The following is a 105,364-nucleotide window of genomic DNA, read 5'->3' as shown; positions in this document are numbered from 1 at the left end:
TCCTTCCACTGGCTTTCGCCCGCGTCCGAGTATATATATTACCACCTTTTCTCCACTTTGTCAACTTACATCTTCGTTAATTTTGTTAATTAATAGTGAATTGATTTGTAAGATGGAATTAAACAAAAATTACATTTTATTAAATCATCATCCATATTTCCATTATATATTATATAATTTTATATAATTCATTAACATATATATGATAAAATTTTTATTAAACAAGAAAAAATAAATGTGGAGGTGTATAAATGCTAACTCTTTTTTGGTTTATGATTGTTATTACAATAGTTGTTTTCTTTCATGAATTAGGTCATTATATATTTGCAAAATTATTTAAAACTAAGGTTGAAGAATTTGCTATTGGTATGGGACCTAAGATTTTTTCTAAAAAAGGGAAAGAAACTGAATTTAGATTTAATCTTATACCAATGGGAGGGTATGTGAAAATTGCCGGCGAAGAAATTGAAAATGAACTATCTGATGATCCTAAAATGTTCTATAATAAGAAACCATGGCAAAAGTTTTTAATAGCTTTTGCAGGACCCTTATTTTCCATAATATTAGGATATATAATACTCTCTATTTCTGGATTACTATATGGTTTCCCAGAAGTTAAAATCGGAGATGTTATAGTAGATTCACCTGCATATTCTTCCGGACTTAAGCCAGGCGATGTTATAAAAAAAGTTAATGGAGATATAGTTTTTGATAGTGGAATTTTAAGTTACGCTATTAAAGATGGGAAAGATTTAAAGCTAGAAGTATTAAGAAATGGAAAGATATTAAATATAAATGTAAAACCAAAATTGTATGATTCAGAATATATAATAGTATTTAAAGCAGATAATATTGAACTTAGTTCTAAAAATATTAAATTTTTCAATTTAAACACCCCAGATAAAATTAGTGATATATTGCCTAATTTAGAAAAAGGTGACAAATTAATTATAGAATTAGATAACGGCGAAATAATAGAAGGAAAAATTGAAGGTATTTCTATTTCAGAATCTAGATATGCAATAGGAGTATATTTTGCGACGTTTTCAAATATAATTAATAAGGATATTGGCCCATTTAAATCAGGCGATACAATTATAAATATAAATAATGAAGAAATAAATACTGGTTTAGATATAATAACTTTACTTCCAACCATTTCAATGAAACCTGAAGATAAAATGATTACTATTTCAAATAATAAAATCAAAGAATTTTCTTCTGGAATTAAATCAGATAAATTAGATATAAAAATATTAAGAAATGGTAATGAAAAAAATATTATTATTGATAAATCTGAATTTTTAAATATTTTACAAGAACCATCAATATTAAAATATGCTTTTGGCAAATGGAAACCTAAAGGATTTGAAGTAATAACAGTTTCAATTCAATGGGCTAATACATTATTAAAAGCTATGGTTGATTCTATTGGACAATTATTTACTGGAAAAGCAAAAACCACAGAAGTTTTAGGTCCAGTCGGTATTGCAGGAGTAGTAGGAAAAGCGGCAAAAGCTGGTCCTGAAGCTTTAATATCCTTAATTGCTTTAATTACTTTAAACTTAGGAATAGTTAACTTATTACCAATACCTGCATTAGATGGCGGAAGAATTATATTTTCAATATATGAAATGATAACAGGTAAAAGAACTGATCCTAAAGTTGAAGCTACAATACATACAATAGGCTTCTTATTATTAATGGGATTATTTATTTACTTTACATATAATGATATTTTAAGATTTTTGAGGTGATTATATGTTTTCTAAAAAAGTTGTATATGTAGGAGAGGTTCCAATAGGTGGAAATAATCCATTGTCTATACAAAGTATGACAAATACTGATACTTTAGATACAGAAAGAACAATAAAACAAATTATTAATCTTTCAAATGCAGGCGCCGATATAGTTAGAGTATCAGTAAGAACATTAGACGATATACCTTCGTTTAAAGAAATATGTAAAAATTCTACTGTTCCAATAGTTGCTGATATCCATTTTGATTACAGAGTTGCTATTGAAGCAATAAAATCCGGAGCTGCAAAGGTCAGAATTAATCCAGGAAATATCGGAGAATCATGGAAAGTAAAAGAAGTAGTTAAAGCAGCAAAAGAATACAATATTCCTATACGTGTTGGTGCAAATTCTGGATCAATAAAAAAAGAATTTGAAAACAACAGTATGGTGAGATATCAAGCTTTAGCAGAAAGCGCACTTCAAGAAGTAAGAATAATTGAGGCATTAGGTTTTGAAGATATCGTTATATCAATAAAATCTTCTGATGCAAAAGAAAATTTTCTTGCAAATAAATACATTTCAGAAAAAGTGCCATATCCATTACATATTGGAATTACCGAAGCAGGTATATACGAAGATGCTTTGATATTATCTTCAGCAGGATTAGGAACATTGTTGTTAAACAACATAGGAGATACTATGAGAATTTCAATAGCTGGCGACCCTATTCAAGAAGTGATTGTCGCAAAAAAATTATTAACTTTATTAGGCTTTAAAAAAGGATCCAGAATTATTGCATGTCCAACTTGTGCAAGAACAGAAATAAATGTTGAAGAGTTAGCTAAAAAAGTAAAAGAATGGACCAAAGGAATAGACAAAGATATTAATATTGCTGTAATGGGCTGTGTAGTAAACGGCCCTGGAGAATCAAAACATGCAGATATAGGGATTGCAGGAACTAAAACAGGTGGTGCAATATTTATTAATGGAAAAATAATAAAAACTGTTCCAAAAAATATGTTAGAAATAACTTTTAAAGAATATATTAAAAATATAATAAACAGCTGAATTTTTTCAGCTGTTTATTATTATATTTCTCATTTTAACAAAAGCCTCAGTTGTAATTATAACATCACCTTCAGCAGAATGCCTATTAACTTTCTTTCTTATATTTAGTCTTTCAGCAATTGAATCTAGATTATGCCTTCTTTCAGTTCTGAAAATTTTTCTAGATAATAATACAGTATCAACTGTTTTGTTTTTTAATGAATCATATCCACATAACCTTAATTCATTATTTAAAAACTTCATATCAAACCCCACATTTTGTATCACAAGAATTTTATTGTTTAAAAATTTTAATAAATTGTCTGCTATTTCAAAAAAACGTGGAGCCCCTAATACATGAAAATCAGTTATTCCTGTCATTTTAGTAATAAAATAAGGTATTTCTCTTTCAGGATTAACATATGTGACAAATTTCCCTTTAACATAATAATCATTTTTTTCAGTTATAATATCATAAATAGCTATTTCTATAATTCTATCCCCATTTTGAGGATTAAGTCCTGTTGTTTCGGTATCCAAAACACAAAATTCGTTATTTTTTAATAATTCAATCATTATTCCACCTATTCTAATATTTTTATAACTAAAACATTAAACTTATCATTAGAATTATTTATTAAACCATGTTCTAAATTTTTATCACAAAATACCATATCATTTTCATTTACGGATAGATCTTCATTTTCAAATTCAACTATACCTTTTCCCTTTGAAATAAAAAATATTGCATCAAATGGCGTAGAATGTTTTTTCACAAATTCCCCTGGTTCCAAACTAATTAATACCAGTTCGATTTTTTTTGATGAAAATAATTTTCTACCATCAAAATTTATATTTGGTATTCTATCCAAAGAATCATATTTAATTAATTCCATATCATCACCTCTTTCTTAATATATAATTATATTATACCATACAGGAGTTGAAGAAATGATTACTTCCATCTGGCAAAATCCAAATACTAAAGAATTCTATTTTAAAGAAGGTATAAATACCCCTTTAAAAAAAGAAAAAAAATACTTTAACCTAATATTTGAAGAAAATGAAATAATAAAAGTAGAAAAAATTCTGTTAAAAAACAGAATAAAAGATTATATAGAGGTTGATTTTGATTGGAAGGATATATATGGCAAAAGATTAATAAACACAACGCTTGATGTTCCATATTATAAGTTAAAAAGAATTATAGAAGATATGGAAAAAAAGAATATTAATGTCTACGGAAAAGACATTATGAATATTTTTAATAAAAATATTTCAGAAAATCCTGATGATAAAAAAATTTGGTTTTTAGATATAGAGGTTGATTCGGAAAATATTGAAAATTATAATGAAAACATTATTTCTATTACATTTTATGATACATTCAAAAAAGAATTTATTGCTTTAATAGTTTATAATAAAAATCTTGATATAAATATTAAAAATAAAAATTTTAATATTTTTATTTTTAATTCTGAAAAAGAGCTTTTAAAATATTTTTCTGAACTAATAAAAAAGGATCAACCAGATATAATTACAGGTTGGTATTCAAACGGTTTTGACATTCCATATATTATAGAAAGATCTAATAAATACAGAATAAACATGTCTGCAATACCTAATCTAAAGCATAAATCATTTCAAATTGATGGGAGATATTATAATTCAATTCCTGGAGTTAATCTTATAGATTATCTTGAATTATATAGAAGATATGTGTTAGATAAACCTTCATCATATAAATTAGACATTATAGCTAAACATCATAATATTAGTGGGAAAACAGAAATAAAAGGATATAATTACTATAAAACTGATATTGAAAAATTTTTAGAATATATTTTTCGTGATGTTGAAATATTAGTAGAATTGGAAAGACAGTTAAAACTAATTGGGTTAATTTGTTCATTACAAGCATTAATTAGAATACCTTTCAATTTACTTTTTGGAACATCAAATTCTATCGAACATTATATTCAACAATTTATCTTAAAGGATAAAATTACATTTAGATATTATGAACGACCAAAAAATAACTTAGAAATTACTGGAGCTATAGTATTAACTCCACCAAATAAAACATATGACAATGTTGTTGTATTAGATTTTACTTCACTTTATCCAAATATAATATCAACTTTTAACATATCTACAGAAACTTTAAAATATGATATAAAATATAATGAGAAGCATGTTGATTTAGGAAGAATATTATCCGAAGAAGAAAATGATGAATATTTACCTTTAAAATTTGCTTTAAATAAAAAAGGAATTATCTCTTCATTAGTAAAACATTTATTAAAAGAAAGATTGTATTATAAAAAATTAGCTAAAAAAACTCCTAATAGTGACCCATCTCATATAGTATATAATATTAAACAATATAATTATAAAATTCTTTTAAATTCGATTTATGGAGTCTTAGGAACAGAAAAATTCGCATTGCATGACATAAGAGTTTCTTTAGCGATTTTAGCTGCTGCTAGATCCGCATTGCGTTTCGTTAATGCTTATTTAGATAATCATCTATTTGAAAATGTTAAAATAAACAATAGATATATCTCTTTTAAAACTCATGTATTATATTCTGATACAGATAGCTCATTTAACTATATAGAATGTAATGAAAATTTATCTAAAAATGATATTATAGAAATTGGAAATTATATCGCTCAAAATGTTAATGAGGAACTTCGAAAAAATTTTGTTACTAAATTTACAAGTGAAAAAATAGATTGTACCTTAAATATGGAAGTTGACAAGATATATAAGAGAGTGCGTTTTTTTGGAGTAAAAAAGCGTTATTTTGGATATGATTTTGATAAAAAAGTAATAACTCACGGTGTTGAAATAGTAAGAAGAGATACCCCAGAAGCCATAAAAGAAATATTAACAAAATTATTTTTAAAAGCTTTGGATGAAAAACTAACTATAAATGATATTATTAATGAATATTTAGATCTTAAAAAGAAAAATATAGAAGAAATTGCTTTGATTAAAAGTATTAGAAGAAAAAATTTCTCAAATTATAGAACTTTACCAAATCATATTAGATCTGTCATTTTTATGGAAAGAATATATAATTTCAAATTCAACTATGATGATAGATTATTGTATTATTATATAAAATATTATAATTATAAATATTATAATAAAATAAAAAATATTTTCAATAAGACCCCTGAAAACAATATTTATTATATTTCCGCAAGTATAGAAAGAGAACATATTGATGATTTTAAAAAATTATTGTATAATGATTTTGAAATAGATTATTATACATTATTTGAAAAACAAGTTTTATCTTCTTTGAGACAATTTTCAGAATATAAAAGTTTAATAGAAAAAGCGAATTTAAAAATAAAATTAATAGAAGGATATCCTTTAAAAGTAGAGCAATTAAAATTATTTGAGGAGGAATAATATGGAAAAACATTTATTAGAGAAGTATGCAGAACTTGCTGTTAAGGTTGGTGTAAATATTCAACCAGGCCAAAGGTTGTTTATACGAAGCACAATAGAAGGAACAGAATTTGCTAGAATTATTGCAGAAAAAGCTTATGAAGCTGGAGCTAAAGAAGTCTATACAGTATATTCAGATGATTATATGTTATATTTAAAACTAAAACATTCAAAAAACGAGGATTTAGAAGAATTTCATCAATGGGAAGTTGATATGGCAAAATTTTTCTGTGATGAAGGCGGAGCATTTTTAAGTATAATAGGATCAGATCCTGATATTTTAAAAACTATAGATCCTAAAAAAATAGGAATTTTTTCAAAAACACGTCAAAATGCTATGAAAGATGTATCAAAATATATAATGTCAGATAAAGTTAGTTGGTCAGTGGTTGCAATCCCTTCAAAAAAATGGGCTGAAAAGGTATTCCCAAATTCTCCGGATCCAATAAACGATTTATGGGAAGCTATTTTAAAAACAGTGAGAATTAATGATTATGATGATCCAGTTAAATTATGGAATGAACATTTAAATAAATTAAAAGAAACAACAGAATTTTTAAATAATAAGCAATACGATTATTTAAGATATGAAGGTCCTGGAACAAATTTAAAAGTTGGACTACCTAAAAATCATAAATGGCTTGGTGGCGCTCAACATAATGAAAATGGAACTATATTTTTACCAAATATACCTACAGAAGAAGTATTTACCGCACCACATAAAGATAAAGTGGATGGGTATGTAAGAAATAGTAAACCTTTAGTGTATGGCGGGAATGTAATTGATGGATTTACAATGGAATTCAAAGATGGAAAAATAATCAAAGTAACCGCTGAAAAAGGTGAAGATATTCTAAAACAAGCTATTTCTTTAGATGAAGGTGCAAGTTATTTAGGAGAAGTTGCATTAGTTCCTGTTGATTCACCTATTTATCAATTAAATGTTGTATTCTACAATACATTATTTGATGAAAATGCTGCATCTCATTTTGCGTTTGGAAGAGCTTACCCAACTTGTGTAGAAAACGGAGAAAATATGAATGACGAAGAATTAAAAAACACAGGATTAAATAACAGTATTACACATGTTGATTTTATGATTGGAAATGAAGAAATGAACGTATATGGAATTAAAGATGGAAAAGAAGAACGAATAATGAAAAATGGAAAATGGGTTATATAAACTGGGGTGAAAACCTCAGTTTTTTATAGTATATTGTGTTTTTTATATATAAAATACAAAAATAATTTAAGAAAAATAAAATTTATTATAATTTCACTTTAATTTTACATTATTTATTGACATATTTTTTTTTTTGATAAAATTATTTTAGATTAAATAAGAAAAAAATATTAAAACATAATTATATAATAACATAATTATTAAAATAATATATTTATCGATATTTGTTTTGAATTTAAGTTATAAAATTCACAATATTATTTCTTATAAAAAATAAAATGTCAAAAATAGAGTTAATAAAGAATATTTATAAAAAAATTATCGTTAATAATTGAGTTATTCTATTTTCATAGAGAGAAAAAATTTATATAACTCTCTTATATTATTTAAAAAGGGGTGTATTTTAATGAAAAACAAAGGTATATTTTTTATGGTAAATTTTGTAGTACTTACTTTTTTTATTGGTTTTTTTGTTTTTTCAAATGTAAATTTAGCTTCCACGCTAGGAATTTCAACATACGCTGCAAAAAAAGTTATAGATATTATTGATACGTTTTCAACAATAGCAACAATTATTTCAATAATTATTTCAATAATTACCGCAGTTATCGGAACAGGTGCAATTACAGCAGGATTTGTTGCAATTGCAAAAAAAATGATTAAAAAATATGGCAAAAAGTATGCAACTATGTGGTGATCTTTTTAAGGAGGAGATAAATATTAAATTACTTATAAAATCTTGGATTAATAATTTTAAAATAGTTGAAGATTCATTTATAAGCTATTTTATTTTTTTTGTTATATATACTCTTATGTCTATAAGTTCTTTAATTTTATATTTTTATCTCTTTAATAAAAATAGCTTTATAACAATTTTATTTTTTTCATTTTTATTGTTTAATTATAATTCCTATAATATTATAACAGTTTTAAAACAATATAAAAATATACATTATTTAGTATCAAAAAGACTTGCTATTAAATATGTTACATTTACTTTTTTTAGAATGAATCCATTTAGTAGTATATTTATTATTTCAAAAATTATTTTATTTTTATCATATTCATATGATTATAAAAAATTGGTATTTTTATTAATTGATTTTCTATTACAGATAACATTGTTTTTTATAAAAATATATACAAAAACAGAAAAATATTTACTTATAACTTTTGTTTTTCTTTATTTATCATATATTTTAAGGCAAGATGCATTATTTTTTATTCCATTTATTATTATAAATATTATATTTTTATATAAAACATGGTTTTCACAATTAAAGATTGCCATTATTCATAATAAAATGTTTTCAGAATACCTTTATCATGCAAAAAAAATTACTCCATACATATCTTTAAAACTTTTTTTTAAAAGATTGCCATTAAGAGAATATGTTGAGTTCATATTAATATTTTTTGGAACAATTCTAACCTATCATTTTTTTTATCTATATTTTGCAGAATATTTTTTAATAATATTATTATTAGCAGAATTAGAAATATCTTTTGAAAAAAATTTTGTAAATTTTGATAAAGAATACAGTAAATATATATTTTTTAAAACCACTATACGTCCATATAAAAATTGGTTTTTCAATTTATATGAATTGAAAGCAGGAATCATTTTTACTTCTATTATATTTTTACTTTTTCTTTTTATAATATTTTCCGAAGGTTTAAGTTTTTATATATTATTATTTTTTATAAACCTAATTTTACTAGTGTGGTATATAATAAAAGCTTATGTTTTTGCATATAATAAGTCTCTTGAAAACAAGAAAAAAATAAATCACTTATTCTTATTTTTATTTATAATATATATAGTAATAATCTTCCAAATCCCAGATATGTATAGTAAAATCTTTTTGAAATTTCCAAATTATCATAAAATATATGGCGAGATCTTCAAATTTGGATTTTTAGTAACTTTGAATATATTTAATATTCATAAAATGATATCTAATTATTACATATTCAAAATGAAGAAAAGGTGAATTCATGCTTAAAAAGAATATTTTTCTTTATTTGTTATTATATCTCTTTTTGATTTATATTTTAATATTTTTCTATTTAATATTTTTCTATGATAATATATTTTATTTATCAGACAATATGTATTCAACACCGAAAGAACATAATTTGAAATTAGTTTTTAATATTATTTTAAATAATTTGAAAAATTTTATATCTTATCTTTTTCTATTTCCCTTAATGCCCTTATTTTGGATAATAGATTTATTTTCAATAACATGGGAAATTTATATTGGAATAAAATCAATAGGTCTATATAATACTTTTGATAAGCTTTTCCCACATATTATTATAGAACTTCCAAACTATATTATTTATTCATATATATCTTATTGTCTTATGCTTAACTTTTATAAATTTAAATATAACAAGATCTTAAAGATATATTCTAAATATAAAGGTGTTTTATTGATAAATATTATTTTTATTATTATAAGCGGATTTATAGAAGGGTTGATATCCTAATAGGAGGAAAATAAAAATGATTGAGCTTAATGGATGTTATAAAAAATACGGAAATAAAATCATTTTTGAAAATATTAATTATACTTTTTACAATAATATATATTGGTTAAAAGGCGATAATGGAATAGGAAAAAGTGTATTTCTGAGATGTATTTCAAATATAGAAGAATTTAGTGGAGGAATATATAAAAATAATTCAAAAAAAATTTTGTATATTCCAGAATTTTCACTTAATGAAGATTGGTTAACCTTAGAAGAAAATATACGATTATTTATGTATTATCATAATATAAGTATTTCAGATAATATATTTAAAGATATTTTAAAAAAACTTAATATAAATGATTTATCTGCATTCCCATATAAAGCATCTATGGGAACAAATTTAAAAACAATTTTTTCATTAATTTTTATACCTAATATATGGAATTTAATTGTTATTGATGAAACTCTTTCGCATATTGATACGAAAACACAAAATATATTCTTTAATGAATTAAAGAATAGGATGTTAGAAGGATCAACAATAATATTTACTTATCATGGAACTTTAAATAATCATAAATTTATTGAATTAACTCTAAAAAAGGAAGGGATATTTTGTGGTTAAAAAAGAACACTTTATTTTCCTTTTAACTTACATTGGCGCATCATATATTTTTATTTCTTTTATTTTTGAATATTTTAAAAATAATCCAGAATTAAAAAAAAATATTGTCAATCTAGTTCAAAGTATTGATATTAATATTTTATACTTAAATAAAATAATCATAGTCTTTTCTTTTATTGTTTTTTTCTTTTCTTTTATAATAGGAATATGGTTAAATAAATTATTTTTTGCTTTTTTTAAACTAAAAATTGATGAATTAAAATTAGTAATAGGCATTTTAATAAGTTATATATTTTCTCTATTGATAGGTATTCTGCTTTTAAAAACAAAGATACAATTTTATACATTAATTCTATTTACAAATTTTATTGGAACAATAGTAATGATTATTTTATTTTCCGAAGAGTTGAAAAATAAAAAATTATATTATGGATTATTTTTCAGTATTATATATATTATTAATTTTATTTTCAATTATTTTATTAAATAAAATACCCCATCCATAAATAACAGAGGATGGGGTATAATTTATTAATAGTTTTTCATTTCTTTTAATACTTCTAATAAAAATTCCCATGTTCTTTTTACAGAAGAAATACTCATTTTTTCTTGAGGAGTATGAACATCATATAAATTTGGCCCAAATGAAATCATATCTACATCTTTCATTTTTCCAGATAAAATTCCACATTCTAAACCTGCATGTATAGCTGCTATTTCAGGATCTTTTCCATACATATCTTTATACACTCTTTTCATCAATTCTCTTATTTTTGAATCTTGCTTATATTCCCATGCAGGATATGGTGCACTTGTAGTAATTGTTGCTCCATTTAACTTAGCAATAATCTCTGACTTATTATGTATAAAATCTCTCAATGTTTCTACTGAACTTCTTGTTGCTGATGTAAACTCTATTCTATTTTCAAATGTTTTTACAACACCTAAATTACTTGAACTTTCAACAAGTCCTTCAATTGCCTTACTCATTGTTTGAACTCCGTCATGAACTAACATTAAAATATTAATTGCTTTCTCAAAAGATGATTTTTTCATTACTTTATCTGTACTTTCTATTTTTTCAATAGATATTTTTACATCTGGATCAGTAATACTTAATTCATTTTTAAATACCTCTTCCAAATATTTTACTCTTTCATTTATTGTTTCAATATCTTTTACTAGTATATCCGCATATGCTTCTCTTGGGATTGCATTACTCTTATCCCCACCATTAATATAAATTCCTCTTATATCATATTTTAATAAATCATATAATACTCTTCCTAATAGTTTATTAGCATTTCCTCTTTGTTTGATTATTTCCATACCAGAATGTCCGCCTAATAATCCATACACCTTAATTCTTAATCCTGTATAATTTTCTTTTACTTCTTCAAATTCTATAGGCAATGTAATAATATCTCTTAATCCACCTGCACAACTAACATAAAAAATACCTTCTTCTTCGGAATCAATATTCAATAATACCTTACCATTTAAAAGTTTAGTGTCTAATTCATTTGCACCTGTCATTCCAGTCTCTTCTTCAGTTGTAAATAAAGCTTCAATTGCTGGATGTTCGATATCATTTGAATCCAACAATGCTAATGCATATGCAACTGCAATACCATTGTCTGCACCTAATGTAGTATTAGTTGCTTTAATATAATCCCCATCAATTTGTAATTTTATTGGATCCTTTGAAAAATCATGATCACTATCTGATGTTTTTTCACATACCATATCTATATGTCCTTGAATGATAACTCCTGGTACATTTTCATAACCTTTAGTTGCTGGTTTTTTAATAATAACATTTAACGCTTTATCCTGTATATACTCTAAATTTCTTTCTTTAGCAAAATTAACCAAATAATCACTTATTGCTTTTTCATTACCTGAACACCTTGGAATTTTACTAATTTCTTCAAAAAAATAAAACACTTTTTTTGGTTCTAAATCTTTTAAAATCATCATCTTTTCCCTCCTAAATTATTTATAATATTTAAAATAGTCATATATCTTTTAAAAAATTTGTTTTTCTCAATTATATCATATGATATAATATAAGAAAAATACAAAAGGAGTGCATTAAGATGAAAATATTATCCTGGAATGTTAACGGAATAAGAGCAGTTATAAAAAAAGGATTTGTAGAATTTCTTGATAAAATAGATCCTGATATACTTTGCATTCAAGAAACAAAAGCAAGAGAAGAACAATTAACAAAAAAGTTTCTTGAATATGGACCATGGAAAAAATATTTCGTTTCTGCAGAAAAAAAGGGATATAGTGGTGTTGCTACTTTCACTAAAATAGAACCAAAAAATATTTTAAAGGGTTTTGGAAATGAAAAATTTGATTCAGAAGGCAGAACATTAATAACAGAATATGAAAACTTTTCATTATTTAATATATACTTTCCTAATGGAAAAGCTCGAGATGAAAGATTACAATATAAAATGGATTTTTATTATTATTTATTAGAATTTTTAGATGATTATAAAAAGACACAACCTAATATTATCATATGTGGCGATGTTAATACAGCTCATAAAGAAATTGATCTTGCACGACCAAAGGAAAATGAAAATACTTCTGGTTTTTTACCAATTGAACGAGAATGGATTGATAAATTATTAGATAGTGGTTTTATTGATACATTTAGAATGTTTAATAAAGAACCTAATAACTACACATGGTGGGATTATAAAACAAGAGCAAGAGATAGAAATGTAGGATGGAGAATAGACTATTTCTTTGTAAGCAATACTTTAAAAAATAATCTAAAAGATGCTTTTATTTTATCTGAAATTTTCGGGTCTGACCATTGTCCTATAGGCATTGAAATTGATTTATAATTTTAACATAAGTTTAATCATTGTTTAGTGTGAAATATGATAAAATATTCCAGACAGGGTCTAAGGTCTTAAATCCAATTATGGTACCTTAGCCCAATATTATTATTTCAAGAGGAGGTGACTATATGTACGCTATTATTGAAGTTGGCGGAAAACAATACAGAGTAGAAGAAGGCATGGAACTTTATACAGAAAAATTAAACGGATACGAACCAGGTTCAGAAGTTGTATTAGACAAGGTTTTATTCGTAAAAAGTGATTCTGCAAAAATAGGAAAACCTTACGTAGAAAATGCTAAGGTTGTTGCTGAAGTTGTAGAACACGGAAAAGATAAAAAAGTATTAGTTGTAAAGTTCCAAGGAAGAAAAAATTATAGAAGAAAAAAAGGACATCGCCAACACTATACAGCTTTAAAAATTAAAAAAATCGAAGCATGATTAATGTAATTTTTAATTTTAAGAAGAATTTTGTTGAAATCAAGGGACATGCTGAGTTTGACGAGTTTGGAAAAGATATTGTTTGTAGTGCTGTTAGCGTTTTAACACAATTTGTTGCTGAAATAATTAAAAATGAAAAAAATGGAAATTACAAGAAAAAAGATGGTTATTTAAAACTTACATGGTCAAATAATGAAATGTCTGATAAATTAGTTATGTATTTACATGATGCATTAAAAGGTATTGAAGAAAGTTATCCTGATAACTTGAAAGTGGAGGTGAATAAGTAATGAAAATAAATCTTCAACTCTTTTCATCTAAAAAGAGTGGAGGTACTGCAAAAAATGGAAGAGATTCCAAACCTAAGTACCTCGGGGTAAAAAAGAGCGATGGACAAAAAGTAATTCCTGGAAACATTATTGTAAGACAAAGAGGAACTCGTTTCCACCCAGGAAACAATGTGGGAATTGGAAGGGATTATACAATTTTCTCTAAAATAGAGGGTTATGTTAAATTTGAAGTAAAAAATAACAGAAAAATAATTAGCGTTTATCCAGAAAAATAAGTAGGTGATAAAATGAGCCGTGTAAAAAGATTATCCACGGCAGGGATATTGGGTGCATTATCCGTTTTATTAATGTTTTTAGAATTTCCAATATTCCCTTTCGCAAGTTTTTTAAAATTTGATCCAAGTGCATTATTAATTATTGCTTCACTATTTTTATTTGATTGGAAAACTGCTGTATTTTCATTGATAACCAAAGACATTGTATTTTATTTTGTTAAATCAGGAGATTTAATTGGTGTTTCAATGGATTTTGTAGCTATTTTAACTTTTATTTCAATCCTTGCATTTTTTAGGGCTAACATAAATAAGTACGTAAAGTATGTTATTGGAGCTTTAGGCGTAGGTATTGTAATGGTTTTAATGAATATGATTATTATTCCAATCTATTTTAAAATGTCTTTTAGTGAAGCAGCTCAATATTTTGGGTTATCTACTTGGGCTTTAATTATTACTATAATATCTTTTAATTTAATAAAATTTATTATAGACGCAATTTTAGGCGACTTGTTATATAATAGAACAAAGAACTTTTTTTCCTAAGAAAGGAGGACAGCAAAATGGCTTCAATTATGACTCAAAAGAGTTATTTAGCAAAAAACGAAGAAGTTGAAAGAAAATGGTATGTAGTTGACGCTACAGGAATGTCATTAGGTAGATTAGCATCTCAAGTGGCAAAAGTTTTACAAGGAAAACACAAACCTACATATACACCACACGTAGATACAGGTGATTATGTAATTGTTATAAATGCTGAAAAAATAGTATTAACAGGTAAAAAATTAACTCAAAAGAAATATTACAGACATACAGGATATCCTGGTGGAATCAAAGAACAAACAGCTAAAGAAATTTTAGAAAAATATCCAGAAAGATTAATCGAAAAAGCAGTAAAGGGTATGCTTCCAAAAACAACTTTAGGAAGACATATGTTCAAAAAATTAAAGGTTTATTCTGGTTCTAATCACCCTCACGAAGCGCAAAAACCAGAAAAGTTGGAATTATAAGGAGGGAATATTGAATGATAGATTATTACGGCACAGGTAGAAGAAAATCTTCTGTTGCAAGAGTACATATAAGGCCTGGAGAAGGTAAAGTAAGGGTAAATAAAAAAGAATATGAAAGCTTAACACAATACTTAAATAATAATCCTGTTTGGTCAAAACATGCTTTAGAACCTTTAGCTGTTACAGGTAACGAAGGAAAATTTGATTTAGTTATCACCGTTGAAGGTGGAGGAATGAACGGTCAAGCTGGGGCTATTAGATTAGGTGTTGCTAGAGCCTTATTAAACTATGATGAAAGTTTAAGACCAATTTTAAAGAAACATGGGTTATTAACAAGAGACCCAAGAGAAGTAGAAAGAAAGAAATATGGTTTAAAGAAAGCAAGAAGAGCTCCTCAATTCTCAAAGAGATGATTTGGGATATATTACAAAATGTGTCGCATAATAAGGGAACGGTTTTTTCCGTTCCCATACTTTTGCTATAATACGGAGATGGTATTTTGATACCAAAAGAGGTTATAGAGGATATAAATTCAAGATTGAGTATCAAAGATATTGTCGGAAATTATCTTTCCTTGAAAAAATCAGGAAAGAATTATACTGCTTTGTGTCCATTTCATCCAGAAGATACTCCTTCTTTTTTTATTTTTCCATCAACGAATACCTTTCATTGTTTTGGTTGTGGAGCACATGGTGATCCAATTACTTTTATACAAAAATATGAACAATTAAATTTTGTTGAAGCTGTAAAAAAAGCATCAGTTTTAGCAGGTATTGATATATCAAAATTTTTAAAACAAAAAGAATTACCAATAGAATTACAAATTTTTGAAAATTATCATAATAAATATAGAGAAATACTATTAAATTTACCCAGGAAACATCCAGCTTGGACATATTTAATAAACAGAGGAATTACAGAAAAGTACGTAGAAAAATTTGAATTAGGTTTTTCTAATAATACACTAAAATCATCTATTTTTAATAATTTAGATTTACCTATTTCTTTAGGAAATGAATTAGGTATTCTTAGAAAGGATGAAAATGAAATTCTTTCTAATCGAATTATTATACCAATTAAGGATGATTTTGGAAGAGTTGTTGCATTCGCTGGTAGAAGCATTAATAATGATAATCCAAAATATTTAAATAGCCCTGAAAATAAATTTTTTCAAAAATCAAATATTTTATTTTTGTATGATAAGGCAAAAAATATAATTAAAAGAGAAAAGTATGCTATTTTAGTAGAAGGTTATTTTGATGCTATAAATATGCATATTAATGGTTTTGAAAATACTGTTGCTATACTCGGTTCTGCATTTACTGCTAATCATTCTAAAAAATTAATAAAATTAACAGATAAAGTAATTACAATGTTTGATATGGATTCTGCAGGGCAGAATGCTACATTAAAATCTTTAGAATACCTATTATCTTACGGATTTCAAGTAGCGATTTCTCAATATAATACAAAAGATCCAGACGAATTAATTAAACAATCTGGAAAAAATGGAGTTTTTTCTACTTTAGAAAATTCCATAAAATTTTATGAATTTATTCCAGAATATTATAAGGATAAATATAATATAAATGATGATTTTGGAATAGAACAATATTTAGAAAAAATGGCAGAATGGTATTTAAAATTTCAACGTTCAAAACATGCCGCTATACTTGACACATTTATTAAAAGAATATCTTTAATTCTTTTAAAACCGGAAAATAATATAAAAAAAGCTATTGAAAACATAATTAAATATAAAAAGTTTAACAAAAAAATAATTCCATATATATCTGATGATGAAAATAATTCTACATCAGAAAAAAAATATAACGAATTAGATAAGCAATTAATTTGGCTATGGATTAAACATAAAAAATATAGAGATTTTATAAAAGAAAAATTATCTTCTAGAGATTTTGAAAATCACGGAAGAGAATTTCTAGAATATATTGAAAATGGGTATGATTTATCCCAAGTATTAGAAAATGGTAGTGAAGAATTAATTGAATTAATAAAAATTATATGGGATTTTGATTATGATATAGAACCAGATATGATTTTTACTAGTCTAATTAATTCAGTAGAAAAAATAAGAAAAGAAAAAGAAATCAAAGATTTAAGAAAAAAACTAAACTCAATCAATGATCCAAAAGAAAAAAAAGAGATAATGCGTAGGATTTTTGAAATACTCGCTAATCTCAAAAAGCGAGGAGGTGTTTTTTAATGGCAGAAAAAGATATTATGAAAGCTATTGAAGAGATTGGGAATTTAGAAATTGGCGATGTCGATGAGTCAAAGGAATTTGTCGAAGTAAAAAAGAAATCAAAGAAAAGTTATAAACCTCCAAAACCATTTGAAAAAATAGTAAAAGATTTAGTAAAAAAAGCAGAAAAAAATAATATGATATTAACATACGAAGATATAGATAAAATTCTTCCTTCAGAGTTGGATACAGAATTAATTGAAAGAGTATATGAAGCTTTAGAAAAAGAAGGAATAATGGTAGATGATGGATCTCAATTAGATGACGAAAGTATAAATGAAATTGAAGAAATCATAGAATCTGAAGGTGCAACTACTGTAGAATTAATGGATTATTTAGAAGATGGTGAAACTCAAGTATTTGATAATATGTCATTAAAAGATCCTATTAAAGTATATTTAAAAGAAATAGGGAAAATAAAATTATTAACTCCTCAAAGAGAAAAAAGACTTGCAAAAAGAGCACAAGAAGGAAATAAAAAAGCTAGAGATGAATTAATAAGAGCAAATTTAAGGCTTGTTATTTCTATTGCAAAAAAGTATGTTGGAAGAGGACTATCTTTCTTAGATTTAATTCAAGAAGGAAATATAGGATTAATTAAAGCCGTTAATAAATTTGACTATAAAAAAGGATTTAAATTTAGCACATACGCTACATGGTGGATTAGACAAGCAATTACACGTGCTATTGCTGATCAAGCTAGAACAATTAGAATACCTGTTCATATGGTAGAAACTATAAATAAATTTAATAAAATTATAAGAGAGTATCTACAAGAATACGGAGAATATCCTTCACCAGAAAAATTATCAGAATTAACAGGAAAACCTGTTGAAAAAGTTAACGAAATATTATTAACTGCTAGAGAAACTATATCAGCTGATTCACCTTTAGGTGCTTCTGATGAAGATGATTCTACTATTGGTGATTTTATTGCTGATGATTCTTTAGACAAACCTTCTGAAGTTGCTATGAAAATGTTATTAAGAGAAGAATTAGAAAAGATTTTAGATACATTGCAACCAAGAGAAGCTATGGTATTGAAAATGAGATATGGTCTCCTAGATGGTAAAGTAAAAACATTAGAAGAAGTTGGTCAATACTTTAATGTAACAAGAGAAAGAATTAGACAAATTGAAGTTAAAGCTCTTAGAAAATTAAGACATCCAAGTAGAAGTTCTCAATTAAAAGAATTAAGTTCCATGCTAGGTAAAGAATTATAATCGGAGGATTATTATGGAAGATAAAGTGTTTAATATTAAAAAAAGTGAATATGTTATCCCAGAATTTTTTAAAGAAGAATTAGATGAAGAACAATTAAATGCTGTAGTTAACTCAAGCGGAAGGTCTTTAATAATAGCTGGCCCGGGTTCGGGAAAAACCCGGGTCATTACATATAAAATAGCTTATTTATTATCTCAAGGAATAAATCCAGAAAATATATTACTTGTTACTTTTACAAGAGCTTCTGCTAAAGAAATGATAGAAAGAGTTAAAAATGTTACTAATATAGATACTTCTTCATTAACCGCTGGGACATTTCATCATGTATGTAACATGATCCTTAGGAGATATGCAAAAGTATTAGGATACGATAATAATTTTTCTATTCTTGACTCAGAAGATTCAAAAGATTTAATGAGAATTGCAAAAAATGAATACAAAGGAAATATAACAAAAGAAGAAGCTAAACAAATTCCAAATGAGGGAGTCATATTAAAAATTGTAGGTTATGCTGCCAATACAATTAAATCTTTGAGAGAAGCTATTTTAGATGTTGCCCCTTATTTAATAGATTATGAGGAAGATATTGAAAAAATCTATATAAATTATATAGAACTTAAGCAAAAAATAAATGCTATGGATTATGACGATATGCTTATTAATACATTGAGATTATTAGAAAACAACGAGGATATTAGAAATCATGTTGCCTCAAAATATAAATGGGTTTTAGTAGATGAATTTCAGGATACCAGTTTAGTACAATTACGAATAGTCGAGTTTTTATCAAGTGTTCATAAAAATCTTATTGTAGTTGGTGATGATTCTCAAAGTATATACTCTTTTAGAGGTTCCAGATTTGAAAATGTCGAAGATTTTCAAAATCACAAAGATGTGAAATTATTTAAAATACAAACAAATTATAGGAGCGTTCCAGAAATAGTTGAACTTGAAAATTACTTAATACCAACACATTCAATACCCAAAAAATTAAAACCTTTTAGATCATCTTATAATTCTAAACCCAAAATAGTCAAAACTTATGATGAATTAGAACAGGCGGATTTTGTTGTTCAATTGATAGAAAATAAATTTGATGAAGGAATATCACCAGAAGATATTGCAATATTATATCGTTCTCATAGTTTATCAATGACATTACAACAAAAATTAGATGCAAATAAAATATCTTATAAATTATTATCAGGAAAAAGATTTATAGAAACAAGGCATATTAAAGATATCATGGCTTTTTTAAAAATAATTGCTAACCCGTTTGACAATATTTCATGGTCAAGAGTGTTAAAATTATTCCCTGGTATAGGTCAAAAAACTATGACAAAAATCACAAATGAATTTTATGCTAATTTAATGGAATACACCACACCTTATGATGCATTTGAGCATATTAATTTAAAAAAATATCCCAAACTAAAAGATATTATATTATATCTCTATGAAAATGAAACAGAAAATCCACAGGATTTAATAGACTATATTTATCTTGAGTTTTACAGAGAATATCTTGAATTAAATTTCAAAGACGCTTATTCAAGAAAACTCGATGTAGAAAGATTATCTGAAATTGCTTCAAGATATGATACTTTAGATAAATTTCTTGAAGAATTAGCCTTAAGTGAAAATATAGAAATTCAGGGAGCAGAAAAGGATAGGAAAACTGAAAAGATTACACTTACAACAGTTCATGGAGCAAAAGGGCTTGAATGGAAAGTTGTTATTATAATTTCTGTAAACCCTGGCGATTTTCCAAATGGAATGGCTTTAAAAGAAAAGAAAATAGATGAAGAAGAAAGACTATTCTATGTTGCAGTAACCCGGGCAAAAGACGAGCTTTATATAGTTAAGCAATTAACCGGCACAACAAAACCCTATTATGGAAATTCCTTTTATATGAGACAAAAACTTCCAGATTTTACAGACAAAATTCCCAAAAGACTTGTAGAATATTGGAAAATTGGTTATACTGAATAACAAATAGGCCGCTGCAGTTTTTGCGGCCATTATTTATTTTTAATTTCTATAATATAGATTTTATAACAAAAAATTAACATTAAAAATATACCAATTGATATAATAAATATGTAAATTTATTAGATTTACGAAAAATAAATTTCACCTTAAATTTACATCAATGTTATTGATTTTTTTTTTTTTTTTTTTTGATAAAATTATTGTGAATTGAATAAGTGAAAAAAATCTTTAATGGATAATATAAAAGAATGAATCCTAAATATTTGAAGATTGGAAAGTGATAAAAAGTACAATTTTATTCTTTTATAAAAAGTTAAATTTTGATTATCGACAATTTTATCGTAATATTATATTAAGAATTTTAATTTTTTCAGTCGACTGATTTTTGTTCTGATATCAGAATTACTTTAACTATAATATATAGAAAGGGGGGTGTCTATGATAAAAATAAAAATTGTATCTGAAAAAAAAGGTGACAAAGAAAAGATTTCTACAAATATTACATGGTGCAGTGGATGCTAATTTTATAATTAAAGAGGCGAATTAATTCGCCTCTTTAATTGTAACTAAAAAATTAAACAATATCAAAATATGAAAGGAGAAGAAAATGGGTAATTATAAGTTAGCTTCATCTTTGATTAATTATAATATTGATATAAATAATATATTAATTTATAATCCAAAGATAGGAGATGCTTTAGTCTGTAAAAAAATGAATTAAAAAAATTACATCTTATAAAAGATTATGAAATTATAAATAAATTATTAGAAATGGGAATTTTAATTCCTGAAGGAATAGAAGAAAATAATTATATATCAATTTTAATTAAAAAGTTATCAGAAAATCACTTAAAAAAAATTAAAAAAATTATACCAGACATAGGCTTTTTTGTATCCGATGAATGTAATTTAAATTGCCAATATTGCGTTGTCTCAAAAACACAAAAAAATGCGGATAATATTTTAAATTTTCCTAAAGCCATAAAAACTATTGATTATTTTTTTTCTGAATATGAAAAACATAACAAATTTAATGTAAATGTAAGTTTTACTGGTGGTGAACCTTTGCTGAAATTCGATATTATAAATGAGATAGTAAAATATATTGAATCAAAATATAAAAATAAGTTTAATATAACTTATGCTATGAATACAAACTTAACTTATATAAATAATGATATAATAAGGTTTTTTAAGGATTACAATTTTACTATTGCAATAAGTTTGGATGGAAACAAACAAGAACATGATAAAATTAGAATATTCAAAAATGGCACGCCTTCTTTTAATAAAATTATTAAAAATATAAAAAAACTAAATAATGAAAAAATAAAATTAGATGTAATTTCTTTGACTTTAACTAAAGAAAATTTGGATTTAAATATAGATGAATTTATAAAACTATTAAAAATTTTAAATGTAAAAAAATTGCGAGTTGATCCAGATATGCTTGAACTAATAGATCCAGATTTAGATAAATTAACTAATATATTACTAGAATTCGAAAAAAAAGCAAATGCACATCATATCGAAATAATAGGATATTGGAAGAAACCTTATTATAATTTGTTCAAAAGTAGAAATGAATTAGGAATGGCTTTTTGTTCTCCTTACAACGGTGAAATTGTAAGTATTCAAAATGATGGAAATATCAGTTTATGTATTTACGAAGATATTTATCTTGATAATATTAATAATTTATTCAATAATAAACATTGGAATTGGGAGAATTATATCGATAAATTAAATAAATTTTGGATAGAAAATTTAAAGCAATGTGATGGTTGTGAATTAGAAGGATTATGTTTAGGCGGTTGTCATCTTTCACAAAATAATTTATCTCCAAAAAATCGTGAAAAAATTTGTGATTTCTACAAATTGATAACCAAAAAATTAATTTTCTACCATTCGGAGGCTTTTATTTTATGAAAAAAAATAAGTTTTTGCATTTTTATATTTTTAGCAATAATTTTACTATAGGAATATATTTTTCAATTATTACACTTTATATTTTAAATAAAGGAATTAGACCTGAATGGATTGGATATTTGGCTTCTCTCAAAGCTTTAATTACTCTTTTATTTGAAATACCTACAGGTATTTTTGCCGACTATTATGGACATAAAAATTCTATTCTTTTGGGTTTTTTGTTTTCTATATTTTCGACAATTTTATTTATTACTTCTAATTCTTTATTTTATTTAATTCTCATTTTTTTTCTCGAAGGTATTTCAAATGCCTTGTTATCTGGCTCATCAACAGCATGGTTACTTGAAACTTTTACTAATTCAACTAAGGAATATGATGATTTTTTTAGAAAAACTAACATTTGGAGTCTAATTTCGAAAATATCAGGTTCTTTAATAGGAGGTTATTTATTTTATTTAAAAGTAGACTATCCAATTTATCTTATCCTTTTTGTAAAAATAATTCTTTTGAGTATATTCTTAATATTTGCAAAAATATCATTTAAATTTAACAAAAGAAAAAAACATTTAAATTTTTATATTGGATTTAATAATATAAAAAATTCTCTATTTGAAATATATAAAAACAAAATTTTATTTTCAATATTTACAACATCAACTGTTTTTATATTAGGAATAAATGCCATATTCATTTATTGGCAGCCTTTATTCATAAATAAATTAAATAATAACATTTCATATATTGTGGGATATATTTATACTTTAACAACTTTTTCTAGTATTTTAGGTAGTTATTTACTAAAAAAACTTAAAAAGTTTAATCAGCATTATCTTTTCTTTTATTCATTAATAATAGGTGGTGTTTTATTGATCTCCACAGCACTTATAAAAAATATTATTTTATCTTTAATTCTCTATTGTGGATATAATATTATTTTAGGAATTACAGGACCTATCAGAATGACTTTGATTAATAAAAATATAAATGAAAATAGAGCTTTAATGCTTTCTTTATTGTCTTTTTTTGAAAGTTCAGCCATTATTTTTGGTGGAGTTTTATGGGGTAATATATATAAGATTGTAGGTTATAATTTAACTATTGTCATTTCAGGATTTTTCATTATCGTATCTTCAATTCCTTTTTTATTTCTCAAACAAAAATTTAAAAAAACTCAAACGGATTTTAATTAAATACTTTAAAATCTTTCCGAACATATAATAGATTGAAATTTTTCGTATAACTCCCCAAAAGACTTGTAGAATATTGGAAAATTGGTTATACTGAATAACAAATAGACCGTGGTAAACACAGCGGTCTATTTATCATTTTCATCTAAACCCCTTCGCGAAGCGAAGTGCCTTTTTCAATAATATAATCCTCTATATTCCTTTTTTCTGAATTTACATTTATTCCTATGAGATATATTTCTTTTCCTTTGTATTTTTCATAGTATTTCTTCTCTTTTATCTGTTTTATTGCCTCTTCTGCACTTTTGTCCAGTTTTGCTTCAAAGATATATACACTTTCATTAAATTCCAATACTACATCGCTTCTTCCTAAATTTGTCATTTCTTCTGCTCTTACATTTAATCCTGCTATTGCCAGTATTGCAAATATTAATGAGTGATAATATCTTTCTTCTTTTTGATGTAGATTATACGGTATTGCACTTATTACTTTTTTTATTTCTTCTATTAATCCTTTTATATCATTGTTGTATATTTTTTCATATATTATGTTTTCTGCTTCATCTAATCCTTTTAATCCATAGTTTGCTTCTAATATCAATCTTGAGAAACTACTTTTTACTTCTATGTTTGGATAATCAAGTATATATTTCTTTTTTAATCCTAATTTTTTTATCCCTTTAAATGTTAAATATCCTGCCTGTGTGAAGAATATATTTGCATTTGCATCTTCTATTTCTCTTGTCGAGAAATCCATTGCACTTACTGTGTCTTTTACTAAGTCTTCATAGGTTATCTTTCTGTTTTTTATGTATTCGTATAAGAATGATGGCGATCCACTTTCAAACCAGTAATTTTTAAATTCTTTTTCTTCAAAGAATTTCAATATTGAGAATGGATTATATACATAATGTTCTCCATCAAATGAAAATCCATTATAATACTCTTTTAATCCTTTTAATAATTCTTCTTCACTTATTCCCATTTCTTTTGATGTTTCTTTTATGTGTTCGTTGAAATAATTTTCGAGTTCTTCCTGTGTATATCCTAACATCTGTGAGTATTTTTTGTTTAATGATATATCGTTTAAATTGTTTAATGCAGAGAATACTCCTGTTTTTGTGAATTTGGTTATCCCTGTTATGAATACAAATTTTATGTATTCATCTTTTGTTTTTATTTTTTTATAGAATTCTCTTAGAAATCTTCTTACTTTCTCTGCTTCTTCTTTGTTGTTTAAATGTTCTAATATTGGCGCTTCATATTCATCTATTAATATTACTACTCTTTCTTTATATTTTTTATTTAATTCTTCTATTAAATTTCCAAATTGTGTGGGTAGATTATTTTTTATAGGAAGTATATCTTCACTTTTATATAATTTTTCCATTTTTTCATTTAATGATTCTATAAAATCTTCATATGTTGTTAGCATGTTATCAGACATGTCCAGTTTTATTATTGGATACTCCTTAAATTCCCATTTGTCATATATATATGTATCTTTGAATAATTCTTTTTCTCCTTTGAATATATAATACAATGTTGAAACTGTTAAACTCTTTCCAAATCTCCTTGATCTGGATAAGAATATCGGCACTTCTGAACTAATTAAATCATATATGTATTTAGTTTTATCTACATATATATAATTACCTTCAATTATTTTTTTATAATCTTGAACTCCTATTGGCAATTTTTTCATCAGTTCCACCTCCAACTTAATTATATCATATAAAAAATAAATAAAATATTATAACAAAAGTGTCTGATTTAAAATCAGACACTTTTTATTGAATATTAATACAATACATTTTCTATAAAAATTCTTAAAATTTTAAATTCTTCTTTTAAAGTTGGCATTTGTATTTTCCATATTGGTTCTTCTTCAAAGATTTCCGCTTTAGTTTTATATACTATTGTATTATCTTGATTCAATATGATTATTGTATGGGGATATAATAATTTCATTTTTTCTTGAATAATTTCATAATCATTTATTCCCTCAATTAAAGTAACTTCTAAATTAGAATATTCTTTTTTCATAATTTCTTTTATATTATCTTTTTCTTCTTTATTTACTAAGAGTAAAATTTTAACTTCTAATTTATCAGAAACATTATCATTTAAATACTTAAATATCTTATTATATTCTTTGTTCAATGGTGCAAACAAAATAATTTTCCACTTTTTATTACTTTCTAATTCTATTCTCTTATTACCTAAATTTATAGTTTTAGAAAATTTATTTCCAATATCACTAATTATATTTTCATTCGTTTTATTAAAAACAATCCTCTCTCCATTTTTTGAAATTTCTGTTACTTCATAATTCTCTCCATCAATATTAATAAACTTTCTAAATATTTCATTACTTTCATATTTGTAATCAAAATTCAAATCTATACCCAATATGATGTTTTCCAAATCATATATTCCATCAGAGTTTGTATCTGCAATAAACATTTTATACTTTTTACCATTAATATCAACATAACTTTCTTTTCTTGTTATACCAAAATATCCAAATTTATCTAAAAAATATTCTAATACAATAGTATATTCATAATTTTGTCCTTCAAAATTGTAATTAATTGTTGTAAAATCATATATTTTATTATCCAGACTTTCAAATATATAGTTATCTGTATAATCATCTGTCAAATTTTTATTATTATTCGAATCTACAATAATAACCCTTTTATTATTTTTTATCCCTGTAATCACATTAAAATAACTATTACCAATATTAATTTTTCCAAATTGAATCTTTTCAAGATTTGGATATACTAAAATTTCTGATGGCTTTTGAGATAAAACTATTGGATTAAATAATGTCTGCATCATACCAACTTTTGTTTGATTCAAATTAACAGTAATAGATGCATATGCAATCAAAGGCAACAATAATAAAATAATAAGTAATTTCTTCATCCTATCACCCCATATTAATTAAAAAAATCACAACATATATTAATTATAAGACTCAATTGTTAACAATTAAGTTTATATAAATTACAATATTATTAAATAAAATATATACATAACTCCTGGGAATTCCCAGGAGTTATGTATTAAATGTATTATTTCATTAAATATTTAATTGTATTTATTGCAAGTTGTGCATCATCTCCCCATTGCCAACCATTATGTAAAATATCTCCTGAATCTCCAGTTCCGTCATCAAATGGTGAACTATCTCCAATTGCGACTACTTTTCCTTTTCCATAATTAGTAACTACCATATATGGTTTATTTTCAGAGTTGGCAATCAAAACTTTTACATTATCTTTTAATATTTCAATAGAAGTTCCATTCCAAACTCCTATATTTTTAATTCCTTGAGTAATTTCATGATCATATACATATTTTAAAGGCGCTTCTTCTAAATCATCTCCAACAAATTTAAATCCAAATTCCTCTACAAATGTATTAAATATTCTTGGAGAATCCCAACCATTTCCATTTCTATCTGAATTACCGTGATCAGCAATGATAAATAATGATCCTCCACTTTTAACAAAATTCAATATTGCAGACATTTCTTCTTCTTTAAATGGTTTATTTGGTTCTGGAATAACTAATATCTTATACATTTCAAGGATATATTCATCAATATCTTCTTTTATTTCATCAACTTTTAAACCTAATTCTTTTGAAGCATCTGCAAAATCAGAATAACCTCCATTAATTACCCAATCAGCATTTCCAGCTGTTTGTCCATGATTATTATCAAATAATATCTTATTACTATAACTATCTTCGATTTTATTCATAGGTATTATTATCATACCTGTTTTATTTCCACTTTTATCTGATATGGTTCTTAATACTAATTTAAACTCATCCGGTACTGTTTCTAAATTTATTTTTAGTATAGTATTATTTCTCAATAATTCAACATTCATTATATTGCCTTTTAGTATTCTAACAGACTTATTAGCTATAATACTTTGTTCATTAAGTGGTTCATTAAATTCTACAATAATTGAATTATCTTTTACTGCATATGTTTTAACTTCTGGTGGAAATAAATCATCTACTATTATATCTTCCATATTTCTAGGCCATAATTCATGAATAGTCATATATTGGCCTAAAACACCTATTACTTCCATATTAATTCCTACTTTAAATAATGCAGGGGTTATTCCTGTATTTTCTCTAATAAACACCATACCTTTTCCACTACCATCATCTATATATATTTTCCTCATATCAAATTTATCAATTTCAACAATTTTACCTTTTGCTTTAACTAATAATCCTTCATAATCATTATTATCTATTTCTTTGGTTTTTATTTCTAATGGTTCTGGTAATTTATTATTTCTAGATAATATTTTAAAATAATGCCTATTATTATCACTTTCTAAAACTAGTTCGGTATTATTTCTATGTGTCCATATATAACCACGTGCTTCTACTAAATCCCCTCTTTTAACATCTTTAAATTCTCCACCTCTAAAATACAAATTAATACCAGCAGTTTCATCTTGCAAAAAGATAATATTTACATCAAAAGGTCCTGGTTCTACTGTAACTATTCCTCGTATAACTACAGTTTGTAAATCCTTTAATTGTCTTGCATCTGAAATACTTACTATATTAGATGAAAAAGATAAAATAACCATAAGCAAAATCATAAATAATAAAAATAGTTTTTTCATATTATCCCTCCCCAATCTGTTTTAATTTAACATAACATTATATCATAAAATTAACTCATTTTACTTTTATATTTTTCATGTTATAATATATTGACTAAAAATTTTTGAGGTGGAATATTATGCTTAATTTAAATAAACAAAAAATATTTATACTATTTATTTTTCTAATAGGAATTATTTCGATTTTTAAAATCTCATATCCATTTATAAAAGATAGCGATGAAAATCTGATATTTCAGAATACTAATTTAGTCAAAAACAATGTAACTTCTGATGATTATACTTTTGTTGTTCTTGGAGATAACAAAAACTCTATATCTACTTTTAATAAAATTATTCAACAAATAAATAATGATAATTCTGTTAAATTTGTTATTAATACAGGAGATATGGTTTTTGATAGTAACCCTATAAAATATGATTTTTTCTTAAAACAACTCAAAAATTTAAATAAACCTATGTTACCTGTATTTGGTAATCATGATGTCGCAGATGGCGGAGTTGGTAGATATATTGATATATTTGGACCATTATATTATTCATTCAATTTAAAAAACTCCTATTTTATAATGTTAAATAATTCAAATGAAGAAGAATTAGATCCATGGCAAATGAATTGGTTAAAAGACGAATTGGAAAAATCTAAAAATTATAAATATACTTTCGTTTTTATGCATGTCCCTATATATGATCCTAGAAAGGATATTAATAATCAACCTGGGCATTCATTAAAAAATTTATCTAATGCAGAAGAATTGTTAAATCTTCTGAACAACTATGATATAACTCAAATATTTTTTGGACATATTCACGGTTATTACATAGGCAAATGGAAAAATGTTCCCTATACGGTAACTGGCGGCGCGGGTGCAGAATTGGTGGGTAAGAATCCTGATCATGATTTTTACCATTATATTAAAGTCCATGTGAACGATAATAATGTTTCATATGAGTTAGTTAAACTAGATTCACCAGATTTTAATTTCATTGACAGAGTATTCGCTGTATATACTTATACTCTAACATTGTCATTAATTTCTGGATTATATTACTTTTGATTTCAGCTTTAATTCTTTTAAATTTATATCTTAAAAGGTTTGATTATTTTTCCTTTTTCAAGAGATTTAAAAATAAATAAAATTCATTATTTCTGGAGGTGTTATATTGAAAGATTTTATACTTGGACTACTAATGGGAATAGCTAACCTCTTACCTGGAATTAGTGGTGGAACTATTGCTGCAATTTCAGGAAGATATGAAATTATTTTAAAAGCAGCATCAGATTTTGTTTCATTAAAATGGAAAAAAGAATCATTAAATGTCATAATATTTTTAGGTGCTGGAATAGCAACTTCTATAATATTATTATCAAAAATACTTTCAATTTTATTTGAAAAATATCCTGAATATTCATATGGTATATTTACTGGATTAATTATAGGAGGTTTATTATATTTACTAAATCAAATTAATTTCAAGAAAACTTCAAATATTTCTGTTATTACCATTTCTTTTATTATTTCATTCTTTTTATTAAAATTTGCTGAAAACTTCGAATCAACTAATGGAAATGTTTCTTTTTGGTATTTAATATTAGGAGGAATAGTTGGTTCAGCAACAATGGTATTACCAGGAATTAGTGGTTCTTCTATGTTATTAATAATGGGAATTTATAAGCCTGTAATTGATGCTATTTCTAATATTAATTTAAATATTTTAATACCTGTAGGTATAGGGGTTATTTTAGGTCTTGTATTGATTATTAAATTATTAGAAAAACTAATGGAAAAATTCCATGAACAAGTAATTGCGTTTTTAATTGGTTTAACTATTGCAGGAACTATATTAATATTTCCTATTACATCAAAATGGCTTACATATGTATTTTTTGTATTAGGAATTTTTATCTCAAAATATTTAGAAAAAATATTAAATGAATAATTAATAAATAAAAGAGGTGAAATAAATTGCAAGAGATTTTATTAGGCATTATTCAAGGTTTAACTGAATTTTTACCAGTTTCCAGTTCAGGACATTTAGCTTTATTTTCTAAATTGATTAATTTTGATCCAAATGTTTCGTTTTTTGCATTTCTTCATTTAATGACTTTTTTTGCTGTTTTATTATTTGTGTATAAAGAAGTGTGGTTTATTTTAAAAGGAATGTTTAGTGGTAAAAAAAATGCATGGAACTTAGCTTTAAAAATTATAGTATCTTCTATTCCTGCAGCTTTTATTGGATTAATGTTTGAAGAACAAATTAGTGAAGCTTTTTCATCATTAAAACTAGTAGGTGTATTTTTCTTGTTCACTTCAATAGCTATGATTTTATCAGATAGATTTAATGGTAAAAAAGATTTAATGAATATATCTTATATTGATGCAATAATTATAGGCTTATTTCAAGCTGCTGCTATTTTTCCTGGAATTTCAAGAAGCGGTTTTACATTATTTGGTGCATTACTTTTAAAAGCTAAAAAAGAAGATGCTTTAAAATATTCATTTTTAATGAGCTTACCTGTTACATTTGGCGCAGGATTATTAGAAATTAATAAGGTTAATTTTACTCCATCTGTTATAAATTCGGGAATTGCCACATTTATTTTTGGAGTTTTAGGTCTTTATATTCTGAAAAAAACTGTAATAAATGGAAAGCTTAAATACTTTGGATATTACACAATAATCGCTGCTATTATAAGTTTTATTGTTTAAAACTTTTATTCGAAGTGATATTATGAAACTATTATTAACAGGAAAAGTGGGTGTAGGAAAATCAACTATATTGAGAAATGCTATAAAAAAATATAATATAAAAAATGGCATTTTCACCCAAAAAATTGGTGAAAATGTTTATGCGTGGTTATTAAACTCATCAAAAAAACACATAATAGGAAAAAAATATAATTTTGGCATGCAAATAAATGAAGAAGGATTTAACGAACTTACTGACGAATTAAAAAATATAAAATTTCCAGATTTTTTTGTTATAGATGAAATCGGTTATTTAGAAGAAAAGTATCTCCCTTTTTTAATTGAATTGGAAAGAATTATTGAAGAATCAAAAAATTTTATAGGAATAATACGGCTATTTTTTCAGGAGAGGTATTACTTTTTGGCCAACTTACCCGTGATTGAAATAACAGAAGAAAATAGGAATAATATAGATTTATAAAAATAAAAGCTCCAGATTTCTCTGGAGCTTTTATGATGCCATATATCTATATGGAATCGGGGGATGGGGATTTCAAAATTATTATATCTTAGATATATTAATTTAATGTTACAATAAATCCTCGTTCTTGTATTTTTGGTTAATTTTAATTCTGTTTTTCTTTTAATGCTTTTAATACTTTTTCTGGAGTAATTGGCAAATCTTTTATTCTAACTCCCACAGCATTATAAACAGCGTTGGCGATTGCAGCTGGAGGTGTATCTATTCCAATTTCTCCAACACTTTTTGCGCCAAATGGCCCTGTTGGTTCATAACTATCAACTAATTCTACATCAAGATTTTTAATATCTACTCGTGATGGTATCTTATAATTCATCATATTATTCGTTAATAATCTTCCATTTTTATCGTATATAACTTCTTCATACATTGCCATTCCAATACCTTGAGCAAGTCCTCCCTCAACTTGAACTTTAGCAAGATTTGGATTTATTGGAGTTCCACAATCAACAACAGCTACATAATTTAATAAATCCACCTTACCTGTCTCTGTATCTACTTCTACCTCTGCATATCCAGCCATAAATGGTGATGGTGATTCATCTCCAACATATGATCCTGTTGTGCTTAATTGTTTTTGATTTTCATTATAATATAATATTTCTGCTAATTTTTGTAAAGTAATTTTATTATCTTTTGTTCTAATTTCTTTTCCATCAAATTCAACCTCTTCTATTGGTACCTCAAAGTATTCTGCTCCAGCTTTTATTATTTCTTCTTTCATTTTTTCAGCTGCTATTCTTACTGCATTTCCTGATACATATGTGGTAGATGATGCATACGCACCAACATCAAAAGGCGTTACATCAGTATCAGATGAATATGGTATTATACTTTCTGTAGGAACATTTAATACTTCTGCTGCTATTTGAGATAATATAGTATCACTACCTGTACCTATATCTGTAGCACCTATTAGTAAATTAAATGATCCATCTTCATTTAATTTTATTGTTGCAGCTCCCATATCTATTTTAGCAATACCAGATCCTTGCATAGCAATTGCCATTCCTACACCTTTAACTTTTTTACCTTCTTTTTTAGCTTTAAACTTATTTTCCCAATCTATTTTTTTAGCACCTTTTTCAACACACTCGTCTAACTTACAGCTTCTTACTATCATATCAACGCCTTCTCTACCTTCACCCATAATCTTGAAGATAGGAGATGTTTCTTTTTCTCTTATCATATTTATTTCTCTTAATTTCACCGGGTCCATATTTAATTTATAAGCTAACATATCCATTGCAGATTCAATCGCAAAGTTTGCTTGAATTGCACCATACCCTCTATATGCACCAGCAGGTGGATGATTGGTATATACTACATCGCCACCAAACCTTACTGCTTTTACCTTATTATACATAGGTAATACTTTGGACCCTGCGACCATAAAGGTGGTTAAAGCATGTTCTCCATATGCTCCTGTATCTGAAAGTCCTCTTACATCAATTACATTTATTTTTCCATTTTTATCTGCACCTATAGTTACATCAAATCGCATAGGATGCCTTGTATAAGTAGATTCAAAAACTTCTTTTCTTGTATAATATACTTTTGCTGGTTTTCCTGTTTTCAATGTAACCAGAGCAACATATGGCTCTCCGTGAATCGCTTGTTTCCCACCAAATCCACCGCCAACACGTGGTTTTATTACCCTTATCTTCTTTATTGGCAAATCCAATGCTCTTGCCAATATCCTTCTGACATGAAATGGAACCTGTGTTGATGTAACAACAACCAGTCTCCCTTGCATATCAATATACGAATAAGCTGCATGTGGTTCCATCATAACATGAGCTTGTGCTTGAGTATAAAATCTTTCTTTAACAACAACATCTGACTCTTCTATTTCTTTTTCTATATCCCCAATACTCATTTCATATGTAGCAGCAATATTATTTTTTGGATCTGAACTTACAAAACTTTCACTTTTATAATCTTTTTCAGGATGAATAATAGATTTTGATCCTTTACTTTTTTCAAAATCCAAAACAGGTTCTAATACTTCATATTCAACTTCTAGCAATTTCAATGCTTTTTCAGCTGTAAATTCATCTCTAGCAGCTACTACAGCTACTTCATCACCTACGTATCTTACGTATTCATCTAATATATATTTATCATATGGTGATGGTTCTGGATATCCTTGACCTGCTCTAGTAAAAATATTTCTTGGAACATTTTTATATGTTAAAACACATTCTACTCCTTCTAAAGATTTTGCTTTTTCAGTATTTATATTTTTTATTCTTGCAAATGCATGTGGAGATCTTAATATTTTTACAACTAAAGAATTTTTTGGTGCTAAATCATCTGTATATACTGGTTGTCCACTAACTAATCCATATCCATCAACTTTATTAATAGGTCTTTTTACTTCTTTCATGATCTCACCTCAAAATACTTTTTTATAGCTCTCATTTGTGGCATATATCCTGTACATCTACATAGATTCCCTACTAAATATTTTTTCATTTCTTCTTCAGTTGGATTCTTTAAATCTCTTTTCATTGCATATACATTTAAAATTAGTCCAGGACTACAAAAACCACATTGATCTGCTCCTTCATCTAATAATGCTTGAGATATAGCTTTAAATTCAGGATCATCTCTTAATCCTTCTATAGTTGTTATTTTATGTCCATCTGCCGATGCAGCTAAAACAGAACAAGATAGTACTGGCTTTCCATCCATTAGTACTGTACAAACTCCACATGTTCCTGTATCACAACCTTTTTTTACACTCATATAATCTAGTCTTCTTAATACATCTAATAAAAATTCTGAAGGAGATACTTCTACTTCTTTTAGCACATTATTTATTGTCATTTTTATTTTCATTTTATTACCTCCTCTAAACCTCTTTTAACAAGAACAGGCGCTATCATTTCTCTATATTCTTTTGATCCTTTGATATTAGTTCCATAATCCATTTCTTGAGCAGCAATTTTAGCAGCTTCTTCAATGTTATTATTTTCTTTTAAATAATTCATAGCATTAATAGCTAATTTTGCTACAGCAGGTCTAGCTCCTATTGCTATTCTATAATTATTATCTTTATCTACAGAAACTGCTGCATTTAAAATAGAAAAATCATAGAATGAATTTCTAATATTTTGGAATGAAAACTTTCTATTTTCATTTTTTATTATTATCTCCACTAAAATATCTTTTCTTATTCTTTCTTCTAAAAAAACTTCTAATGGCATTCTACCATTATTAAATAATACAATATCCGTATTTAATGCTAATAATGCTGTAATCAAATCAGAAAATCCTAATCTAGGAAAAATTGTTCCACCAATAGTCGCAACATTCCTTAGTTGAACAGACCAAATTAATTGAAATACTTCAGATAATTTACCATTAAAAGCATTCTTTATAATTTCACTTCTCTCTACATATCCTAATGGTGTAGCTCCGCCAATTTTTATTTCATCATTTTCTAGCTTTACATAATTTAGCCCTACATCTTGTAAATCAATAGCTAAATTTATCTTTCTAGATGATAATCTCATGAAAGCTCCACTACCTATAATTTCAGCACCTTCTACACTTAATAGTTTTTCATAAGCCTCTTCTAATGTTTTCGGTCTAAAATAATCTTTGATTTCAATCACCCTTATCACCCTTCCCTGAAATTTATTCTTAATTTTTATTTAAATTATAGTATGATTTTAACATTAAGTTCTTAACCATTTTTTTCCTATAATCAGCTGTTGCTCTAACATCTGTTATTGGATTAATCCTTTCATAATATTTTTCTGCTAATTCTTCAAACAATTCTTTGGAGAATTTTTTACCAATAACACCATCTTCTATATCCTTAAATCTAACAACAGTAGGACCTACAGAACCATACGCTATTTTTATTTCTTCTATAATTTCTCCATCTAACTTTACTAATACTCCTAAACTAATAATTGCAATATTCATAGCATTTCTTTTACCTACTTTTTCATAATAATATTTAAACCCTTTTCTTTCTTTTAATTCTATAGAATAAATAAACTCTTCTGGTTTTAATCTTAATCTGCCTGGTCCATCTATTAATTGGTGTATTCTCACTTTTTTATTTGACGGTTTTATTTCTGCATATCCATGGAATAAATAAGTTGCAAGGAGAAAATCCCCTGCAGGTGATGCATTTCCTATATTTCCTATTGGAGTAGCTCTATTTCTAATTTGAGGGGAACCTATTTGCTTTATTATATCTACTACCATAGGAAATCTATCACAAAATTCATTATTACTTAATAGATCATCATATGTAGTATTAAGAGGAATTCTAATTTTAGAACCATCAAAGGTTATTTCCTCTTTTTCTAATCCTTTTGTATCTATAACAACTTCTGGATTTATTACTTTTGCTCTCATTTTAACCATTAAATCGGTTCCACCTGATAATAACTTTGAATCATATTTCGCTTTTAATTCACTTAATTCATTTATTGTATGAGGTTTATAATATCTAAACATTATTTCTCACCTCTTGCAGCAAATTTTACAGCTTCTATTATTTTGGTATATCCTGTGCATCTACATAAATTTCCTTCTAGACCTTCCTTTATTTCTTCTTCTGAGGGATTAGGATTTTTATCCAATAATACTTTAGTAGACATAATAAATCCCGGAGTACAAAAACCACATTGTATTGCACCTTTTTCAATATATGCATCTTGAATTTTTGTATCTCCAATTTCATTTAAGCCTTCAAGAGTCCATACTTCTTGACCATCAAGTTCAACTGCTAATACCATACATGAATTTACGTTCTTACCATTTAATATTATGGTGCATGCACCACATTCTCCTTCCCCACAACCTTCTTTAACAGATGTCATTCTCATATCATCTCGTAAAAAATCAAGTGCCCTTTTATGTTCTAAAACATCAAATTCAACATCTTTACCATTTAATTTAAATTTAATTATCATATTCTTCAATCACCTCTCTAACAGCATTAATATCTGGTTTAACTCTTTTTATTTCAACAAATTTTTCTATTGCTTTTATATCTTTTAGACCATTTCCTGTTACTATTATAGATACTTTTGCATCTTTTCCTAATTTACTGGCAACCTTTTTTAAACCAGCATATGATGTTGCTCCAGCTGGTTCAGCAAAAATCCCAGATTTAACAGACAATTCATATATAGCATTTAATATTTCTTCATCGGAAACTGAAATGAAATATCCACCACTTGCTTTTATATATTTACATGCTTTAATTACATCACGCGGTTTTCCTACACTAATACTATCTGCTATTGTTTTAGTCTCTATATCATCAGGTATGAATGGTTCTCCCTTATCAAATACTCTTTTTATAGCTGCAGCACCTTCTGCTTGCACTCCGATAATTCTTGGTATCTTATCTATTAATCCTAATTTATAGAAATCATAGAATCCTTTATAAATTGAACTAATTACAGTACCATCACCCACACTTACAAAAACAAAATCTGGTATGTTCCAATTATTTTGAACCGCTATTTCTAATGCACCTGTTTTTTTCCCCTCAAGTAAATAAGGATTTATTGCAGAGTTTCTGCAATACCATCCTTTTTCTTGACCTATTTTTAATGAAATATCAAAAGCATCATCATAACTTCCATCTATTGGAATAACCTTTGCACCATATATAAATAGCTGCGATATTTTCGCTATTGGCGCAGATGCTGGTAAAAATATAAATGTTTTTAATTTAGTGGGAGCACTTAATCCAGCAAGTGAACTTGCAGCATTACCAGTAGAAGCACAATAAATAGTATCATAACCTTTTTCGTATGCTTTAGTTATTGCAATTGCAGATGCTCTATCTTTATATGATGCGGTTGGATTAGTTCCATCATATTTTATAGTTAATTCTTTTATACCTAAATTTTCAGCCATTTCTGGCATATTATATAACGGAGTTCCTCCAACATGTAATTTTGTCCTATAACTATCTTTTTCAATTGGTAAAATTTTCTCAAATTGCCATATATTATCATATTTTGAAAATTCTTCTCTACTTACTTTTATACTTTCATAATCATATATAACCTCTAATGTTCCTAATCTATCTCCACATATTGGACAAGTATATTCAACTTCATTAGGTTCATATATTTTATTACAACTAATACATTTTAATTTGTAATGCATTTTATTCCCCCTATTTTTTTTACTTTTCAACTATATTAAATTTTACATGATTTTATATTTATTTTAAACCTCGCTTAAACCTATTTGAGTTTGAATATATACAATAATATACAATTATTATAACTTAATGTAGATTTTTGCAACCATATAATATTAAATTCATAAAAAATTAACCCTTGGAAATCCAAGGGTTAAAAATATAATAGTCAGTTTTAACTTCTTGCAACATAATGTGTATGTAATATATGATGAGCAATTTCACTATTTGGTTCTCCTAAAAATTCTTCATATAATTTTTTAACTGCTGGATTTTCATGAGACTTTCTCAATTTAGAGTCATAGTCTATATCATATATTGCTTCCATTCTTTTTATTAAAACTTCTTCTGTTGAAGGGATAGGTTGTCCTCCACCACCTATGCACCCTCCAGGACATGCCATAAATTCTACAAAATGATATTCAACTTCTCCATTTTTCATCTTTTCAAGTAATTTTCTAGCAGCACCTAATGTATTAACAACAGCAATTCTTATTTTCTTTCCATTAATTTCAATCTCAGCTTCTTTTACTTTGTTCAAACCTCTAACTGCAACAAAATCTATCTTTTCTAATTCTTTACCTGTTAATATTTCATACGCAGTTCTCAACGCAGCTTCCATAACGCCTCCAGAAACACCAAAAATTGCAGCTGCTCCTGTAGTTATTCCAAATGGATCATCATATTTTTCATCTGGTAAGTTTTTAAAATCAATTCCTGATTCCTTTATCATTTTAGCTAATTCCCTTGTAGTTAAAACAAAATCAACATCACCAGCTAATTCTGGTCTATTCATTTCATATTTCTTTGCTGTACATGGCATTATAGAGACAACAATTAATTTTTCTTTAGGAATTCCTAGTTTTTTTGCATAATAATGTTTAGCAACAGCACCAAACATTTGTTGAGGAGATTTTGCTGATGATAGATGAGGCAAAAATTCTGGATAGTTATGTTCAATAAATTTAATCCAACCTGGACTACATGATGTAAATAAAGGCAATTTCCCTCCTTCTTTAAACCTATGAATAAATTCTGTACCTTCTTCTACAATAGTTAAATCGGCAGTAAAATTAGTATCAAACACTTTATCAAAACCTAATAGTCTTAAAGCCGCAACCATTTTCCCTGTAGATATAGTACCAGGTTCCATACCAAAAGGTTCCCCTAATGCTACTCTTACAGCAGGTGCAGTTTGTACTACAACAACTTTTTCCGGATCATTTATTGCATTCCAAACCCCATCAATATGATATACCTCATGCAATGCTCCTGTAGGGCAATTCATAACACATTGCCCGCAATTTGTACAATCTACATTTCCCATTCCTTCATTCATAAATGTTGTTACAATTGTATTCGGCCCTCTATTTGCAAATGTAAATATATTAACGCTTTGAATATTTGAACAAGCTCTTATACATCTTCCACATACAATACATTTCGTGGGTTCTCTAACTATTGAATAACTAGAAAAATCTGTTGGTAAATACTTTTCAACTGGAGGTATATTTATTTTTGTTACCCCTATTTCTTCAGCTATTGTCTTTAATTCACATGATGTAGCCTTTGGGCAGGTTAAACAATTTAGTTCACAACTTATTCCATGAGAAGCTACTATTAATTGCATAATTGTCCTTCTAACTTTCCTTACCTTCTCTGAATGAGTTTTTATTTTCATTCCTTCACTTATCTTTACTGCACATGATGGAACTAAAGTTCTTGATCCCTCTACTTCTACAACACAAAGCCTACAACCACCATACGGATCCATTCCTTCCACATAACATAACGTAGGTATTTTTATATTTGCTTTTTTAACTGCATCTAAAATCGAAATATCTTGTGGCATATCATATTCTCTATTATTTATATAAATTTTCATATTATATCACCTCTTCGTGGAAAAATTTATCCAAAACCGAATAAATAAAATTAACAGAAGACTGTCCAAAGCCACATCTTGCTGCAAGCAATATTGCTTCTCTTAATTCACCTATAGTCTTCTTATATTCTTCTTTAAAACCTTTTCTTTTTAACTTTAATAAAATTTCTTTTATATTCCTATTTCCTTCTCTACATGGAAAACAAGTCCCACATGTTTCTTTTACAAAAAAGTCTGATACATTAAGAAGAATATCAACTAAATCATGATCTTTCGAAACAACTATCATCCCTCCAGAACCTACAGAAGATCCTGCTTCTTCTAAATCTTCATATGTATATAATACATCTAATTCATCATTTTTAAGTATTGAAGTAGCTAAGCCACCAGGAACAACAAAACTAAGTTCCCCTCTTTCTCCTCCTGCTAATTTTACAATATCACTTAATGTTCCACTTCCAAATTCTATTTCATATACATCTGGTAATTTCACATCACCGCTTATAGAAACCAATTTAGTTCCCCTGCTTTTTTCCGTTCCTAATGTAGCATATATATTTTCATCATACTTCATTATCTCTGCAACTGTTGCTAAAGTTTCTACATTATTTACTATAGTAGGCATATCAAATAATCCTCTCTGTACAGGATAAGGTGGTTTTATTCTAGAAAAACCTCTTTTTCCTTCAATAGAATTAATTAAAGAAGTTTCATCACCACAAACATATGCTCCTGCACCCTTAATAAGCTTTAATTCAAAATCAAAGTTGCTACCTAAAATATTTTTACCTAATAATCCCATATGATATGCATCTTTAATTGTTCTTTCAAAAATATCAATAGCCTTTGAATATTCACCTCTAATGTAAATATATCCATAATTTGCTTTTACTGCATATGCTGCTATAATAATTCCTTCTAACACTTTAAATGGCATATTTTCTAACAAAAATCTGTCTTTAAATGTACCAGGTTCTCCTTCATCTGCATTACATATTAAAAATTTCACATCACTTTCTTGAGATAATGCAAATTGCCATTTTTTTCCTGTTGGAAATCCAGCTCCACCTCTTCCTCTTAATCCAGAATCGGTTATTTTTTTCACAATATCTTCCGATGTAAATTCCAATGATTTTTTTAATCCAATAAAATCATAATTTTTCATATTTTTATCTAAATCTTTCTTTAAAAATATTTTCTCTTCTAACATTTTCTCACCGCCTTATATACATTCTTTTAAAATAGAAATAGCTTGTTGCGGAGATATTTTAGTATAAACCTTATTATTTACTAACATAACTGGCCCTTCACCACAATGACCTAAACATTCTACAATTTCTAATGTAAATTTTTTATCTGCAGTTGTTTCACCCGATTCAATACCTAAATATTCCTTAATCGTTTCTACAACATTTTCTGAATTATTCAAATAACAAGATAAACTATTACAAACTCTTATCACATATCTTCCCCTTGGTTTAACATGAAACATTGAATAAAAGGATATTACACCATATAATTCAGATTTTGGCATATTCTTTTTTTTAGCAATTCTTATAATTTGTTCTTCTGGAATATAACCATACGTATCTTGAATATCGTGTAGTTCTTCTAATAATGTTTTTTCATAATATCTTTCCATTTCATTCACCTCCTTAATTTTATATTACTATTAAATCAAATAAATAACAAATTGTTTTATATTTAATGACAGTTAATTATTTATGATTATATTTATTAAAATATTATTTATGTAATATTTCACAATTTATTAATATAAATCAAAAAAAAACGAAGAGCAATCGCTCTTCGTTTTTTTTGTATTTAATTTGTTGTTGTTGTTGCATTTTGTGATTCTTGATATTCTTTCTCTGCTTCTTCGATCATTTTATCTATTCCAGGATATTTAGGATCTAATTTTTTAATTTCTTCTAAATATCCTATTTTTGAAAATTTATCTTGTGAGAAAATATCGTTAAAATCAATTAGTGTTTCTAATGCTTCAATTCTTGTTTCTGTAGAAGCTTTAGAATATGCTACTCTACTTAGATTAAAACTAATTTCTCTTAATTGTTGCCCAAAATATTGGAACATAGCATTTGCATCTATATATGATAAATATTGTTTATATGTATTAAATCTATTTTGTGAGTATTTTAGAGCTACTTCTGGATTTTCTGGAGCTTCTTGATAATAATATTCGATTGTTTTTGAAGAACTTGGATATTCAACAAATAATTCATCTAATACCTTTATCCTTTTTGCTTTTAATGTTTCTAATTCTTTTTCTGTTTCAACTTTTCCGTTTTTTATTTGTTCTTCTGTGTAATTTTTTAATTCTTCTTTTAACGATAAGAAATCTCTAGCATCTTCATATTTAAATCTTTCTTTTAATAATTTTGTATATTCTTCACCTTCTACTTCTTTCATTTTATTGCTAATTTCTTCATATTTTTTATTTATTTCATCTAATCCAAGATTTAAAATTTCTTGATCAACATCTTCACTTAATGTTATATATTTAGTGAATTTATCTAATCTGTCTTCTAATATAGTTTTTAATAATTGTGTTGTATTAATATATATTGCCATTTCATCTGTGGAAGTATCTACAGATATTTCCCCGTTTTCATCAAATATAAAATCTTCTAAATCTTTAATAAATTCTCTTATCTTTTCTTCATCATTTGATTTTTGTAATTCTGCATATTTATTATAATATTCTAATTTTTCATCAACATAATTCAATCCTAATTTTTCACTTTCTTTATAATCTTTAATCCAAGATATAAATTTTTCATCTTTTAATTTATTTTCAATTTCAGAATATATTTCTGGAAATTTATCCATTATATCTTCTGGTTTTTCAAATATTTTCTTATCTTGAACTCTAATCAAATGATAACCATAGTCTGTTTTTACCGGACCAACTAATTCACCTACAGTAGCTCCAAATGATGCATCTTCAAATTCCTTAACCATAGTATTATGTTTAAACCATCCTAATTCTCCACCACTTGTTGCATTTGAAGTGTCTTTAGAATATTTCGCAGCAGCATCTTCAAAAGATATTTCATTATTTTCTAACATTCCTTTTATTTTATTTGCTGTTGCCTCATCTGAAACTAATATATGTTGTGCTTTTACTTCTTCGTATTGAGTTTTTAAATCATTAAAATTATCTTCTAAATATTTTAATCCTTCTTCCTTTGAAATATTTGAAATATTATTTTTTACTCTGTCAAAAATCATTTGAGTTCTATATGCATTTTTATAATTAGATTTAATTACATTTCTCAAATTATCTTCTGATTGATAATAATCTAAATATTTTTTCCAATTTTCTTCATTTTCTTTCAATTTTGCAATTTGATCATCAATAAATTTATTAAATTCATTTTCAACTTCTTTATCTGTTGGTAATAATCCATTTTTCTCCGCATAATATTCTATTACTTTAATATCAAATAATTGATTTACAGAATTATATGTTAAAGTTATTTCATCAAAAACTGGATCTAATGTTTGACCATATGCAATATATTGTTGTCTTAGTTGTGATACTTCGTCATTTACTTCATAACTCATTATCCAATATGGATAATCTAGATCCGTTCCATCTTTTGTAATTATAGCAATTGCATCATCTTTTGATGGTTTTACATTATTAGAAACATTGTTTCTTGATGCCCCCATATATGTTGCTATTGACCACCAAATAATACCTGCAGTAAATAGTATAACTATTGTCCAAACTATTATTTTTTCCCATTTTACGAACCAATCTCTCATCTATAAACCCCCTCTAACCTTTACAATTTATTATATAGCCTAAAAACCGGGGGCAAGCCCCGGTTTTTGTTTTTATATTATCTTAAATATAGATCTTTTGTTACTTCTTCTAATTTTAATAATCTTTCCCATCTTGTATCTACATATCTTTGCATTTCAGCGATAATTTCTTTATATTCAGGATGTTGTAATGCCTTTCTAAATCTTCCTACTGATCTAATATATTCTTCTATAGGTTTAAAGTTTCTTGGTTTTCTTGTTATTTTATAAACCCCTCTATCTATTTCATATACTGGCCAGTATTTAGTTTCCATAGCTAATTTTGTAATTTGTGGTCCAGTACTTTCTGGAATTCTCCAGAATCTTACACATGGTGCTAAAACAGCAATAAATGCTGGCCCTTTATGATTCAAACCTTTTTCTACTTTAGCCATAAAGTCAAATGGATCTGATGTAACAGCTGTTGCTGCATATACATTTTCATGGGCACCAATAATTTCTACAATATTTTTCTTAAATTGAACTTTACCAGCTTTTTCGCTTCCTATTGGTTCTGTAGTTGCATCTGCACCTGGAGGTGTAGAACCTGATCTTTGGTTACCTGTGTTCATATACCCTTCATTATCGTATAAGATGTATAAGAAGTCATGTCCTCTTTCAACAGCTCCAGATAATGCTTGAAGACCTATATCATATGTTCCACCGTCTCCACCAAATGCTATAAACTTAATTGGTTTATCTGTTTTTACTCTTCCTCTATTTAACAATGATCTATATGCTGCTTCTGCACCAGAAATAGTTGCTGCAACATTTTCAAATGCATTATGAATATATGGAATATTCCAAGATGTAAATGGATAAATTGTTGTAGAAACTTCCAAACAACCTGTTGCTGCACCAACAACTGGTTCATATCCTAAAGCCTTTGCTGTCATTGTAGCCCATTTTGCTACCATTGGCGCATTACATCCAGGACATAATCTATGACCTTGTGTAAATGGCCAATCTTCTTTTTCTACCAAATTAATTAATTGTTTCATATTTACAGGCACTATTGTTCACCTCCATTATTCTTTTAAACCAAGATATCTTTCTTCGTTTGGATCTAAGTCACCTTTTAATGCATCTTCAAATGGAACTTTTAACATTGTAGGTGTTACATCTCTTCCACCTAAACCATATACATATGAACCAATCATAGGTCTATCTTTAGCTTCATACAATGCAGATTTTATTAATGAATATAATGGAGCTTCTTTACCAAATGACATTGCCCTATCAAGAACCATTATAGCTTTTCTTCCTTCTAATGCTTCTAATAATTCTTTTTTAGGGAATGGTGTAAATACCCATGGTTTTACTAAACCTGCTTTTATACCTTGTTCTCTTAATTCATCAACAACATATTTAGCTGTTGATGCTGCTGAGTTCATAACAATCATTACATATTCTGCATCTTCCATTCTATATAAATCTAAGAAATCATATTTTCTTCCTGAAATTTTTTCGTATTCTGCAAATACTTCAGGTAATGCTTTATATGCATTTTTTAAACCTTCTTGTTGTTGTCTATGATGTTCAAAATAATAGTCAAATAAATCTAATGGACCATGTGTAATTGGATTATCAACATCTAATAATGGGTATTTTGGTTCCCAAATACCAACAAAATCTCTTACTACCTCATCATCTAATAAGTCTACACCTTCAACACCATGTGATGTAATAAAACCATCTAGGTTAACCATTGCTGGTGTTAAAACTTCTTCTCTTTCAGCTAATTTTGTAGCTATTATTGTCATATCATATGCTTCTTGTGAATTTTCACAGAATAATTGAATCCAACCTGCGTCTCTTACTGAGTAAGCATCTGAATGATCACCATGAATATTAATAGGTCCTGATAATGCCCTATTAACAATAGGCATAACTATAGGTAATCTCATTGATGCTGCTATATATACAACTTCAAACATTAAAGCTAAACCATTAGCAGCTGTTGCAGTCATTGTTCTTGCCCCTGCTGCTGCAGAACCTACAACAGCACTCATTGCTGAGTGTTCAGATTCAACAGGTACCATAACTGTATCTACAATTCCATCTGCTACAAAGCCAGCAAAATATTCAACTATTGGTGTTTGTGGTGTTATTGGATATGCAGCTACTACATCTGGATTAATTTGTCTCATAGCATGAGCTACTGCAGCTGCACCAGTTACCGCTAATCTTGTAGGCATTTATACTCAACCTCCTTATTTCAAAAATTCCGTTTCAGGTTTCATTTCAATTGCGTTTACAGGACAAATTTCTGCACATGTTCCGCAACCTTTACAATAATTATAATCAAAGCCTAACATTTCTGTTTTCCCATCTTCTTTTACTCTACCATTAATTGCCATATCTGGACAATATAACCAGCATTGCATACAATTAATACATGCGTCTTTATTTATAATAGGTCTCATTATTCTCCATGTACCTGTATTGTATTCTCTTGCTGTAGCTGGTTTGTCAATAACTCCAGCGATAGGCATATCTTTCCAGCTATCATATTTAGGCATCGCCTTTCACCTCCTGATAACCTCTTTCAACAGCTCTTATATTAGCTTCTACAACTTCAGTTGAGAATTTTTTCTCAAATGTTTTCTTAACCTTATTTTTTATAACATCTAATGGAACAACATTTGTTAATTTTACCAAAGCACCTATCATAACTGTATTTGGAATACCTCTTTTTATTTCTTCTAATGCAATATCTGTTGCAGGAATTGTATAGATTTTTCCTTTAAATCCTGTTTTTTCTCTAACTTCTGCTGGAGTTATAACTGTATTTACCAATAATATTTTATCTTCTGATAAACCTAAAGTAATATCTGGTAAACCTAACATTGTGTCATCAAAAACTACTACTACATCAGGTGTTTCAATACCACTTCTTATCCTTATTGGAACTTCTGCTATTCTGTTAAAAGCTTTCATAGGTGCACCTGATCTTTCTGCACCATATTCTGGGAAAGCTGTAGAATATAATCCTGCCTCTACAGCAGCCTCTGTCAAGAATTGTGAAGCACTTTTTGCTCCTTGACCAGCTCTTCCATGCCATCTAATTTCAAAGTATTTTTCTGGCACTCTTATGCCCTCCTTTCAAAAGTTAATCGCAAAATGATGAAAAATCTATATTCTCAAAAATTTTATCCATCCACATATAATATTTTAACTTATTTTTATCACTTTTTCCACTATCAAGCATTGCATTTAGTTCAAAAAAACGTTTCACATGTGTTTTTATTCTGTTAACGGCATATTCAACTGTTGTCCCAGAACTAATAATAAAAGCCCAATCACTTGATTGTGTAAGCATTATCTCTTTTAACATCATATTTAAAATTTCTTTATTTTCATTATTTTTTTTCATTTCAAATATTTCTATCATTTCATGTATTGCCGGATAAATCCAATCATTATTTCCATTTATCCACTCTTCAAAATATCCATTTATCCCCCAAGAAGATTTTGAAGGTTGTAAAACTTGAACCTCTTCTAAATCTTTTATAACTTCTTTAGGTGTGGTCAAAGAAATCTCATCTGTATTATATAAATATTCAATTACTTTTTCTAAAAATATTATTCCTTCATACCACCAATGACCAAAAAATTCTGTATCAAAAGCATAAGTTAAGATTGGAGTTATACTTTCAAATTTATTTTTTAACTTATTAACTTGATTTAATCTTTTTTGGACAAAATCTTTAGCATCTTCTTTTACTGCAATATATGCTTCATCTATATCGTATAATAATTTATCATATAAACCTTTTTCTTTTCCTGTAATCTTATAATATTTTATTCCAGTATTGCATCTAACTCCACTTTTATCTATATAATCTTTTATATATTCATATTCTCTATCAAATCCAATATCTCTATAGAACTCCCTATATCTAGGGTCATTTAAATACCCTGTTTCTGGATCAAATATATCTATATTATTCTCTTTATCTCTTCCAAAAACAAAAACATTAGAATTTGTTATAACAGGATAATATACATCGTATATTGGATAAGGATTTCCATATATTAGTCCATGCTTCTCTACAAAAAAATATTCAATACCAAATTCCTTTAATTTCTCATCTAATCCTTCATAATAGCCCATTTCCGGCAACCAAAATCCCTTTGGATAATGACCAAAAGCGTTTTTGAATGTTTCTAACCCATATTTAATTTGATATTTTATTATTTCAGGATATTCAGCATATATTGGCAAAACTGCATGTGTTGCTGATGTTGTTATTAATTCCAAATAACCCTTTTCCTCATATTCTTTAAAAGCCAATAATATATTTTTATTATATTCTTTTTCAAAAATATATAAAATTTCTTTAAATTTACTAGCATAATAATCAGCCATTTTATGCTTAATTATTTCTTCATCCTTGGTTCTTTCATATTCTTTTTCCGCTAATTCAATTATTTTTCTTAAATATCTAATATATTTTTCTTGCAAATCTATACTATTTAACATTTCTATTAAAGTAGGAGAAAAACTCATAACTAATTTAAAATTTATCTCTTTATTTTCCAAATTTTTTAACACTTTTATAATAGGAATATATGTTTCTGTTATCGCTTCAAATAACCATCTTTCTTCCATAAATTCTTCATAATCGGGATGTCTAACATATGGCAAATGAGAATGCAATACAAAAATAATTTTAGAACTTCTTTGATTCATTTTTTTGTCCCCCTAGAATATAAATTCCAAACAAATGAACCTCCACCAGATATAGGAGGTTTATCTCCCAATTGATGCAATGCCATATTTCCTGTTGCTAAACTCGGAATTTTTTCAACAATATTAATATCAATTTTTTTTCTTATTTTTTTCTTTTTATTGGTCTTTAAATTAAATATTACTAAATTCTCAGACAACTGTATTTTTTCAGAAGGCATTTTTATTTTATTACTTTTTATTAATGATATAAAATTTTTTTCAAAGTCTAAATAGCCTATTTCTGCTATATATTCAACATTTGATTCAGGAACAAAAAAATAATAGCTTTTGTAATTTCTCAAATCATTATTTGATTCATATATTCTATTTATATCATCAAATGTATTTTCCTTTATTTCATAAAATCTCATTACAATCTTAATATTTTCAGGTAACTTATTTATCTTTTTATATAATTCCTTAGAAAAAAACCATTGGGCATATATCCAATGAGAATTAACACTTGTAATAATAAGTATATTTTTATTTAAGGGTTTGTCTTCAACAAGATTAATGTTTTCTATTGATATTTTAGAATAAGAGTTTGAGGTTTCCGTTATTAGTCCTTCTTCTTTTAATTGAATTAATTTACTTTTAATAACTTTTATTATATCTTTTTTCCTCATAGACCTTTTTAATTTTATACCCATATTTTTCGCAATATTTCTCAACTCTTGAATACTTGGCTCTTCACTATCCAGTAAATTAGAAAGCTTTTTATCTATAATCATTATTAGACCCCCATAATTTTTTTTGCCAAATAAATTGTATCATATATTTTTTTTTAGCAAACAACAGAATTACCAAGCATTCTTAAGATAATTATAAATAATAATATATAATAACAGAAAATCAAGATTAATAAAGATTGTCATTTTTTAACATTTTTGCAAAGAATTATGGGGATAACGTTCCCTTCTATTTTATTAATCGCTTCTTCTATAGTTGCACCACTTGTATAAACATCATCAATTAAAATATATGTTTTTTTATTTGACTTAATAAACTCAAATTTATTTCTTATTTGAATTTTCCTTTCTAAAAGATTTTTTGCATTTACTTGAGATTTATAATAAGCCGGATTTACTTTTAAATTATTACTTATATCAAAACCTGTCATATTAGAGAATTGTTTTGTAATTAACCTTACAGGATTATAACCTCTCTTTTTTAGATGGTTAATTGTTGACGGTATATATAATAATTCTGGTATATTTTCAAATTCTATTTTATAATATTTATATGTTTTATATATTAATTTTGCGAAAATTTTCGCAAAATGTACATTATTTTTAAATTTAAATTCTTTAATTAGTTTTGATATAGGCTCTTCGTATACAGTAGAAAAGTAAATTTTTATATTTCTTTTAATTATATACGATGGCATAAAAAGCGAGTCTTCACAAGACTCGCATATTAATTTGTTTAATAATATATCTTTTCCGCAAATTTTGCATTTATTAGGGAATATTTCATTCAAGAACACTTGGAACTACCTCAGGATTCAATTTTAATAATACAGTTAAAGCTGTCAATTTTAACGTTCCATTTTCATTTTCTTCTTTTAAAATATTATATGGAATTTCCCAATAATTATTTGCTTTTAATATTTTTAAAATATTTAATGCATTTTTCCTTAAATTCAATGGATACATTTTATTTTCTGCAATATGAGAAACCTCCATTAAAAACTGATCTGCTTTTAACTTTTTTATTATTTGTAATGCAAAATTCTTTCTTTTTATTGAAAGAGAATTTAAAAAATCCGGAACTTTTTCTAATAATGTATAATCTAGAAAATGCAATAAGTAAGATACCGCACCACTTAAAAATTCATCTTCAACTATATCTAATAAACTCCTAGCATAATCTACGTAATTCATATCATCTTTTTCCATTGCTAATTTAAATCCAAAATTTTTTATTTTTGAGATATCAGAATCAATAAATTTATCTATAACCCAATCTTGAATTATATCGTTTCCACATATTTTTTTCCCTTTATTAACTAATTCAAATAATATTTCAATATCTTCTTCTTCATCCATTTTTTTTGTAAAAAATGTTTTAGATATTTCACAGGGAAGGCCTGATATAAACTTAATTAATAATAATTTTATGTTTTTATCAGAATCATTATATATTGTACTAAAAGTATTAAATACAGTAACTGAATCATTTGACTCAAAAAATCTTTTTAATATTAATTTTTTTAGTGATATGGGTACATCTTCTGATAAAATTATTTCACTTATATTATCAGATGCATTTAATAATATTTTTATTTGCTGATTTGGATCATCTTTAAATTTATCTTTTATTTTATCTAAATCTTCAGGATAAAACTCTATAAAAGAATTTACTAATTGAAATCTCACTTTAAAGTCAGGATCCTTTGTCAAAGGATATATTGCTTCAATATCTTCGCATCCTAATGAAAGATATAATCTTATCGTTTCTTTTCTAACAACAGGAGATATATCATTAAATAACTCTTTTAAAATATCACAATCTAACCTTCCCATTTTTTCTAAATATTTTAATGCTGATAATCTAACATTTGGACTATTATCTTTTAACATCTCATGCATATGAGTAATTTCTACCCTTTGTTTTTGCAGTTCTTGAATAGACTTTGCTTTTACAGTAGATACTTTTGAGTCTAATAATTCTAAATATAATTTCATATTTTCTTGTCTTATTCTTTCTTGCAATATTTTATATGCTTCAATAATTGGATTAGCCATTTTACCACTCCTTGGAATAAATATTTAAAAAATAATCTTCAAATTGAAATTCTAACATATTATCTCTTTTATTTATATCAATTATTTTACCTGTATATAAATATTCTATTGTTTTTCTATTATATTCATCTATAAAAATCATTTTTAAATAATTAGAACTTTTTTCTAATTGCAGCTTTTCATTATTTTTTCTATAAAATTCAAAATATTTTTTGTACCCAATATCTTTAAATTTTACTGTATCAACCTTAATATCATCTCTTAAAAATCTAAATAAATTTACTAAAGAATTTTCAACATTAATTCTTTTAAATTCCATATTTAAAATTTCATCAAACATAATAATTGTCCTTGCAAAAAATGCAAGGACAATTATGGATATTATAGATATTAATATAATCGAAAAAGCTGCTTCTAACATTAAATACCCTTTTTTCATCTAATAGGCTCCGAAAAATATAATGAAAAATCTTTTCTTCCATTAATAAACCTAAATTCTAATTTCAAATCATCTATAAAATCATCTGGCGGTGGAACTATATAACTAATTTTAAAAAATATATAATCTGATAAATTTGTTGAATATGTTTCTTGAGATAATGGATAACCAAATCCTGCTTTTAAAGCAATATTTTCCAATTTAATTTTTAAACCAGAATACATTAAAAATACACTTCTATTTTCAGTAGCTTCTTCTGTTATTCTATCATTAAACCACGATATTCCAAAATCCACATTACTATATTCATTTATTTTCAAAATCGAAGTACTAACATCTAAAACTGTAATAAAAGAAAAACTAGGCGTACTAACATACGTAATATCGCTGGAAAATTCAAAGTTATTCTCTTCCAGCCCTAATCTTAATCCCATATTCCAGTTATTTTCACCAGTTAAAATAGACATACCTATATCAAAATTTATAGAAAAAGATATTATTGAAAAAACAATAAAAAAAATAAAAAGAATTTTTTTCACTATTTCACCTCAGGTTTAATATCCTCTAATTTATCTTTATTTTTCAATCTAACATATCCTTTTTCTATTTCTTTAAAAGCTATCGTTACTAAATTATTATCTGAAGTCTTTACTAAAGGTTTTGATGTAGAATCAAAACCATCTTCTTTTAATATTTGAACTCTCTTTGCAACCATAACAGGAATTGCATATTTAAATCCTATTTTTTTTATAATCTCATCATAATTAAAATCCATTGACATATTATTCCTCCTCCAACTTGAAAAATGAATATCTACCTAAATGTTCAGTAACTCTCTTTGTTTTAATTTGCTCAGCAATAAAAATAGATATTAATTGATTTATTGCTTCATTTAAATCTTCGTTTACAATTAGATAATCAAAATCATTTATTTTTGAAAGTTCCCATTTTGCATCTTCTAATCTAACTTTTAAATCATTTTCCTTTTCTGTACCTCTATTCATTAAACGTTTTTTTAATTCAGAATATGAAGGAGGCGCAACAAATATCAATACAGTATCTTCCGGCATAACTTTAATAATATTGAGAGCACCTTGAACATCAATATCAAGTACTATATTTAAACCTTCATTTATTTTTTCTTTAATATATTTTTTTGATGTTCCATATTTATAACCATGAACATTGGCATATTCTAAAAATTCATTATTTTCCACCATCTTATTAAATGTATTCTCATCAACAAAAAAATAATCTTTCCCATTTATTTCTCCTGGTCTAGGTGGTCTTGTTGTATAAGACACAGAAAAAATAAAACCATTCAATTTTGACATTGCATTTTTTATGATAGATGATTTTCCTACACCACTAGGACCACTAACTACATACAGTATTCCTTTTGTCATCTATTATAAACCTCTTTCCTAATCTTTTCTAAAGCAGATTCTACATCATAGAAATTTTGCATAAACCTTCCACTAATAGTTTCAGGTTGAATAGCACTTAAAATAATATGATTACTATCAGTTATTACTATAGCTCTTGTTTTTCTTCCATATGTTGCATCTATTAATTTTCCTTCTTCTTTAGCTATGTCCTTTAATCTTTTTAATGGTGAAGACTCTGGATTAACAATTGCTATTACTCTATCTCCTATAACCACATTACCAAAACCAATATTAATTAACCCGTACACAGTTTACACCTCCGATGTAATAATTAATATATTAATGAATATTTTGAACTTGTTCTTTAATCTTATTTACAAATAATCTTCCTTCTATAGATAATGCCGTAACTTCTTTCAATTTAGATTTTGAAGCTATAGTATTAAATTCTCTATGCATTTCTTGAGATAAAAAGTCTAAATTCTGTCCAATTGCTTCTATATTAGACGAAGATACATCTCTGAATTTTTTTACATGCATTTTTAATCTATCTATTTCTTCAGTAATATCTCCTCTTTCAAGAATTAATGCAATTTCATATTCTAGTCTTTCCTTGTTATATTCTATATCCAAATCTAAATCCTTTAAAGATTCTTTTAGTTTCTCCATATAATACAGTTTCATATCCTTAGAATATTTTTCTATTTCATTAGTTATGTTTTCTATCTTATCTACATATTCAATAATAACTTTGTATATTTTTTCACCTTCAGATTCTTGGGTTTCAATAACTTTATCTATTGCTTTAATAACAACTTTTTCTAAACTATTCCATATATCTTCTAAATCTTTTTCATCTATGGAATATCTCATAATTTCTTTAAATTTAACTAGTAATTCTAAATCAGGTAAGTCACTTAAGTGAAGATAACTAGCAAGTTCATTTAATGCATCATAATACGATTTAGCTAATGCTTTATCAATTTTTATTATGTCTTTTGGTTGAATTAATCTTATATCTATATAAACATTCAAAGAACCTCTTTTGAAATATTTTTTTAAAACATCATTTATTTTTAGTTCTAATGACGAATATATCCATGGTAAATTTGTTTTTATATTTAAGTGTTTACCATTTAATGATTTTATTTCAACTGTAAAGCTATAATTTCCTATATTTTCTTCTATTCTCCCATAACCAGTCATACTTCTCATAATTTCACCTCTTTTTATAACATTATACACCAAAATTTTTAAAAAATCAAAATTTTTAAGAAAATTTAATCTTAAATGTACTTCCTTTTCCCTCATCACTAATAACTTCTATTTTGGTGTAAATTTTTTCACTGATTCTTTTAGCAATAGAAAGTCCTAATCCAAAACCTTTATCTGATCTTGACTTATTAGATTTATAAAACCTCTCAAATATTTTAGATATTTCATGTTTAGGAATTCCGGGCCCCTTATCTATTATTTCTATTTCTTTATCATTAATATTAATAAATATCTCATCTTCTTCATTTAATTTTGTAAATTTTACTGCATTTTCAATTATTACTTTTAACATTATTGATAAATAGTCATCATTTGTTTCAACATATACATCTTTTAAATTTGTGTTTATTTTTATATCTTCATTTTTATACATAACAATAACTTTTTCAACAACATCTTTTAAGTTAACTTTTTTAAATTCTATATCTTCTTCTATTTTTGTTAATAACAATAAATTTTCTATCATTTCTTTTAAATAATTTGATGATTCTTTCATATTCTCAAGTGATTCATAAAAAACTTTTTCATCCTCTTTTCCCCATCTTTCTACTAATTTTATATAACCAATTATAGAAGTCAAAGGCGTTCTTAATTCATGCGATACATCTGATACAAATTGTTTTTGCAACTCATATCCTCTATTAATTTTTTCAAGCATAGAATTTATATTTTGAGTTAAATTGTGAAACTCAGAAAACTTTTGTTCTGGAATTCTTTTATTTAAACTTTCTACATTTATTTCTGATATTTCTTTCGAAATCTCCAATAATGGTTTCAAAGATTTCTTTGCAAAATAATACGAAATTAAGAATGCTATTATAATACTTAAAAAACCCAATCTTATAGCTAATATATTAAAAGTATTTAATAATGCAGTATATTCTAAAGATGGACCTCCTATAATCAAATCTGAATTATCAAAAATTTTAGTTTTAATAAATATATAATATAATTTATCTCTTTTAAAAACTGCAAATGGTTTTTTTATGTTATAAATTTCATCGTTTATTATTCCATATGGGTCGTTAATCACTATTCCATCTAAAATTACTATTTTATTTGATATTATACTATTTTTTAATCTCTCAGTATCTCTTAACATATTCATACTTCTCATCATAGCTCCCATTCTATCAGATGGAAGTGGTTGTGAAATTTTTTCAATCTCCTGCCTTAATATTAAAGAATATGATCTTACCGACATAACCTCAACAAAATATCTCATTGAAAGTATAATTGTTAGTAAGATTATAGCTATAACTATAGTATATATAAATGTTAAGTTCCAAACCACACTTGTTTTACTCTTCTTTAAAAACGTATCCAACACCTCTCACAGTTTTTATTTTTTTCCCTTCTTCGTTTAATTTTTTCCTTAAATAATTAATATATACCTCAACTAAGTTTATATTTTCTGGATCATCATAACCCCATATTTCTTCCAATAATTTTTCTTTTGAAACTACAGAATTTTTATTTAATACTAAATATTTTAACAAATTAAACTCAGTAAGTGTCAAATTTATTTCTTTTCCTTTAACTTTAACTTCCATTTTTTCTGGATCTATTTCAATACTACCAGCTGTCAAAACATCATGTTTTCCCAATCTTCTAAGTAATGAATCAATCCTAGCTAATAATTCCTCAATTTCAAATGGTTTTACTATATAATCATCTGCTCCTGTTTTTAAACCTTGAACTTTGCTTTCTAAATCTCCCTTAGCAGTAAGCATTATAATCCCAACATTATGATCATAATTTCGTATAGAATCCGCCACTTCCATCCCATCTATCTCTGGAAGCATTAAATCCAAAAGTATTATATCAGGTTTAAATTTTTCATACTTTTCTATTCCTTCTTTTCCATCATTAGCAACTTCAACATTAAATCCTTCATGTTTTAATTCTAATTCTAATAATCTTGATATACTTTTATCATCTTCTATAACCAATATTTTAAACATTCAACCACCTTCATTAATATGAAAAACCAACATATAACTCTTTTAATGTTGTTTGAATCATTAAATATCCTCCAAAACTTTCAAAGAAAAATTTAATACCATATTTTGTTGAAAAATCTAATTGCGAAGAAATTGGTTGTTCTATAATTATCGAAGCTTCTCTTTTACCAAAAGTTGCCATAACTGAGAATTTAGTTTCATTTTCTAATGTATCAATTAATGTACTAAAATCAAATGTACCTTTTAAGTCGTATAAATAATATCTTATAAATGGAAAATAAAATCCAGAATCAAATCCATATTTAATGTTATTTACCTCTTTAAATGATAAAATACCATCAAACCTACCACTTACATCTTCCAATGTTGGTATAACAATATCAAGCGAAAAAACTGATTTAGCCGAAAACGATGAAATCGTCATAATAATCAATACCATCAAAATTAAAAATACTTTTTTCATCATTTTAACCCCCTTATGTTATAATTGTTTTGATATAATAATTATAGTTTATATATTTTACAAATCAATTAATTATTCCAATCATATATACATTATTTATATTATAATAAACAAAACTTAAAAAATACTTAAGAGGTGATAATATGGAATTAAGAGGAACTACAATTGTAGGTATTAGAAAAAATGGAAAAACAGTAATTGCTGGTGACGGTCAAATAACTTTAGGAAACACTATTTTTAAAGGTACAGCAAGAAAAGTTAGAAGACTAGGCGAAGGTAAAGTTATTGCTGGTTTTGCTGGATCTGTCGCAGATGCACTTGCGTTATTTGAAAGATTTGAAACAAAATATAGAGCTAACGCTGGAAATCTTTTAAAAGCCGCAGTTGAACTTTCAAAAGATTGGAGAACTGATAAGGTTTTAAGAAAATTAGAAGCAATGTTATTAGTAGGCGATAAGGATTATTTATTATTAATTTCTGGAAACGGTGAAGTTATTGAACCAGAAGAAAATGTTATGGCAATTGGTTCAGGAGGGCCTTATGCTTTAGCTGCAGCAAAAGCATTAATGCAAAATACTGACTTAGATGCAAAAGAAATAGCTGAAAAAGCTTTAAAAATAGCCGGGGAAATTTGTATTTATACAAATCAAAATATTACTGTGGAGGTTATTGAATGAAGGAAAAGGTTTGGGTTGTAGATAATGAAATATTAAAAGATATTAGCTTTTATAATGGTTTTACAATTGTCGAACAAAATTCTCTTGAAAAAATATTTAACAATGCTTATTTTATAGATAGAGATATTGCAGAAATAGACGAATCTAAAAAACAAATAATACCATATGTAATTATTAAAAATGAAAAAAATCAAATTTTAGTAGTTCAAAGAACAAAAAAACAAACAGAAAAAAGGCTGCATAATTTATATAGTGTTGGAATTGGAGGTCATATTAATCCTATTGACAAAAATAATATTCCTGAAATAACTTTTTACAATGGTTTAAATAGGGAATTAAATGAAGAATTATATATAAATAATCTTAAATCTCTTGAATATGTTGGACTTATTTTAGATGATACAACAGAAGTATCTAGAGTTCATCTAGGTATTTTATTTATTGCATATGTAACTAGTGCAGATATAAAAGAAAAAGAAAATTTCAACGAATTATGGTTAAATGATTCAGAATTTGAAAACTTCAATGGAAATTTTGAAGGATGGTCTAAAATAGCTTTAAGAGCTCTTGAGGTGATTTAATGCTTTTAAAAGCATATGCAAAAGTTAATCTTTTTCTTGATGTAATATCAAAAAGGAATGATGGCTATCATAATATTTTAACATTATTTCATAGCATACCACTATATGATGAAATAGATATTGAATTTTCAGAAAGGGAAATGTTCACATCTAGTCCTATACTAAATTTTTCTTGGGAAAATAATATAATAAAAAAAGCTATTGATACTTTTAAAAAAATGACAGGTTATAATTTTGATTTAAAAATACATCTTAGAAAAAAGTTACCTCAAGGCGGAGGAATTGGAGGAGGAAGCGCCGATGCCGCTGCTATATTATCGTTTTTAAAAAAACATTTTAAAATAAGTAACTCGGATATTATAGAGATCGGATCAAAAGTAGGAGGAGATGTCCCATTTTTAATATTTGGCGGAGCTGCTATAGCAGAAGGTATTGGTGAAAAATTAACTTTTTTAGATCCTTTAAATTTAAATTTTGAATTCAATTTCCCAGGTATTAATATATCTACTCCAAAAATGTATAATGAAATTGATAATAATTGGGATAATTTAATAAAATTTGGAGATCCGTACATTTTATATAATGCTTTTAAAGAAAAAAACAAAGAAAAAATAAGAGAAAATTCTTTTAATATATTTGAACAAGTTGTTTTTAAAAAATATCCAAAATTAAAAAAAATAAAAGAAAATATGGAAAATGATTCTATAATATCTTTAATGAGCGGTTCTGGAAGCACTATATTCGCAATAAAATAATGAATGTTTAATTCTATTGATATCATTTAAATTAATATCCCATCCTTAGATGGGATATTAATTATTATAATCCTAATTTAGAATAAATTTTATCTATATTTCTTAAATAATAATTTGGAGTAAAGATTTCATCAAATTCTTCTTTAGTAAATAAATTTTTTATTTCTTTATCATTCCATAATAATTCCTTGAAATCTCTCCTTGTTTCCCAAGCTTCCAATGCATATTTTTGAACAAATTTATATCCATTTTCTCTACTTATTCCCTTGTCAATTAAGGATAATAAGACTCTTTGTGAATAAACTAAATTATATGATTTTTCAAATGTTTCTTTAATCCTATCCTCATTAACAATAAGATTATCTATGAGATATTGGGTTTTTTTAACCATATAAAAGGTTATTAATGTTGCATCAGGTAAAAATACTCTCTCAACTGAAGAATGAGAAATATCTCTTTCATGCCATAAAGATATATTTTCATATCCAGCTACAGTATAACTTCTGAGCATTCTTGCCATACCTGTCAATCTTTCACATAATATAGGATTTTTTTTATGAGGCATAGCCGAAGATCCTCTTTGACCTTTTTTGAAAGGTTCTTGAGCTTCTAAAACCTCCGTTTTTTGCAAATGTCTTATTTCAACTGCAATCCTTTCAATCCCCGCACCAATTAAAGCTAACACAGATAAAAATTCGGCATGTCTATCTCTTGGAACAACTTGAGTTGCAACAATTTCTGGTTTTAATCCCAGTTTATTTAATGCTATATATTCTATTTCAGGATCAATATTAGCATAATTCCCTACCGCGCCACTCAATTTACCATATGAAATATTTTCAATTGATATTTTCAATCTAGATATATTTCTTTCTAATTCAGCTAAATAGGATAATAATTTTAATCCAAATGATGTTGGTTCAGCATGCACACCATGTGTTCTACCAACTGTATATAAATATTTATATTTAATCGCCTTTTCTTTTAATATATTTGATAATACGATTAATTCTTCTAATATTAATTCACCAGCTCTTTTTAATCCCAAAGATAATGCTGTATCAACTATATCAGATGATGTTAACCCTTTATGAAAATATCTAGCTTCATCCCCCATATTATCTGTTATTGATTTTATAAACGCTATAACATCATGATCAACAACACTTTCAATTTCTAATATTTTTTCAACATCAATTTTAGAATTCATTCTAATTTTCTCAGCTGTGCCTTTTGGAGCAATTCCCATTTCTTCAAAAGCTTCTATTACTGATAATTCCACCTCTAACCATCTTCGAAATTTTTCTTCTTCACTCCATATATCCTTCATAGGAGACAATGAATATCTTTCAATCATGCGCAACCTCCTAAAAATAAATTATTTTCAATTAAATAATTTATATTACAAATATCCATGTGCCCTGGAAAAATAATAGTTTTTCCTTCCTTACTTTTTATGTATTTTTTAAATTTGTCTATTGATTTAAACATTAATTTCTCATCTCCATATGGCAAATCAGTTCTCCCAATACTATTTGAGAAAATAAAATCTCCTGTAAATATAAAATCTCCAAAGTCATATACCATAGATCCAGGTGTATGCCCCGGAAAATATGTAGCAATGAATTTTAAATCTCCAATATTATGATACCCTTCATATATTATGTTATGATTAACTTTAAATTCAATTTCCTCATTAATAAGATAAATCAAATTTTTTGCAGGATTTTTTAATCCTTCCTCTTCTTTTTCTGGAATAAAAATATTAAAATCTTTTAATTCATTCAATCCATATATATGATCAAAGTGTGTATGTGTAATTAATATCCCCTTATTTTTATAACCTTCTATATCTAAATAATTATTAATAATATTAATTCCTTTACCTGGATCAATTACAATTATTGTTCTATTTTTTTGTATAATATAGGAATTAGTACCAAAAGGTGGTAGTATAAGCATATAAACTTTAATATCATCTTTAGAATAAAAAGGGATTAACTTCATTAATCATCCTCCTGATTATTATCTGTTATTCTTTTTAATAACTCAATTTTTTTCTTTTTCATTATTTCCATCTTTTTTCTTGCATCTTCAAAAATACCCTCAACACTTTGATCTTTATATTCAATAATACCATAACTTATTGAAATTTTATACTGCTTATCACTAGTTATATTAAATTTTTTTAAAGCATCTACAAATCTTTTTAATATTTTTTGTGCAATTTCAATATTTACTAATCTCAATAAAATTAAAAATTCATTTTCATCAATCTTAAATATAAAATCTCTCTCTCTAAATATTTTTTTCATAACTTCAACCAATGAAATTATAGCATCATTAGCCTCATTAACCCCAAATTTTTCTAATATGCTATTGTAATTATCTAGTTCTAAATATATTACACTAAAATTCTCTTTATTCAATATTAACTTCTGTATTATTTGAATAGACCCCTTCTTATTAAATAATTTTGTTAAATCATCTTTTAATGCCATATCATATAGCAAATCTTTTTCTTTTTCTATATTTAATAATTTTTCCTTTAAAATATTATATTCCTTTTCTTCAATTTTCAATTTTTCTATTAAACTATTCACTAAATGAGTATAATATTTTATTAAAGTATCTATTTCTAATATATTTGTTTCAAACTTTTCATCTATTTTTCCATCTTCAATATTCTTTATTAATTTTAATAATGGTCTCTCTATCTTTTTGGTTATATTACTAAGATATAATGTTAATAAGAATATTATAAAAAATATTATTATTAGAAGAATAAAAATTATAATATTTTTCAATCTAACTAAATTTGATAAATCAATACTTATTTTTGTTAATACAGAAAAATTAAATTCTTTACCTTCAATAATATCTGGAATCCATTTAATATATACATAAGAATATTTACCATCAGAGCTTTCTTTTAAGTAATATGTTTTTATTTCACCTTTAGAATATTCCAAATTATTAAAAATATCTTTATCTTCATCACCTAAAAACGGAAAATCTAAAGAAAAAGGTATAAAAGAAATATTGTAAGTATAAATAGATTTAATAAAATTTAAATTAATTTCAGAGACTGTTTTAGGAAAATTCGGTATTGCTCTTTCATCAATTAATACACCTATTTCAAATATATTACCATCATCCATTTTTAAATATCCATAAATCCTTGGATTATTTGTTTTTATTTCAAAAGAAATTCCTTCAATATATTTATTAGTTTTATTTAATTCCTCTATTAAGTTATTCCAATAATTTGGTACTCTATTAGCCAAATTAAGTCCCAAATCTTTTTCATAACTTGTTTCAATAATTATTCCATTTTTATTTATTATATAGTAATCAATTCTTTTAAAGATTCCTACTTTATTTAAAATTTCTATTATTTCATTTGAATAAAACTGTTCATTATTTATATAATTACTATATGATTCATCTAATAATTCTGATATAATATTTTGGTATTTTGTACTAAAATATTCAAAATATTTCATGTTTTTATTATATAGATCAGATATAGATTTAACAGAATTTTGTATAGTAGAGTTATATATTTTTTTAAATAAAATATTTGTAGATATAAATATTGATATAATCATAAATATTCCCATAAAAAATATTATTACAATAGAATTTGTATATAATATATTTCTCAAATATTTTTTATTCACTATAACACCCCCATCAAATTTATTATACAATAAAAATTTATTTTTTTCTATTTAAAATAATTTGTTTACAATTAATTAACCTCAAAATTGTTTTAATTTTATTACTTGTACGAAATCCTTTTTTGACCTAATTTTAACAGTATTAAGATAAATTACATGTATAATATAGTATGAAATATTATTAAAAAGGAGTGTTGAATATGCAAAAAGAAATTTTATCAGAAGAAAAAAACGTAAAAAGATTTTTAGTTAAATTTGATAAAAAAGATATAGAAAAAGCTGAAGATCAAATCGTTAGAGAATTAAACCAAAGATATACCTTTCATGGTTTTAGAAAAGGTAAAGTTCCAAAGAATGTTATGAAAGTTAAATTTGGCGAAGATTTTATAGAAATGGTTAGAGAAGTATTATTGGAAAAAGTTGAAGCAGAATTTAAAGATGAAAAATTATTATTTGGACCATATGTTGAATCATTTGCTTTAGATAATGGTTTTGCTGAAGTGGAAATATTAGTACATGAACACCCTGAAGTTATATCAACAAAATTCGAAGAAATAAAGGTTGAAGTTCCAACAGAAAAAGAAATCGTTGAAAAATTTGTAGAAGATAGAATAAAAGAATTATTAGAAGAAAATCCAATTTTAGAAGAAAAAGATTCACCAGCAGAAATTGGCGACTTAGTAAAAGTTAAATATAATGTTTTAAATGAAGAAGGTAAAGAATTATTTAAAGATAAAGAAAGCGAATATGTATTATACGAAGAAGATAAAAGACCTATGGTTACAGATTTAATAGGAAAGAAAAAAGGCGATTATGTTGAAATCAATAGAGAATTCGAAGATAAAAAATATATATATCAAATTAATGTAGAAGGCGTATACAAAAGAATTATCCCAGAATTAAATGATGACATAGCAAAAACATTAGATACTGAAATAAATTCAGTTTTAGAATTAAAAGAAAAATTATCTAATGAAGGTTCAGAATCATTCAAAGCTTGGAAAGACGATTATATTAAAAATTATATAATTTCTCAATTACATAAATATGTTGAAATTGATGTAGCCGAAGAAACAATTGATGATTTTGTTGAAAAATCATTAGAAAGAGCAAAACAATCAGAAAAATATGAAGAAGAAATTGAAAAACATGGTGGAGAAGATAAATATATCGAAGAATTAAAAGAACAAGCTATTAAAGCAATAAAAGAAATGACAATTATAAATAAAATCGCTGAAGAAAACAATATAAAAGTTGAAGAGAAAGAATTAAGTGAAGCTATACATTCTTTTGCTCATATGTATAGAATACCTCATGATAAAGCTAGAGAAATTATATACTCAAATGCAGAAATTTTAGGTAATTTAATGTGGGATATTTTAAGCAGAAAAGTTGCTGACCATATATCAAAAAGCGTTGAAATAGTTGAAGTTGAAAATTTTGAAGAAAAACAAAATGAAGAAAATTAATTAAAACAGGGACTAGTTCCCTGTTTTAATTTAGAAGAGGTGATTTAATGAATATAATTGATGTTATTTCTAAAGATTTAAAAGTAAAAGAATGGCAGGTTAAAAACACTGTTGAACTATTGAACAATGGAAACACTATCCCTTTCATTAGTAGGTATAGAAAAGAAGCTACAGGAAATTTAAAAGAGGAAGAAGTTAGGAAAATATCTGAATTACTTCAATATTATTCAGAATTAGAAAAAAGAAAAGAAAGCGTTATTAAATCTATTGAAGAACAAGGAAAATTAACAGAAGATTTAAAAAATAAGATTTTAAATGCAATGAAAATGAGTGAAGTTGAAGATTTATATTTACCGTATAAAAAAAGAAAAAAGACTAAAGCAGATATTGCTATAGAAAATGGTTTAGAACCTTTTGCTCAAAAATTGTTATTACAAGAGATAACAAATATTAAGGCAGAAGCAGAAAAATATATAAATGAAAATTTTAAAACGATAGAAGAGGTTTTAGAAGGCGTTAAAAATATTATAGGTCAATATTTTGCCCACAATGAGAATATAAGACAAACTTTAAGAAATGATCTTTTAAAATACGGAAAAATTGAAAGTAATAAAAAGAAAAAATTTTTAGAAGAAAAAACTAAATATGATACATATCATGAATTTTCTCAGGAAATTTCTAAGATCCCAAATTATAGAGTTCTTTCAATAAATCGTGGAGAAAAAGATGGCGTATTGTCTGTAAAACTTATTATTGAAGATAAGTATATTGAAAAATTATATAGAAATTATTTAACTAAATATGATACAAATAATGAAATAATTAAAGAAGGTCTGGATTATGGTTTTAAAAATATGTTATTCCCTTCAATTTCTAATGAAGTAAGGAATTTATTAACCCAAAAAGCCGAAGAGAGTTCTATTGAATTATTTTCAAAAAATTTGAAAGAATTGTTATTAACCCCTCCGCTAAAAAACAAAAGAATTTTAGCAATAGATCCTGGATATAGAACCGGATGCAAAGTTGTAGCTTTAGATGAATCAGGTAAATTTTTAGAAAATGCTACTATTTATCCAGTCCCACCTCAAAATGATTTTGAAAATGCTGAAAAAATTGTTTTAGATTTAATTAAAAAATACAATTTAAATCTAATAGTTATTGGTAATGGTACAGCTTCGAGAGAAACTCAAAAATTTATTGTTGATACAATCAAAAAACATAACTTAAATTTAAAATATATTTTTTCAGATGAATCTGGAGCTTCTGTTTATTCAGCTTCAAAATTAGCAGTAAAAGAATTTCCAGATTTAGACGTTACAGTAAGAGGAGCAATAAGCATTGGAAGAAGAGTTCAGGACCCATTAGCTGAATTTGTTAAAATTGATCCAAAATCATTAGGTGTTGGTCAATACCAACATGATATGAATCAAAAATTATTAAAAGAAAAATTAGAAAATACTGTAGAACATGTTGTTAATTTAGTTGGTGTAAATTTAAACACCGCTTCTGCTGCATTACTTCAATATATTTCTGGAATAACCCCTAAATTAGCAGAAAATATCGTAAAATACAGAGAAGAAAATGGTCCTTTTAATTCAAGAGATGAACTGTTAAAGGTAAAAGGATTTGGCCCAAAAGCATTTGAACAATCTGCAGGATTTTTGAGAATATTTGATGGCAGTAATCCTCTAGAAATAACAGGAATACACCCAGAAAGTTATGAAAAAACTGAAGAATTACTCACTTTTTTAGGGTTTAAAAAAGAAGATATATTGAATAGTGAAAAATTACAATTAATTAGAAATGAATTAAATAAATATATGACTAATGAAAAAATAAAAGAATTATCAAAAAAAATTGGTATTGGTGAATATACATTAAAAGATATTATTTCTGAATTACAGAAACCTGGAAGAGATTTAAGAGATGAATTACCTCAACCATTATTATATGATGATATATTGACTTTTGAGGACCTAAAAGTTGGAATGATTCTTCAAGGAAGAGTAACTAATATAACAGATTTTGGAGCTTTTGTGGATTTAGGAATTAAAGAAAATGGATTAATTCATAAATCTAATGTTTCAGATAAATTCATTAAACATCCTTCAGAAATACTAAGTATTAATCAAATTGTTAATGTTGAAATTTTAGATATTGATAAAGATTTAAAAAGAATTAATTTAAAACTCAGATAAAAATAGCCCTTGCGGGCTATTTTTATTCACTAACCTCTTCTTTTACTCTAATTAATAAAACACTTCCTATTAAAAATAATATGCTTATACTCAAGACTCCAAATCTAGAACTTTTTGCAATTTGTGAAAAAAATCCTACTAAAAACGGCCCTAAAATAGCTGCAAACTTCCCAAATATATTATAAAAGCCGAAGAATTCAGCAGATTTTGATTTTGGAATTAATTTACCATACATAGATCTACTTAACGCTTGAATACCTCCTTGAGATGTTGCAACAAGTATTGCTAACACCCAAAAATCAAATGTCGAATCTAAAAAATAACCATATATTGTTATCAAAAAATATATTATAATTCCTATAAAAAGCATTGTTTTTACATTCCATCTTTGAGCTAATTTACCATATATCAATGCAAATGGAAAAGCAATTATTTGAGTTGCTAATAAGGCTAATAATAGTTGTGTAGTTCCTACTCCAACATCTTTACCATATACTGTTGCCATTTTTATTATTGTCCCAACACCATCAATATAAAAAAAGTAAGCTAGTAAAAATAGAAATATATTTTTATATTTTCTAATTTCTTTAAATGTATCAACAATTCTAAAAAAACTATCTTTTATTGGTGTAGTGGATGATTCTATATAATATTTTTGTTCAACATTTTTCAATATTGGAATAGAAAATATTAACCACCAGAAACCTGTAATAACAAAAGATATTTTTGTCGCTGCCAATACGCTTTCTAATCCAATTAACTCAGGCTTCATTATTATAGCCATACTTATTATAAATGGTATTGCACTACCAATATATCCCCAAGCAAAACCACTAGATGAAACCCAATCCATTCTTTCATTATTTGTAACGTCAACTAATAAAGAATCATAAAATATATTAGCACCAGAAAAACCTATTGCTGAGAAAACATAAATTATTATACACTTAAGCCAGTCACCTTCACCAACACTTGTTAATAAAAATGTCGATATAATCCCCATTATCCAAAAAAAAGTTAAAAATCTTTTTTTGTAATTTTTATAATCTGCTATTGTTCCTAAAATAGGAGCTAAAATTGCAACTAACAATGTAGCTATTGTATTACCATATCCCCAATAAGCAGTAGATAAATAATTTTCTACTCCTTTAGCAGCAACATCTTTAAAAAATATGGGCAAAACTGCAGTAATTATAACTAAAGTATATGCAGAATTAGCCCAATCATACATAATCCAACTTTTTTCTTCTTTTGTCATAATATCCCCCCATAATAAAATTTAATTTCTATAATTTTAAATATATTATACCATTTTTTAAAATCTATATTATATTGCTTTGTAATATTTTGTTAACTTTTTTCATTTATTATTATATAGCCTAATTTTAAACAGGGGGTGCAAAATGCTTGATAGAAAAACTTTTGCAGAAATTAATATAAATAACTATATTCATAATATTAATTTTATAAAAAATAAAACTAAAACTGAAGTTATTCCTGTTTTAAAAGCTGACGCATATGGCCATGGTGCAACTCAGCTTGCAAAAGTAGTAGAGAATATTGGTATTAAATTAATTGCCGTTGCTTTTTTAGGAGAAGGTATAAATATTAAAAAAAATGGAGTTAATATAGAAACATTAGTGTTTAACTATGCTACTCCTAAATCGATTAAAGAAAATATTGATGGATACATATATACTATAGGCTCTTTAGAGCAATTAACAGAATTAATAAATTTTTTTGGAAAAAATATTAAAAAAATAAAATTCCATCTTAATATTAATACCGGTATGAATAGAATGGGAATAGATATTTACAATTTAGATAAAATTATATCTTTAATAAAAGAGTATAATATTAATATTCATGGTGCATATTCTCATTTTGCAACAGCTGATAACTTAGATGATTTTATTAAAGAGCAATACAATAATTTTATATCAGCTATTAAATATATTGAAGATTCAAATATAAATATACCCGTAAAACATATTTGTAATTCTGCTGCTTCATTATTTTTCCCAGAATATTCATTAGATTATGTAAGACCTGGAATAGCTACATACGGAATGCAACCTTCTGATATTAAAATAGAAAAAGAATTGAAACCTGTTTTAACTTGGAAAAGTACCGTTGCAAGAGTTGGTTTATTAAAAAAAGGCGAAAGTGTAAGTTACGGAAGAACTTATTTTGCAAAAGAAACTATCCCAACTGCTACAATACCAGTTGGATATGCAGATGGATATTTTAGACAATTATCTAATAAAGGATATGTTTTAATTCAAGGTAAAAGATGTAATATAATTGGAAGGGTTTGTATGGATCAATTTGTAGTTGAAACCACACAATTAAATAATGTAAAATTAGGTGAAGAAGTAATATTAATAGGAAAACAAAAAGATAATATTATTTCAGCAGAAAACCTTGCAAGTTTAGCTGGAACTATTAATTATGACATAACGTCAAAAATAACAAAAAGAGTACCGCGCATATATATTGAGGAGGAATAACATGAATAATGGAGTAAATTTAGGTGATTTATTAAGAGAAAAAGGACAATTAACGGATGATTTAATAGATGACTTTTATATCAATGATTTAAAGCCTAATGATTTTAAAGAAATTGAAGGTAAAGTAATTAGTAAAAGATTACAAACAACGAAAGATGGTAAAGATTTTTTGCTTTTTACAATTTCAGACAAAAGCGGCACATTACGAGCTATTGATTGGTTTAAAGCTAAGGAAAATTCGGAAAAGATAAATATAGGGGATATCATAAGAGTAAAAGGTAAAATTGTTGTTTTTGAAAATAGATTACAATTAAATGTTGAAAAAGATTATAATATACATATTTTGAAGGATAATGAGATTAATCCTGAAAAATTTATTAGAACATCCAATAAAAATATATCTCAATTAAATGAAGAATTAAAAAAAATTATAGATAATATAGAAAATAGTTATATAAAAGAATTATTAGAATATATATTTATAAAAGATAAAAAATTTTCAAATGAATTCCTTTACGCCCCTGCCGCTATTAATGTTCATCATGCATATAAACATGGATTAATAGAACATACTATAGATGTTGCTAATTTATGCAATTCCATAGCAGAAAATTATGGTAATATTGTTAATAAAGACTTATTAATAGCTGGTGCTTTACTTCATGATATTGGAAAAACTAAAGAATATAAGATTACTCCTTCTGGTATAGAAAAAACTAATGAGGGAGAATTAGTTGGGCATATTGCAATTGGAATACATATAGTTTCTGAATATTCTAAAAAAATTGATAAATTTCCTAAAGATTTATTAAATGAAATACTTCATATGATAGCTTCACATCACGGCGAATTAGAATGGGGAAGTCCAATTTTACCAAAAACAATAGAAGCTTTTATTTTGCATTTTGCTGATAATTTAAGTTCCAAAGTTAATCAAATTATAAATCATATATCTGAATCTAATAATGACGAATGGACAGATTATAATAAAAATCTTGGAAGAAAGATTAAAATTACTAAATTGGAGGAAAAATAATGCCAAAATCACCAAAAAATGTCGTTATTGTTGAATCTCCAGCAAAAGCTAAAACAATTGAAAAATATCTTGGTTCAGATTATAAAGTGGTAGCTTCGAAGGGACATATAAGAGATTTACCACAAAAAAAATTTGGTGTTGATATTGAAAATGGTTTTGAACCAGAATTTGAATTAATGCCTGGAAAAGAAAAGGTTGTTTCAGAACTAAAAAAAATTGCAAAAGGAAAAAAAGTTTTTTTAGCTCCTGATATGGATAGAGAAGGAGAAGCTATTGCATGGCATTTAAATTATTTATTAGGACTTGATGAAAATGATGCAAATAGAATTATCTTCTCAGAAATTACTAAAAATACTATACAAGAAGCTATTAAGAATCCTAAAAAAATAGATAATAATAAAGTTGGTGCTCAATTAGCAAGGAGAATTCTTGATAGAATAGTCGGTTATAAAATAAGTCCTATATTATGGAGAATATTAAAAGATTATAATACTAGCGCTGGTAGAGTACAATCTGCTGCTTTAAAATTGCTAATTGATAGAGAAAGAAGTATTTTTCAATTTAAACCTAAGGAATTTTATAAAATATATTTAAAATATTTGGACCAAAATATACCTTTAATAAAAATAAATAATAAAAAATTTAAGAATGAATCAATAAACGAAAAAAAGAAAAATGAAATAATAAAAGACTTAGAAAACACATCATTTACTGTAGAATCTGTAAATGAAAAAAAAGCAAAAAGAAACCCTCCACAACCTTTTATAACTAGTACTTTACAACAAAGTGCCATTTCAAAATTTGGTTGGACATCAAAAAAAACTATGCAAATTGCTCAAAAATTATATGAAGGTGTGGAAACTTCAGAAGGCCCAATTGCTTTTATAACCTATATGAGAACAGACTCAACTAGAGTATCAGAAGAAGCAAAAAATAAAGCATACGAATATTTGAATAATAATTTTGGAAAAGAATATACTGGTAATTTTAAAACAAAAAAATCATCAAAAAAAATACAAGATGCTCATGAAGCTATTAGACCCACTGATGTATTTATAGATCCACAAAAAGCAAAAAAATTATTATCAGGAGATAATTTAAAATTATATACACTTATTTGGAATAGGTTTATTGCATCACAATCTTCATCTTCTATTTATTTAGAAAAAACATATTCTATTTCTGATTCATCTAAAAAATATACTTTTGAAGCTGTAGGGAGAAAAAGAATTTTTGATGGATTTGAAAAATTTTGGCAATCTTCTACAACTGAAAAAGAATATGAAATACCAGAATCTGGTATTTTAGAACCAATAAAAATATTATCTGAAAAAGATAAAACAAAACCACCCGCAAGGTATACAGAAGCTTCATTAGTAAAAGAAATGGAAGCTAAAGGGATTGGGAGACCTTCGACTTATTCAACAATAATAACAACGTTATTAAATAGAAAATATGTAATTAAAGAAAAGAATAATTTAATTCCCACGCTTGTTGGATTTATAGTTTCTGATCTTTTAGAAAAAAATTTCCCTGAAATAGTTGATATACAATTTACAGCAAATATGGAAGAAAAACTTGACAAAGTTGAGTCTGGTGAAATAGAATGGAAAAAAGTTTTAAACGAATTTTATAACGATTTTGAAAAGTTCCTATCTAATACGGAACAAAAAATGAAAGAAAAAGCTTTAGATTTTTATTATAAATCTAATATTAAATGTTCAAAATGCAATGCTGAAATGGAGCTGCAATTTGGAAGATTTGGTTTATTTCTAAAATGCCCTAATTGCGATGATAATAAAAGCTTACCTAAAGATGCTCTTGGTATTACTTTAGACAACATTGTGTATATTGATAAGGATATTATTTCTAGCTCTGAAAAAGGAAATGAGGAAAAAACTGGAGAAAAATGTCCTAATTGTGGTGGAGACTTAATAATAAAAAGAGGTAGATTTGGAAAATTTATAGCTTGCTCAAATTATCCAGAATGCAAATATACAGCCCCATTGCCCGCTAGGGGAAAATGTCCTAATTGTGGAGGAATTGTTCATAAACTTAAAAGTAAAAAAGGAAAAATATATTATAAATGTTCAGAATGTGAAGAAATGTTTTGGGATGAACCTTCAAATTATAGATGTCCTTCATGCAATGGAGCATTATATTATAAATATAAAAATAAAGAAGAAATGCTGTATTGTCCTGAAGAAAAAATATATTATAAAGAGAGTGAGTTGAATGAATCTTAAAAAAAATATTGGATTAATTTATGGCGGAAATTCAAATGAAAGAGAAATTTCTATTTTAAGTGCTCAAAATGTTGAAGTTGCATTAAAAGATTTAGGATATAATATATTTAAATATGATTTGAAAACTGAATTTAATATTTTTTTAAAGGAATATAATAAGATAGATTTAGTTTTTAATGTTGTTCACGGATATGAAGGTGAAGATGGGCAATTGCAAAAAAAATTAGAGGATTTAAATATTAAATATATAGGTTCAAATTCTATAGTTTCAAAATTAACCTTTGATAAATTACTATTTTCAAAAACAATAGAAAACAATTTTTCTGTTCCAAAATATATTAATGTTGAAAAATATATCGAACCGCCTTTTCAATTTCCTTTAATAATCAAACCCAGAAAAAGTGGATCTAGTTTAGGTATTCATATTTGTCATAATTTAAAAGAATATGAATTTTTTCTAAAAAAAGAATTGGAAATTTATAATGAAATGATTATACAAGAATATATTAAAGGCAGAGAAATTTCTGTTAGTATAATAGAAAAAAATAGTGAAACAATTGTTCTTCCTATTCTTGAAATAAAACCTAAAAAAGAATTTTATGATTATGAAGCTAAATATACTGATGGATTAACTGATTTTGAGGTACCTGCAAAATTAGATAAAAGATTAGAGAAAAAGATAATTACTGATTTTGAAAAAATTTTTAAAAAAATTGGATTAAAGGACTTTGCAAGAATTGATGCAATAATAAGAGAAAATGAGTATTATATACTTGAGGCTAATACAGTACCAGGATTAACTAAATTAAGTGATTTACCGCAATCAGCTTACGCTTATGGTTTAACTTTTAATAATTTAATAGATATTCTAATTAAAAATAACTTATAATTCCCATCCTTTTTGGATGGGATTTTTTATTTACAGTATATATAAAGTATAAAATAATAAATTCTTTTATATATTTGTAATTTTTTAGAAATAAAAAAAATTTATAATTATTTCGTATTCGAAATATTTGTGTGCAAAATATTTGTGTGCAAAATATTTTTTATTAATTGATATAAAATTTAATGTTAATATATTGGAGGTTATAATATGAAAATTGTAGCTATTAATTCTAGCATGCGAAAAGGTAGAACATATGAGTTATTAAAAAATATTGGTAATAAACTGGATTATGATTTTGAAATTATTAATTTAAAAGATTATAACATTAATTATTGTTTAGGTTGTGAGGTGTGTATTAAAAAAGACTATTGTGTAATTAATGATGATGTGGAAAAATTAAAAGAAAAGTTAATTAATGCTGATGGTATAATAATAAGTTCTCCTGTTTATTTAGAAAATATATCCGGTGTTTTAAAAACTTTCTTTGATAGAAATTGCAAATGGGTCCATAGATCTGATTTAATTGGAAAGCCTGTATTATTAGTCTCTACTACTGCAGGTAGTGGGTTAAATGATGTTTTAGATTATTTGGAAAGTGTAATGATTTCATGGGGAATGAAACCTTGCGGGAAAATCGGCAGAAAAATTCAAGAAAAAAAAGATGTATCATTAGATGAATTGAAACTTTTTATTGATTCTATTGAAAGAAAATCAAAAAAAGAAAAAATAAAATTATCTAGACTTATAAGATTTCAGGTGCAAAAAGCTATGTCAACAAACTTATTAGATATTGATAGAATTTTTTGGAATAAAACTGGACTAATTAACAAAAATTATTTCTATGAAGAAAATACAAAAATAAATCCTATCTCTAAATTTATTTCAAATCAATTTGGTAATTTCTTATCAAAAAAAATAAAAGAAAATGCACAAAAGGTAAAAATTCAAGGTGGTGACAAAATTGAAGAAAACATATGAGGTAATGATTTTGTTTAAAGAAATTAGGGAATTAGTAAAAAAAACTATGGTTACTAGTTTTGAAGATTGTGAAATAACATCTTCTCAGTGGATGTTATTAGGAGCATTACTAAAAAATGGAAGAATGACTATGAGTGAATTAAGTAATTATATTGGATTATCAAACAGTACAGTTTCTGGTATAGTTGATAGATTAGAAAAGCAAGGATATATAAAAAGAATTAGAGATGATAATGACAGAAGAAAGGTTTTTGTTGAAATTACAGAAAAATTTAATGATATTGCCAAAAAAAGACATGAATCTATAGAAAAAAAATTTGAAGAAAGATTACATAAAGTATCTGAAAATGAATTAGATATTGTAATTGATGGTTTAAAAATATTGAAAAAGATTTTCGAGGAGGAATGATATTGTGCTCAAATTAATAAAATATCTAAAGCCGTATACATTATATTTAATTTTAGCAGTGCTTTTTTTATTTGTACAAGCAAAAGTGGATTTATCTTTACCTGATTATATGTCAAATATTGTGAATATTGGTATTCAACAAAATGGTATAGAAGATACTATACCCGTTGCAATAAGAAGTAGTCAAATGAAAAATCTATTTTTGTTTATGTCAAATGAAGAAAAAACAAAAATCCTAAATTTATATGAATATATAAAACCTGATAATGAATCATATAAAGAATATTTACAAAAATATCCAAATTTAAATAGTGAGTCTGTATATATATTAAAAGAAAAAATAAATGATTCAGAATTAGAAAAAATTTTCGCAAAAGCTTTCTTAGCGGTAACAGCATTAGAAAGAGGGGAAACCGAGGGTTTAAATATTAATAAAAATAGCAAATTAAATATATTTAAACTTATTAATTTTTTACCTCTTCAACAAAGAGTAGATTTTGCAAATAATATTTATGAAAAAATGCAAATAACCGGCGAAGAAATGATAAAACAATCTTTAATTATGTCTGTTAAGAATGAATATGAACAATTAGGAATTGATTTAAATAAAATACAAAGAAATTATATCTTAAAATCTGGTAGCATAATGCTTTTAATAACATTATTAGGTGCAGTAATGGCAATAACAGTAGGATTTTTTGCATCTAAAACTGCTGCTGGGTTAGCAAAAGATTTGAGGAAAAAAATTTTTACAAAAGTAGAGTTTTTTGCTGGTGAAGAATTTGATAAATTTTCAACAGCATCACTAATAACCAGAACAACAAATGATATTACACAAATACAAAATGTAATGGTTATATTAATTAGAATAATGTTCTATGCTCCTATTTTAAGTATCGGAGCTATATTTAAAGCATTGGAAAAAAGTCCTTCGTTATCTTGGATAATAGGATTGGCTGTAGCTTTACTATTAACTTTAATAGGTATAATATTCTATTTTGCATTACCTAAGTTTAAGCTATTTCAAAAATTAGTAGATAAACTAAATTTAGTTTCCAGAGAAAATTTAACAGGTATGATGGTAATTAGAGCTTTTAATACAAAAAACAAAGAAAAAGAAAGATTTGATAATGTAAATAATGATATAACCAAAACTCAACTATTTATTGGTAGATTAATGTCATTATTAATGCCTATTATGATGTTTGTATTGAATGGCGTAATGTTATTGATAATATGGTTTGGAGCAAAACAAGTAAATAATTTCAATCTTCAAGTTGGGGATATGATGGCATTTATGCAATATTCTATGCAAGTTATTTTCTCATTTTTAATGATGTCAATGATATTTATATTTTTACCTAGAGCAAGTGTTTCTGCAAACCGTATTGTTGAGGTTTTAGAAACAGAACCTTCTATAGTTGATCCAAAAGAGCCAAAATCTTTAAATGAAAATGTAACTGGAATTATAGAATTTAAGAACGTATATTTCAAATATCCTGGAGCCGAAGATTATGCATTAAAAAATATTAATTTTAAAGCTTTACCTGGAAAAACTACTGCTATAATTGGATCTACAGGTTCTGGTAAATCAACTTTAATTAATTTAATACCTAGATTCTATGATGTTACGGAAGGTCAGGTATTAATTGATGGTATAGATGTACGCGAATTAACTCAAAACGAATTAAGAAAATATATAGGATATGTACCCCAAAAAACTACATTGTTCAGTGGTACCATTGAATCAAATATTAAATATGGTAATGAAAATTTATCAGACGAAGAAATGGAAAAGGTAGCTGATATTGCTGAAGCTTTAGAGTTTATTAATAAATTTCCAGATAAATTTAAACATGAAGTTTCTCAAGGCGGTGCTAATTTCTCAGGTGGTCAAAAACAAAGATTGTCTATCGCTAGAGCTTTAGCTAAAAAACCAAAAATTTATATATTTGATGATAGTTTTTCAGCATTAGATTTTAAAACAGATTTAAAGGTTAGAAGAAAATTGAGAGAATATACTAAAACAGGAACATTTATTATTGTCGCACAAAGAATAGCTACTATTATGAATGCGGATCAAATTATAGTCTTAGATGAAGGAGAAATTGTTGGAATTGGAAAACATAAAGAATTATTAGAAAACTGTCCTGTATATAGAGAAATAGCTTATTCTCAATTGTCAGAGGAGGAATTAGCATGAGCGAAAATAAAAGAAGACCACACAGAGGCGGTGGAGGCCCTATGATGACTGGGCCTGTTGAAAAGGCAAATGATTTTAAAGGAACAATGAAAAGGTTAGTTAATTATCTTTCTCCATATAAAGTCGCTTTAATTATTGCTATTATTTTTGCAATGGCAAGTGCAGCTTTTTCAATAATAGGGCCTAAAATATTAGGTAAAGTTACAACAAAAATATTTGAAGGTATAATAGGAAAAATAATGGGAAGCACTCAAGGTATAGATTTTGTTTATATAGGAAGAATTATGCTTATTCTATTAGGTATATATACACTTAGTGCTATTTTCGGGTATATACAAGGCTGGTTAATGACAGGTGTATCAGCTAAGGTAACGTATAATTTAAGAAAACAAATTATGGAAAAGATTCATAAAATGCCTTTGAAATATTTTGATGGTACTAATCATGGTGAAATTTTATCAAGAATAACAAATGATGTTGATACTATTAGTAATACATTAAACCAAAGTTTATCTCAAATGATAACTTCTTTAACAACTGTATTAGGCGTTTTAGTAATGATGTTAACTATTAGTTGGCAAATGACTCTAGTTAGTTTAATAATTCTTCCATTATCTGGTTTTTTAATGATGTTCATTATTAAAAGATCTCAAAAACACTTTAAAAAGAGACAAGAATTTTTAGGTCACGTTAATGGACATGTTGAAGAAATGTATGGTGGTCATGTTATTATGAAAGCATTTAATGGCGAGGAAAAAAGCATAAATAAATTTAAAAAAATGAATACTGAATTATATGATTCAGAGTGGAAATCACAGTTTTTATCTAGTATTATGATGCCTTTAATGAATTTTGTAGGTAATTTGGGATATGTTGTAGTAGCTGTAATGGGTGGATGGTTTGCTGCAATAAAAGTTATTGAAGTTGGAGATATTCAAGCTTTTATTCAATACGTTAGATCTTTTACTCAACCAATAGCTCAGCTTGCTAACATTTCTAATATTTTCCAACAAACTGCAGCTGCTGCAGAAAGAGTATTTGAATTTTTAGATAACGAAGAAGAAATTGAAACTACAAAAGTTAAAATAGATATAAATAATGTTAAAGGAAAAGTTGAATTTAAAAATGTCAAGTTTGGATATAATCCAGAAAAAATTGTTATTAAAAACTTCTCTGAAGTTGTTAAACCTGGTCAAACAGTAGCTATTGTTGGCCCAACCGGAGCTGGAAAAACAACGCTAGTTAAATTATTAATGAGATTTTACGATGTAAATGATGGAGCTATTTTAATTGACGATATAAATATAAAAGATTATTCAAGAGAAGAATTAAGATCAATTTTTGGAATGGTTTTACAAGATACTTGGTTATTTAGCGGAACAATAATGGATAATATTAGATATGGTAGATTAGATGCTACAGAAGAAGAAATTATAGAAGCTGCTAAAATGGCTCATGTGGATAGTTTTGTTCACGCGCTTCCAAATGGATATCATATGGAAATAAACGAAGAAATGAATAATTTATCTCAAGGTGAAAAACAATTAATTACTATTGCTCGTGCATTTCTAGCAAATCCTAAAATTTTGATTTTAGATGAAGCTACTAGTTCTGTTGATACAAGAACAGAATTAAAGGTTCAACAAGCAATGGAAAGATTAATGAAAGGCAGAACTAGTTTTGTTATAGCGCATAGATTATCTACTATTAAAAATGCTGATTTAATCATTGTAATGAACGAAGGAGATGTTATAGAACAAGGAACACATGAGGAATTATTAAGCAAAAATGGTTTCTATGCAGAATTATATAATTCTCAATTTGAATTAGCAGAGGAAATGTGATGTGTTTTAGCATTATATTGTAGTTAAACCCCATCCTAGAATGGCCAAGGATGGGGTATTTTTCATAAAGTAATACAACATTGGAAAAATTTTTCTCTTGACTTTTACTTTCTTTCATGGTCATTTTTTGATATTCACTGCAGATAAAGTTTGAAAAACAGATATATATTTATCTGATGAACGCAAAGATTTATCTGAAATATATCAATGTTTAAAAAAATCCGATGACTTATTATATGAAATAAAAAAATATTCTAAATGTAAAATATTAATCAAACAACTGGATCTTGACAAACTTTATATTATACAAAATATTTTCAAAAATAATATTCACAAAAAATATTTTATTGATAATTTGAAATAATATTTATTTTTTGTTAAATATAATTTATCTATCATTCGATAGATAAATTTTTTATTAAATTATTTTATATATTAAGTAAATATATATATTTATTTATGATTTTTTTGTTATAATAATATTAAGATATAACTTTTAGGAAAGAATATAAGGCCGACCTTATTAACAACTTATATTATTATGAAAAGGTTGTAATATTGTTAAAAAAATAACTATTGTAATGATTTTATTATCAACACTAATAATATTAACTTCTTGCGCAACTAATAGCTCAATTGATGAGTTAAAAAAATTGAATATCTTTCAAAAAAATATAATTTGAAAAGCATAAATAAAAATGAAATTCCGAAAAATATAACACCTATTGAAATTAAAAATTCTGAAGAATTAGAGAAATTATTAAAGAATCTTTCATCTATTAATACAAACGAAATCACTTTTAATTTATTAAATAACTCAAAAATAAAAGGTTATACTGCAAGCTAAATTTTCAAAAAAGATAACAAGTATAAATATTGGAAATATATATTTCAATGTTATGGCGGATTTAAAAATATTTAAGGATGGTTCGTTTGGGGAAATTTTATTTTATTCTAACAAATGTTCTTTAACTGGTTGGACTTTAGCGGCAAGATTAGAAAATTCAACAGCTTCTGTAGAAATAAGTTCTGATAGGCAATCTGCAACTTTAAGAGGAAGTGGAACAGTGGGTTTATATTTATAATTAAGGGATTAATTAGAATATATTCTTATGATGTAAACGTTTTTGGAACTTATAAAATAAACTATTAGGGTGGTGATAAGATGGATTTTTTCTTAACAGAGTTTTTGAATATTTTAAATTTGATTTTTTCTATTGTCATTTTAATTGTAGTAATAAAAATATCTTATATTATTATGAAACTACCATTAAAGGATAAAAGTGATGAAACCCAAAAAATAAAAGATACTTTAACAAACAAGTGAAATAAATATAAAAAACTTTATGAAAATTATATATGTTTTAGAATCTGATAAAAAATAATATCCGACGTTGATGTCGGATATTATTTTATTTAAAATATTTTTAAAAATTCTTTGTTTTTTTGGATATATATGATATAATTTTAAAAAAGTCTGAGAGGTGTAACATGCGTAAATATGAAGATTTTCATAAAAGTGTTATGGTTAATGAGGTTTTAGAAAATTTAATAACCAAGGAAGATGGAATATATGTTGATTGTACCACTGGTGAAGGCGGACATATTAAGGCTATTTATGAAAAAACAAATGGTAAAGCTAAAATAATAGGTGTAGATTTAGATTATGAAGTTTTAGAAATAGCTGAAAATAGGCTAAAAGAAATAACAAGTGATATTGAATTTTTTAAATCCTCATATAGAGATATTGATATAGTTTTACATGGATTAGGAATAGAAAAAGTTGATGGCTTTTTAATGGATTTAGGCGTTTCTACATTTCAATTAAAAGGAGAAAATCGTGGATTCACTTTTATGCAAGATGAACCATTAGATATGAGAATGGATCCTGATTCTGATTTTACTGCATGGAACGTTATTAATGAATACGAAGAAGATAAACTATCTAAAATTATTTTCGAATATGGTGAAGAATTTAAATTTGCAAGAAGAATTGCAAAAAGTATTGTAAATTCAAGACCTATTAACACTACATTTGAATTAGTAGAAGCTATTAAAAAGGCTTTACCGCCAAAAGAAAGATATAATAGAAAAAGACATTTTGCTACAAAAACTTTTCAAGCAATTAGAATAGAAGTTAATAAGGAATTTGATAATATAATAACTGCTTTAGAAAAATTTCCTGACTTTTTAAATATTGGTGGTAGAATATGTGTAATTTCTTTCCATTCTTTAGAAGATAAAATTGTTAAGAATTTTTTTAGAAATCATGAAAAACTAAAGTTATTAACAAAAAAGCCGATATTACCTACAGAAGAAGAAATAAAAGAGAACCCCAGAGCAAGGAGTGCTCGTATTAGGGTAGCCGAAAGAGTTTAAAGGGGGGTTAATTTATGGAAAAAAGAATTTTAATTCCAACTATTAATCAAAAGGCTTTACATCAAGTTGAAGGGATATCAATGTCATTTGTTATTTTAATTTCTTTAATTGTAATTATGGCATTTTTTATTACTACCACTATTAATCTTGGTTCAAAAGTTCAAACGCTTAAAAGCAATTTATCCTCTATGAATTTACGAATATCAGATTATAACACCAGAATAAATGCTGTAAATACAGAACTTGAATTTTATAAAGAATCGCTTATTTTAATGGAGGAAAATTAACCTTGTGCAAAGAATTAGTTTAATATTCTTCATTATTATTATTCTTTATATATCTTTAATTTCCTATATTTTAATTTTAAGACCATATTCAATTAAAGAAAATAATAAAATAAATATTAGCGGAAATAAATTAGCGACCTTAGTTGATAAAGAAGGTCGTATTATTGCTATAGATAAAACTATATATGAAGTTTGGTTAGATTTAAAAACTATAAAAAATAGAAACAAATTAGATTCATTAAAATCTGATTTGGAAAAATTATTAAATGATGATGATTTTAATAAAAATTATATTTTATTAGGAAAATATGATGATAATCTTGAAATCAATACTTATTTACCTAAAAATATTTTAAAATATTCTAAAACATATTTAACATATGAAAGAAATTATAATACATCTTTTGGCCTAAGAAAAAATATAGGAGAATTAAATAAAACAGAATATGGAATAGAACCATATTTATATAATATAGGTATTTTAAATGATTATGATAAGATAAATTTATCATTAGATTTAAAAATGCAAAAAATTGCTTATGAAGAATTATCTAAAATGATTAAAGAACAAGATGCTGAAGGTGGTACTGTTATTATTTTAGAAACTAAAACAGGAAAGATAAGAGCTGCTGTTTCTAATTATCCTTGGAATATGGCTTTTATGGGTTATATTGAGCCAGGTTCTACAATAAAACCTCTAATCTTTGCCATTGCTTTAGAAGAAGGCATTATTTCGCCTTATCAAAAATTTGATTTAACTCCTTATATTTCTCCTGTTCCTAATATTAATTTCACTATTGGCGAAGCAGAAGGACATCATTTTGACACATTGGATGCAAAAGACGCAATTGCTTATTCATCTAATGTTGCTGCGGTACAAGTTATGAAAAAAATAATGAATAATTTTTCAAATGAATGGTTATATAACAAATTAGAATTAATGGGTTTCGGGAAAAAAACCGGTGTTGAGTTTAATAAGGAAATTTCTGGAATACTACCAGAACCAGAAAATTGGTATAAAATTACCCCTTACCAAATAGCTATAGGTCAAGGTATTGGAGTTACTCCTATACAACTTGTTTCAATTTTTAATGTTTTTGCTAATGATGGAAAATATGTAAAACCTACATTTTTAGAAAATAATGCTATAAAAGATATTCAAGTTTTTTCACCAGAAACCTCTAATCTAATGAAAGATTGGTTGAGGTATACTATGTTAAAAGGGACTGCCAGAACTGCATATAAACCTGGTGTTTTAATTGCTGGTAAAACAGGAACTGCACAAAAAGCAATTTCCGGAGAAGGTTATTCAGACAAATATTATTCATTATTTGTTGGTTTTTTTCCAGCCTCAAAACCAAAATATACAATTGTTTCAATTATCGATGATCCAAAAAAAGAATATTATGGAGGAGAAGTTGCTGCTCCAGTTGCAACAAATATTTTTTATAGATTAGAGAATTATTCTGAATCAAATAAAGTTAACATAATTAATGGTTATCTTCCAAATTTAAAAGGAAAATCTATTTCCGAAGCATTATTCATATTAAAATCATTGGGTATAAATGAAAATAAAATAGTTTTATCTGGGAATGGAAATTATATCATTGATCAAAAGCCAGATAAATCTTATGATTTAAATAAAATTGATTATGTTATACTAATATTAGGAGATGAATTTGATGAAAAAAATACTAATATACGGTGATTCTCAAATAAAAAAAAATATTACAATAAAAAATTTGATAAAAAACTCTGATGGATCTTTGATAAAAATTTCAAAATCATTAAAAAACCCAATCGAAGAATTAAACAATAATTTAATGTCAAACTCATTATTTGGAGATAAAAAAAATATTTTAATTGAAGATATTAATAAATTTTCCGAAAAAATAAAAAATACAATTTTAGATCAAATAAAAGACTTTTCATCTGAAAATATAGATGTTTTAATCATTACAAATGATTCTTCTAAATTAAAAATAAAATTCGATGATATTTTAGATTGTTCATTACCAAAACATTGGGAAGAAGATAAATGGATAAAGTTTATTAAAGAAATTGCTTTATTTTTTAACACAGATATAAACGATAATGCAGCAGAGTATTTATTAAACTTATATGGTTATAATGATATTTATTTATTTGAAGAAATTAAAAAATTATCTATATATTCTGATAATAATATTAATATAGAAGATATAAAGGAAATAGGTTATTTATATTCAAATATTGATTTTGAGAATTTTGCTTATTTACTATCTTCAAAAAGAAAAGAAGAAGTCTTAGAATTAGCAAAAAAATATCTATCAAATCCAGATTTTAACTTAACTCCTTTTATTTGGTTTTTATTTAATTATTTTTTAGATCTATATCGTGTTATAATTAATATAGAACCTAAAAAAAAGTTTAGCTGGCCTGAGGCACAAAAATTATCTCAAGATACTAAGGTTTCTAAAATGAGAGTAAAAAAATTTCTAGGTATTCGTTTTAAAAACGAAAAGGAATTTTATGCTAACCACACTTTATTTTATACCAAAAAAGATCTTATGGATATAATTATTAAACTTGAGGAATATGATAGATTGGCTAAAATTGGAGAAAATAAAGATTTAATTTTTATGAATATAATTTTAGATATATGTGGGTGATAATATGGGTTTAGGTAAAAGTATCTACAACTTAACAAATTTATTTACTATTTTTAGGTGGAATAACAGACCGGCTTTATTAAGATTTACAGAAGCCGATAATGTATATCATAGTTTACTTTTAACGTTAGTTTCTATTGAATATTTAAATAGAAAAGGACAAAAATTTTCTATTACTAAAAACATTAAAGCTAAGATTTATAAAGAACTTCCAAAGATTATTCTATCCGACGTATCTTTGGATACAAAAAATAGGATTGTTCAAAAAGATAATAAAATTTGGGATGAAGTTATTGAAAAAAGTTATAACGAACTTAAAGAACAAAAAATTATTGATTTCTTTAAATCTGAATATGACAAGGAATTTGAAAAATATGCTAATTTTATTGATTTAATGGTTTCTTTAAAAGAAATTGAAATAAATAGCAGAATATATCCTGAATATTTTAATATACCTAAAGAAGAAACTGAAAAAAAATTAAGATTAATAAGGCTTGAATTACCTTATATTAATGAATTAGAAAGTATTTTAAGTTATGTTTTAAAAGCTTCTACAAGAATGACTACTATGTATAGATGGAACAAAAATCATAGGAATATAAAAAGCTCAGTTTCTTCTCATACTTTTATGGTTGTATCATCATCCATTATTTTTTATCATTTAAACAATAATTCTGATGAAAAATTATTAGAAGATATAATAATTGCAAGTATTTTACATGATTTTCCTGAATCCTTTACTGGAGATGTTATAACTCCTACTAAGAAAAAAGTTAAAGGATTAGAAAATATAATCTCTTCAATTGAAGAAGAAATGATTGAAGAATGGTTTAAAAATGATAATGATACTGCTATAATATTTAACACTTTTAAAAATCATATGATTAATCCTTTTGATGATGAATATGGAAAATATGTTAGATCATCTGATATATTTAATGCAATGCTTGAATGCGCTATTGAAATAAGTTCTGGAAATTCACAAACTATTTTTAGAGAAGCATTTTTTAATATGAAAAAAGAATTAAAAAAATATGACTTTGATTTCTTATATGATTTAATTGATGAAATAGAAAAAATTACATTTTTTAATTAAGTTACTTAGTTACTCCCCATAATAAATATATTTTTCATATACAGGAGGGGAGATTATGTTATATTATGTTATGCTAATCCCATTATTAGCACTATTTTTTGCGATGTTAAATTATTTTTCTGTTTTAAAACTCGACGAAGGTACAGTTAAAATGAAGGAAGTTGCTAAAGCTATTAGAGAAGGCGCTAACACTTTTATAAACCATGAGTATAAAACAGTAGGATTATATATTGTTTTTATCTCGATTATACTAATAATTATAACCGATATTAATGTAGGAATTGCATTTATTTTAGGAGCATTAATGAGTGGTAGTGCCGGATACATCGGCATGAAAATGGCTACTCATGCTAATGTAAGAGTTTCTAACACTGCTAGAAATACCAAAGACATTGGTAAAACTTTAAAAGTTGCATTTAAGGGCGGCAGTGTAATGGGACTTTCTGTTGCTGGTTTTGCTTTATTTGGTCTGATAATTGTATATATTGTTTTTGGTATTTGGAAAGGGCAACTCGACAAAGAGAATATTATTGTTATAAAAAATTGGTTAGGAATAAGTTATATTCCATTTGCTATGACCATTTCAGGATATGCGTTAGGTTGTTCTATAATAGCTATGTTTGATAGGGTTGGTGGTGGAATATATACAAAAGCTGCAGATATGGGGGCTGATCTTGTTGGAAAAACAGAATTAGCTTTACCTGAAGATGACGCAAGAAATCCTGCTACTATAGCAGATAATGTTGGAGATAATGTTGGAGACGTCGCTGGTTTGGGAGCTGATTTGTTAGAAAGTTATATAGGAGCGATAATTTCTTCTGTAATTTTAGTATTGTATGCTAGTTTTTTAATTTCTAGAGAAACAATGGAAGTTTCATATATAACAACATTTAAATTATCTATTTATCCAGTTTTATTTGCAAGTTTAGGACTTATAGGAGCTATGATAGGAATATTATATGTAATAATTAAAAAAAGTTCTAATAACCCTCATAAAGAATTAAATATTTCATTATTTTCGTCAGCTACAATTACTATTATTTTGACCTTTTTCTTAAGTATATATTATCTAGGCGATTTACCTAAAAATGATTTAAATTTAATGAATTTTAGATATGGTATATACTCACCATGGCTTTCTGCAATAGTTGGAATTTTTTCTGGTATAATAATAGGTATTTTAGCTGAATATTATACCAGCGATAAATTTACCCCTACTAAAGAACTAGCTAATTTTGCAAAAGGTGGACCAGCTATTGTTATATCAAAAGGAATGGCTTTAGGAATGAAAAGCGTCTTATATCCAGTTTTTATGTTAATGTTTGGAATATTATTATCAAATTATTTTGCTGGATTATATGGAGTTGCTATGGCTGCAATGGGAATGTTATCCTTTGTAGCTGCTACAGTATCTGTTGATTCATATGGTCCAATTGCTGATAATGCAGGCGGTATTAGTGAAATGTCTAATTTGGAAGAAGAAGTTAGAAAAATAACTGATAGCCTTGATTCTGTAGGAAATACTACTGCAGCAATTGGAAAAGGATTTGCTATAGGTTCTGCTGCATTTGCCGCATTATCATTATTTGCATCATATGTTTATTCTCAAATTAACCCATCAATGAAATTAGATTTAAATAGCTTTTTAAATATTAATTTAATTAATCCAAGGACAATTGCTGGTGCTCTTTTTGGAGCGGCTTTACCATATTTCTTTAGTGCATATTTAATTGATGCCGTTGTAAATGCTGCTGAAAAGATGGTACAAGAAGTTAGACGACAATTTAAGGAAATCCCTGGCTTGATGGAAGGAACTGCAAAACCAGATTATAATAGATGTATTAAAATTAGTAGTGACGGTGCATTAAAAGAAATGAAAACACCTGCATTAATTGCTGTTTTAACACCTCTAATATCAGGATTTATTTTTGGAACAGATTTTGTTGGCGGTCTTTTAGCTGGGACAACATTTAGCGGTGTTATGTTAGCTATTTATACAGCAAATTCTGGAGGTGCCTGGGATAACGCAAAAAAATACATTGAAAATGGAAATCTAGAAGGTGAAGGTAAAGGCACAGATGCTCATAAAGCTTCTGTAGTTGGTGATACTGTTGGAGATCCACTAAAAGATACTGTAGGACCTTCATTAGATATATTGATAAAAATTATGGCTGTGACATCTTTAATAACTGTTTCTGTATTTAAAATATATCATATTTTTTAACCGGAGTTTTTACAATGGAAAATTTTGAAATGTTTATTAGAAATACAGCTTTTGGAAAAGAATATATTGAAACAATAAATAACAGTACTTTCCGTGTTAGAATCACGGAAAGTACTGTATTTAATTATAATAATTATAAAAATATTATATATAAATTAGAAGCATTAAAAGAAATTGGTTTAATTATCCCTGAAATGGTTAAGTATAAAAATGGAAAATATTATATTTATAGTGAATATTGGGATGATGTTCCAATATTAGATTCATCATTAAATGATGAAAAATATTATAATATTTTATTTTTTATTTTTGATATTTCTGATAGAATTGTTCATTCTTCAAACTTTAATTTTAAATACATATCTCTTGAAGATATTTTCATTGATAAAAATGGGAATATAAGTATGCTTGCTCCTATTTTTATACCAAAAAATGATAATAATATTGTAATAAATAATGGAAATAATGAATTAGGTTTAATAGAAGCATTAAAAGAACTGTCTGAAAAATTATATTCATTATTACCAAATAAAAGTAAAAATATTGAAGAATTTTTACTCCTATTAAAATCAAAAAAAATTCTTTGTGTTCACGATTTATATGAAATTATATTAAAAAAAATTAAAAATAAAAACATTAATAAACATTTTAGATATCCTCATTTTATTAATCGTGATATTGAACGTAATATTATTTTAAATAATCTTGGGAAAAAACACTTATTTATATATGGGCCACAACGCTCAGGTAAAACTAAGTTAATAGATTTTATGAAATATAAAATGAAAGAATTAGGATATTTTATAATTTATAGTGATCACTTAATTTCAGAATTTGATAAAAATAATATAAATATATTTGATTTTTTGAATTACATTGATAAATTAAAAAGCGAAAATGAAAATTTAAAACTATTATTAATAGTTGATGATTTTCAAGATATTGATATTCATTTTAAAAATTTCATAGAGGATTTATTACTTAAAGATTTTGATTTCCCTTTTTCAATTATTTTATTATCACATACACAACCAGATATTAGATATAACAATATTGAATATGTAGAACTTAAAAAATTTAATCTAAAAGATGTAAAAATTCTATTAAATGTTATTCTATCATCATCCTTTTTAAAAGAATATCCTGAAATAGTTGACATTGTATATAATTTATCTGATGGTCTTCCAGGGAATATAATACAATTAATTAAAGATTTCTTTGATTTAAATATTATTGAGTTTAATAAAGAGAAATTCTTCTTTTATCCAGAAAAAATTAAAAATAAAAAGTTTAAAGATTTTGTATTTGAAAAGATTAAAACTATTCCTGAAAATATAAAAAATGATTTAAAATATTTATCAGCTTTAGGGTATAAATTTAGCATTTCAGAAATTAAAATATTAGAAGACCTTTTAAAAATAGATTTTGATTATTCTATATTATATGCTTTGGATAACAACATAATATTAAAAGAAAGAGAAAACTATAGATTTTTTAATTTATTATATCAAAAAATACTCCATGATTTATTAACTATCGATGAATTAAATAAAATACATAATTACTTATGCAAATTCTCATCCTTAAATAAAAAAATATATCATCTAAAAAGCACTAATAACTATAAGTCTGCCATTGCACTAATAATTAATGAAATGAAAAGATCATTATTTGAATGGAAGAATTTAAACTTTATTGATTATGGATTTAATGAGATTAAAAACATGACTGAAAATGTACCGTATTCAGCTATTGCTATTTACCTATCAAAAAAATATTTTTTAAACGAATATAGTGACGAATTAAAAATATATTTAGAAAAACTTAAAACACACAAAGTTTATAATTATATTTATTACTTATTTTTAAAATTTTCTGATAAAAATAAGTTAAACAAAATTTTAATCGAACAAATTAATGATAAAAAAACAACTGATTATAAAAAAGCTTTATATATTTATTACTATTTAAGTATTAACTTTACAGAGCTTACTAAAGAAAAAATTTTAGAATTTTATTCGCTATTTGAAAAAATATTTTTAAAATATTCAAATCTTAAAAAATTTAAAACACTAAATGGAATGTTATTAAATATATTAGGTATTAAATTTGAAAATGATCATCCAGAAAAGTCTATTGTGTATTATAATAATTCCTTAAAGATTTCGTTAGAAACTAATTATAAAAGATTAACTCAAATAGTCTATGCTAATTTAGCTATACTATATAAAGCCTTAAACTCTAATCTTTCTGATTATTATAATAATAAAGTTCTTGATATTGCAAAAGATATTGGGGATTATTATACATATAATAGAACTTTAATAAATATTGCAGAAAACAAATTATATAATGGCAATATAAATGAATTTTTCAATGTAATTAACTTAGCAGAAAAATCTTCTAAGTTAAACAATGATTATAATAGTTTCCTTTTGGCAAATGATATAAAAAACTATTATTTTTTATACTCTAAAGATTATCAAAATCTATTAAGCAATTTAAAGAGAATAGAATCATATATTAAGAATAAAAAATATATTAAAGAACCATTTAATCATATCAAAGATAATATTTTAGTTTTAAAGTCTTTATTTGAAAATAAAAAAAAGTTCAATAATAAATATATGAAAATTATTGAAAGCGATGATTTTTTAAAACATTTATATAATTTAGTTGTATATGATGATGAAAAAATTTTGTATGAGTCATTCTTATTTTTCAAAAATAATCCTCTCATTTACCTTAAAGAAGAAATGATTAACATTATTTCTTCGAAGATTGCAAAATATTCATTTAATAAAGAATTTGAAACATGGATATATAATTTAATTAATGAATTCAAAGATAAAAAGCTATCATTAGCTTTATTATATGAAGGTTTAGGATTATTTTATTATGAAAAAAAGGAAAGTTTTAAATCTTTAAAATTCCTTAGAAAAGCTCAAAAAATATATGATGACCTTTTAATGAAAAATAAATTTAATGAAATAGGAGATTTTTTATCAATTAATTTTGGTTTACCTTCATTAAAAAATGATAATATAATATCGAATGAAAATTTAATTTCTAGATTAATTTTTTATGAAAAAATAAATGATTTAATTATTGAGTTACTTAAAATTGACTCTCCTAAACATATAGTAGAAAAAATAGGAGAATTTCTAAGACAATCATTCCCATTAGATAAAATATTAATTAAAGTTATAACAAATAATTTTGAAGTCGAATATAATTTTAACTATTTAAATGAAAATTATGTTGAAAAAGATTTGTTTATTTTAAACCCGTTTATAATATCTTATATTTCTAATAATAATGATTATAAGTATTCTATTTATATATCTAATGATAATATTGAATTAGATATTTTAGAAATATCTAATATATTAGATAATATAATAGTTCTAGAAGATGTTTTATACTCAGTTTTAGATAAAATTACTCATTACGAACATAGTATTTCTGATCCTTTAACTAACGCTTATACAAGAAGATATATGGAAAATAAGTTAAATGAATTATATGGATTATATGAAAGATATAACTTTGATTTTTCCATTATCTTAATAGATTTAGATGACTTTAAAAAAATAAATGATAAATATGGTCATCAAAAAGGGGATTTAGTTTTGGTAGAATTAGTAAAATCTTTAAAGGAAAATCTAAGGGATTTTGATTTAATATGTCGATATGGCGGAGAGGAATTTTTAATTATTCTTCCAAATACAAAAATTGATGAAGCAAAAGTTATAGCGTCTAGATTGTTAAACAAAATTAATAAAGATTTATATATTTCAACTGATCTCAATATAACCTGTAGCATGGGATTGTCTTCAATATCAAAAATTAAAAACGAACCTAAAATTGATAATTTAATAAAAGAAGCTGACATAGCATTATATAAAGCAAAAAAATCAGGTAAAAATAGATTTGAGTTTATTTGAGAGGAGTTTATTTATGTTATTAGATTTACACACCCATAGCTCTTATTCTGATGGTACATTATCTCCTAAACAATTAATAAAAAAAGCAAAAAATTTAGGAGTAAAATTATTTTCAATTGCTGATCACGATACAATAAAAGGACAATTTGAAGCTTTAGAATTTGCTAAAAAAATAAATTTGAATTATATTCCTGCTGTAGAAATAAATGCGGAATTTCCTACATTAATGGATATATTAGGATATAATATAGATATTAATAACGATTATTTAAACTTTTTTTTAGAAAACATATATAACAAAAGAATTGAAAGAAATAAATTAATGATTGAATTGTTAAAAAAAGAAGGATTTAAAATTGATATTGAGGATTTAGAAGGAGTTTCATTATATACAATAGGAAGACCACATATTGCTAGAATTCTATTAAAAAAGGGTTATGGAACATCTATAAGTCAAATTATAGAAGATTATTTAACTAGAGGAAAAAGATGTTATATAGAAAGATTTAAATTTTCCCCTAAAAAAACAATTAAAGCTATTAAAAAAGCTGGTGGATTAGCCGTGCTTGCGCATCCAAAAAAACTTAGAATTTCAAACAATCAATTAGAATCTTTAATTAAAGAATTAAAAGATTATGGTTTAGATGGAATAGAATGTTTCCATTATTCCAGTGACCCTCATTATACTAATTATTTAATAGAATTAGCAAGAAAAAATGGTTTGTTAATAACCGCCGGAAGTGATTTTCATGGATCAAACAAACCTTTTGTTTCCTTGGGAGTATATGTTGAAGATTTTGTAATCCAAGATACTATTAACTATTTTGTAACAAATTATTTTAATTAATATTTAAATTTAGACGATTTATATATAGGATAATTTAGAATGGTTTTTTAGAATGTTTTTTTGGGGGTGAATTTATGGGTGACTTGAATAGAATAAATAATGATTTTACAAATTTTTTAGATTCTTTAAGTAAAGATATTTCAATTAAAACTACTAAAAATATTAAGGAAACGAATTATTATGAAAAGAATAATAAAGAAGATATTGATGGACAAAAATTATCTAAGGTTATAGAAGAAAAATTGAATAATCTCAAAGAAATATTTAAAGGCGAAGTAAAATTTGAAGTAGATAATGATATTGATATGATCATAGTAAAAATAGTTGATAAAGATTCAAAAAAAATTATTAGACAAATCCCTTCAGAAACAGCTGTGAAAATGGCTGAAATGTTAGATAAATTAGAAGGTATTTTTCTTGACACTCGCGCATAGCGGAGGTGAAGTCAAATGAGTGAAAATAGTTATCTTGGATCCTTTCAATTTGGAGGGATCTCAAGTGGTTTGGATACATCTGCAATAGTTGACCAATTGATGTCTATAGAAAGAAAACCCCTAGAAAGATTACAAAGTGATTTTGAAACATTACAATTAAAGCAAAAAGCTTGGGAAGAAGTTGATAGTAAATTAAGCGATTTTTGGGATTTTTTAGCTACTTTTAAATTAAAAAATAACTTAATTCCTAAAAATGTTGAAGTAAGTGATGAAAATGTATTAACAGCTACCGCTTCTGCTTCAACAAGTAATGTTAGTTTTAAAGCAAAAATAAATTCTTTATCTTCTTCTACATCATTAACACCTAATAATACATTGGGTAATATTCCGGATTTAACAACACAGTTTTATAATTTAAACGGAAGAACTAACCCTGTAGCTGGAACCTTTACTATTAAAGCTTTAGATTCAAGTGGAAACGTTATTGAAAATTTTAACTTTTCTTTTTCAGGAACTGATACAATACAAGATATAATAGATAAAATAAATACTTCAACTAATTTTACAGCTTCCTTAAATAACGGGAAGTTAAAAATAGAAGATAAAACAGGAAATGTTAATAATATATTGCTTGGAGATTCCTCAGATACAAGTAATTTTATTGATGTTTTTAATCTAAATGGTGCAAATTATAATGGAACTTATATAGAAAGTACGGTTCATGCTGGAGCAGTAAGTAAATCAACAACATTATCTGATATTAGTTCTGATATCTCTTCTGGAATTATAAGAATAAATGGAACCGAAATTACCGTAAGTTCTACTGATTCTATAAGTTCTTTAATTGCTAGAATAAATTCTTCTAATGCTAATGTTGTTGTTTGGTATGATGAAAATGAAGATAAATTAATGATTAGAAATAAAGATGGCGGTCCTCAATCTATTACAATAGAGGACGGAGACTCTTCTGGTGGTAATTTAACAAATGTACTTGATGATTTATCTTGGATAGATTCAACAGGTAATTATTTAGGCACTATAACTCCTGGTACTGCCGCTAATGTCGAGTTTGATTTTGATGGAGATGGTGTTGCTGATTTAACAAAAACTACATGGGGAAATACCGTTGAATACAATGGAATTACATTAAATTTAAAATCTATTTCAACAAATTGGGTTGATGTTCAAGTTACTCAAGATACTGAAGCTACTTATGAAAAAATTAGCGAATTTGTTGATAAATATAATGAAATAATTGGATATATATATGACAAACTTAATGAAGAAGCTGTTGAAGCAAATACGGGTGAAACTCTATCAGAAGAAGATAAATTAAAAGGTGTTTTAAAAGGAGATAGCAACTTAGAAGATATATTTTATAAATTAAGGGATATTGCATACGGGGTAGTTTCTTGGACATCTGATATCGATGCAAATTATAATTCCTTATATCAAATAGGTATTACTTCTGGTGATGCCGGCGGAACTTATCAAAATACTATGAAAGGTATCTTATCAATTAACGAAGATAAACTTAAAGAGGCTATACAAAATAATGCAGAAGAAATCTGGAAATTATTTGCATACGAAGATGATAATAATAAAGGTATTGCCATAAAATTCAAGGATTATATATGGGAAACTACAAAATTCGGAGGAACTATTGACCAAATTTCTAGCACTACTGGTACTATTGGTCTTGAAATGAGAGATATAGCTAAAAGAATGACATCTTTAATCGATCAACTCCAACGAAAAGAAGCATATTATTGGCAAAAATTTTCAGCTATGGAACAATCTATATCTAATATTCAGCAACAAGGTTCTTGGATAGCAAGTGCTTTCTCAAAATAAAATGGGTGATTTTAGTCACCCATTTTATTTATTAATTTTCTTGCATTATCCTCATCTTTAACCATTTGTTTAATAAGATCTCTTTCAGAATTAAATTTTATTTCTTCTCTAAGAAAATCTAAGACCTCTATTTCTATAATTTTGTTATATAAATCCCCAAAAAAATCTAAGAAATATATTTCAACTTTAGGTTCTTTCTTGTTTTCATTAAATGTAGGCCTTATCCCAACGCTCATCAATCCATAATATTTATAATTGCTTCCTTTCACACCACCTTTAACTAAATAAACACCATACTTTGGAAATAAAACCTCCTCTTTATATCTTATATCTATATTAGCAGTAGGAAATCCTAATTTAAAACCAATATGTCTATCTTCATAAACAGGTCCTTCTAATGTCCATTTGCGACCTAATAATTTATTTGCCTGGACAATATTACCATTTAATAGTTCTCTTCTAATAAATGTTGAGCTTATTCTTATTTCAGAATTTTTTATATCGCTTAATACTTCAACAATATAGTTCTTTTTATGTTTTTCTGATAATAAATATGAAACATCTCCTTTTTTGCCTTTACCAAATGTAAAATCCTTTCCACAAATAATTGCTTTCATACCATTTTCTAATAAATAATCTAAATATTCACTATGAGTAATATGTATTACATCAGGTAAATCAAAAATTTCTGTTTCAAATCCCATTTTTTGAAGAATTTCCGCTCTCTTATACGAAGGTAAAATAACCCCTTTAAAATCTCCAAAATATTTAGTAGCTGGATATTTCATTATATATGCTTTAGGTATAAATGAATATTTTTTGGCAATATCTAGTGTTTTCTTTAATATTATTTGGTGACCTTTATGAACACCATCAAATGTTCCTATAGTTATTGCATAATTCATTACTAAATCTCACCTCTATATAAAATAAATTTAATTTAATCAAAAAACAATTGTGCTAGTTTATAATATTCAAAAGGAACTAATTTTTTTGTTGCCACTCCATATTCTAATGGAATAGATATTATTTGATTACCTTTTAATGCAACCATCCTACCAAAATCCTTATTTTTTACTAAATTCATAGCTTCAACTCCATACCTTGTACCCAAAATTCTATCAAATGCTGTAGGAGTCCCTCCTCTTAACAAATGGCCAAGAACAACTGATCTTGTTTCATAACCTGTTTTTTGTTCAATTATTTCTGCTAAATAATGAGCTATTCCACCTAATTTTATGTGTCCAAAAGCATCAACTGTAGAAACATCTGCTATAACTTGCTCTAATTCTGTAGGTTTAAATCCTTCCGCTACAGCTATTATCATATATTTCTTTTCTTGCATTCTCTTGTTTACATAGTTAACTATTTCAGATATAGTCATTGGAAATTCAGGTATTAAAATCAAATGAGCTCCTGCAGCCATGCCAGCTTCAATTGTTATCCAACCAGCCTCTCTTCCCATTAATTCAACAACCATAACTCTTTGATGTGATTTTGCAGTAGAATGCAATCTATCTATAGCATCTGCTCCTACATTAACAGCTGTATGAAACCCAAACGTATAATCAGTATTAGATACATCATTATCAATTGTTTTTGGAACACCTACAACCGGATAGCCTAAACTAGATAATTTGGCTGCTACTGATAATGTATCATCTCCACCAATTGCAATTAATGCATCTAGTCCCATTTCTTTAAAATTTTTTTCAATTAATTCTTTTCCTTCTTCTGTTTTAAAGGGATTTACTCTAGCTGTACCTAAGATTGTTCCACCTAATATATGTATCCCTTCTACATCATCTTTATCTAATTTCATCATTTCTTTTGTAAGCATACCTTTCCATCCATTTAATATACCATATGTTTCATATCCTTCACCAGCTGCATGAACAATGCCTCTAATAACAGCATTTAATCCCGGACAATCTCCACCTCCTGTTAATATACCTATTCTCATACTCCCTCCCCTTTCAAAAAATAATATAATCATATTAATTATACCAGATTTTTATATATTAGAATAAATAATATTTTTTATGAATGTAATATTTTATTTTTCTTATTATAGAATTAGTAATTTTATTGTAATTTAATAATTTTTATAGTATAATTAATTCGATATTTAAAAAGGAGGAGTTATATGAATGTACAAGTTATAAATTCTATATTAGATGCTTTTTCTAAAACATTTCAAATGGCTACTAACAACATGGATATAGAAATTCAAAAACCTACTTTAGATAAGGGAGAGAATAGAACATACGATGTTGTTGTAACAATTGGTTTTATTGGAGATATTAACGGAAACATACATATAGGTCTATCAGTAGAAACAGCAAAAAAAGTTGTGTCTCAAATGATGATGGGAATGCCAATTGAAAAATTAGATGAAATGAGCTTAAGTGCTTTAGGAGAATTAGGTAATATGATCTCAGGATCAATTGCTATTAGTTTAGAAAAATTAAATTATAAAATAAATATAACCCCACCATCTATAATGCATGGAAATAATATTATTTTTATTAAAGATGGTGTTTCTTTAAGGTTCCCTATGAATATTGATAATAAATATTCAGAAGAATTTTTTGTTGTTTTAAAAAGTTAATATGAAAAAACACAACATCGAAAAAAAGCAAAATATTGATGTAAAAGTATTTGCAAATTTAAATCTAATTTTATTTTTTGCATTAGATGTATTAGCAAATATCTTTATCGGATATTTAATAGGTTATGGCCTTTCTTATATAACTAATAAAGATATTTGGAAAATTATATTTTTGTTTTTAGGAGTTATATCAGGATTATATAACGGCATCAAAGATCTTATTAAGGAGGCCGAAAAGCAGGATAATGAATTTAGAATTGAAAAAGAAGATAAAAGAGATAATAATAAAAATAATAATACTTTCAATGATTGAATTTTTTATATTATTTTACTTTTTTAAGCTAGAATCCTTTCTTATATTTTTAGGAGCTTTAGGTGCAATTTTAGGAATATTAATGATAAGTGAGCAAATTAATACATTATTAACCAAACCAAAACGGAATTTTTTTAAAGGTTATTTTATTAGATACGTTTTTTTTGGTATAATTTTACTGATTGGAAGTTTATTTTCGCAAAACGGCTTATTTATTACATTTTTAGGACTTTTAAATATGAAATTTGCAGCACTTATTTCACCAAAATAACGGGGAGGAATATCTATGACTCAAGGACAAAAAAGAAACCTTATAATTTTATTTTTAATCTATTTAGGTTTGGGTTTAATAAACTTTATATTTTTTCCTTCGGCTGACTTAGAGGGAGTTGGTTTAAGGTGGACCTATTCTTTTGGAGAAACTCAAACATTTTGGAATACTATAAACCCTATGACTGTTATTATGTCTATTTTAATAATTTTTCTTTTAATTATTTTTGCATCTAATATAAAATTTGAATTAATTCCTAATAAAAAACAAGCTTTAGTAGAATCTTTATTAGGTTATTTTTGGGAACTGGTAGAAGATGCTGTTCCAAATCCAAAGTATAGAAAACCAATATATGTTATTTCTACCACATTATTCCTTTTCATTTTAATTGCAAATTTGTTATCAGGAATGCCTGGTATAAACGTTACTCCTGTATCAGATGGTATTAAAATAGGTTTATTTACTGATACTTGGTATACGCCTACATCAGATTTAAATACAAATGCAACATTTGCTTTAATGGTTTTAATTATTAGTCATATTTTTGCAGCATCTGCAAAAGGCGTTTTAAATTGGTTAAAAATGTTTATTGAACCAACACCATTATTATTACCATTAAATTTAATTGGTGAATTAGCAAAACCTGTTTCTCACTCTTTGAGGTTATTCGGTAATATTTTCGGTGGAGGGATTTTAGTATTAATTATTAGTTATATGTTAAAATATTTTGTTTTACCTGTATTTTTATGGGGATTTTTTGGAATATTTGTAGGATTAATACAAGCCTTTGTTTTTTCTCTTTTAGCTATTGCATATATGGGTTCATTATTAGAAGAATAATATTATATAAGGAGGTAGATTTAAATGGCTGTTGAACAAGTAGCACAAGAAATTGTAAAATCAGGAAGTGAAGCTGCATTAGGTACTGGTTTATATTATTTAGGTAAATTTGTTGGTGCAGGTTTAGCAATGGGTATTGGAGCTATAGGTCCTGGTGTTGGGGAAGGTAATGTTGGTGCTCATGCTATGGATGCTATGGCTAGACAACCTGAAATGGCAGGTACATTAACAACACGTATGTTACTTGCTATGGCTGTTACAGAATCTACTGGTTTATACTCATTAGTTATTGCATTATTAATGTTAATTGTTTTACCATAATAGTCTTAATTCGGGGTAAAAATCCCCATAAAAGGGGGTGTAGAAGTGCTAGATTTTAATTTTACATCAATAGTAAATTTATTTGGATTTGTTTTTTTAGCTTATTTCTTATGGATTATGTTATATAAGCCATTTTTTGAAATGTCTGAAAAAAGAAAAGAAATTGTTGAAAGTGAATTAAATCAAGCTGAAACATTAAGAAAAGAAGCTGAAGAAAAATTGAAACAAGCAAACAAGGAAATGGAAGAAATAAGATCTAAAAAAGAAAGTATTATAAAAGAAGCTGAAGAATTAGCTAAAAATATTGTATCTAACGCCAAGGAAGAAGCTTTAAATGAAAAAGCAAGAATTATAGCGGCTGCTGAAAAGGAAGCTATTGAAATAAAAGAAGAAGCTTATAAAGATATACAAAATAAAGTTGTATCATTGTCAATTACAATAGCTTCAATGATTCTTAAGAAAAATGTCGATGAAAAAGTAAATGAAGAGTTTATTAAAAGAGCTTTCGAGGCGTTGAATAAGGGTGAAAAGTTATGAAAAACTCTATTTCTGTAGCCTCAAGATATGTTGAAGCTTTTTTTGAATATCTCTCTGAAGAAAACAAATTAGATGAGCTAGATAATTATGTAAATGCAATAAAAAATGTTGTTAATAAAATCAATGATGATAAGCTTTTTTTTGATTTAATTGGCAATCCTTTATTGCCAAAAGATTTTGTTGTTCAACAAATTATTAAAGTTGCTGGTATTGATGATATTCATTTCAATAAATTTATAACAGCTTTAGTATATAAAAAAAGACAATTAATGTTACCTATGATATTTATTTTATTAGAACAAAAAAATATGGAATTAAAAAAATTGATAAAAGTTAAAATGATTACACCATATAAATTAGATGAAGAAAATGTTAGTGAGCTATCTAATATTATTCATAAAAAAACAGGAAGAAGAGCCATTATCCAATCTGTTATAGATGAAAGTTTAATTGGTGGTTTACAATTACAACTTGAAGATACAGTATTTGACTACTCTGTAAAAGGAATGCTGGAAAAAATCGGACGCGAATACGCTTCCAAGCGGGGGTGATTTATTTTGAGAATAAATCCTGATGAACTAGAAAAAGTTATAGAAGAACGTATAAAATCATATGAATCAGGTGAAATAAAAGAAGTTGGATGGATTATACAAGTTGGTGACGGTATTGCAAGAGCTTATGGATTAAAAGATGTTATGGCAAGTGAATTAGTAGAAATATATACCGATGATGGAGAAATAATAAACGGTATGGCATTAAATTTAGAAGAAGATAATGTTGGTATTATTATTTTAGGTGATTATAAAGTAATTAAAGAAGGAAATAAAGTAGTTAGAACAGGTAAAATTGCTGAAGTTCCTGCCGGTGAGGAATTATTAGGTAGGGTTGTTAACCCATTAGGGGAACCTTTAGATGGAAAAGGACCTATTAATTCAAAACATACTAGACCTATTGAGTTTAAAGCGCCTGGCGTTGTTATGAGAAAACCTGTTGATACACCTTTACAAACAGGTTTAAAAGCTATTGATACAATGATTCCAATCGGAAGAGGGCAAAGAGAATTAATAATTGGAGATAGACAAACTGGTAAAACAGCTATTGCAATTGATACAATTATTAATCAAAAAGGTAAAGGTGTTTATTGTATTTATGTTGCTATAGGACAAAAATCATCATCTGTTGCAAGAACTGTTGCAAAATTAGAAGAATATGGTGCAATGGAATATACTACTGTTGTTGTTGCTAGTGCTAGTGATCCCGCATCATTATTATACTTAGCCCCATATGCAGGTGCTGCTATGGGTGAATATTTCATGTTTAATGGAAAAGACGCTTTGGTTATATATGATGATTTATCTAAACATGCAGCAGCATATAGAGAACTTTCTCTTTTATTAAGAAGACCACCAGGACGTGAAGCATATCCAGGTGATGTATTTTATTTACACTCAAGATTATTAGAAAGAGCTGCAAGATTAAATGAAAATTATGGCGGTGGTTCATTAACAGCATTACCAATAATCGAAACTCAAGCTAATGACGTTTCTGCTTATATTCCAACTAATGTTATTTCTATTACTGATGGACAAATTTATCTTGAACCATCTTTATTCTATGCAGGCCAAAGACCTGCTGTTAATGTTGGTTTGTCTGTTTCAAGGGTTGGTGGTGCTGCTCAAATAAAAGCTATGAAACAAGTTGCAGGTAGTTTAAGACTTGACTTAGCTCAATATAGGGAATTAGAAGCATTTGCTCAATTCGCCACAGAATTAGATGAATCTACTAGGAAACAATTAATTAGAGGTGAAAAATTATCTGAACTACTAAAACAAGGTCAATATGTTCCAATGGAAGTTGAAGATCAAGTGGCTATAGTTTTTGCAGGTGTAAATGGATATTTAGATGATATTCCAACATTAAGTATTAGCAAGTTTGAAAAAGAATTCTTACAATATTTAAAATCAAATAAACCATCTATATTAGAATCAATTAAAACAAAGAAAAAAATTGATGAAGAATTAGATAAGGAGCTTAGAAAAGCTATTGAAGACTTTAAAACAGCTTTTCAAGCTTAAGGTGGTGACATCTTATGAGCCGTGGAAAACTTAGAATTCTTAAACAAAGAAGAGCTTCCACACAGTCTACAATGAAAATTACAAAAGCTATGGAAATGGTTGCAGCCGCTAAAGCTAACAAAGTAGTCAAAGAAGTTAAGGCTTTAAAAGACTATGCTTTATACGCTGAAAAAATAATTAAAAAAATTACGCCAGTTGAAGATAGTATATATATTTCAAATAAAAAAGGAACATTAATAGTAGTTATTACTCCAGACATGGGATTATGTGGTGCTTTTCCTATGGAATTATCAAAAACAGCTATTAAACTCGCTGAAAAAACAGAAGATTTTGTAGGATTTTATAATATAGGTTCAAAAGGAGAAATAGAACTTAAACAAACTAACAAATTACTATTATCTCGAACAAAATTATATGATGTACCTAGCCAAGAAAATGCTGAATATATTTTAGATGATATTTTGGATATTATTGAAAATAAAAATATTGGTAAAGTTAAAGTAGTGTATGGCGCATTTAAAAATGCTCTTGTTCAAAAGCCTGAAGTAATAGATTTATTACCTATACAATTTGAAGGTTCTTTAGATCCTCGATTTGAATATGAACCTGACTCTAAAGAATTGTTTGAAGAAGCTGCATATCTTTATTTATTATCAAAAATATACTTAATTATATATGAAAATAAAATTAGTGAATTATACGCTAGAAAAAATGCAATGCATAATGCCACTGATAATGCTAAAAACCTTATTGAAAAGTTTACACTTGCATATAATAAGGCTAGACAAGCTTCTATTACACAAGAATTAATTGAAATAGTTAATGGTGCTCAAGCATTGCAGGAAGAATAATATTGGGGGTGTAAGAAGTGGAAAAAAATGTTGGAAAACTAGTAAGTATTATAGGCCCCGTTGTGGATGTTAAATTTGAATCTGGAAAATTACCAGAGGTATACAATGCACTTGAAGTAATTAATCCATATACAAATAAAAAATTAATTTTAGAAGTAGAACAATTAATAGGAGATAATACTGTTAGATGTGTTGCTTTAGACTCCACTGATGGTTTAAAAAGAGGCCTTGAAGTTATAGATACTGGAGCACCTATTAAAGTTCCTGTAGGAGATATTACATTAGGAAGAATGTTTAATTTGTTAGGTGATCCAATTGACGAAAGAGGCGATGTTGATGCAAAAGAATATTGGCCTATTCATAGGGAACCACCTTCACTAAATGATCAATCGACAGAAATTGAAATATTAGAAACAGGTATCAAGGTTATCGACTTATTAGCTCCATTCCCAAAAGGAGGTAAAATAGGTTTCTTTGGTGGAGCTGGAGTTGGTAAAACAGTTCTAGTTATGGAACTTATTAGAAACATTGCTATTGAACATAAAGGTTTATCTTTATTTGCAGGTGTTGGAGAAAGAACTAGAGAAGGTAATGACTTATGGTTAGAAATGCAAGAGTCAGGCGTTTTACCAAATACTGCTTTAGTATTTGGTCAAATGAATGAACCACCAGGAGCAAGATTTAGAATTGCTTTAACTGCATTAACCATGGCTGAATATTTTAGAGATGTTCAAAAGAAAGATGTTTTATTATTCATTGATAACATTTTTAGATTTGTTCAAGCTGGTTCAGAGGTTTCTGCTCTTTTAGGACGTATGCCATCTGCTGTTGGTTATCAACCTACATTAGCTACAGATGTTGGGCAATTACAAGAAAGGATTACATCTACAAAAGATGGTTCTATCACATCAGTTCAAGCAGTTTACGTTCCAGCAGATGATATCACTGACCCTGCTCCTGCAACAACATTCTCACATTTGGAAGCAACTATAGTTCTTTCAAGACAAATTGCAGAGTTAGGGCTTTATCCAGCAGTTGATCCATTAGATTCTACATCAAAAGTATTGGATCCAGCTGTTTTAGGTGAAGAACATTATAGAGTAGCTAGAGGAGTTCAACAAGTATTACAAAGATACAAAGATTTACAAGATATTATTGCTATTTTAGGTATAGAAGAATTATCAGAAGAAGATAAATTAACCGTTCAAAGAGCTAGAAAAATACAAAGATTCTTAACTCAACCTTTCTTTGTTGCTGAAAAATTCTCTGGTATAGACGGACAATATGTAAAGGTTGAAGACACTGTAAAAGGATTTAAAGAAATATTAGAAGGTAAATATGATCATATTCCTGAACAAGCATTCTATATGGTTGGTACAATTGAACAAGCTTTAGAAAAGGCAAAGAAAATGGGAATTAACGTTTAAGGAGGGGGTATATAATGTTTGATTTAAAAATAGTAACCCCCAAAGGAGTAAAAGCTGAAATAAAAGCTAAATATGCAGAATTTACTACTATTGAAGGTGGTATGGGAGTTTTAACAAACAGACTCCCCATCGTTGCAAAATTAAAAGTGGCTCCTTTAAAAATAAGAACTGAAGATGATAAAGAAGAGCTTTTTGCAGTACATGGTGGAATATTAGAAATGGATGGACAGGAAATGATAGTTTTAACAACTGCTGCAGAAAGACCAGAAGAAATAGATGTAGAAACAGCAATGAAAGCTATAGAAGCAGCAAAAGAAAAGTTAAATCATGCAGCTAATAGAGCAGAAAAAGCAAAAGCTCAAGCGGAAATAGAAAAAAATATGGTAAGAATATCAATAGTAAAAAAATAAGGAAGGTTTTTGCCTTCCTTATTTTATTTTACAAACAATCTTTAAATAAATCTAAAAATTAACAATAAAAATATATCACTTGATATAATAAAAGCGTAAATTTATTAGATTTACGAAAAGATAAATTTACCATAAATTTACGTTAATGTTGTTGATTTTTTTTTTTTTTTTTTTGATAGAATTATTGTAAATTGAATAAGTGAAAAAAATCTTTTAATTGTGTTTAATATAATAGAAAATATAAATCATTGAAAAATTTGTAAATTATTAAGTTATAAAATTCACAATATATATTCTTAATAATAATAGAATTAAAATTTTTAATCTATAAAATTTGATATATCTACGTAGATATCATACTGAACTTCAAATATCCAGCCGGCTGATACTTAACACTATTAAAAGGGGATGGTAATATTATAAATTATAATGATTTTCATATCTTTGAAAAATTAAACGAAAAAATAATTTTTTTTCCAGAAAGTTTATCCTGTTATAAGTTAGATGAAGATGCATATAACCTTTTAAGGAAATACAAAGGAGAAGAAGATATAACCTTACCAACAGAATTAAAAGAATTTATAGAAAATAACATAATAAACACTGCGAAATCCATTGATAAGAAAAAAATTTTTTATGATAATATTAATTTTAATACTTTAGTATTAAATGTAGCTCAAGAATGTAATATGAAATGTATTTATTGTTTTGCTGATAATGGGACATATGGGAATACATCTATAATGAAATTTGAAACTGTAAAATTAGCATTAGAAAAATTATATAATAATAGATTTGATCAATTATCTATATCCTTTTTTGGTGGAGAACCATTATTAAATTTTAAACTTATAAAAGAAGTTGTCGAATATATAGAAAAAAATTTTAATCAAAAGCCTGCTTACAATATAACAACAAATGGAACGCTGTTAAACGAAGAAATAGTAAAATTTATGAAAAAGCATAATTTTAAAGTAATGATAAGTATTGATGGAAATGAAAAGGAAAATAACCTATTAAGACCTTTGAAAAATAACGAAAATTCTTTTAGAAAAACAGTAAATGGAATAAAGTTGTTGGAAAAATATGAAATCGAATATTTCACAAGAATAACAGTTACAAAATTTAATCAAGAATTTGATGATTTTTGGAGCGAATATAATTTTAAAAACGTAGTTCGCGCATTTGTAGCTCCAGAAGATTATACATTATTACCTGATTTGAAAAAATACGATAAAAAAATAGAATCGTATGTTTCTGGAGAAGATAAAACAATTTCAGAAATAATATTATCTTCAATAAAAGTTAGAAAAAATAGGATTAAAAATAAAAAAACATTAAAAATAAATTGTTTGGGTGGAGCAAGAGAAGTATCTCTTTCTGCCAGTGGAGATTTGTATATGTGTCATCGCGCAACAGGAATTGAAAAATATTATATAGGAAATATTTTTAAAAATACACATGAAGAAATAATAGAATCAGCATATAATTTGTTTAATAAAATAATGATAGGTATTAAGAATGAAAAATGTAAGAAATGTTGGGCAAAAAATTTATGTGGTGGGGGTTGTCATTTAAAAAACGATCTACTGTATAGTGTAAACTAAAAGTACCCCATGAATAAAATTGAAAAATGGTCCACTGAGGAAGAAAAAATGATATACTCTTCTCAAATAAAGAG

Annotated in this window: 101 protein-coding genes; 62 read left to right on the top strand and 39 right to left on the bottom strand. The window is 26.0% G+C overall.

Going from position 1 to position 105,364, the window contains the following annotated elements:
• The first annotated feature begins 251 nt into the window (after window positions 1-251).
• Both AS160_RS07260 and ispG read left to right on the top strand, forming a co-directional pair.
• Window positions 252-1,757 (top strand): site-2 protease family protein, encoded by a 1,506-nt coding sequence (locus tag AS160_RS07260; protein ID WP_165147041.1) that lies wholly within the window; start codon window positions 252-254, stop codon window positions 1,755-1,757.
• 4 nt (window positions 1,758-1,761) lie between these two features.
• Window positions 1,762-2,808, top strand: coding sequence for a flavodoxin-dependent (E)-4-hydroxy-3-methylbut-2-enyl-diphosphate synthase (ispG, locus tag AS160_RS07255; protein ID WP_165147038.1), 1,047 nt, complete (start codon window positions 1,762-1,764; stop codon window positions 2,806-2,808).
• 6 nt (window positions 2,809-2,814) lie between these two features.
• Here ispG and AS160_RS07250 read toward each other — a convergent pair whose 3' ends face one another.
• Together AS160_RS07250 and AS160_RS07245 are read right to left on the bottom strand one after the other, a co-directional pair.
• Window positions 2,815-3,363, bottom strand: a complete 549-nt coding sequence (locus tag AS160_RS07250; protein ID WP_165147035.1) for a 3'-5' exonuclease — start codon at window positions 3,361-3,363, stop codon at window positions 2,815-2,817.
• A gap of 8 nt (window positions 3,364-3,371) precedes the next feature.
• Window positions 3,372-3,683: a cupin domain-containing protein gene (locus AS160_RS07245; RefSeq protein ID WP_165147032.1), complete on the bottom strand. Its 312-nt coding sequence runs from the start codon at window positions 3,681-3,683 to the stop codon at window positions 3,372-3,374.
• Window positions 3,684-3,738: 55 nt separating this feature from the next.
• Here AS160_RS07245 and AS160_RS07240 point away from each other — a divergent pair, with 55 nt between their 5' ends.
• From AS160_RS07240 to AS160_RS07215, 6 genes are all read left to right on the top strand, one after another.
• Window positions 3,739-6,213: a DNA polymerase domain-containing protein gene (locus tag AS160_RS07240; RefSeq protein ID WP_165147029.1), complete on the top strand. Its 2,475-nt coding sequence runs from the start codon at window positions 3,739-3,741 to the stop codon at window positions 6,211-6,213.
• Window position 6,214: 1 nt separating this feature from the next.
• Entirely contained in the window at window positions 6,215-7,435 is a 1,221-nt protein-coding gene (locus tag AS160_RS07235) for an aminopeptidase (RefSeq protein ID WP_165147026.1), read from the top strand.
• Between the two features lie 430 nt (window positions 7,436-7,865).
• Window positions 7,866-8,132: an uberolysin/carnocyclin family circular bacteriocin gene (locus tag AS160_RS07230; RefSeq protein WP_346774430.1), complete on the top strand. Its 267-nt coding sequence runs from the start codon at window positions 7,866-7,868 to the stop codon at window positions 8,130-8,132.
• Window positions 8,104-9,429: a hypothetical protein gene (locus tag AS160_RS07225; protein ID WP_165147020.1), complete on the top strand. Its 1,326-nt coding sequence runs from the start codon at window positions 8,104-8,106 to the stop codon at window positions 9,427-9,429. Before AS160_RS07230 ends, AS160_RS07225 begins: the two co-directional genes overlap by 29 nt.
• A 518-nt stretch (window positions 9,430-9,947) precedes the next feature.
• Window positions 9,948-10,541, top strand: a complete 594-nt coding sequence (locus AS160_RS07220) for an ATP-binding cassette domain-containing protein (protein WP_165147017.1) — start codon at window positions 9,948-9,950, stop codon at window positions 10,539-10,541.
• Window positions 10,534-11,031 carry a hypothetical protein gene (locus AS160_RS07215; RefSeq protein ID WP_165147014.1) on the top strand — a complete coding sequence of 166 codons (498 nt, stop codon included), beginning with the start codon at window positions 10,534-10,536 and terminating at the stop codon, window positions 11,029-11,031. The genes AS160_RS07220 and AS160_RS07215 overlap by 8 nt, the downstream gene beginning before the upstream one ends.
• A 41-nt stretch (window positions 11,032-11,072) precedes the next feature.
• Here the strand turns inward: AS160_RS07215 and AS160_RS07210 are convergent, their stop codons facing one another.
• A complete protein-coding gene (locus AS160_RS07210) occupies window positions 11,073-12,521 on the bottom strand; it encodes an aminoacyl-histidine dipeptidase (RefSeq protein ID WP_165147011.1) in 1,449 nt (482 codons plus the stop codon).
• A gap of 119 nt (window positions 12,522-12,640) precedes the next feature.
• Between AS160_RS07210 and xth the strand changes: the two genes are divergently transcribed.
• The 12 genes from xth to AS160_RS07150 all read left to right on the top strand — a co-directional run bounded on the left by xth (window position 12,641) and on the right by AS160_RS07150 (window position 24,015).
• The gene (gene xth, locus AS160_RS07205) at window positions 12,641-13,405 is read left to right on the top strand and encodes an exodeoxyribonuclease III (protein WP_165147008.1); all 765 of its coding nucleotides are present in this window, start codon (window positions 12,641-12,643) and stop codon (window positions 13,403-13,405) included.
• A 125-nt stretch (window positions 13,406-13,530) separates the two neighbouring features.
• Window positions 13,531-13,842 (top strand): 50S ribosomal protein L21, encoded by a 312-nt coding sequence (gene rplU / locus AS160_RS07200; protein ID WP_165147005.1) that lies wholly within the window; start codon window positions 13,531-13,533, stop codon window positions 13,840-13,842.
• A complete protein-coding gene (locus AS160_RS07195) occupies window positions 13,839-14,132 on the top strand; it encodes a ribosomal-processing cysteine protease Prp (RefSeq protein ID WP_165147002.1) in 294 nt (97 codons plus the stop codon). The genes rplU and AS160_RS07195 overlap by 4 nt, the downstream gene beginning before the upstream one ends.
• Entirely contained in the window at window positions 14,132-14,407 is a 276-nt protein-coding gene (rpmA, locus tag AS160_RS07190; RefSeq protein ID WP_165146999.1) for a 50S ribosomal protein L27, read from the top strand. The genes AS160_RS07195 and rpmA overlap by 1 nt, the downstream gene beginning before the upstream one ends.
• Window positions 14,408-14,419: 12 nt before the next feature.
• On the top strand, window positions 14,420-14,950 hold the full coding sequence (locus tag AS160_RS07185; protein WP_165146996.1) for an ECF transporter S component: 531 nt from the start codon (window positions 14,420-14,422) through the stop codon (window positions 14,948-14,950).
• A gap of 17 nt (window positions 14,951-14,967) precedes the next feature.
• The gene (gene rplM / locus AS160_RS07180) at window positions 14,968-15,414 is read left to right on the top strand and encodes a 50S ribosomal protein L13 (protein ID WP_277601293.1); all 447 of its coding nucleotides are present in this window, start codon (window positions 14,968-14,970) and stop codon (window positions 15,412-15,414) included.
• Between the two features lie 14 nt (window positions 15,415-15,428).
• A complete protein-coding gene (gene rpsI, locus AS160_RS07175) occupies window positions 15,429-15,827 on the top strand; it encodes a 30S ribosomal protein S9 (protein WP_165146993.1) in 399 nt (132 codons plus the stop codon).
• Between the two features lie 86 nt (window positions 15,828-15,913).
• A complete protein-coding gene (gene dnaG, locus AS160_RS07170; RefSeq protein WP_165146990.1) occupies window positions 15,914-17,641 on the top strand; it encodes a DNA primase in 1,728 nt (575 codons plus the stop codon).
• Window positions 17,641-18,903 carry an RNA polymerase sigma factor RpoD gene (gene rpoD / locus AS160_RS07165; protein WP_165146987.1) on the top strand — a complete coding sequence of 421 codons (1,263 nt, stop codon included), beginning with the start codon at window positions 17,641-17,643 and terminating at the stop codon, window positions 18,901-18,903. The genes dnaG and rpoD overlap by 1 nt, the downstream gene beginning before the upstream one ends.
• Window positions 18,904-18,916: 13 nt before the next feature.
• A complete protein-coding gene (locus tag AS160_RS07160) occupies window positions 18,917-20,896 on the top strand; it encodes an ATP-dependent helicase (RefSeq protein ID WP_165146984.1) in 1,980 nt (659 codons plus the stop codon).
• 771 nt (window positions 20,897-21,667) lie between these two features.
• A complete protein-coding gene (locus AS160_RS07155; protein ID WP_165146981.1) occupies window positions 21,668-22,825 on the top strand; it encodes a radical SAM protein in 1,158 nt (385 codons plus the stop codon).
• The gene (locus tag AS160_RS07150; protein ID WP_165146978.1) at window positions 22,822-24,015 is read left to right on the top strand and encodes an MFS transporter; all 1,194 of its coding nucleotides are present in this window, start codon (window positions 22,822-22,824) and stop codon (window positions 24,013-24,015) included. Before AS160_RS07155 ends, AS160_RS07150 begins: the two co-directional genes overlap by 4 nt.
• Before the next feature lie 142 nt (window positions 24,016-24,157).
• Here AS160_RS07150 and AS160_RS07145 read toward each other — a convergent pair whose 3' ends face one another.
• The 3 genes from AS160_RS07145 to AS160_RS07135 all read right to left on the bottom strand — a co-directional run bounded on the left by AS160_RS07145 (window position 24,158) and on the right by AS160_RS07135 (window position 28,682).
• Window positions 24,158-25,717 carry an ATP-binding protein gene (locus AS160_RS07145; protein ID WP_165146975.1) on the bottom strand — a complete coding sequence of 520 codons (1,560 nt, stop codon included), beginning with the start codon at window positions 25,715-25,717 and terminating at the stop codon, window positions 24,158-24,160.
• 95 nt (window positions 25,718-25,812) lie between these two features.
• A complete protein-coding gene (locus AS160_RS07140) occupies window positions 25,813-26,946 on the bottom strand; it encodes a hypothetical protein (RefSeq protein WP_165146972.1) in 1,134 nt (377 codons plus the stop codon).
• A gap of 149 nt (window positions 26,947-27,095) precedes the next feature.
• A complete protein-coding gene (locus AS160_RS07135; protein ID WP_165146969.1) occupies window positions 27,096-28,682 on the bottom strand; it encodes a DUF4350 domain-containing protein in 1,587 nt (528 codons plus the stop codon).
• 119 nt (window positions 28,683-28,801) lie between these two features.
• Between AS160_RS07135 and AS160_RS07130 the strand changes: the two genes are divergently transcribed.
• From AS160_RS07130 to AS160_RS07115, 4 genes are all read left to right on the top strand, one after another.
• Window positions 28,802-29,740 carry a metallophosphoesterase gene (locus AS160_RS07130; RefSeq protein ID WP_165146966.1) on the top strand — a complete coding sequence of 313 codons (939 nt, stop codon included), beginning with the start codon at window positions 28,802-28,804 and terminating at the stop codon, window positions 29,738-29,740.
• 106 nt (window positions 29,741-29,846) lie between these two features.
• Window positions 29,847-30,623 carry a DUF368 domain-containing protein gene (locus AS160_RS07125; protein ID WP_206528130.1) on the top strand — a complete coding sequence of 259 codons (777 nt, stop codon included), beginning with the start codon at window positions 29,847-29,849 and terminating at the stop codon, window positions 30,621-30,623.
• Between the two features lie 26 nt (window positions 30,624-30,649).
• Window positions 30,650-31,393, top strand: a complete 744-nt coding sequence (locus tag AS160_RS07120) for an undecaprenyl-diphosphate phosphatase (RefSeq protein WP_165146963.1) — start codon at window positions 30,650-30,652, stop codon at window positions 31,391-31,393.
• A 22-nt stretch (window positions 31,394-31,415) separates the two neighbouring features.
• Window positions 31,416-31,853 carry a nucleoside-triphosphatase gene (locus tag AS160_RS07115; protein WP_165146960.1) on the top strand — a complete coding sequence of 146 codons (438 nt, stop codon included), beginning with the start codon at window positions 31,416-31,418 and terminating at the stop codon, window positions 31,851-31,853.
• Window positions 31,854-31,998: 145 nt separating this feature from the next.
• On the opposite strand, the gene AS160_RS07110 is transcribed toward AS160_RS07115, so the two are convergent.
• The 27 genes from AS160_RS07110 to AS160_RS06980 form a co-directional block, all read right to left on the bottom strand.
• Window positions 31,999-34,302 carry a molybdopterin cofactor-binding domain-containing protein gene (locus tag AS160_RS07110; RefSeq protein ID WP_165146957.1) on the bottom strand — a complete coding sequence of 768 codons (2,304 nt, stop codon included), beginning with the start codon at window positions 34,300-34,302 and terminating at the stop codon, window positions 31,999-32,001.
• Entirely contained in the window at window positions 34,299-34,757 is a 459-nt protein-coding gene (locus AS160_RS07105; protein ID WP_165146954.1) for a (2Fe-2S)-binding protein, read from the bottom strand. The genes AS160_RS07110 and AS160_RS07105 overlap by 4 nt, the downstream gene beginning before the upstream one ends.
• A complete protein-coding gene (locus tag AS160_RS07100; protein ID WP_165146951.1) occupies window positions 34,754-35,536 on the bottom strand; it encodes an FAD binding domain-containing protein in 783 nt (260 codons plus the stop codon). The genes AS160_RS07105 and AS160_RS07100 overlap by 4 nt, the downstream gene beginning before the upstream one ends.
• 28 nt (window positions 35,537-35,564) lie before the next feature.
• Window positions 35,565-36,395 (bottom strand): FAD binding domain-containing protein, encoded by an 831-nt coding sequence (locus AS160_RS07095; RefSeq protein WP_206528129.1) that lies wholly within the window; start codon window positions 36,393-36,395, stop codon window positions 35,565-35,567.
• Complete coding sequence (locus tag AS160_RS07090; protein WP_165146948.1) at window positions 36,395-36,853, bottom strand: (2Fe-2S)-binding protein; 459 nt, start codon at window positions 36,851-36,853, stop codon at window positions 36,395-36,397. The genes AS160_RS07095 and AS160_RS07090 overlap by 1 nt, the downstream gene beginning before the upstream one ends.
• On the bottom strand, window positions 36,843-38,066 hold the full coding sequence (thrC, locus tag AS160_RS07085; RefSeq protein WP_165146945.1) for a threonine synthase: 1,224 nt from the start codon (window positions 38,064-38,066) through the stop codon (window positions 36,843-36,845). Before thrC ends, AS160_RS07090 begins: the two co-directional genes overlap by 11 nt.
• Before the next feature lie 212 nt (window positions 38,067-38,278).
• Window positions 38,279-39,988 (bottom strand): NADH-dependent [FeFe] hydrogenase, group A6, encoded by a 1,710-nt coding sequence (locus AS160_RS07080; RefSeq protein ID WP_165146942.1) that lies wholly within the window; start codon window positions 39,986-39,988, stop codon window positions 38,279-38,281.
• Window position 39,989: 1 nt separating this feature from the next.
• The gene (locus AS160_RS07075; protein WP_165146939.1) at window positions 39,990-41,198 is read right to left on the bottom strand and encodes an NADH-ubiquinone oxidoreductase-F iron-sulfur binding region domain-containing protein; all 1,209 of its coding nucleotides are present in this window, start codon (window positions 41,196-41,198) and stop codon (window positions 39,990-39,992) included.
• Window positions 41,199-41,210: 12 nt separating this feature from the next.
• The gene (nuoE, locus tag AS160_RS07070) at window positions 41,211-41,630 is read right to left on the bottom strand and encodes an NADH-quinone oxidoreductase subunit NuoE (protein ID WP_165146936.1); all 420 of its coding nucleotides are present in this window, start codon (window positions 41,628-41,630) and stop codon (window positions 41,211-41,213) included.
• A 182-nt stretch (window positions 41,631-41,812) separates the two neighbouring features.
• On the bottom strand, window positions 41,813-43,780 hold the full coding sequence (locus tag AS160_RS07065) for a peptidylprolyl isomerase (RefSeq protein ID WP_165146933.1): 1,968 nt from the start codon (window positions 43,778-43,780) through the stop codon (window positions 41,813-41,815).
• A 77-nt stretch (window positions 43,781-43,857) separates the two neighbouring features.
• On the bottom strand, window positions 43,858-44,832 hold the full coding sequence (locus tag AS160_RS07060) for a thiamine pyrophosphate-dependent enzyme (RefSeq protein ID WP_165146930.1): 975 nt from the start codon (window positions 44,830-44,832) through the stop codon (window positions 43,858-43,860).
• A 15-nt stretch (window positions 44,833-44,847) separates the two neighbouring features.
• Entirely contained in the window at window positions 44,848-46,017 is a 1,170-nt protein-coding gene (gene porA, locus AS160_RS07055) for a pyruvate ferredoxin oxidoreductase (RefSeq protein ID WP_165146927.1), read from the bottom strand.
• 15 nt (window positions 46,018-46,032) lie between these two features.
• The gene (locus AS160_RS07050) at window positions 46,033-46,341 is read right to left on the bottom strand and encodes a 4Fe-4S binding protein (RefSeq protein WP_165146924.1); all 309 of its coding nucleotides are present in this window, start codon (window positions 46,339-46,341) and stop codon (window positions 46,033-46,035) included.
• Window positions 46,334-46,909 (bottom strand): 2-oxoacid:acceptor oxidoreductase family protein, encoded by a 576-nt coding sequence (locus AS160_RS07045; RefSeq protein WP_206528128.1) that lies wholly within the window; start codon window positions 46,907-46,909, stop codon window positions 46,334-46,336. The genes AS160_RS07050 and AS160_RS07045 overlap by 8 nt, the downstream gene beginning before the upstream one ends.
• 22 nt (window positions 46,910-46,931) lie before the next feature.
• Window positions 46,932-48,515 (bottom strand): 1,4-alpha-glucan branching protein domain-containing protein, encoded by a 1,584-nt coding sequence (locus tag AS160_RS07040; RefSeq protein ID WP_165146921.1) that lies wholly within the window; start codon window positions 48,513-48,515, stop codon window positions 46,932-46,934.
• Entirely contained in the window at window positions 48,512-49,285 is a 774-nt protein-coding gene (locus tag AS160_RS07035; protein WP_165146918.1) for a DUF4912 domain-containing protein, read from the bottom strand. Before AS160_RS07035 ends, AS160_RS07040 begins: the two co-directional genes overlap by 4 nt.
• 140 nt (window positions 49,286-49,425) lie before the next feature.
• A complete protein-coding gene (locus AS160_RS07030) occupies window positions 49,426-49,941 on the bottom strand; it encodes a ComF family protein (RefSeq protein ID WP_165146915.1) in 516 nt (171 codons plus the stop codon).
• Window positions 49,942-50,026: 85 nt separating this feature from the next.
• Window positions 50,027-51,301, bottom strand: a complete 1,275-nt coding sequence (locus AS160_RS07025) for a HEAT repeat domain-containing protein (protein ID WP_165146912.1) — start codon at window positions 51,299-51,301, stop codon at window positions 50,027-50,029.
• 1 nt (window position 51,302) lies between these two features.
• Window positions 51,303-51,740 carry a hypothetical protein gene (locus tag AS160_RS07020; protein ID WP_165146909.1) on the bottom strand — a complete coding sequence of 146 codons (438 nt, stop codon included), beginning with the start codon at window positions 51,738-51,740 and terminating at the stop codon, window positions 51,303-51,305.
• A complete protein-coding gene (locus tag AS160_RS07015; RefSeq protein WP_165146906.1) occupies window positions 51,737-52,279 on the bottom strand; it encodes a hypothetical protein in 543 nt (180 codons plus the stop codon). Before AS160_RS07015 ends, AS160_RS07020 begins: the two co-directional genes overlap by 4 nt.
• Window positions 52,279-52,521: a DNA-directed RNA polymerase subunit omega gene (locus AS160_RS07010; RefSeq protein WP_165146904.1), complete on the bottom strand. Its 243-nt coding sequence runs from the start codon at window positions 52,519-52,521 to the stop codon at window positions 52,279-52,281. The genes AS160_RS07015 and AS160_RS07010 overlap by 1 nt, the downstream gene beginning before the upstream one ends.
• A gap of 1 nt (window position 52,522) precedes the next feature.
• The gene (gene gmk, locus AS160_RS07005) at window positions 52,523-53,146 is read right to left on the bottom strand and encodes a guanylate kinase (protein ID WP_165146902.1); all 624 of its coding nucleotides are present in this window, start codon (window positions 53,144-53,146) and stop codon (window positions 52,523-52,525) included.
• Window positions 53,143-53,436: a DUF370 domain-containing protein gene (locus AS160_RS07000; protein ID WP_165146900.1), complete on the bottom strand. Its 294-nt coding sequence runs from the start codon at window positions 53,434-53,436 to the stop codon at window positions 53,143-53,145. Before AS160_RS07000 ends, gmk begins: the two co-directional genes overlap by 4 nt.
• Window positions 53,437-53,467: 31 nt before the next feature.
• Window positions 53,468-54,343 (bottom strand): YicC/YloC family endoribonuclease, encoded by an 876-nt coding sequence (locus AS160_RS06995; protein ID WP_165146898.1) that lies wholly within the window; start codon window positions 54,341-54,343, stop codon window positions 53,468-53,470.
• Between the two features lie 55 nt (window positions 54,344-54,398).
• Entirely contained in the window at window positions 54,399-55,697 is a 1,299-nt protein-coding gene (locus tag AS160_RS06990; protein WP_206528127.1) for a HAMP domain-containing sensor histidine kinase, read from the bottom strand.
• 7 nt (window positions 55,698-55,704) lie between these two features.
• Complete coding sequence (locus tag AS160_RS06985) at window positions 55,705-56,367, bottom strand: response regulator transcription factor (RefSeq protein ID WP_165146894.1); 663 nt, start codon at window positions 56,365-56,367, stop codon at window positions 55,705-55,707.
• A gap of 13 nt (window positions 56,368-56,380) precedes the next feature.
• Window positions 56,381-56,830, bottom strand: a complete 450-nt coding sequence (locus AS160_RS06980; RefSeq protein WP_165146892.1) for a hypothetical protein — start codon at window positions 56,828-56,830, stop codon at window positions 56,381-56,383.
• Window positions 56,831-56,973: 143 nt separating this feature from the next.
• Here AS160_RS06980 and hslV point away from each other — a divergent pair, with 143 nt between their 5' ends.
• The 3 genes from hslV to ispE are packed head-to-tail and all read left to right on the top strand — an operon-like array spanning window position 56,974 to window position 58,843.
• The gene (hslV, locus tag AS160_RS06975; RefSeq protein ID WP_165146890.1) at window positions 56,974-57,507 is read left to right on the top strand and encodes an ATP-dependent protease subunit HslV; all 534 of its coding nucleotides are present in this window, start codon (window positions 56,974-56,976) and stop codon (window positions 57,505-57,507) included.
• On the top strand, window positions 57,504-58,088 hold the full coding sequence (locus AS160_RS06970; RefSeq protein ID WP_165146888.1) for an NUDIX domain-containing protein: 585 nt from the start codon (window positions 57,504-57,506) through the stop codon (window positions 58,086-58,088). The genes hslV and AS160_RS06970 overlap by 4 nt, the downstream gene beginning before the upstream one ends.
• A complete protein-coding gene (gene ispE / locus AS160_RS06965; RefSeq protein ID WP_165146886.1) occupies window positions 58,088-58,843 on the top strand; it encodes a 4-(cytidine 5'-diphospho)-2-C-methyl-D-erythritol kinase in 756 nt (251 codons plus the stop codon). Before AS160_RS06970 ends, ispE begins: the two co-directional genes overlap by 1 nt.
• A 64-nt stretch (window positions 58,844-58,907) precedes the next feature.
• Here ispE and purB read toward each other — a convergent pair whose 3' ends face one another.
• The 3 genes from purB to AS160_RS06950 are packed head-to-tail and all read right to left on the bottom strand — an operon-like array spanning window position 58,908 to window position 62,526.
• Window positions 58,908-60,200 (bottom strand): adenylosuccinate lyase, encoded by a 1,293-nt coding sequence (gene purB, locus AS160_RS06960; RefSeq protein WP_165146883.1) that lies wholly within the window; start codon window positions 60,198-60,200, stop codon window positions 58,908-58,910.
• Entirely contained in the window at window positions 60,197-60,850 is a 654-nt protein-coding gene (locus AS160_RS06955; RefSeq protein WP_165146881.1) for an MBL fold metallo-hydrolase, read from the bottom strand. Before AS160_RS06955 ends, purB begins: the two co-directional genes overlap by 4 nt.
• Window positions 60,850-62,526, bottom strand: a complete 1,677-nt coding sequence (locus AS160_RS06950) for a GGDEF domain-containing protein (protein WP_165146879.1) — start codon at window positions 62,524-62,526, stop codon at window positions 60,850-60,852. The genes AS160_RS06955 and AS160_RS06950 overlap by 1 nt, the downstream gene beginning before the upstream one ends.
• A gap of 200 nt (window positions 62,527-62,726) precedes the next feature.
• On the opposite strand from AS160_RS06950, the gene AS160_RS06945 reads away from it, so the two are divergent.
• Both AS160_RS06945 and AS160_RS06940 read left to right on the top strand, forming a co-directional pair.
• The gene (locus tag AS160_RS06945; RefSeq protein WP_165146877.1) at window positions 62,727-63,995 is read left to right on the top strand and encodes a trigger factor; all 1,269 of its coding nucleotides are present in this window, start codon (window positions 62,727-62,729) and stop codon (window positions 63,993-63,995) included.
• Between the two features lie 47 nt (window positions 63,996-64,042).
• The gene (locus AS160_RS06940) at window positions 64,043-66,193 is read left to right on the top strand and encodes a Tex family protein (protein WP_165146875.1); all 2,151 of its coding nucleotides are present in this window, start codon (window positions 64,043-64,045) and stop codon (window positions 66,191-66,193) included.
• A 22-nt stretch (window positions 66,194-66,215) separates the two neighbouring features.
• Here AS160_RS06940 and AS160_RS06935 read toward each other — a convergent pair whose 3' ends face one another.
• Complete coding sequence (locus tag AS160_RS06935) at window positions 66,216-67,451, bottom strand: MFS transporter (protein WP_165146873.1); 1,236 nt, start codon at window positions 67,449-67,451, stop codon at window positions 66,216-66,218.
• 145 nt (window positions 67,452-67,596) lie between these two features.
• Between AS160_RS06935 and alr the strand changes: the two genes are divergently transcribed.
• The 21 genes from alr (at window position 67,597) to fliD (ending at window position 94,027) form a co-directional block, all read left to right on the top strand.
• On the top strand, window positions 67,597-68,703 hold the full coding sequence (gene alr / locus AS160_RS06930; protein WP_165146871.1) for an alanine racemase: 1,107 nt from the start codon (window positions 67,597-67,599) through the stop codon (window positions 68,701-68,703).
• Between the two features lies 1 nt (window position 68,704).
• Window positions 68,705-69,739 (top strand): HD domain-containing protein, encoded by a 1,035-nt coding sequence (locus AS160_RS06925; RefSeq protein ID WP_165146869.1) that lies wholly within the window; start codon window positions 68,705-68,707, stop codon window positions 69,737-69,739.
• The gene (gene topA, locus AS160_RS06920) at window positions 69,739-71,985 is read left to right on the top strand and encodes a type I DNA topoisomerase (protein ID WP_165146867.1); all 2,247 of its coding nucleotides are present in this window, start codon (window positions 69,739-69,741) and stop codon (window positions 71,983-71,985) included. Before AS160_RS06925 ends, topA begins: the two co-directional genes overlap by 1 nt.
• Window positions 71,975-72,874 carry a D-alanine--D-alanine ligase gene (locus AS160_RS06915; protein WP_165146864.1) on the top strand — a complete coding sequence of 300 codons (900 nt, stop codon included), beginning with the start codon at window positions 71,975-71,977 and terminating at the stop codon, window positions 72,872-72,874. Before topA ends, AS160_RS06915 begins: the two co-directional genes overlap by 11 nt.
• A gap of 207 nt (window positions 72,875-73,081) precedes the next feature.
• Complete coding sequence (locus tag AS160_RS06910) at window positions 73,082-73,852, top strand: flavodoxin family protein (protein WP_165146861.1); 771 nt, start codon at window positions 73,082-73,084, stop codon at window positions 73,850-73,852.
• Window positions 73,836-74,261, top strand: a complete 426-nt coding sequence (locus AS160_RS06905) for a MarR family transcriptional regulator (RefSeq protein WP_165146858.1) — start codon at window positions 73,836-73,838, stop codon at window positions 74,259-74,261. The genes AS160_RS06910 and AS160_RS06905 overlap by 17 nt, the downstream gene beginning before the upstream one ends.
• Before the next feature lie 4 nt (window positions 74,262-74,265).
• Window positions 74,266-76,464, top strand: coding sequence for an ABC transporter ATP-binding protein (locus AS160_RS06900; protein ID WP_165146855.1), 2,199 nt, complete (start codon window positions 74,266-74,268; stop codon window positions 76,462-76,464).
• Between the two features lie 41 nt (window positions 76,465-76,505).
• A complete protein-coding gene (locus tag AS160_RS06895; RefSeq protein ID WP_206528133.1) occupies window positions 76,506-78,308 on the top strand; it encodes an ABC transporter ATP-binding protein in 1,803 nt (600 codons plus the stop codon).
• Window positions 78,309-78,987: 679 nt separating this feature from the next.
• The gene (locus AS160_RS06890) at window positions 78,988-79,155 is read left to right on the top strand and encodes a hypothetical protein (RefSeq protein WP_165146849.1); all 168 of its coding nucleotides are present in this window, start codon (window positions 78,988-78,990) and stop codon (window positions 79,153-79,155) included.
• 52 nt (window positions 79,156-79,207) lie between these two features.
• Window positions 79,208-79,393: a hypothetical protein gene (locus AS160_RS06885; RefSeq protein WP_165146846.1), complete on the top strand. Its 186-nt coding sequence runs from the start codon at window positions 79,208-79,210 to the stop codon at window positions 79,391-79,393.
• 80 nt (window positions 79,394-79,473) lie between these two features.
• The gene (locus tag AS160_RS06880; protein WP_165146843.1) at window positions 79,474-79,635 is read left to right on the top strand and encodes a hypothetical protein; all 162 of its coding nucleotides are present in this window, start codon (window positions 79,474-79,476) and stop codon (window positions 79,633-79,635) included.
• A gap of 164 nt (window positions 79,636-79,799) precedes the next feature.
• Window positions 79,800-80,687: a 16S rRNA (cytosine(1402)-N(4))-methyltransferase RsmH gene (rsmH, locus tag AS160_RS06875; protein WP_165146840.1), complete on the top strand. Its 888-nt coding sequence runs from the start codon at window positions 79,800-79,802 to the stop codon at window positions 80,685-80,687.
• 14 nt (window positions 80,688-80,701) lie between these two features.
• A complete protein-coding gene (locus AS160_RS06870; RefSeq protein WP_165146837.1) occupies window positions 80,702-80,974 on the top strand; it encodes a hypothetical protein in 273 nt (90 codons plus the stop codon).
• 4 nt (window positions 80,975-80,978) lie between these two features.
• Window positions 80,979-82,682, top strand: a complete 1,704-nt coding sequence (locus AS160_RS06865) for a penicillin-binding transpeptidase domain-containing protein (RefSeq protein ID WP_165146834.1) — start codon at window positions 80,979-80,981, stop codon at window positions 82,680-82,682.
• Window positions 82,657-83,625, top strand: coding sequence for a hypothetical protein (locus tag AS160_RS06860; protein ID WP_165146831.1), 969 nt, complete (start codon window positions 82,657-82,659; stop codon window positions 83,623-83,625). Before AS160_RS06865 ends, AS160_RS06860 begins: the two co-directional genes overlap by 26 nt.
• Before the next feature lie 4 nt (window positions 83,626-83,629).
• The gene (locus AS160_RS06855) at window positions 83,630-84,721 is read left to right on the top strand and encodes a YfbR-like 5'-deoxynucleotidase (RefSeq protein WP_165146828.1); all 1,092 of its coding nucleotides are present in this window, start codon (window positions 83,630-83,632) and stop codon (window positions 84,719-84,721) included.
• A gap of 55 nt (window positions 84,722-84,776) precedes the next feature.
• Complete coding sequence (locus AS160_RS06850) at window positions 84,777-86,945, top strand: sodium-translocating pyrophosphatase (protein WP_165146825.1); 2,169 nt, start codon at window positions 84,777-84,779, stop codon at window positions 86,943-86,945.
• 14 nt (window positions 86,946-86,959) lie between these two features.
• Entirely contained in the window at window positions 86,960-90,892 is a 3,933-nt protein-coding gene (locus AS160_RS06845; protein ID WP_165146822.1) for a GGDEF domain-containing protein, read from the top strand.
• Between the two features lie 13 nt (window positions 90,893-90,905).
• Entirely contained in the window at window positions 90,906-91,739 is an 834-nt protein-coding gene (locus tag AS160_RS06840) for a PHP domain-containing protein (protein ID WP_165146819.1), read from the top strand.
• Window positions 91,740-91,813: 74 nt separating this feature from the next.
• Window positions 91,814-92,173: a flagellar protein FlaG gene (locus AS160_RS06835; RefSeq protein WP_165146816.1), complete on the top strand. Its 360-nt coding sequence runs from the start codon at window positions 91,814-91,816 to the stop codon at window positions 92,171-92,173.
• 15 nt (window positions 92,174-92,188) lie between these two features.
• Window positions 92,189-94,027, top strand: coding sequence for a flagellar filament capping protein FliD (gene fliD, locus AS160_RS06830; RefSeq protein WP_165146814.1), 1,839 nt, complete (start codon window positions 92,189-92,191; stop codon window positions 94,025-94,027).
• 11 nt (window positions 94,028-94,038) lie between these two features.
• Here fliD and ribF read toward each other — a convergent pair whose 3' ends face one another.
• A complete protein-coding gene (gene ribF, locus AS160_RS06825; RefSeq protein ID WP_165146811.1) occupies window positions 94,039-94,932 on the bottom strand; it encodes a riboflavin biosynthesis protein RibF in 894 nt (297 codons plus the stop codon).
• A gap of 35 nt (window positions 94,933-94,967) precedes the next feature.
• Entirely contained in the window at window positions 94,968-95,990 is a 1,023-nt protein-coding gene (locus tag AS160_RS06820; protein WP_165146808.1) for an ATP-dependent 6-phosphofructokinase, read from the bottom strand.
• A gap of 183 nt (window positions 95,991-96,173) precedes the next feature.
• Between AS160_RS06820 and AS160_RS06815 the strand changes: the two genes are divergently transcribed.
• The 12 genes from AS160_RS06815 to AS160_RS06760 all read left to right on the top strand — a co-directional run bounded on the left by AS160_RS06815 (window position 96,174) and on the right by AS160_RS06760 (window position 105,290).
• The gene (locus AS160_RS06815) at window positions 96,174-96,638 is read left to right on the top strand and encodes a chemotaxis protein CheX (RefSeq protein ID WP_165146805.1); all 465 of its coding nucleotides are present in this window, start codon (window positions 96,174-96,176) and stop codon (window positions 96,636-96,638) included.
• Window position 96,639: 1 nt separating this feature from the next.
• Window positions 96,640-96,951 carry an AtpZ/AtpI family protein gene (locus AS160_RS06810; RefSeq protein ID WP_165146802.1) on the top strand — a complete coding sequence of 104 codons (312 nt, stop codon included), beginning with the start codon at window positions 96,640-96,642 and terminating at the stop codon, window positions 96,949-96,951.
• Window positions 96,944-97,222, top strand: a complete 279-nt coding sequence (locus tag AS160_RS06805) for a hypothetical protein (protein WP_165146799.1) — start codon at window positions 96,944-96,946, stop codon at window positions 97,220-97,222. Before AS160_RS06810 ends, AS160_RS06805 begins: the two co-directional genes overlap by 8 nt.
• A gap of 15 nt (window positions 97,223-97,237) precedes the next feature.
• A complete protein-coding gene (atpB, locus tag AS160_RS06800) occupies window positions 97,238-98,062 on the top strand; it encodes a F0F1 ATP synthase subunit A (protein WP_165146796.1) in 825 nt (274 codons plus the stop codon).
• A 24-nt stretch (window positions 98,063-98,086) separates the two neighbouring features.
• Entirely contained in the window at window positions 98,087-98,383 is a 297-nt protein-coding gene (locus AS160_RS06795; RefSeq protein ID WP_206528126.1) for a F0F1 ATP synthase subunit C, read from the top strand.
• 45 nt (window positions 98,384-98,428) lie between these two features.
• Window positions 98,429-98,920 (top strand): F0F1 ATP synthase subunit B, encoded by a 492-nt coding sequence (gene atpF / locus AS160_RS06790; protein WP_165146793.1) that lies wholly within the window; start codon window positions 98,429-98,431, stop codon window positions 98,918-98,920.
• A complete protein-coding gene (atpH, locus tag AS160_RS06785) occupies window positions 98,917-99,471 on the top strand; it encodes an ATP synthase F1 subunit delta (protein WP_165146790.1) in 555 nt (184 codons plus the stop codon). Before atpF ends, atpH begins: the two co-directional genes overlap by 4 nt.
• 6 nt (window positions 99,472-99,477) lie before the next feature.
• Complete coding sequence (gene atpA / locus AS160_RS06780) at window positions 99,478-100,995, top strand: F0F1 ATP synthase subunit alpha (RefSeq protein WP_165146787.1); 1,518 nt, start codon at window positions 99,478-99,480, stop codon at window positions 100,993-100,995.
• Between the two features lie 14 nt (window positions 100,996-101,009).
• Window positions 101,010-101,846: an ATP synthase F1 subunit gamma gene (atpG, locus tag AS160_RS06775; protein ID WP_165146784.1), complete on the top strand. Its 837-nt coding sequence runs from the start codon at window positions 101,010-101,012 to the stop codon at window positions 101,844-101,846.
• A gap of 17 nt (window positions 101,847-101,863) precedes the next feature.
• Window positions 101,864-103,273, top strand: coding sequence for a F0F1 ATP synthase subunit beta (gene atpD, locus AS160_RS06770; protein WP_165146781.1), 1,410 nt, complete (start codon window positions 101,864-101,866; stop codon window positions 103,271-103,273).
• A 14-nt stretch (window positions 103,274-103,287) separates the two neighbouring features.
• Window positions 103,288-103,683 carry an ATP synthase F1 subunit epsilon gene (atpC, locus tag AS160_RS06765; protein ID WP_165146779.1) on the top strand — a complete coding sequence of 132 codons (396 nt, stop codon included), beginning with the start codon at window positions 103,288-103,290 and terminating at the stop codon, window positions 103,681-103,683.
• A 416-nt stretch (window positions 103,684-104,099) separates the two neighbouring features.
• A complete protein-coding gene (locus tag AS160_RS06760; RefSeq protein ID WP_346774429.1) occupies window positions 104,100-105,290 on the top strand; it encodes a radical SAM protein in 1,191 nt (396 codons plus the stop codon).
• Window positions 105,291-105,364: the final 74 nt, after the last annotated feature.

This window comes from Marinitoga sp. 38H-ov, from assembly GCF_011057715.1.
GTDB lineage: Bacteria > Thermotogota > Thermotogae > Petrotogales > Petrotogaceae > Marinitoga.
Note: the sequence above shows the minus strand (reverse complement) of the source record. Positions and strands in the feature narration are given on the sequence as shown.

Excerpts from the sequence above, each read along its gene's own strand:
- AS160_RS06840 (WP_165146819.1), top strand. The coding sequence starts at position 90,906 with ATGTTATTAGATTTACACACCCATAGCTCTTATTCTGATGGTACATTA.
- atpC (WP_165146779.1), top strand. The coding sequence starts at position 103,288 with ATGTTTGATTTAAAAATAGTAACCCCCAAAGGAGTAAAAGCTGAAATA.
- AS160_RS07230 (WP_346774430.1), top strand. The coding sequence starts at position 7,866 with ATGGTAAATTTTGTAGTACTTACTTTTTTTATTGGTTTTTTTGTTTTT.
- AS160_RS07010 (WP_165146904.1), bottom strand. The coding sequence starts at position 52,521 with ATGTCAATGGATTTTAATTATGATGAGATTATAAAAAAAATAGGATTT.
- AS160_RS07240 (WP_165147029.1), top strand. The coding sequence starts at position 3,739 with ATGATTACTTCCATCTGGCAAAATCCAAATACTAAAGAATTCTATTTT.
- AS160_RS07065 (WP_165146933.1), bottom strand. The coding sequence starts at position 43,780 with ATGAGAGATTGGTTCGTAAAATGGGAAAAAATAATAGTTTGGACAATA.
- AS160_RS06945 (WP_165146877.1), top strand. The coding sequence starts at position 62,727 with ATGCAAAAAGAAATTTTATCAGAAGAAAAAAACGTAAAAAGATTTTTA.
- nuoE (WP_165146936.1), bottom strand. The coding sequence starts at position 41,630 with ATGGAAAGATATTATGAAAAAACATTATTAGAAGAACTACACGATATT.
- AS160_RS07080 (WP_165146942.1), bottom strand. The coding sequence starts at position 39,988 with ATGAAAATTTATATAAATAATAGAGAATATGATATGCCACAAGATATT.
- AS160_RS06850 (WP_165146825.1), top strand. The coding sequence starts at position 84,777 with ATGTTATATTATGTTATGCTAATCCCATTATTAGCACTATTTTTTGCG.
- rplU (WP_165147005.1), top strand. The coding sequence starts at position 13,531 with ATGTACGCTATTATTGAAGTTGGCGGAAAACAATACAGAGTAGAAGAA.
- fliD (WP_165146814.1), top strand. The coding sequence starts at position 92,189 with ATGAGTGAAAATAGTTATCTTGGATCCTTTCAATTTGGAGGGATCTCA.
- AS160_RS07075 (WP_165146939.1), bottom strand. The coding sequence starts at position 41,198 with ATGTTAGAAGAGAAAATATTTTTAAAGAAAGATTTAGATAAAAATATG.
- alr (WP_165146871.1), top strand. The coding sequence starts at position 67,597 with ATGCTTGATAGAAAAACTTTTGCAGAAATTAATATAAATAACTATATT.
- thrC (WP_165146945.1), bottom strand. The coding sequence starts at position 38,066 with ATGCATTACAAATTAAAATGTATTAGTTGTAATAAAATATATGAACCT.
- AS160_RS06810 (WP_165146802.1), top strand. The coding sequence starts at position 96,640 with ATGAAAAAACACAACATCGAAAAAAAGCAAAATATTGATGTAAAAGTA.
- purB (WP_165146883.1), bottom strand. The coding sequence starts at position 60,200 with ATGATTGAAAGATATTCATTGTCTCCTATGAAGGATATATGGAGTGAA.
- AS160_RS06835 (WP_165146816.1), top strand. The coding sequence starts at position 91,814 with ATGGGTGACTTGAATAGAATAAATAATGATTTTACAAATTTTTTAGAT.
- ispG (WP_165147038.1), top strand. The coding sequence starts at position 1,762 with ATGTTTTCTAAAAAAGTTGTATATGTAGGAGAGGTTCCAATAGGTGGA.
- AS160_RS07025 (WP_165146912.1), bottom strand. The coding sequence starts at position 51,301 with ATGGCTAATCCAATTATTGAAGCATATAAAATATTGCAAGAAAGAATA.
- AS160_RS07130 (WP_165146966.1), top strand. The coding sequence starts at position 28,802 with ATGCTTAATTTAAATAAACAAAAAATATTTATACTATTTATTTTTCTA.
- AS160_RS06795 (WP_206528126.1), top strand. The coding sequence starts at position 98,087 with ATGGCTGTTGAACAAGTAGCACAAGAAATTGTAAAATCAGGAAGTGAA.
- AS160_RS06935 (WP_165146873.1), bottom strand. The coding sequence starts at position 67,451 with ATGACAAAAGAAGAAAAAAGTTGGATTATGTATGATTGGGCTAATTCT.
- AS160_RS06970 (WP_165146888.1), top strand. The coding sequence starts at position 57,504 with ATGAAGGAAAAGGTTTGGGTTGTAGATAATGAAATATTAAAAGATATT.
- rplM (WP_277601293.1), top strand. The coding sequence starts at position 14,968 with ATGGCTTCAATTATGACTCAAAAGAGTTATTTAGCAAAAAACGAAGAA.
- AS160_RS06870 (WP_165146837.1), top strand. The coding sequence starts at position 80,702 with ATGGAAAAAAGAATTTTAATTCCAACTATTAATCAAAAGGCTTTACAT.
- AS160_RS06980 (WP_165146892.1), bottom strand. The coding sequence starts at position 56,830 with ATGAAAAAAGTATTTTTAATTTTGATGGTATTGATTATTATGACGATT.
- rpoD (WP_165146987.1), top strand. The coding sequence starts at position 17,641 with ATGGCAGAAAAAGATATTATGAAAGCTATTGAAGAGATTGGGAATTTA.
- AS160_RS06815 (WP_165146805.1), top strand. The coding sequence starts at position 96,174 with ATGAATGTACAAGTTATAAATTCTATATTAGATGCTTTTTCTAAAACA.
- AS160_RS07195 (WP_165147002.1), top strand. The coding sequence starts at position 13,839 with ATGATTAATGTAATTTTTAATTTTAAGAAGAATTTTGTTGAAATCAAG.
- atpH (WP_165146790.1), top strand. The coding sequence starts at position 98,917 with ATGAAAAACTCTATTTCTGTAGCCTCAAGATATGTTGAAGCTTTTTTT.
- AS160_RS06885 (WP_165146846.1), top strand. The coding sequence starts at position 79,208 with ATGGCGGATTTAAAAATATTTAAGGATGGTTCGTTTGGGGAAATTTTA.
- AS160_RS07095 (WP_206528129.1), bottom strand. The coding sequence starts at position 36,395 with ATGTTTAGATATTATAAACCTCATACAATAAATGAATTAAGTGAATTA.
- AS160_RS07185 (WP_165146996.1), top strand. The coding sequence starts at position 14,420 with ATGAGCCGTGTAAAAAGATTATCCACGGCAGGGATATTGGGTGCATTA.
- AS160_RS07135 (WP_165146969.1), bottom strand. The coding sequence starts at position 28,682 with ATGAAAAAACTATTTTTATTATTTATGATTTTGCTTATGGTTATTTTA.
- AS160_RS07145 (WP_165146975.1), bottom strand. The coding sequence starts at position 25,717 with ATGAAAAAATTGCCAATAGGAGTTCAAGATTATAAAAAAATAATTGAA.
- AS160_RS07160 (WP_165146984.1), top strand. The coding sequence starts at position 18,917 with ATGGAAGATAAAGTGTTTAATATTAAAAAAAGTGAATATGTTATCCCA.
- AS160_RS07115 (WP_165146960.1), top strand. The coding sequence starts at position 31,416 with ATGAAACTATTATTAACAGGAAAAGTGGGTGTAGGAAAATCAACTATA.
- porA (WP_165146927.1), bottom strand. The coding sequence starts at position 46,017 with ATGCCTACAAGATTAGCGGTAACTGGTGCAGCTGCAGTAGCTCATGCT.
- AS160_RS07220 (WP_165147017.1), top strand. The coding sequence starts at position 9,948 with ATGATTGAGCTTAATGGATGTTATAAAAAATACGGAAATAAAATCATT.
- AS160_RS06880 (WP_165146843.1), top strand. The coding sequence starts at position 79,474 with ATGGATTTTTTCTTAACAGAGTTTTTGAATATTTTAAATTTGATTTTT.
- AS160_RS06995 (WP_165146898.1), bottom strand. The coding sequence starts at position 54,343 with ATGAGAAGTATGACTGGTTATGGGAGAATAGAAGAAAATATAGGAAAT.
- AS160_RS07050 (WP_165146924.1), bottom strand. The coding sequence starts at position 46,341 with ATGCCTAAATATGATAGCTGGAAAGATATGCCTATCGCTGGAGTTATT.
- ispE (WP_165146886.1), top strand. The coding sequence starts at position 58,088 with ATGCTTTTAAAAGCATATGCAAAAGTTAATCTTTTTCTTGATGTAATA.
- AS160_RS07040 (WP_165146921.1), bottom strand. The coding sequence starts at position 48,515 with ATGAATCAAAGAAGTTCTAAAATTATTTTTGTATTGCATTCTCATTTG.
- atpG (WP_165146784.1), top strand. The coding sequence starts at position 101,010 with ATGAGCCGTGGAAAACTTAGAATTCTTAAACAAAGAAGAGCTTCCACA.
- rsmH (WP_165146840.1), top strand. The coding sequence starts at position 79,800 with ATGCGTAAATATGAAGATTTTCATAAAAGTGTTATGGTTAATGAGGTT.
- AS160_RS06845 (WP_165146822.1), top strand. The coding sequence starts at position 86,960 with ATGGAAAATTTTGAAATGTTTATTAGAAATACAGCTTTTGGAAAAGAA.
- AS160_RS07250 (WP_165147035.1), bottom strand. The coding sequence starts at position 3,363 with ATGATTGAATTATTAAAAAATAACGAATTTTGTGTTTTGGATACCGAA.
- AS160_RS07235 (WP_165147026.1), top strand. The coding sequence starts at position 6,215 with ATGGAAAAACATTTATTAGAGAAGTATGCAGAACTTGCTGTTAAGGTT.
- AS160_RS07030 (WP_165146915.1), bottom strand. The coding sequence starts at position 49,941 with ATGCCATCGTATATAATTAAAAGAAATATAAAAATTTACTTTTCTACT.
- topA (WP_165146867.1), top strand. The coding sequence starts at position 69,739 with ATGCCAAAATCACCAAAAAATGTCGTTATTGTTGAATCTCCAGCAAAA.
- AS160_RS06805 (WP_165146799.1), top strand. The coding sequence starts at position 96,944 with ATGATTGAATTTTTTATATTATTTTACTTTTTTAAGCTAGAATCCTTT.
- AS160_RS07140 (WP_165146972.1), bottom strand. The coding sequence starts at position 26,946 with ATGAAGAAATTACTTATTATTTTATTATTGTTGCCTTTGATTGCATAT.
- rpsI (WP_165146993.1), top strand. The coding sequence starts at position 15,429 with ATGATAGATTATTACGGCACAGGTAGAAGAAAATCTTCTGTTGCAAGA.
- AS160_RS07260 (WP_165147041.1), top strand. The coding sequence starts at position 252 with ATGCTAACTCTTTTTTGGTTTATGATTGTTATTACAATAGTTGTTTTC.
- AS160_RS06925 (WP_165146869.1), top strand. The coding sequence starts at position 68,705 with ATGAATAATGGAGTAAATTTAGGTGATTTATTAAGAGAAAAAGGACAA.
- AS160_RS07090 (WP_165146948.1), bottom strand. The coding sequence starts at position 36,853 with ATGATAATTAAATTTAAATTAAATGGTAAAGATGTTGAATTTGATGTT.
- AS160_RS06855 (WP_165146828.1), top strand. The coding sequence starts at position 83,630 with ATGGGTTTAGGTAAAAGTATCTACAACTTAACAAATTTATTTACTATT.
- AS160_RS06910 (WP_165146861.1), top strand. The coding sequence starts at position 73,082 with ATGAAAATTGTAGCTATTAATTCTAGCATGCGAAAAGGTAGAACATAT.
- AS160_RS07210 (WP_165147011.1), bottom strand. The coding sequence starts at position 12,521 with ATGATGATTTTAAAAGATTTAGAACCAAAAAAAGTGTTTTATTTTTTT.
- ribF (WP_165146811.1), bottom strand. The coding sequence starts at position 94,932 with ATGAATTATGCAATAACTATAGGAACATTTGATGGTGTTCATAAAGGT.
- hslV (WP_165146890.1), top strand. The coding sequence starts at position 56,974 with ATGGAATTAAGAGGAACTACAATTGTAGGTATTAGAAAAAATGGAAAA.
- AS160_RS06940 (WP_165146875.1), top strand. The coding sequence starts at position 64,043 with ATGAATATAATTGATGTTATTTCTAAAGATTTAAAAGTAAAAGAATGG.
- atpB (WP_165146796.1), top strand. The coding sequence starts at position 97,238 with ATGACTCAAGGACAAAAAAGAAACCTTATAATTTTATTTTTAATCTAT.
- AS160_RS07225 (WP_165147020.1), top strand. The coding sequence starts at position 8,104 with ATGGCAAAAAGTATGCAACTATGTGGTGATCTTTTTAAGGAGGAGATA.
- AS160_RS07245 (WP_165147032.1), bottom strand. The coding sequence starts at position 3,683 with ATGGAATTAATTAAATATGATTCTTTGGATAGAATACCAAATATAAAT.
- AS160_RS07020 (WP_165146909.1), bottom strand. The coding sequence starts at position 51,740 with ATGAAAAAAGGGTATTTAATGTTAGAAGCAGCTTTTTCGATTATATTA.
- AS160_RS06895 (WP_206528133.1), top strand. The coding sequence starts at position 76,506 with ATGATGACTGGGCCTGTTGAAAAGGCAAATGATTTTAAAGGAACAATG.
- AS160_RS07035 (WP_165146918.1), bottom strand. The coding sequence starts at position 49,285 with ATGATTATAGATAAAAAGCTTTCTAATTTACTGGATAGTGAAGAGCCA.
- AS160_RS07155 (WP_165146981.1), top strand. The coding sequence starts at position 21,668 with ATGGGAATTTTAATTCCTGAAGGAATAGAAGAAAATAATTATATATCA.
- AS160_RS07105 (WP_165146954.1), bottom strand. The coding sequence starts at position 34,757 with ATGAAAATAAAAATGACAATAAATAATGTGCTAAAAGAAGTAGAAGTA.
- AS160_RS06915 (WP_165146864.1), top strand. The coding sequence starts at position 71,975 with ATGAATCTTAAAAAAAATATTGGATTAATTTATGGCGGAAATTCAAAT.
- xth (WP_165147008.1), top strand. The coding sequence starts at position 12,641 with ATGAAAATATTATCCTGGAATGTTAACGGAATAAGAGCAGTTATAAAA.
- AS160_RS06820 (WP_165146808.1), bottom strand. The coding sequence starts at position 95,990 with ATGAGAATAGGTATATTAACAGGAGGTGGAGATTGTCCGGGATTAAAT.
- AS160_RS06955 (WP_165146881.1), bottom strand. The coding sequence starts at position 60,850 with ATGAAGTTAATCCCTTTTTATTCTAAAGATGATATTAAAGTTTATATG.
- AS160_RS06860 (WP_165146831.1), top strand. The coding sequence starts at position 82,657 with ATGAAAAAAATACTAATATACGGTGATTCTCAAATAAAAAAAAATATT.
- AS160_RS07150 (WP_165146978.1), top strand. The coding sequence starts at position 22,822 with ATGAAAAAAAATAAGTTTTTGCATTTTTATATTTTTAGCAATAATTTT.
- rpmA (WP_165146999.1), top strand. The coding sequence starts at position 14,132 with ATGAAAATAAATCTTCAACTCTTTTCATCTAAAAAGAGTGGAGGTACT.
- AS160_RS06985 (WP_165146894.1), bottom strand. The coding sequence starts at position 56,367 with ATGTTTAAAATATTGGTTATAGAAGATGATAAAAGTATATCAAGATTA.
- gmk (WP_165146902.1), bottom strand. The coding sequence starts at position 53,146 with ATGACAAAAGGAATACTGTATGTAGTTAGTGGTCCTAGTGGTGTAGGA.
- AS160_RS07110 (WP_165146957.1), bottom strand. The coding sequence starts at position 34,302 with ATGAAAGAAGTAAAAAGACCTATTAATAAAGTTGATGGATATGGATTA.